89 protein-coding genes (1 of these 89 cut by a window edge) are annotated in these 104,586 nt (G+C 72.1%); 42 read left to right on the top strand and 47 right to left on the bottom strand.

Annotation, left to right across the window (positions count from 1 at the left end; translation table 11 throughout):
- Positions 1-854 precede the first annotated feature (854 nt).
- Positions 855-1,043, bottom strand: coding sequence for a hypothetical protein (locus AB0B39_RS13000; RefSeq protein WP_357574364.1), 189 nt, complete (start codon positions 1,041-1,043; stop codon positions 855-857).
- A gap of 19 nt (positions 1,044-1,062) precedes the next feature.
- On the opposite strand from AB0B39_RS13000, the gene AB0B39_RS12995 reads away from it, so the two are divergent.
- The 3 genes from AB0B39_RS12995 (at position 1,063) to AB0B39_RS12985 (ending at position 2,997) form a co-directional block, all read left to right on the top strand.
- Entirely contained in the window at positions 1,063-1,770 is a 708-nt protein-coding gene (locus AB0B39_RS12995; RefSeq protein WP_357574363.1) for a hypothetical protein, read from the top strand.
- A 36-nt stretch (positions 1,771-1,806) separates the two neighbouring features.
- Entirely contained in the window at positions 1,807-2,196 is a 390-nt protein-coding gene (locus AB0B39_RS12990; RefSeq protein WP_234588232.1) for a hypothetical protein, read from the top strand.
- A gap of 135 nt (positions 2,197-2,331) precedes the next feature.
- Entirely contained in the window at positions 2,332-2,997 is a 666-nt protein-coding gene (locus tag AB0B39_RS12985) for a hypothetical protein (protein WP_357574362.1), read from the top strand.
- A 292-nt stretch (positions 2,998-3,289) separates the two neighbouring features.
- Here the strand turns inward: AB0B39_RS12985 and AB0B39_RS12980 are convergent, their stop codons facing one another.
- Positions 3,290-3,511, bottom strand: coding sequence for a hypothetical protein (locus tag AB0B39_RS12980; protein WP_357574361.1), 222 nt, complete (start codon positions 3,509-3,511; stop codon positions 3,290-3,292).
- Between AB0B39_RS12980 and AB0B39_RS12975 the strand changes: the two genes are divergently transcribed.
- Together AB0B39_RS12975 and pulA are read left to right on the top strand one after the other, a co-directional pair.
- A complete protein-coding gene (locus tag AB0B39_RS12975; RefSeq protein WP_357574360.1) occupies positions 3,486-3,773 on the top strand; it encodes a cellulose binding domain-containing protein in 288 nt (95 codons plus the stop codon). The genes AB0B39_RS12980 and AB0B39_RS12975 overlap by 26 nt on opposite strands.
- Positions 3,774-3,883: 110 nt before the next feature.
- Positions 3,884-9,385 (top strand): pullulanase-type alpha-1,6-glucosidase, encoded by a 5,502-nt coding sequence (gene pulA / locus AB0B39_RS12970; protein ID WP_357574359.1) that lies wholly within the window; start codon positions 3,884-3,886, stop codon positions 9,383-9,385.
- Between the two features lie 75 nt (positions 9,386-9,460).
- Here pulA and AB0B39_RS12965 read toward each other — a convergent pair whose 3' ends face one another.
- From AB0B39_RS12965 to AB0B39_RS12955, 3 genes are all read right to left on the bottom strand, one after another.
- Positions 9,461-11,095, bottom strand: a complete 1,635-nt coding sequence (locus tag AB0B39_RS12965; RefSeq protein ID WP_357574358.1) for a hypothetical protein — start codon at positions 11,093-11,095, stop codon at positions 9,461-9,463.
- Between the two features lie 301 nt (positions 11,096-11,396).
- Positions 11,397-13,352, bottom strand: coding sequence for a right-handed parallel beta-helix repeat-containing protein (locus AB0B39_RS12960; RefSeq protein ID WP_357574357.1), 1,956 nt, complete (start codon positions 13,350-13,352; stop codon positions 11,397-11,399).
- 462 nt (positions 13,353-13,814) lie between these two features.
- A complete protein-coding gene (locus tag AB0B39_RS12955; protein ID WP_357574356.1) occupies positions 13,815-15,296 on the bottom strand; it encodes an aminopeptidase P family protein in 1,482 nt (493 codons plus the stop codon).
- Positions 15,297-15,430: 134 nt separating this feature from the next.
- On the opposite strand from AB0B39_RS12955, the gene asnB reads away from it, so the two are divergent.
- Positions 15,431-17,392 carry an asparagine synthase (glutamine-hydrolyzing) gene (asnB, locus tag AB0B39_RS12950; protein WP_357493388.1) on the top strand — a complete coding sequence of 654 codons (1,962 nt, stop codon included), beginning with the start codon at positions 15,431-15,433 and terminating at the stop codon, positions 17,390-17,392.
- An 87-nt stretch (positions 17,393-17,479) separates the two neighbouring features.
- On the opposite strand, the gene AB0B39_RS12945 is transcribed toward asnB, so the two are convergent.
- Complete coding sequence (locus AB0B39_RS12945; RefSeq protein WP_357493386.1) at positions 17,480-18,631, bottom strand: lytic polysaccharide monooxygenase; 1,152 nt, start codon at positions 18,629-18,631, stop codon at positions 17,480-17,482.
- Positions 18,632-19,108: 477 nt separating this feature from the next.
- On the opposite strand from AB0B39_RS12945, the gene AB0B39_RS12940 reads away from it, so the two are divergent.
- The gene (locus AB0B39_RS12940) at positions 19,109-20,260 is read left to right on the top strand and encodes an XdhC family protein (RefSeq protein ID WP_357574355.1); all 1,152 of its coding nucleotides are present in this window, start codon (positions 19,109-19,111) and stop codon (positions 20,258-20,260) included.
- A gap of 142 nt (positions 20,261-20,402) precedes the next feature.
- Complete coding sequence (locus AB0B39_RS12935; RefSeq protein WP_357574354.1) at positions 20,403-21,338, top strand: carbohydrate kinase; 936 nt, start codon at positions 20,403-20,405, stop codon at positions 21,336-21,338.
- Between the two features lie 183 nt (positions 21,339-21,521).
- Here AB0B39_RS12935 and AB0B39_RS12930 read toward each other — a convergent pair whose 3' ends face one another.
- A complete protein-coding gene (locus AB0B39_RS12930) occupies positions 21,522-22,352 on the bottom strand; it encodes an MBL fold metallo-hydrolase (RefSeq protein WP_357493379.1) in 831 nt (276 codons plus the stop codon).
- Entirely contained in the window at positions 22,349-22,753 is a 405-nt protein-coding gene (locus AB0B39_RS12925) for a hotdog domain-containing protein (RefSeq protein ID WP_234588250.1), read from the bottom strand. The genes AB0B39_RS12930 and AB0B39_RS12925 overlap by 4 nt, the downstream gene beginning before the upstream one ends.
- A 138-nt stretch (positions 22,754-22,891) precedes the next feature.
- Between AB0B39_RS12925 and AB0B39_RS12920 the strand changes: the two genes are divergently transcribed.
- On the top strand, positions 22,892-23,950 hold the full coding sequence (locus AB0B39_RS12920; RefSeq protein WP_305076148.1) for a phosphatase PAP2 family protein: 1,059 nt from the start codon (positions 22,892-22,894) through the stop codon (positions 23,948-23,950).
- 108 nt (positions 23,951-24,058) lie between these two features.
- On the opposite strand, the gene AB0B39_RS12915 is transcribed toward AB0B39_RS12920, so the two are convergent.
- From AB0B39_RS12915 to AB0B39_RS12900, 4 genes are all read right to left on the bottom strand, one after another.
- On the bottom strand, positions 24,059-25,420 hold the full coding sequence (locus AB0B39_RS12915) for a PH domain-containing protein (protein WP_357574387.1): 1,362 nt from the start codon (positions 25,418-25,420) through the stop codon (positions 24,059-24,061).
- Between the two features lie 265 nt (positions 25,421-25,685).
- A complete protein-coding gene (locus AB0B39_RS12910) occupies positions 25,686-26,225 on the bottom strand; it encodes a PH domain-containing protein (RefSeq protein ID WP_357574386.1) in 540 nt (179 codons plus the stop codon).
- Positions 26,226-26,455: 230 nt separating this feature from the next.
- Positions 26,456-26,587, bottom strand: coding sequence for a hypothetical protein (locus tag AB0B39_RS12905; RefSeq protein WP_357574353.1), 132 nt, complete (start codon positions 26,585-26,587; stop codon positions 26,456-26,458).
- Complete coding sequence (locus AB0B39_RS12900) at positions 26,584-26,814, bottom strand: hypothetical protein (protein WP_357493371.1); 231 nt, start codon at positions 26,812-26,814, stop codon at positions 26,584-26,586. The genes AB0B39_RS12905 and AB0B39_RS12900 overlap by 4 nt, the downstream gene beginning before the upstream one ends.
- 239 nt (positions 26,815-27,053) lie before the next feature.
- Here AB0B39_RS12900 and AB0B39_RS12895 point away from each other — a divergent pair, with 239 nt between their 5' ends.
- Genes AB0B39_RS12895 through AB0B39_RS12885 form a run of 3 tightly spaced genes read left to right on the top strand, consistent with a single transcriptional unit; the run spans position 27,054 to position 30,117 of the window.
- A complete protein-coding gene (locus tag AB0B39_RS12895; protein WP_234588469.1) occupies positions 27,054-28,196 on the top strand; it encodes a MoxR family ATPase in 1,143 nt (380 codons plus the stop codon).
- A complete protein-coding gene (locus AB0B39_RS12890) occupies positions 28,175-29,170 on the top strand; it encodes a DUF58 domain-containing protein (protein WP_357493456.1) in 996 nt (331 codons plus the stop codon). Before AB0B39_RS12895 ends, AB0B39_RS12890 begins: the two co-directional genes overlap by 22 nt.
- A complete protein-coding gene (locus AB0B39_RS12885) occupies positions 29,167-30,117 on the top strand; it encodes a VWA domain-containing protein (protein WP_357574352.1) in 951 nt (316 codons plus the stop codon). Before AB0B39_RS12890 ends, AB0B39_RS12885 begins: the two co-directional genes overlap by 4 nt.
- A 326-nt stretch (positions 30,118-30,443) precedes the next feature.
- Here the strand turns inward: AB0B39_RS12885 and AB0B39_RS12880 are convergent, their stop codons facing one another.
- The 4 genes from AB0B39_RS12880 to AB0B39_RS12865 all read right to left on the bottom strand — a co-directional run bounded on the left by AB0B39_RS12880 (position 30,444) and on the right by AB0B39_RS12865 (position 34,578).
- Positions 30,444-31,697, bottom strand: a complete 1,254-nt coding sequence (locus AB0B39_RS12880) for an acyltransferase family protein (RefSeq protein WP_357574351.1) — start codon at positions 31,695-31,697, stop codon at positions 30,444-30,446.
- Positions 31,694-32,590, bottom strand: a complete 897-nt coding sequence (locus AB0B39_RS12875) for an alpha/beta hydrolase (RefSeq protein WP_357574350.1) — start codon at positions 32,588-32,590, stop codon at positions 31,694-31,696. Before AB0B39_RS12875 ends, AB0B39_RS12880 begins: the two co-directional genes overlap by 4 nt.
- A gap of 99 nt (positions 32,591-32,689) precedes the next feature.
- The gene (locus AB0B39_RS12870; protein WP_007462555.1) at positions 32,690-33,352 is read right to left on the bottom strand and encodes a response regulator transcription factor; all 663 of its coding nucleotides are present in this window, start codon (positions 33,350-33,352) and stop codon (positions 32,690-32,692) included.
- Entirely contained in the window at positions 33,349-34,578 is a 1,230-nt protein-coding gene (locus AB0B39_RS12865) for a histidine kinase (protein ID WP_357493361.1), read from the bottom strand. The genes AB0B39_RS12870 and AB0B39_RS12865 overlap by 4 nt, the downstream gene beginning before the upstream one ends.
- Before the next feature lie 154 nt (positions 34,579-34,732).
- Here AB0B39_RS12865 and fabG point away from each other — a divergent pair, with 154 nt between their 5' ends.
- The 4 genes from fabG (at position 34,733) to AB0B39_RS12845 (ending at position 38,164) form a co-directional block, all read left to right on the top strand.
- Entirely contained in the window at positions 34,733-35,437 is a 705-nt protein-coding gene (gene fabG / locus AB0B39_RS12860) for a 3-oxoacyl-ACP reductase FabG (RefSeq protein WP_234588476.1), read from the top strand.
- 34 nt (positions 35,438-35,471) lie between these two features.
- Entirely contained in the window at positions 35,472-36,239 is a 768-nt protein-coding gene (gene fabI, locus AB0B39_RS12855; RefSeq protein ID WP_234588477.1) for an enoyl-ACP reductase FabI, read from the top strand.
- Positions 36,240-36,339: 100 nt separating this feature from the next.
- Entirely contained in the window at positions 36,340-37,392 is a 1,053-nt protein-coding gene (locus AB0B39_RS12850; protein ID WP_357574349.1) for a ferrochelatase, read from the top strand.
- Positions 37,385-38,164, top strand: a complete 780-nt coding sequence (locus AB0B39_RS12845; RefSeq protein WP_234588479.1) for an HAD-IIA family hydrolase — start codon at positions 37,385-37,387, stop codon at positions 38,162-38,164. The genes AB0B39_RS12850 and AB0B39_RS12845 overlap by 8 nt, the downstream gene beginning before the upstream one ends.
- Positions 38,165-38,283: 119 nt before the next feature.
- Here the strand turns inward: AB0B39_RS12845 and AB0B39_RS12840 are convergent, their stop codons facing one another.
- The gene (locus AB0B39_RS12840) at positions 38,284-39,078 is read right to left on the bottom strand and encodes a hypothetical protein (protein ID WP_039908695.1); all 795 of its coding nucleotides are present in this window, start codon (positions 39,076-39,078) and stop codon (positions 38,284-38,286) included.
- A 170-nt stretch (positions 39,079-39,248) separates the two neighbouring features.
- Positions 39,249-39,824: a TetR/AcrR family transcriptional regulator gene (locus AB0B39_RS12835; RefSeq protein WP_357574348.1), complete on the bottom strand. Its 576-nt coding sequence runs from the start codon at positions 39,822-39,824 to the stop codon at positions 39,249-39,251.
- A 121-nt stretch (positions 39,825-39,945) separates the two neighbouring features.
- Between AB0B39_RS12835 and AB0B39_RS12830 the strand changes: the two genes are divergently transcribed.
- Positions 39,946-40,848, top strand: coding sequence for a chlorophyllase (locus tag AB0B39_RS12830; RefSeq protein WP_357493352.1), 903 nt, complete (start codon positions 39,946-39,948; stop codon positions 40,846-40,848).
- A gap of 62 nt (positions 40,849-40,910) precedes the next feature.
- Positions 40,911-41,723, top strand: a complete 813-nt coding sequence (locus AB0B39_RS12825; protein ID WP_357493350.1) for a DUF3097 domain-containing protein — start codon at positions 40,911-40,913, stop codon at positions 41,721-41,723.
- Positions 41,724-41,773: 50 nt separating this feature from the next.
- Here AB0B39_RS12825 and AB0B39_RS12820 read toward each other — a convergent pair whose 3' ends face one another.
- Positions 41,774-43,075: a serine hydrolase domain-containing protein gene (locus AB0B39_RS12820; RefSeq protein ID WP_357574347.1), complete on the bottom strand. Its 1,302-nt coding sequence runs from the start codon at positions 43,073-43,075 to the stop codon at positions 41,774-41,776.
- A gap of 120 nt (positions 43,076-43,195) precedes the next feature.
- On the opposite strand from AB0B39_RS12820, the gene AB0B39_RS12815 reads away from it, so the two are divergent.
- From AB0B39_RS12815 to AB0B39_RS12800, 4 genes are all read left to right on the top strand, one after another.
- Positions 43,196-43,669, top strand: a complete 474-nt coding sequence (locus AB0B39_RS12815) for an NfeD family protein (protein WP_357493345.1) — start codon at positions 43,196-43,198, stop codon at positions 43,667-43,669.
- 4 nt (positions 43,670-43,673) lie between these two features.
- Entirely contained in the window at positions 43,674-44,780 is a 1,107-nt protein-coding gene (locus tag AB0B39_RS12810; protein WP_357493343.1) for an SPFH domain-containing protein, read from the top strand.
- Positions 44,781-44,931: 151 nt separating this feature from the next.
- Complete coding sequence (locus AB0B39_RS12805) at positions 44,932-45,699, top strand: hypothetical protein (RefSeq protein WP_357493341.1); 768 nt, start codon at positions 44,932-44,934, stop codon at positions 45,697-45,699.
- A gap of 163 nt (positions 45,700-45,862) precedes the next feature.
- Positions 45,863-48,067, top strand: coding sequence for a transglycosylase domain-containing protein (locus tag AB0B39_RS12800; protein ID WP_357574346.1), 2,205 nt, complete (start codon positions 45,863-45,865; stop codon positions 48,065-48,067).
- A gap of 58 nt (positions 48,068-48,125) precedes the next feature.
- Here the strand turns inward: AB0B39_RS12800 and AB0B39_RS12795 are convergent, their stop codons facing one another.
- Both AB0B39_RS12795 and AB0B39_RS12790 read right to left on the bottom strand, forming a co-directional pair.
- Entirely contained in the window at positions 48,126-48,851 is a 726-nt protein-coding gene (locus AB0B39_RS12795; protein WP_357493337.1) for a hypothetical protein, read from the bottom strand.
- 207 nt (positions 48,852-49,058) lie between these two features.
- Positions 49,059-49,421 carry a DUF1330 domain-containing protein gene (locus tag AB0B39_RS12790; protein ID WP_357493335.1) on the bottom strand — a complete coding sequence of 121 codons (363 nt, stop codon included), beginning with the start codon at positions 49,419-49,421 and terminating at the stop codon, positions 49,059-49,061.
- Positions 49,422-49,558: 137 nt separating this feature from the next.
- Here AB0B39_RS12790 and AB0B39_RS12785 point away from each other — a divergent pair, with 137 nt between their 5' ends.
- On the top strand, positions 49,559-50,206 hold the full coding sequence (locus tag AB0B39_RS12785) for a TetR/AcrR family transcriptional regulator (protein WP_357493333.1): 648 nt from the start codon (positions 49,559-49,561) through the stop codon (positions 50,204-50,206).
- On the opposite strand, the gene AB0B39_RS12780 is transcribed toward AB0B39_RS12785, so the two are convergent.
- Positions 50,145-51,992 carry a thiamine pyrophosphate-requiring protein gene (locus AB0B39_RS12780; RefSeq protein ID WP_357493330.1) on the bottom strand — a complete coding sequence of 616 codons (1,848 nt, stop codon included), beginning with the start codon at positions 51,990-51,992 and terminating at the stop codon, positions 50,145-50,147. The two genes, AB0B39_RS12785 and AB0B39_RS12780, sit on opposite strands and share 62 nt — an antisense overlap.
- 95 nt (positions 51,993-52,087) lie before the next feature.
- Here AB0B39_RS12780 and AB0B39_RS12775 point away from each other — a divergent pair, with 95 nt between their 5' ends.
- From AB0B39_RS12775 to AB0B39_RS12765, 3 genes are read left to right on the top strand one after another with little or no spacing between them, the layout of a single operon-like run.
- The gene (locus AB0B39_RS12775) at positions 52,088-52,924 is read left to right on the top strand and encodes an RNA methyltransferase (RefSeq protein ID WP_357493328.1); all 837 of its coding nucleotides are present in this window, start codon (positions 52,088-52,090) and stop codon (positions 52,922-52,924) included.
- A gap of 28 nt (positions 52,925-52,952) precedes the next feature.
- Positions 52,953-54,404 carry an argininosuccinate synthase gene (argG, locus tag AB0B39_RS12770; RefSeq protein ID WP_234588495.1) on the top strand — a complete coding sequence of 484 codons (1,452 nt, stop codon included), beginning with the start codon at positions 52,953-52,955 and terminating at the stop codon, positions 54,402-54,404.
- Positions 54,405-54,445: 41 nt separating this feature from the next.
- Positions 54,446-56,206: a PucR family transcriptional regulator gene (locus AB0B39_RS12765; protein ID WP_357493323.1), complete on the top strand. Its 1,761-nt coding sequence runs from the start codon at positions 54,446-54,448 to the stop codon at positions 56,204-56,206.
- A 34-nt stretch (positions 56,207-56,240) separates the two neighbouring features.
- Here the strand turns inward: AB0B39_RS12765 and AB0B39_RS12760 are convergent, their stop codons facing one another.
- The gene (locus tag AB0B39_RS12760) at positions 56,241-57,590 is read right to left on the bottom strand and encodes a hypothetical protein (protein ID WP_234588497.1); all 1,350 of its coding nucleotides are present in this window, start codon (positions 57,588-57,590) and stop codon (positions 56,241-56,243) included.
- An 83-nt stretch (positions 57,591-57,673) separates the two neighbouring features.
- Here AB0B39_RS12760 and murD point away from each other — a divergent pair, with 83 nt between their 5' ends.
- Positions 57,674-59,020, top strand: a complete 1,347-nt coding sequence (gene murD, locus AB0B39_RS12755) for a UDP-N-acetylmuramoyl-L-alanine--D-glutamate ligase (RefSeq protein ID WP_234588498.1) — start codon at positions 57,674-57,676, stop codon at positions 59,018-59,020.
- Between the two features lies 1 nt (position 59,021).
- On the opposite strand, the gene AB0B39_RS12750 is transcribed toward murD, so the two are convergent.
- The 3 genes from AB0B39_RS12750 to AB0B39_RS12740 form a co-directional block, all read right to left on the bottom strand.
- Positions 59,022-59,531 (bottom strand): DUF6114 domain-containing protein, encoded by a 510-nt coding sequence (locus tag AB0B39_RS12750; RefSeq protein WP_357493318.1) that lies wholly within the window; start codon positions 59,529-59,531, stop codon positions 59,022-59,024.
- A gap of 1 nt (position 59,532) precedes the next feature.
- Complete coding sequence (locus tag AB0B39_RS12745) at positions 59,533-60,114, bottom strand: DUF6230 family protein (protein ID WP_357493316.1); 582 nt, start codon at positions 60,112-60,114, stop codon at positions 59,533-59,535.
- Between the two features lie 233 nt (positions 60,115-60,347).
- Complete coding sequence (locus tag AB0B39_RS12740) at positions 60,348-61,112, bottom strand: TetR/AcrR family transcriptional regulator (protein WP_357493314.1); 765 nt, start codon at positions 61,110-61,112, stop codon at positions 60,348-60,350.
- 390 nt (positions 61,113-61,502) lie between these two features.
- On the opposite strand from AB0B39_RS12740, the gene AB0B39_RS12735 reads away from it, so the two are divergent.
- Positions 61,503-62,186, top strand: a complete 684-nt coding sequence (locus AB0B39_RS12735; RefSeq protein ID WP_357574345.1) for a Tat pathway signal sequence domain protein — start codon at positions 61,503-61,505, stop codon at positions 62,184-62,186.
- Between the two features lie 62 nt (positions 62,187-62,248).
- Here AB0B39_RS12735 and AB0B39_RS12730 read toward each other — a convergent pair whose 3' ends face one another.
- A complete protein-coding gene (locus AB0B39_RS12730) occupies positions 62,249-63,217 on the bottom strand; it encodes a hypothetical protein (RefSeq protein WP_357574344.1) in 969 nt (322 codons plus the stop codon).
- A gap of 88 nt (positions 63,218-63,305) precedes the next feature.
- Between AB0B39_RS12730 and AB0B39_RS12725 the strand changes: the two genes are divergently transcribed.
- Together AB0B39_RS12725 and AB0B39_RS12720 are read left to right on the top strand one after the other, a co-directional pair.
- On the top strand, positions 63,306-64,178 hold the full coding sequence (locus AB0B39_RS12725; protein ID WP_357574343.1) for a hypothetical protein: 873 nt from the start codon (positions 63,306-63,308) through the stop codon (positions 64,176-64,178).
- A gap of 19 nt (positions 64,179-64,197) precedes the next feature.
- Positions 64,198-65,085 carry a hypothetical protein gene (locus AB0B39_RS12720; RefSeq protein WP_357574342.1) on the top strand — a complete coding sequence of 296 codons (888 nt, stop codon included), beginning with the start codon at positions 64,198-64,200 and terminating at the stop codon, positions 65,083-65,085.
- Positions 65,086-65,091: 6 nt separating this feature from the next.
- Here AB0B39_RS12720 and AB0B39_RS12715 read toward each other — a convergent pair whose 3' ends face one another.
- Positions 65,092-65,988: a glutamate cyclase domain-containing protein gene (locus tag AB0B39_RS12715; protein WP_357574341.1), complete on the bottom strand. Its 897-nt coding sequence runs from the start codon at positions 65,986-65,988 to the stop codon at positions 65,092-65,094.
- 239 nt (positions 65,989-66,227) lie between these two features.
- Here AB0B39_RS12715 and AB0B39_RS12710 point away from each other — a divergent pair, with 239 nt between their 5' ends.
- Both AB0B39_RS12710 and AB0B39_RS12705 read left to right on the top strand, forming a co-directional pair.
- Positions 66,228-67,526, top strand: a complete 1,299-nt coding sequence (locus AB0B39_RS12710) for an aspartate aminotransferase family protein (RefSeq protein WP_357574340.1) — start codon at positions 66,228-66,230, stop codon at positions 67,524-67,526.
- Entirely contained in the window at positions 67,523-69,034 is a 1,512-nt protein-coding gene (locus tag AB0B39_RS12705) for a CoA-acylating methylmalonate-semialdehyde dehydrogenase (RefSeq protein ID WP_357574339.1), read from the top strand. The genes AB0B39_RS12710 and AB0B39_RS12705 overlap by 4 nt, the downstream gene beginning before the upstream one ends.
- Here the strand turns inward: AB0B39_RS12705 and AB0B39_RS12700 are convergent.
- On the bottom strand, positions 69,006-70,451 hold the full coding sequence (locus tag AB0B39_RS12700) for an acyltransferase (protein WP_357574338.1): 1,446 nt from the start codon (positions 70,449-70,451) through the stop codon (positions 69,006-69,008). The genes AB0B39_RS12705 and AB0B39_RS12700 overlap by 29 nt on opposite strands.
- Positions 70,452-70,651: 200 nt before the next feature.
- Between AB0B39_RS12700 and ngcE (AB0B39_RS12695) the strand changes: the two genes are divergently transcribed.
- The 3 genes from ngcE (AB0B39_RS12695) to AB0B39_RS12685 are packed head-to-tail and all read left to right on the top strand — an operon-like array spanning position 70,652 to position 73,928.
- The gene (gene ngcE, locus AB0B39_RS12695; RefSeq protein WP_357493293.1) at positions 70,652-72,064 is read left to right on the top strand and encodes an N-acetylglucosamine/diacetylchitobiose ABC transporter substrate-binding protein; all 1,413 of its coding nucleotides are present in this window, start codon (positions 70,652-70,654) and stop codon (positions 72,062-72,064) included.
- Between the two features lie 59 nt (positions 72,065-72,123).
- Positions 72,124-73,032, top strand: a complete 909-nt coding sequence (locus AB0B39_RS12690; RefSeq protein WP_355067158.1) for a sugar ABC transporter permease — start codon at positions 72,124-72,126, stop codon at positions 73,030-73,032.
- Complete coding sequence (locus AB0B39_RS12685; protein ID WP_357574337.1) at positions 73,029-73,928, top strand: carbohydrate ABC transporter permease; 900 nt, start codon at positions 73,029-73,031, stop codon at positions 73,926-73,928. Before AB0B39_RS12690 ends, AB0B39_RS12685 begins: the two co-directional genes overlap by 4 nt.
- Positions 73,929-74,335: 407 nt before the next feature.
- On the opposite strand, the gene AB0B39_RS12680 is transcribed toward AB0B39_RS12685, so the two are convergent.
- Positions 74,336-75,322, bottom strand: coding sequence for a BadF/BadG/BcrA/BcrD ATPase family protein (locus tag AB0B39_RS12680; protein ID WP_357574336.1), 987 nt, complete (start codon positions 75,320-75,322; stop codon positions 74,336-74,338).
- A 203-nt stretch (positions 75,323-75,525) separates the two neighbouring features.
- On the opposite strand from AB0B39_RS12680, the gene AB0B39_RS12675 reads away from it, so the two are divergent.
- From AB0B39_RS12675 to AB0B39_RS12655, 5 genes are read left to right on the top strand one after another with little or no spacing between them, the layout of a single operon-like run.
- On the top strand, positions 75,526-76,488 hold the full coding sequence (locus AB0B39_RS12675; protein WP_234591421.1) for a MurR/RpiR family transcriptional regulator: 963 nt from the start codon (positions 75,526-75,528) through the stop codon (positions 76,486-76,488).
- Complete coding sequence (locus AB0B39_RS12670; protein WP_234591422.1) at positions 76,485-77,234, top strand: SIS domain-containing protein; 750 nt, start codon at positions 76,485-76,487, stop codon at positions 77,232-77,234. Before AB0B39_RS12675 ends, AB0B39_RS12670 begins: the two co-directional genes overlap by 4 nt.
- 27 nt (positions 77,235-77,261) lie before the next feature.
- Complete coding sequence (gene ngcE, locus AB0B39_RS12665) at positions 77,262-78,701, top strand: N-acetylglucosamine/diacetylchitobiose ABC transporter substrate-binding protein (protein WP_234591424.1); 1,440 nt, start codon at positions 77,262-77,264, stop codon at positions 78,699-78,701.
- An 18-nt stretch (positions 78,702-78,719) separates the two neighbouring features.
- Complete coding sequence (locus AB0B39_RS12660) at positions 78,720-79,628, top strand: sugar ABC transporter permease (protein ID WP_234591425.1); 909 nt, start codon at positions 78,720-78,722, stop codon at positions 79,626-79,628.
- Positions 79,628-80,557 carry a carbohydrate ABC transporter permease gene (locus AB0B39_RS12655; protein ID WP_357493283.1) on the top strand — a complete coding sequence of 310 codons (930 nt, stop codon included), beginning with the start codon at positions 79,628-79,630 and terminating at the stop codon, positions 80,555-80,557. The genes AB0B39_RS12660 and AB0B39_RS12655 overlap by 1 nt, the downstream gene beginning before the upstream one ends.
- 4 nt (positions 80,558-80,561) lie before the next feature.
- Here the strand turns inward: AB0B39_RS12655 and AB0B39_RS12650 are convergent, their stop codons facing one another.
- Both AB0B39_RS12650 and AB0B39_RS12645 read right to left on the bottom strand, forming a co-directional pair.
- Complete coding sequence (locus AB0B39_RS12650; protein WP_357574385.1) at positions 80,562-82,259, bottom strand: ABC transporter ATP-binding protein; 1,698 nt, start codon at positions 82,257-82,259, stop codon at positions 80,562-80,564.
- A gap of 50 nt (positions 82,260-82,309) precedes the next feature.
- The gene (locus AB0B39_RS12645) at positions 82,310-84,031 is read right to left on the bottom strand and encodes an ABC transporter ATP-binding protein (protein ID WP_357493452.1); all 1,722 of its coding nucleotides are present in this window, start codon (positions 84,029-84,031) and stop codon (positions 82,310-82,312) included.
- 99 nt (positions 84,032-84,130) lie between these two features.
- Here AB0B39_RS12645 and AB0B39_RS12640 point away from each other — a divergent pair, with 99 nt between their 5' ends.
- Together AB0B39_RS12640 and AB0B39_RS12635 are read left to right on the top strand one after the other, a co-directional pair.
- Positions 84,131-85,840: a bifunctional 3'-5' exonuclease/DNA polymerase gene (locus AB0B39_RS12640; RefSeq protein ID WP_357493450.1), complete on the top strand. Its 1,710-nt coding sequence runs from the start codon at positions 84,131-84,133 to the stop codon at positions 85,838-85,840.
- 433 nt (positions 85,841-86,273) lie between these two features.
- Entirely contained in the window at positions 86,274-86,867 is a 594-nt protein-coding gene (locus AB0B39_RS12635) for an NTP transferase domain-containing protein (protein WP_234591166.1), read from the top strand.
- A 7-nt stretch (positions 86,868-86,874) separates the two neighbouring features.
- Here the strand turns inward: AB0B39_RS12635 and AB0B39_RS12630 are convergent, their stop codons facing one another.
- From AB0B39_RS12630 to AB0B39_RS12560, 15 genes are all read right to left on the bottom strand, one after another.
- Complete coding sequence (locus tag AB0B39_RS12630; RefSeq protein ID WP_357574335.1) at positions 86,875-87,048, bottom strand: hypothetical protein; 174 nt, start codon at positions 87,046-87,048, stop codon at positions 86,875-86,877.
- A complete protein-coding gene (locus AB0B39_RS12625; protein WP_357574334.1) occupies positions 87,039-87,521 on the bottom strand; it encodes a DJ-1/PfpI family protein in 483 nt (160 codons plus the stop codon). The genes AB0B39_RS12630 and AB0B39_RS12625 overlap by 10 nt, the downstream gene beginning before the upstream one ends.
- A gap of 16 nt (positions 87,522-87,537) precedes the next feature.
- Positions 87,538-88,494 carry a helix-turn-helix domain-containing protein gene (locus AB0B39_RS12620; protein ID WP_357574333.1) on the bottom strand — a complete coding sequence of 319 codons (957 nt, stop codon included), beginning with the start codon at positions 88,492-88,494 and terminating at the stop codon, positions 87,538-87,540.
- 75 nt (positions 88,495-88,569) lie between these two features.
- Complete coding sequence (locus AB0B39_RS12615) at positions 88,570-89,967, bottom strand: GH1 family beta-glucosidase (protein WP_357493276.1); 1,398 nt, start codon at positions 89,965-89,967, stop codon at positions 88,570-88,572.
- Positions 89,964-92,204, bottom strand: coding sequence for an alpha-xylosidase (gene yicI / locus AB0B39_RS12610; protein ID WP_357493275.1), 2,241 nt, complete (start codon positions 92,202-92,204; stop codon positions 89,964-89,966). The genes AB0B39_RS12615 and yicI overlap by 4 nt, the downstream gene beginning before the upstream one ends.
- Entirely contained in the window at positions 92,201-93,082 is an 882-nt protein-coding gene (locus AB0B39_RS12605) for a carbohydrate ABC transporter permease (RefSeq protein ID WP_357493274.1), read from the bottom strand. The genes yicI and AB0B39_RS12605 overlap by 4 nt, the downstream gene beginning before the upstream one ends.
- 1 nt (position 93,083) lies before the next feature.
- Positions 93,084-94,052 carry a sugar ABC transporter permease gene (locus tag AB0B39_RS12600; protein WP_357493273.1) on the bottom strand — a complete coding sequence of 323 codons (969 nt, stop codon included), beginning with the start codon at positions 94,050-94,052 and terminating at the stop codon, positions 93,084-93,086.
- A gap of 67 nt (positions 94,053-94,119) precedes the next feature.
- Positions 94,120-95,424, bottom strand: coding sequence for an extracellular solute-binding protein (locus AB0B39_RS12595; RefSeq protein ID WP_357574332.1), 1,305 nt, complete (start codon positions 95,422-95,424; stop codon positions 94,120-94,122).
- An 86-nt stretch (positions 95,425-95,510) separates the two neighbouring features.
- Positions 95,511-96,560 carry a LacI family DNA-binding transcriptional regulator gene (locus tag AB0B39_RS12590; RefSeq protein ID WP_357574384.1) on the bottom strand — a complete coding sequence of 350 codons (1,050 nt, stop codon included), beginning with the start codon at positions 96,558-96,560 and terminating at the stop codon, positions 95,511-95,513.
- 467 nt (positions 96,561-97,027) lie between these two features.
- Positions 97,028-97,948, bottom strand: a complete 921-nt coding sequence (locus AB0B39_RS12585; RefSeq protein WP_357574331.1) for an amidohydrolase family protein — start codon at positions 97,946-97,948, stop codon at positions 97,028-97,030.
- Entirely contained in the window at positions 97,945-98,754 is an 810-nt protein-coding gene (locus tag AB0B39_RS12580; protein ID WP_234591164.1) for a metal-dependent hydrolase, read from the bottom strand. Before AB0B39_RS12580 ends, AB0B39_RS12585 begins: the two co-directional genes overlap by 4 nt.
- Before the next feature lie 102 nt (positions 98,755-98,856).
- A complete protein-coding gene (locus AB0B39_RS12575; protein WP_357574330.1) occupies positions 98,857-100,503 on the bottom strand; it encodes a serine/threonine-protein kinase in 1,647 nt (548 codons plus the stop codon).
- Positions 100,504-100,621: 118 nt separating this feature from the next.
- Positions 100,622-102,460, bottom strand: coding sequence for a serine/threonine-protein kinase (locus AB0B39_RS12570; protein WP_357574329.1), 1,839 nt, complete (start codon positions 102,458-102,460; stop codon positions 100,622-100,624).
- Positions 102,461-102,544: 84 nt separating this feature from the next.
- Positions 102,545-103,879, bottom strand: coding sequence for a glycosyltransferase family 4 protein (locus AB0B39_RS12565; RefSeq protein ID WP_357574328.1), 1,335 nt, complete (start codon positions 103,877-103,879; stop codon positions 102,545-102,547).
- Between the two features lie 137 nt (positions 103,880-104,016).
- A protein-coding gene (locus AB0B39_RS12560; RefSeq protein ID WP_357493266.1) for an amylo-alpha-1,6-glucosidase crosses the window boundary here: on the bottom strand, positions 104,017-104,586 show its final stretch. 1,374 nt of this gene lie beyond the right edge of the window; only the last 570 of its 1,944 coding nucleotides appear in the window; the start codon falls outside the window, past its right edge; its stop codon occupies positions 104,017-104,019.

The raw sequence follows: 104,586 nt of genomic DNA, 5'->3' as shown, positions 1-104,586 counted from the left end.
CATTCCACCAACACGGTGCCGGGGCCGGGGGCGGCCGGTGGTGCTCGGCCGTGCGGGGGGTGTAACCGTGCCGGCCGGGCGGGTGTTCCCGGCGGGCTGTCACACCGACCTGCGGTGGTGCTTGGCGGTGCGGGGGGTGTAACCGTGCCGGCCGGGCCGGTGTTCCCGGCGGGCGGTCACACCAACTTGCGATGGTGCTTGGCCGTGCGGGGGGTGTAACCGTGCCGGCCGGGCGGGTGTTCCCGGCGGCTGTCACATGGACTTGCGGTGGTGCTTGGCGGTGCGGGGGGTGTAACCGTGCCGGCCGGGTGGGTGTTCCCGGCGGCTGCGGTGCGCCGCTAGCTCGAAGGTCGCGGCGTCGTGCCAGGTATAACGACCCCGGCGGGTCACCGATTCCGCCGTCAGGGTGTCGCCGGCTATGGGACGGCACGGCACAGATAACCCAAACCGCTCAGGCGAACGGACACCCACGACCCCGCCGGGCGGTGATCGACTCGCTTTCGGCGATGTCGGGGTATCCGGACGCCCGGGATACCCCGACATCGCGGAACCCGAGTCGATCATCATCCCCGCACGCCGCACGCCGCACGCCGCACGCCGCACGCCGCACGCCGCACGCCGCACGCCGCACGGCCTGGTGATCGTGCCCGATCCAGGAAACAGGGCCCACACCATGCGGGCGAGGCCACTAAATCCAGGGTCGAGCACGATCATGACCGCTGGCGGGATTGGCCGCTGAGCGCCCGGACCGCCCAGCGCCCGGACCGCCCAGCGCCCGGACCGGCCGGATGGGTCGGGCGGGATCGCGTGGGTGGCCAATGTGGCGGGTGGGAGGGTTGACCGGGCCCGGGGCGTCAGGCGGGGTCTGCGGGTTTGGTCGCCTCATTGGCCTGGGCGTGCCGTTCCAGCAGCCGCTGCCGGATCTCCTCCGGGGTGTACGCGCGCCGGCGCCGCTCGGCCCGGGCGATCACCACGCCGGACGCCGCGACCCCGGCCAGGCCGGCGAGCCCGAGGACCTTCCACCACCGCAATCCTTGCCGCATCGGCCTAGGCTAGTCCCTCATGAGCATCAGCCTGGATGAGGCCGTCGAGTTGACCCGCACCGGTGACGTGTGGGTGTTCCGGGGTCGCAGCGTGCCGGACCGGGCGATCCAGTTCACCACGAACAGCCCGGTCAATCACGTCGGGATGGCTGTGGTGCTGGACGACATGCCGCCGCTGATGTGGCACGCGGAGTTGGGCAGGGCGCTGCCGGACCTGTGGTCGGGCACGCACCAGCGCGGTGTGCAGTTGCACGACCTGCGGGACGCGGTCTGCGTGTGGGCCAACCGGTACGGGCAGCGGGCCTGGCTGCGGCAGCTCGACCCGCCGGCCGCCGGGGAGATGGAGCGGGCGGTGCTGCGGACCGTGGCGCGGTTGGACGGCACGCCGTTCCCGTCGACCGCGCAGTTGGCGTGGCGGTGGGTGCGCGGTCGGGTGCCGTCGCTGCCGGGTCCCGGCCGGGCCGCGCTGCGAGCCGTCTCGCGGGCCGCCCAGGCGACCCGGGGTGATTCTGCCGCTCCGGCCAGCGCTGCTGCGCGGGAGCGGGCGTTGGAGACGGCGTACTGCGCCGAGGTGGTGGCGGTGACCTACGAGGCGATGGGCCTGCTGCCCGCCGGTAAGCGTCCGAACTGGTACGACCCGGGGCGGTTCTGGAGTGGTGACGATCTGGGGTTGACCGGTGGCGCCCGGTTGGGTGCGGAGATCGAGGTGCGGGTTCCGCCCCGCTGAGGTTTGGCCCGCCCCGTGAGCGGCAATTGCTGTCGCGTGAACGCCTCCACCGATCTTGACGCGCTGACCGGCTTCTTCGACAGGTACGGCGCCGCGATGACCTCCGGCGACCTGCCGTCGCTCGCTGGTTGTTACGCCCTGCCCGGGTTGGTGGTGGCCGACACGTACAGCTTCTCGTTCACCTCCCTCGCTGCGGTCGCGCTGTCCTTCGTGGGCGCCGCGCCCGACTACCAGGATCGGGAGCTGATCGCCGCGCACGCTCGGATCGAGGACGTGCAGCCGGTGTCGGCGTTGCTGACCATGGTGTCGGTGGAGTGGGAGTTCCTGGACAGCCGGGGGTACGCGGTGCCGGGGGAGCGGTACCGCTATCTGCTGCGTACGTCGGGTGAGGGTCCGCTGATCTGCACCGTTGTCCGGACGGCCTGACCGCTGGCGGACCGTCCACGCGGGCGAGCCGTTTTACGCGTCGGGTGGGCCGGTCGGTCCGATCTGTACCCGCGAGGTGTTCGGTCCGGCCGCCGCTGGCTACGCTGTCGCGTCGGTGGGACGAGGGGAGACCTGATGGCGGTGGGGCCGGACGGTGCGGGAGGTCCGCGGACGGCGCGTGTGCTGCTGTCGGTGCCGTGGATCGTGGTGCTGCTCGGTATCGGCGCGCTGGTGGTGCTGTTGGTGATCGCGCTGTTGTCGTTCCGTACGCGGGAGCGGGAGAGCGCGCCGCAGGCCGCGCCGCCGGTGTTCCTGCCGACGGTGCCGGCTACGGCGTCGTCGGGGCCGACCCCGGGTGGGCTGGAGCGGCGTACGGCGTCGCCGCGGCCGTCGCGCAGCAGCCGGACGCCGTCGCCGCGGGCCACCACGGGTTCGCCGTCGCCGGCCCGGACGAGCGCCCGTGCGGTGGCGCCGCCGAACGGGGCGGTGACCGCCCGGTACCAGGTCGGTACGGACGGCTGGGACGCGACGGAGGCCGTGCTGTCGCTGACGAACGAGTCGGCCCGGTCGGTGGACTGGCGGGTCGAGTTGGCGTTCGAGGACGACATGCGCGGTCTGCGGGTCAGCGGCGAAGCGGGGATCTCCGTGTCGGCGCAGGGTAACGGCGAGTTCGTGGTGAGCGGCGGGGCGGCGCTGGATCCGGGTGACACGCAGACGTTGCGGTTGCGGCTTGCCTGGGACGGTTCGGCGCAGCGGCCGGTGCGGTGCACGGTCAACGGCGTCGACTGCCGCTTCGGCTGAACGGGCGTCGGTGACGGCCGTCGCCGCTTTCGAGTCGGGCCGTCGATCGCTACGCTGCCCGGACGGCCCGCTGAGGGAGGTACATGTCCGGCATGCGTCGCGCGCCGCGACCGTCGCACGGTCCGGCTGCCATCGCGTCGTCGCCGTGGATCGTGGCATGCGCCGGCCTCGTCGTGATGGTGGTTCTGCTCTTCGTGGCCCTGGGCGCGTACCGGGGGCGTAGTCCCGCCTCCGACGACGGCCCGCCGCCGGCGGGGCTGCCGTTGCCGCAGGCGCCGGTCGCGCCGTCGGATCAGTCGTCGACGCCGCTGCCGGAGCGGGCGCCGGTGCGGCCGGGGCTGTCGCCGCGGGCGAGCGGGCCGCCCCCGAGCACACCTGCCATGTCGCGGCCACCGGCGGTCGGCCCGACGGCGGCGCCGACCTCGGGGCGACCGTCGACCGGGGCGTCGTCGCCGCGGCCGCCGGCGGTGAGCGGGCGGTACCGGGTGATGCAGAGCTTCGACGGGGGTTTCATCGGCGAGGTGCTGATCGTCAACGCGTCGGGTGCGGACCACGGCTGGACGGTGCGGTTCGACTTCTCCGGTGGGCGGCTGGTGACCGCCTGGGTGGAGGGGGTGCCACAGGGGACGCTGCGTCAGTCCGACGGGAGCTTCACGTACGTCAGCGGGGTGGACGTGCCGGCCGGCGGGTCGGTGGCGTTGCGGTTCCACCTGGAGCGGGCGTCCACGACGCCGCGGGGTTGCACAGTCGACGGAGTGCGCTGCAGCGGATTCTGAGCTGCACTTCCGCAAGGACTTTGCTCGGTTACGACTTTGTTTGCAAGGTATTGCAGATTGTTTCGGCAAGGGTTAGCGTGCGGCCAATCACGACCAGAGGAAGGCCGTCGATGAAACCCCCGCCGATCCCGCGTACCGCCCTGCTCGCGCTCGTCTGCCTGCTCACCTTCACCCTCGTCGGTACGCCGGACTCCACGCGGCCCCTCGGCGCCGACGCCGACCCCCGACCGTCCGGCACCGACGCCCTCGCCGCGGCCGGCGCCGTCCAGTGGCGCAACGAGCCCACCGCCGAGGCGTTGCTGGCCGCCGGCGACGACACCGCGCGTGCCGAACAGTTCTACTTCGTCCTGCCGGACCGGTTCGCCAACGGCGACCGGCGCAACGACTCCGGTGGCCTGACCGGTGGTCGGCTGCGCACCGGGCTCGACCCGACCGACAAGGGCTTCTACCACGGCGGTGACCTCAAGGGCGTCATCGACAAGCTGGCCTACATCCAGGGTCTGGGCACCACCGCCATCTGGCTCGCCCCGATCTTCAAGAACCGTCCGGTGCAGGGCAAGGGCGACGACGTCTCGGCCGGCTACCACGGTTACTGGATCACCGACTTCACCCAGGTCGACCCGCACTTCGGCACGAACGCGCAGCTCAAGGAGCTGGTCTCGCTCGCGCACCGGCGGGGGATCAAGGTCTACCTCGACGTCGTGGTCAACCACACCGCCGACGTCATCAAGTACGCCGAGGACTCCTATGCCTACGTGGACAAGGCCGCCTCGCCGTACGTCGACGCGCAGGGGCGGGCCTTCGAGGACCGCAACTACGCCGACGGCAGCCGTGACTTCCCCACCGTCGACAGGAACTCCGGCCCGTACACGCCGGTCTTCCCCGAACCCGGCGACGCCACCGTGAAGGTGCCGGCCTGGCTCAACGACGCGACCATGTACCACAACCGGGGGGACTCCACCTTCTCCGGTGAGAACAGCGAGTACGGCGACTTCGGCGGCCTCGACGACCTGTGGACCGAGCGTCCCGAGGTGGTGCGGGGAATGACGAAGGCGTACGGCGACTGGATCGGCGCGACAGGCGTCGACGGGTTCCGGCTGGACACCGTCAAGCACGTCAACATGGACTTCTGGCCGCAGTTCACCAGGGGGGTCGAGCGGGCCGCCGAGAAGGCCGGCAAGAAGGACTTCTTCCTGTTCGGCGAGGTGTACAGCGCCAACCCGGAGATCACGTCGACGTACGTGCGCCGCGGTGGTCTGCCGGCCACCATCGACTTCGCGTTCCAGGAGGCCGCGCGCGGCTACACGGCGGGCGCCGGCTCGGCGAAGGCCCTCGCCGACGTGTACGCCCGCGACGACCTGTACGCCGCCCGGGACACCGACGCGGGCCGGCTGACCACCTTCCTCGGCAACCACGACATGGGTCGGATCGGGTCGTTCATCGCCGGCGGCGGCACCGAACCGGCCAGCCACCTGCGGCGGGACCAGCTCGCCCACCAGCTGATGTTCCTGACCCGTGGCCAGCCGGTGGTCTACTCCGGCGACGAGCAGGGCTTCACCGGCCCCGGCGGGGACAAGGACGCCCGGCAGGACATGTTCGCCTCGAAAGTGCCCGACTATCTCGACGACGACCTGCTCGGCACCGACCGCACCCACGCCAGCGACCAGTTCGACACCGGCCACCCGCTGTACCGGACGATCGCCGAGCTGGGCCGGCTGCGCCAGGCGCACCCCGCGCTGCGCGACGGCATCCAGGTCACCCGGTACGCCGCCGACGGTCCCGGCGTGTTCGCCGCCTCCCGGATCGCCCCCGCCGACCGGACCGAGTACGTGGTCGCGGTGAACAACGCCGAGACCGCGCAGACTGTCACCGTGGACACCTGGTCGGCCGGCGCCACGTTCACCGGCATCTACGGCGGGTCGGGCGTGGAACAGGCCGGTGGCGACGGCAGGTTGACCCTGACCGTGCCGCCGCTGTCGGCGGCCGTGTACCGCGCGGGCACCGCCATCGCCCGGCCGAGCGGCAAGCCGACCATCAGCATCACCAGCCCCGCGCCGGACGCGTCGGTGGCCACCCGTGCCGCCGTGACCGCGAAGGTGACAGGCGACCCGCTCGCCACAGTCACCGTGGCGGCCCGGGTCGCCGGCGGCAGGTGGACGTTGCTGGGCAGCGCCGACCACGCGCCGTACACCGTGCACCACGACCTGGACGGCCTGGCCGGCGGCACCCGGATCGAGTACCGCGCCGTCGTGCGCGACGGCCGTGGCCGCACCGCTACGGCGCGGTCCGTCGCCGTCGTCGGCACGCCCGAGCAGGGCGGGTCCCGGGAGTGGGCGGTGGTGCACTACCAGCGCCCGGCCGGGGGGTACGACGACTGGGGGCTGTACGCCTGGGGCGACATCGACCCGGCGTACGTCACCGAGTGGCCCAAGGGGCAACCGTTCGCCGGGGAGGACTCCTACGGCCGGTTCGCCTGGGTGAAGCTCAAGCCCGGCGCGAAGTCGGTGGGCTTCGTGGTGGTCGACAAGAACGGCACCAAGGACGTCGCCCAGGACCGCAGCATCGACGTGAGCGCCACCGGTGAGGTCTGGCTCAAGCAGGGTGACCCGGCGATCTACCCGAGCAGGCAGGCGGCCACCGGTCAACCGGATCCGTCGGTCGAGGAGGGCACCGCGGTCATCCACTACCGGCGGGCCGACGGCAACTACGACGGGTGGGGCCTGCACCTGTGGGACGGGGCGGCCAAACCGACCGAGTGGGCCACCCCGCTCGCGCCGACGTCGATCGACGCGTTCGGCGCGGTGTTCCGGGTGCCGCTGGCGGCCGGTGCCACGGGGCTGAACTACATCATCCACAAGGGCGACACCAAGGATCTGCCCGACGACCAGCGGCTCGACTTCGCCAGCGCCGGCCGGGAGGTGTGGCTGCTCGCCGCCACCCCGGGGCGTCTGCTGCCGTCGACAGCGACCAGCGCAGGCGGGGACACCGACATCGGCAAGCAGAAGGCGCACTGGATCGACAGGTCCACGGTGGCCTGGCAGACCCCACCCACCGACGGTCGGGTGTACGCCCTGGTGGCCGCCCCCACCGGCGGGGTGAGCGTCGTCGACGGCGAGCTGTCCGGGACGTACACCAGTCTGCCGTTGCGGGCGCAGCGCAACGGGCTCACCGAGGCCCAGCGCGCGGCGTTCCCGCACCTGTGGTCCTACCGGGCCTTCACCCTCGACCGGGGTGACCTGGCGAAGGTGCCGGCGGCGCTGCGCGGGCAGCTGCTGGTCACCGAGCGCGACGCCCAGGGGAAGCTGCTCTCCGCGACGGGCGTGCAGATCCCCGGCGTGCTCGACGACGTGTACTCCCGGGCCGCCCAGGTCACGCTCGGTCCGACCTTCGCCGGTCGTACGCCGAGCCTCGCGCTCTGGGCGCCGACCGCCCGGACGGTGGCGCTGCAACTGTTCGACTCACCCACATCGGCAGCGAAGACGGTGCCGATGCGCCGCGACGACCGCACCGGTGTCTGGTCGGTGCACGGCAGCCACGCCTGGGCGGGGAAGTACTACCGCTACCAGGTGCAGGCGTGGCAGCCGGCCGCGCAGCGGATGGTCACCGCGTCGGTCACCGACCCCTACTCGGTGGCTCTCGCCGCGGACTCCACGCACAGCCAGCTGGTCGACCTGAACGATCCGGCACTGGCCCCGCCGGGCTGGCGCACGCTGCGCAAGCCGGCCGCCGTGCCGGCGTCGAAGGCGCAGATCTCCGAACTGTCGGTGCGCGACTTCTCCATCGCCGACGAGACCGTGCCGGCGCAGCGCCGGGGCACCTTCCTGGCCTTCACCGACCCGAAGACCGCCGGGATGACCCACCTGCGGGCGTTGGGCGACGCCGGTGTGACGCACCTGCACCTGCTGCCGGCGTTCGACTTCGCCACGATCCCCGAGAAGCGGGCCGACCAGCGCCAGCCGGCCTGCGACCTGGCGGCCCTCGCGCCGGACTCCGCGGAACAGCAGAAATGCGTGGCGGCGGTGGCCGACACCGACGGCTACAACTGGGGCTACGACCCGCTGCACTACACCGTGCCGGAGGGCGGGTACGCCGTCGACCCGGTCGGCGCGGCGCGGACCACCGAGTTCCGGCGGATGGTCGCCGGGGTGAACGAGGCCGGCCTGCGGGTGGTCATGGACGTGGTCTACAACCACACCGCGGCGGCTGGCGTGGACGACAAGTCGGTGCTCGACCAGGTGGTGCCGGGCTACTACCACCGGCTGCTCGAAGACGGGACGGTGGCCAACTCCACCTGCTGCGCCAACACCGCTCCGGAACACGCGATGATGGGCAAGCTGGTCGTCGACTCGCTCGTCACCTGGGCCAGGCAGTACAAGGTGGACGGCTTCCGGTTCGACCTCATGGGCCACCACCCGAAGGCGAACATCCTGGCCGTACGTGCGGCGCTGGACCGGCTGACCGTCGCCCGCGACGGGGTGGACGGCAAGGCGATCATGCTCTACGGCGAGGGCTGGAACTTCGGCGAGGTCGCCAACGACGCCCGGTTCGTGCAGGCCACCCAGGCCAACATGGCCGGCACCGGCATCGGCACGTTCAACGACCGGCTGCGCGACGCCGTACGCGGCGGTGGGCCGTTCGACGCCAACCCCCGCGCGCAGGGCTTCGCCTCCGGGCTCTACACCGACCCCAACGGCGACCCGGTGAACGGGTCGGCGGCGGCGCAGAAGGCCCGCCTGCTGCACGCCCACGACCTGATCAAGGTGGGTCTCACGGGCAACCTGCGGAACTACCGGTTCACCGACACCTCGGGGCGCACGGTCACCGGGGCGCAGGTGGACTACAACGGCTCCCCGGCCGGCTACACCGCCGCGCCCGGGGAGGCGGTCACCTACGTCGATGCGCACGACAACGAGATCCTGTACGACGCGCTGGCGTACAAGCTGCCGCAGGCCACCAGCCCGGCGGACCGTTCCCGGATGCAGGTGCTGGCGCTGAGCACCGTGGCGCTGGGGCAGGGCACCGGGTTCGTCACCGCCGGCAGCGAACGGCTGCGGTCGAAGTCGTTGGACCGCAACTCGTTCAACTCCGGTGACTGGTTCAACCAGATCCGCTGGGGTTGCGAGCGGGGCAACGGGTTCGGCGCCGGCCTGCCGCCGGCACAGGACAACGAGGACAAGTGGCCGTACGCCAAGCCACTGCTCGCGGACCCGGCCCTGGTGCCCGACTGCGCGGCGATCGACACCACCGACGCCCGGTACGCCGAGCTGCTGCGCATCCGGGCGTCCTCGCCGGTGTTCGGGTTGAGCACCGCCGAGCAGGTGCAGCGGAGGGTGGCGTTCCCGCTCTCCGGCGAGGCGGAGACGCCGGGTGTGCTGACCATGACGCTGGACGCCCGTGGTCTGGGCGGGCAGTGGACGTCGCTGACAGTGGTCTTCAACGGCACACCGGCGACGGCGAAGCAGACCGTGACCGGTCTGCGGGGCGCGGACGTGGCACTGCACCCGGTGCTGGTGAACTCGGCCGACCCGGCGTTGCGGACGGCGTCGTTCGACCGGGCGGCCGGCACCTTCACGGTGCCGGCGCGCAGCGTGGCGGTGTTCGTCCGCAGGTGAGCGGGGACCGGCCCCCTTCCGCGTCGCGCGGAAGGGGGCCGGTCCTTGTGGTGCGTCGTGCCGTGGTGCTCCTGCTCAGGCGAAGCAGTTCTCGATGGCGCCGCCCGGGATGGCCAGGCAGTTCGTCGGGCGGTTCGCGGTGATCGCGGACTTGTCGTCCACGTTCACCGGCCCGAAGAAGGTGAACACACCGCCCGGTGCGAAGGTCGAGAAGTTGTAGGCGACCTTCGTCCTCGACAGGTTGACCTCGCCGAAGATGTTGAAGATGCCGCCGCCGACCCCGATCGGGCCGATGGCCCGGTTGCCGACGACCTCGCTGTCGCGCAGCGTGGTGACGCTGCCGGCGTTGAAGAGCCCGCCGCCGAAGAAGCCAGCGGTGTTGTCCTTGATGTTGCTCTTCTCGAACGTGACCGCGCTGTCGAAGGCGATCGCCACACCACCACCGACACCGGCGGTGCTGTTCTTCTCGACCGAGACGTTGTACAGGTTCAGCTGGCTGTCCGCCGCCGCCAGGCCGCCACCGGCGAGGATCGCGGTGTTCGAGACGAACTTGGTCTCGTACGCCGTGGTGTTGCCCTCGATGTCGAGGTAGCCGCCGCCGAAGCCCAGCGTCTCGTTGTCGGTGATCTCGGCCTTCTTCAACTCGACGGTCCCGCCGTCGACGTCGTCGGTGAAGATCCGCGCGGCACCGTTGGAGATACCGCCACCACCGATGACTGCCGTGTTGTCGGTGATCTTTGACTCCTCGACCTTGAGCAGGCCGGCGTTGAAGACACCGCCGCCGAAGAAGAAGGCGGTGTTACGGGTGACGGTGCTGTGCCAGATCTTCGTGGTGCCGAAGTTGGCCACGCCGCCGCCGTTGCCGCCGGACTGGTTGAGGACGACCTCGGACTCGATGATCTCGGCGGTGCCGCCCGGCTGGACCAGGATGCCGGCACCGTCGTTCTCGTCCGGCTCCTCGACCAGCGGCGTGACGACGCCCGGCGCCGCCTTCGTCGCGGCCTTCGGCGTCACCTTGGGCGCGGCCTTGAGGCCGGCCTTCGGGTTGGCCTGCCGCGTGGCGAGCGCCTGGTTCAGCGGAACGCCCGCCTTCACCTGCGCCGCGATCGCCTCGGAATCCGAGTAGGACGCCCAGACGGCCGCCGGCTCGACGGCCTCGTACAGTTCGAGGGTCTGGCCACCCTTGATGGTCAGGCCCTTGATGGTGAGGTGTCCACCGCTGCCGACGTTGAGGATCCGGAAGTAGTCGGCCGTGGCTTCCCGGGCGATCGTCGTGTGCTCACCCTTGAGGGTGATGTTCTCGGTGATCACCGGGAGCCCGTTGCCCTGGTAGTCGTTGCGGCTCAGGTTGTAGGTGCAGCCCTTGGCCAGCTCCAGCACACCGCCGTGCTTGTTGTTGGCGAAGACGATCGCCTGAATCAGCTTGTCGGTGTCGCAGGGCACCTCCTTCCCACGCTCGTGGTCCTTGTCCCGGTCCTTGTCCCGGTCCTTGTTCCAGTCGCGGCCCTCCTCGCCGTGCTGGTCGCCGTCCTTGCTGACCTGCGCGGTGTTCCAGTTCAGGCCAACCGCTCCGGCGCTGCCCGCGACGCCCACCGCCGCGAGGCTGATCACACCCGTCAGACCGGCCACGCCGCTGGCGAGCCAGAGCTTGCGGCGGCGCTTGGCCGTCGCCCGCCCGGAGGCTTCATTGTTCGTTAGGTAGTTGGACATCGGAGCTCTCTGCCCTCTCCTCGTACCAGACAGGGTCGCCGCCCTCCGGCGGGCGTCCCCTGCTACAAATCGGTTGTAGCTCCCAAAACCACCGTATGAGAATGTTCCTCGCCTCGGGGGCGTATCCGAAACAACCCCACATTAGGTTCACGTTCGCGCGTTTGGTGGCCGGGACACCCCGGGCGGGTACGCCGCCCCCAAGCCGGGCCGTCGGGCCTGTGAGCAGCCCAAATGGGTACGCCCCTCCGTGCCGTGACCGGCTCGGAGGGGCGTGCCCTCTATGTGGTTCAGCCCCACCCGATCAGGCGAAGCAGTCCCGAACGTTGAAACAGTTCGTCGGGCGGTTGGCGGTGACCGCGGACTCGTCGTCCAGCAGGACGGTGCCGCCGAGGCTGTTGAAGATGCCCCCCGGCTCAAGGGTGGAGAAGTTGTGCGCCACCGTCGTCCGGTAGAGCCTGACCTCGCTCCCCTCGGCGTTGAGGATGCCGCCGCCGCGGGCGAACGGACCGATGGCCCGGTTGCCGACGACCTCGCTGTCGCGCAGCGTCGTGCGGCTGTCCTCGTTGAAGAGTCCGGCCCCGCCGGACCCGGCGGTGTTGTCCGCGATGGCGGTGTCCTCGATCGTCGCGGTGCTGTCGGAGACGACCGCCACCCCACCACCCTGGCGGCCAGCGCTGTTCCTGGCCACCGTGGCGTGCTTGAGGGTGAGCTGACTGTCGGCCACGGCAACGCCGCCGCCGTCCAGGAGCGCCGTGTTGTCGGTGACCTTCGTGTCGTGCAGGGTCGTGGTGCCCTCGACGTCCAGGACGCCGCCGCCGAAGCCGAGCGTCTCGTTGTCGGTGACCTCGCTCTTGTAGACCCAGACCGCACCGCCGTCGACGGACTCGGTGAAGATCTCGGCCGCGCCGTTGGCGATGCCGCCGCCGCCGATGATCCCGGTGTTGTCCTTGATCTTCGACTCGTCGACCTGGAGCACGCCGGCGTTGAAGATGCCACCGCCGAAGAAGAAGGCGGTGTTGTGCGCAACCGTGCTCTTGCTGAGCCGGGCGCTGCCGAAGTTCGCCAACCCGCCACCGTTGCCGCCGGACTGGTTGTAGAGCAGCTCACTGTCCAGGATCTCCGCCCGGCCCCCAGGCTGTACGAGCACCCCGGCGCCGTCGTTGAATCCGGGCTCCTCCACCAGCGGCACAACCGGAGCTCCGGCGGACGTCGTTGGAGCCTTGGCTGCTGTCGGCTTGGCGGCGGTTACCTTCGTCGACGTGGCCGCCTTGGCGGTTGCCGCTGCCTGCTTGGCGTCCGCTGCCGCCTTGGCCGCTGCCGTCGGGTCCGCCGCCTTGCCTGCTTCCGGCTTGGCAGTCGCAGCCTGCTTGGCCGCCGCCTTGACAGTCGCTGCCTTGGCCGCTGCCGCCTTGGTCGTGGCCGCCTTGGCGGCGGTCGGCTTGGCCGCCGTCGTCGGGTCGGTGGACGCCGCCGGCTTCGCTGCCGCCGCCGTTGCCGGCTGGGCCGCGCTGCCCACTGCAGTGGTGCCCGCTGCAGTGGTGGCCGCCGGCTTGGCCGTCGTCGCGGTGGTCCGCACCGAGGTCGAGTACGGCCCCCAGACCGTCGCCGGCTCCACGGTCATCGCCCGCTGGATGGTCTGCCCACCCTTGATGCTCAGGCCCTTGAGGGTGAGTTGCCCACCCGCGCCGACGTTCAGGATGCGGAAGTAGTCGGCAGTGGCCTCACGACCAATTGTCGTGTGCTCGCCCTTGAGAGTGATGTTCTCGGTGATCACCGGGAGGCCGTTGCCGTCCTGGTTGCGGGTCAGGGTGTACGTGCAGCCCTTGGCCAGCTCCAGCACACCGCCGTCGCCGTTGTTGGCAAAGGTGATCGCCTGGATCAGCTTGTCCGAGTCGCAGGGCACCTGCCTGGTGCGGTCCTTGTCGTCGCGCTTGTCGTCCTTGCCGGAGCGGTAGTCGAAACCACTCCAGTCGTCGCCACTCCACTCGTCGTCGGTGCCGCTCTCCTTGCCGCCGTTCTCCGTGCCGCCGTCGGCGTTCGCGCCAGCGTCGCTGACGTTCTGCCGGTTGGTTGACGGCTGGGCATCGGACACCCGGTCGGAGGTGGGCTTGTCGTCCCGGGCGGCCACGCCACCGAGGGCGGCCAGGCCGACCACCCCGGTCAGGCCGGCGACGCCGGCAACCCACAGGGCCCGTCGTCGTCGTGTCGGCGGAGCCGTCGAGGCCCCGCCGTCGGTACTCGTTACGTCGTTGGACATCAGAGCCTTCCGCCCTTCCTACTACCAGACGGGGTCGCACCGCCCGCAGCGCCACGACCAGCCACAAATCGGTTGCAGCCTCTGATGCCCACCGTATGAGAACTATCTTCGCGAGGCGGACGTATCCGAAAAAACCCCGCATATGCCTCAGGTTAGGGCAGGAGCCCGTAATGGTCCGGCAGGACAGGAAGGGGCGTGAGCAGCCCAAACACCACGAGGCGCCCCTTGTGGGGCGCCTCGGTGTCGCTGGGCGTGATCGACTCAGGTTTCAGGAAGACGCGCTGTCCGGACGCCTCGGACACCCCGACAGCACGGAAGTCGAGTGGATCAACGCGCCGGGACGAGTCCGGCCCTGGACGCCGGTCCGGGCAAGGGACGGCCCGGACCTGCCCTGTCCGGGGCAAGGTCCGGGCCGAGGCCGAGGCGGCGACCTCCGGGGTCGGGGGAGGGGCGGGGCTTGGGTCAGGCGGGCAGGCGGGGGCCTGCTTCGCGCTGCTCGGCCAGCCAGGTCTCCACCTCGTCGGCGGTACGCGGCAGGCCGGCCGACAGGTTCACCGCACCTGTCGCGGTGACCAGGACGTCGTCCTCGATGCGGATGCCGATACCGCGCAGTTCGGCGGGGACCAGCTCGTCCTCCGGCTGGAAGTACAGGCCCGGTTCGACGGTGAGCACGTAGCCCTCGCCCAGGGCCCCGTCGCGGTAGGTCTCCTTGCGGGCGTTCGAGCAGTCGTGCACGTCGATGCCGAGCATGTGACCGAAGCCGTGCAGCGTCCAGCGCCGGTAGACCGAGGACTTCTCGTCCATGGCCTCGTCCACGCTCACCGGCAGCAGGCCCAGGTCGGACAGGCCCTCGGCGAGCACCCGCATGCAGGTCAGGTGGACGTCCTTGAACTTGACGCCGGGGCGGATGGCGTCGATGCCGGCCTGCTGCGTGGCGTACACGATGTCGTAGACCTGCCGTTGCAGGGCGGTGAACCGGCCGTTGACCGGCAGCACCCGGGTCACGTCGGCCGTGTAGAGGTTGCGTCCCTCGACGCCCATGTCCATCAGCAGCAGGTCACCCGGACGGGTGGCGCCGTGGTTGTGCACCCAGTGCAGGATCGTGGCGTGCTCGCCGGCGCCGACGATCGAGCCGTACCCGACGTCGTTGCCGTCGTGGCGGGCGCGCAGCGCGAAGATGCCCTCCAGCAGGCGCTCCGAGACGGCGCGGTCGGCGGGGAGGATGCGGGCCACGTCCTCGAACCCGCGCACCGTGGCGTCGATGGCGTCCTGAAGCTGGCCGATCTCCCACTCGTCCTTGACCAGCTTCTGCTCCGAGATGGCGATCGCCAGTTCCCGGTCGCGGGGCGGCTGCCCGTCGGCGCGGACCCCGTCGTACGGGCGGACGGCCGCGTCGACCTGGGCGTCGAAGCCGCGCAGCACCCGGGTGCGACCGGGCGCCAGGTCGGCGAGCGCCGCCTCCAGGCCGGTCAGGTCGGCGGTGGGTAGGCCCAGCTCGGTGGACTTCTCGCCGAGGGTGTGTCGCCGGCCGACCCACAGCTCGCCGTGCCGGCTGCGGAAGAACTCGTCGGTCTCGCGGGATGAGCGGGGCCGCATGTACAGCGTCGCGTCGTGCCCCGAGCCGTTCGGGCGCAGCACCAGCACGCTGTCCGGGTCGTGGTCGCCGGTCAGGTAGGCGAAGTCGCTGCCCGGCCGGAACGGGTAGGCGGTGTCGTTGGCGCGGACCTTCTCGCCGCCGGTCGGGATGACAAGTGTCTCGCCGGGGAAGGCGGCCGAGAGCGCGGCGCGGCGCTTGGCGTAGTTGGGCGCCTCGGGGCGGGGCGTGACCGGGAGTTCGGTGTCCCGCCAGCCCTGCCGCATGAAGGACAGGAACGCCTCCGGAAAGTCCGGATCGTGCGATTCCGTGCCGTCTGTCGGCGTACCGTCGGTGCTTTCCTCGGTCATTGCGCCGCTCCCTTCCGCTTCGTTGCTGGTCCCGACGGTACCGCGTGCCCGGTTCGTGTTGGTGGGGGCCGGGAGCGCTCCGGATCGACGGACGGCTGCGACGGGCCGACGGACCGCGTGGAAAGATGACCACCATGTGCGGACTCCTGGCCTTCTTCAGCGCGAACGGCAACGCCGCCGCGCACCGCGACCACATCGCCGGAGCATTGGAATGCCTGCACCACCGCGGCCCCGACGAGACAGGGGTCGAGGTGGTCGGTGACGCCTCCGGCCGGTACGCGGACGGCGTGTTCGCCCACAAGCGGCTCGCCATCATCGACGTCGCGTCGAGTCACGAGCCGCTGCCCTACGCGAACGGCCGTTATCTGCTCACCTTCAACGGTGAGATCTACAACTACATCGAGCTGCGCGACGAGCTCGTCCGGAACTTCGGCGCGCAGTTCGCGACCGCGGGTGACGGCGAGGTGATCGTCGCCGGCTACCACTTCTGGGGCGAGCAGGTGCTCACCCGCCTGCGCGGCATGTTCGCCTTCGTCATCTGGGATCGGCAGGAGCGGCGCGCGTTCGGCGCCCGCGACTACTTCGGCATCAAGCCGCTGCACTACCTGGAGACCGCCGACGGCCTCTACCTGGCGTCGGAGAAGAAGGCGCTGCTTCCGTTCGCGCACAGCAGCTACCAGGGCGACGCGGGTGTCGACGCGGCGAACCTGAGCCACTACCTGACGCTGCAGTACGTTCCCGAGCCCGGCACCCTGCACAAGGGCATCAGCCGCATCGGTTCGGGGGAGTACCTGACCTGGTCTCCGGGCGGGCGGATCGACGTGCGCCGGTGGTACCGGCCGGTGTTCCGGCCCGCGCCGGTCGACGACGAGCAGAAGCTCTACCACGAGATCCGGGAGACGCTGCGCGAGAGCGTACGCATGCACATGCGCTCCGACGTGCCGGTGGGCTCGTTCCTGTCCAGCGGCATCGACTCGACGGCTGTCGTCGCGCTGGCCCGGGAGTTCAACCCGAACATCCTGACCTTCACCGTCGGCTACGACGTGCCGGGATATTCGGAGATCGACGTCGCGCAGGAGTCGGCCCGGCATCTGGACGTCACCACCATCCCCACCAAGATCGGTCCGCAGGACATGATCGACGCGCTTCCGAAGATCGTCTGGCACCTGGACGACCCGGTGGCGGACCCGGCGCTGGTGCCGCTGTACTTCGTGGCGAAGAAGGCCGCCGAGCACGTCACGGTGGTGCTCTCCGGCGAGGGGGCCGACGAGTTCTTCGGCGGTTACACGATCTACCGGGAGCCGCTGTCGCTCGGCACCGTCAACGGCCTGCCCGGCGGCGTGCAGAAGGGCCTGCGCGCGGTCTCCAAGGCGATCCCGCAGGGGGTCAAGGGCAAGAGCTTCCTGGAGCGTGGCACCACCCCGATCGAGGAGCGCTACTACGGCAACGCCCGGATGTTCACCGAGGAGGAGAAGCAGCACCTGCTGCGGCGCTACGACCCCTCGGTGCGCTACACGGACGTGACCGCGCCGATCTACGCCGAGTGCACCGAGCTGGACGACGTCACCAAGATGCAGTACGTCGACCTCTACACCTGGCTGCGCGGCGACATCCTGGTCAAGGCCGACCGGATCTCGATGTCGCACTCGCTGGAGGTGCGGGTGCCGTTCCTCGACCGCGAGGTGTTCGACGTCGCGGCGAAGATCCCGGTGGACCTCAAGCTGCCGCCGCGCTCCGACGCGACCAAGTACGCGATGCGTCAGGCGTTGCAGGGTGTCGTGCCGCCGGCGATCGTCAACCGCAAGAAGCTGGGCTTCCCGACGCCCACCCGGGTGTGGCTGCGCGGGGAGATGTACGAGTGGGCCCGGCACGTGCTGAGCACCTCGGGCGCGGGTGACCTGCTCGACCTGTCGTACGCCCTGCGGCTGCTCGACGAGCACAAGCGGGAGGAGGCCGACCACTCCCGCAAGGTGTGGACGGTGCTGATCTTCTGCATCTGGCACGCCATCTTCGTGGCCAAGACGCTCGACCCGGGCATCCAGCGCAACCAGTCGGCTCTGCTGACGAAGCCGGTGGTCGGCTCCATGGTCCGCTGACCGGCGACCCCCACCCCGTCGATCAAGAGGTTTGCGTCACCCGAGTGACTCCGGGTGACGCAAACCTCTTGATCATTTCAGGGACCCTTAGCGTCGGGCGCAGGTGACCGTCGGGATGCCGTTCGTTCCCGTGCTGCTGGCCAGGAAGCCGAACGTGGTGGTGCCCTCCGGTGCGACAGTGCCGTTGTACGAGACGTTCGTCGCCGTCACCGAGGCGCCGGACGTCGTCTGGGTGGCGCTCCAGATCTGATTGATCGCCTGCCCGTTGGGCCAGGTCCAGCTCGCGGTCCAGCCGGCGAACGGCGTACTGCCGTGGTTCATGATCGTGATCTCGCCCTGGAAGCCACCCTGCCAGGCGCTGGTCACCTTGTAGACGGCCATGCAGTCACCTGTCGACGGCGGCGGCGTGGTCGGCGGCGGGGTGGTGGGCGGCGGCGTCGTGGGCGGCGGAGTGGTCGGCGGCGGGGTGGTGGGCGGCGGGGTGGTCGGCGGGGGCGTGGTGGGCGGCGGAGTGGTCGGGTTCGACCCGCCCGGACCCACACCGGTCACCTGGCCGCTGCCGCCGTCGAAGGCCACGTCGGAGCAGCCGAAGAAGTTCTCCTGCGAGTCCGAGCGCACCCAGCGGGAGTAGATGATGTGCCGGCCGCTCTTACCCGACGGCAGGTTGCCGCTGAAGTAGTAGTGACCGTCGTTGGTGCCGACGCTGCCGCGCTGCGGCGGGTTGGTCACCGTCAGGAACGGCTGCTCCTCCAGGTCACTCCAGGCCAGCGCCCGGGTCGGGCTCCAGCTGTCCTTGGTGACGTAGAAGTAGAAGGTGCCCGGGTGGTGCGCCCAGTTGCTGTACCGGAAGTCCAGCCGCGCGCCGGAGGTCAGGTGGGTCAGCGGCCAGTCGGTGCGGGGCAGGTCGTAGCCCCGGTAGCCGGTGTTGCCACCACTGCACAGCTGCCCGTCCGGAATGAAGCCGGTGGTACGGCCACCGGCGTCCGAGCGCAGCACGCTGAACCAGTTGTAGAGCGAGTTCGTCCCGCTCTGCGCCACCGCGGCGGCGCACGCGGGGTTGTTCGGCCTGATCTCACCGGTCTGGCTGAGGCCGTCCTGCCAGCAGAGGTAGGTCCGGGCGCCCGGCGTCATCGCCGCGCCGTGCGCGGCCGCCGGTTGCGGACTGGCCGCAAGCGCTACGGCGCCCAGCGCGAAGGTAAGGGCCGCGGTGAGTAACGCGGCCGTACGGGAACGGTTCACGGGTTCTCCTGACTCGCGAGGCGTGCCGCCCGAGCCGCCCCGCCGCAATCGGGTGGGGTTGTGGTGTCGTCGCAGCGCCGTGGGGGCGGATGCGGCGATCACTGTGACGTGCCCCGGCCGAAGTGCGGCCAGCGGACACACGCCATCGACGGTCCTGTCCTGGACCGGTGCCCTCGCGTCGAACCAACCCGGCAACCGGCGGCGCGGCAGCCCTCGCACCGCCCGGTATGCGCCATCCCACCACGTCGCCGACCGCCTGCGCAATAGTCGACCCTCGATGTGCCAAACGCGGCAGGCGTGGTCCGCCGGCTCACCCGACTCCCGATCGGACCGATGGGTTCTCTCCTATAGTGATGGTCTGCATCCCCACGGCGACGACTGCCGTCCGGGCCGATCTCCCGCGTCGGGGCGGCGCACGTCGCCGTGCCGGCCGTACGGCGGGACCGGCCGGCGACGGGACGAAGGAGGCGGCAGCGCGTGCCCGACGTGTTCGACGACCTGCACCGCCGCTGCCGCGCCGGCGAGCCGGTCGCCCTGGCCACGGTCGTCGCCACCTGGCGATCGGCGCCACAGCCGCCCGGCGCCGCCATGCTCGTGGCCGCCGACGGCACGGTCACCGGCAGCGTCTCCGGCGGCTGCGTCGAGGCCGACCTCTACGAGCGTGCCCGCCACGTGCTCGCCACCGGCGTACCCGAGCTGGTCCACTACGGCGTCAGCGACGACGAAGCGTACGCCGTGGGCCTGACCTGCGGCGGGATGCTCGACGTGTTCGTGGAGCGGGTCGACGGCGACGCCCGCGCGCAGGTGGACGCGGTCGCCGCCGCGCGGCGGGCCGGCGAACCGGCCGCGGTCGTCACCTGCGTGGCGGCCGACGCCGGCGACACCCCGGGCGCGGCCCCGACCGACCCGGCCCGGCGACTGGGTCGGCGGCTGGTGCTGACCGGTGGGCAGGTGACCGGTTCGCTCGGCGACGACCGGCTGGACGACGCCGCTACCGACGACGCGCTCGGACTGCTCGCCGCCGGGCACAGCGGCGTGCTCCGGTACGGCTACCAGGGGCAGCGCCGCGGCGCCGGGCTCAGCCTCTTCGTGGCCACGCACGCCACCGCGCCCCGGATGATCGTCTTCGGGGCGATCGACTTCGCGGCCGCGGTGGCCCGGATCGGCGCGTTCCTCGGCTACCGGGTGACCGTCTGTGACGCCCGGGCCGTGTTCGCCACCGACCGGCGCTTCCCGGACGCGCACGAGGTGGTGGTGCAGTGGCCGCACCGGTACCTGCGGGCCGAGGTCGACGCCGGCCGGATCGACGCGCGCACAGTCGTCTGCGTGCTCACCCACGACCCGAAGTTCGACGTGCCGCTGCTGGCGCTGGCCCTGCGCCAACCACTGGCGTACGTCGGCGCGATGGGGTCGCGGCGCACCCACGACGAGCGGCACAAGCTGCTGCGCGAGGCCGGGCTCACCCCGGAGCAGCTCGACCGGCTCGCCTCACCGATCGGGCTGGACCTCGGCGGCCGTACGCCCGAGGAGACCGCCGTGAGCGTCGCCGCGCAGATCGTCGCCGCCCGCTGGGGCGGCAGCGGTCGGCCCCTGTCCGCGCTCGACGGGCCGATCCACCACCCGGGCTGACGCCGTACCGCCTCTTCGCCGCCCAGCAGGGCGTTCGTTGTGCCAGCCTGATCCCAGCCGACCAGGTCCGCCCGATCGCCCGCGGCCGCACGGCGTGGGGCACGCCGGTGCGCTGCCGGCTGACGACGACGAAGGGACTTCGATGGGGTACGCGGTGGTGTTCGGCGAGGCGCTCGTCGACCTGCTCGACACCGAGCGCGACGGGGAACGGGTCTACCGGCAGGCGATCGGCGGTGGACCGCTCAACGTCGCCGTCGGGGTGACCCGGCTCGGCGGCGCGGCGCAGTTCGTCGGCTCGCTCGGCGACGACGTGCTGGGCGGGCGGATCCGCGGCTTCCTGACCGATGTCGGCGTCGGTCTCGCCGGTGCCGTCACGGCACCGGCGCCGACCACGCTCGCGGTGGTCACCTACGCCGGGCCGGAGCCCGACTTCCGCTTCTACGGCGAACCGCCCTCCTACAGCCTGTTCGGCCCCGACGATCTGGACCTGGCGCTGATCGAGGGCGCGGACGTGCTCTACTGCGGCTCGATCGTGCTGGCAAAACCGCGCACCCTGGCCGCCGCGCGCCGCGCCTGGTCGCTCGCGCCCGGACTGCGCGTCTTCGACCCGAACGTACGCCCCCGCCTGCTCGACGGTCCCGCCGCGCTGGACGGGCTGCGCGAGGTGGTGGCCGAGTTCGCCGCGGGCGCGCACCTGGTCAAGCTGAGCACCGCCGACGCCGAACTGCTCTACCCGCGCGAACCGGTCGAGGGAGTGGCCGCGTACCTGCGTGAGCTGGGCGCGACCACCGTGGTGGTGACGCTCGGCGCGGCGGGCGCGGTGCTGGCCACCGCCGGCGCGGATCCGGTACGGGTGCCGGCCCCCAAGGTCAACGCCATCGACGCCACCGGCGCCGGCGACTCGGTCATGGCCGCGCTGATCGCCGACCTGCTCCTCGACGGCGAGCCCGACGAGCCGGCGGGCTGGGTCGAACGGGTGGCCTTCGCGCTGCGCGTGGCGGGCCTCGTCTGCGAGTCCCCCGGCGGCGCCACAGCGATGCCCACCCGCACCGAGGTAGACCGCCGCTTCAAACCCTGACCCTGCCCCTGACCCCTGGCCCTGCCCGCCCTACCCCACGTCCCGCCCTGCCCCGTGCCCCGCCCTGCCTGCCCCGTCGATCTTGCACTTTCGGTCGGCGGTTGGCCCCCTCTTGCCCTTTATGTCGCGGCAAGAAGTGCAAGATCGGCGAGGTTGGGGGGCGGGGGGGGTCAGGGGGCGGGGTTAGGGGGTTCCGTTTAGTTCGGTGTAGCCGCGGCGGGCGGCGATCAGGGCGGCGCGGGCGCCGAAGGGCGCCTCGGCGGCCACCCGCTCGGGCGGCGCGTCGCCGGTGTGCGCGGCGCGGATCAGCCAGGCCAGTCGCGCCAGGTCGGCGTGCTGGGCGCGGACGAATCCGACGTCCACCGGATCGCCGTGGCCCGGCACGACCACCGTGCGCGGGGTCGTCAGCCGCAGCAGGTCCGCGACGGCGTCCGGCCACTGCAGGGGGTACGAGTCCTCGAAGGCGGGCGGGCCGCTCTGCTCCACCAGGTCGCCGGCGACCAGTACGTCCGCGTCGGGCACGTGCACCACCACGTCGGCGTCGGTGTGCCCGCGCCCCGGGTGCCGCAGCAGCACCCGCCGGCCACCCAGGTCGAGCTCGGTCTCGGTGTGCACCGTGTGCGTCGGAGCGAGCAGCGGGGTGTCGGCCAGCTCGGCTGCCAGCTCCGGGTGCTCCGTGCGCACCTCCTCGTACGCCTCCCGGCGCAGCCGCTCCGGCTCGTCGCGCAGGGCCGCGGCGGCCCGTTCGTGCGCGTACACCGGGCGGGGTGGATCGCCGGCCAGGACGGCGTTGCCGAAGCAGTGGTCGTAGTGGTGGTGGGTGTTGACGAGCGTCAGCGGACGGTCGGTGACCCGCCCGACGGCGGCGGCCAGCTCGGTGGCCTGCCGGGCCGACGAGAGGGTGTCCACCAGCAGCGCCTCGTCGTCGCCGACGACAAGTGTGACGTTGACCCGCAGCAGGGGCTCGGGCAGCACGTACACCCGGTTGGCGACCTCGGTGAACCCGGCGCTCACGACGACCGCCCGGCCCGGTCGACGAAGCGCTGCCGGTCCACCAGGATCCGGTCGACCCGGCCCCGGGCCACCGTCTGGTCGCCGTCCGCGACGGTGACCTCGAACGACAACCGGCGACCGTCGACGGTCGCGAGCAGGGCCTGTGCCCGTACCGTGCGCCCGACCACCGTCGGCGCGAGGTGCTCCAACTCGACCCGGGTGCCCACAGTCGTCGACCCGGGCGGCAGCGTGGCCGCCGTGGCCGCGACGGTGGCCGCCTCGGCGAGTGCGAGCACCCGTGGTGTGCCCAGCACCGGTACGTCCCCCGAACCGACCGCCTGGGCGGTGTCCGCGTCGGTGACGGTCAGTTCGACCTGGGCGGTCAGACCCGGCGCGAAGGCCGGCTCGGGCTGCTCCTGCATGGTCGTCAGCCTAGGTGCTCGCCGAGCCCGTCGAGCACGCGCCCGGCGATCCGCACACCGGCCGCCGCCCACACGCGCACGGCTTCGCCGGGTGGTCCCCGTCGGTCGATGCCGGACCCGTCGTTAACCTTGACCGCGATGGCCGTCGTGACTGACCCCCAACCCCCCGCCCGGACCGACCCGCCCGCGTCCCCGGACGGTGGCCGTCGGCGCATCGTCGCCATGACGGTCTGGGCGGTCGCCTTCGTCGCCGCCTGGCTGGCGATCGGGCTGCCCACCGACCCGGCCTACGCCTTCGTGTGGATCTGGCTCGGGACCATCGCCTGGAACAGCGACCGCCCGTGGCGCAGTCACCTGCGCTTCGCCCGGGACTGGGTGCCGGTGGTGCTGCTGTTCGTCGTCTACAACCTCTCGCGCGGGTTCGCCGACAACGGGGCCACCCCGCACGCCATGGAGCTGATCGTCGCCGACCGGTTCATGTTCGGCTGGGCCACCGGCGGGGAGGTGCCCACCATCTGGTTGCAGGAGCACCTCTACCGCCCGCAGGTGCACTGGTGGGACGTCGCGGCGAGCTGGGTGTACTTCTCGCACTTCGTGGTGGCGCTGACCGCCGCCGCGGTGCTGTGGCTGCGTGACCGGCACCGCTGGGCCGCCTACATGCGGCGTTGGGGTTTCCTCTGCGCCGCCGGCCTGGCCACCTACTTCATCTACCCCGCCGCCCCGCCCTGGTGGGCCGCGCAGAACGGCCTGCTCACCGAGGTCGCCCGGATCTCCACCCGGGGTTGGAAGGCGTTCGGCATGCACGGCGCCGGCAACGTGCTCAACGCCGGCCAGATCGCCTCGAACCCGGTCGCCGCGATGCCGTCGCTGCACACGGCGTGGGCGCTGTTCGTGGTGCTGTTCTTCCTGAGCACCACCCGTCGCCGCTGGTGGCCGCTGCTGCTCGCGTACCCGCTGGCGATGACCTTCACCCTGGTCTACTCCGGTGAGCACTACGTGATCGACGTGCTGGTGGGCTGGACGTACGTCGGGCTGACCTACCTGGTCGTCGGCCTGGCCGAACGCGGCTGGGCGGCATTGCGGGCCCGCCGAGCGGGGGCCGCCGACAAACCACCAGGGCAGCCGGTAGCCCCCGAACCATCGGCCGACAGGCACCCCACACCGGACGACCAACAAGCGATACCCGCCGACCACTGACGGACCCCTGCCCCGCCCCCGCCAGACCCGTCGATCATGAAGTTGTTACCCGTCGGCTCGGCGTGTCGGGGCAACAACTTCATGATCACCAGAGCGGGTGGGTGGGGGTTAGGGGGTGCGGCGGGCTTTGGTTGCTCGGGTGGTCAGCTCGGCTGCCAGCGTCCACGCCTCGGTGAGGTCGCGGTCCTGGGCTGCCGCGCCCGAGCCGCCGGCGGTGTCCGCGTACACGGTCGCCAGGCCCAGGCGGCGCTGCACCGGGCCCTGCACCACCCGCACGCTCTGGATCCGCGCGTACGGCACGATCGCCAACTGCCGGGTGAGCACTCCGGACCGAGTGGCGAAGACCCGGTCGAACAGGCCCGCCCCGAGCGCGCCGCGCCCGAGCGGGTGCAGCCAGCGCGTCCGGGGCGGTGGTGGGCTCAGCGTCAGCGCGTCCAGGCGTACGCCCGGCAGCACCTCGGCGACGATCATCGTGGCGGTCGGCAGGTCGCCAACCGGTAGCAGCCGGTCCGGCCGGTTGCGGTCGTCGGCCTCCGCCGCGGAGTAGCCGGCCACCTCCAACCGCAGCCGCAGCCAGTCGTTGACCCGCCACAGCAGCGGCCAGGTCGCCCGCACGGTCTGGACCCGGTCCAGCGGCACGGTCTGCGCGCGCGTCTCCAGCAGGCCGTTGTGCACCCGCAGGGTGCCGCCGTCGCGGGCCAGCCGGAAGTTCCAGTCGTCGAGGACCCGGCGGATCGGTTGCAGCAGGACACCGGCCATCGCGGTCAGCGTGCTCGCCACCGCGACGAAGGACCACGACCCGGCGGTGACGAACTGCACCACGACGAACGCCACGCCGAACGGGAGCAGGAACGCCTGCGGGGTGAGCAACTGACTGACCAGCAGGTTCTGGTTGCGCACCGCGTGCAGCGGCCGGCCCGGCGCGGCCGCCGGCGTCCCGGGTCCCGCCGGGAGCGCGGGAACGCCGGGCGGGGGCGGCGGGGTCGTCCGCCCGGCGAGCGCCAGCAGCCGCTCGCGCAGGCGGGCCGCATCGGCCACTCCGAGGTACGCCAGCGGCGCCTCGGTCTTGCCCCCGCCGACCACCTCCAGGCGCAGCTCGGCCAGGCCGGTGAGCTGGGCGAGCAGCGGCCGGACCACCTCCACGGCCTGCAACCGTTCCAACGGGATGGCCCGGGTACGCCGCCAGAGCAGCCCTTCGTGCACCCGCAGTTCGCGGCCCACCACGTGGTAGCCGGTGTTGTACCAGCTGATCACCGACAGCACTGTCGCGCCGAGCGCCAGGACCACCACCATGGCGGCGAACCAGCCGAAGCCGACCCGCGACAGCGTCGACCAGGACAGGCCCGCGATCACCACCACCAGCGACTTGGCGCCGTGCAGCAGCGGGCTGAGCGGGTGCAGCCGCTGCCGCGGCTCACCGTTCCCGCCAGCCGGCGACACCGGCCCCGGGTAGACCGCTCCGGGCGGCACCCCGGAAGGTCCAGCGGCGTACGGCGGAGCGGCCGGGCCGACGGGGTACGGCGTCCCAGGCGGGCCGGCGGGGTGTGGCGGAGCAGACGGGCCGGCGGGGTACGGCGGAACAGGCGGGCCGGCGGGGTGTGGCGGAACAGGCGGGCCGGCGGGGTACGGCGGCGTGGGCGGGCCGGCGGGCAGCGGCGGCCGGGTGCCCGGCTCGGCGGGACCGTCGGTCATCGGGCCGGCCCTCGGCGGTGCCGACGGTCGCCCGCGCGGGCGGTCACAGACCCTCCGCCCGGTCCTCGCCGAGCGCGGTGAGCCTGTCGCGCAGCCGGGACGCCTCCGCCGGACGCAGCCCCGGCACCCGCGCGTCACTGGCTGCCGCCGCCGTGTGCAGCTGGACGGTGGCCAGGTCGAAGGCACGCTCCAGCGGGCCGGCGCTCACGTCGACGAACTGCATGCGGGAGTACGGGACGATGGACAACCGCCGGACCAGCAGCCCGTGCCGCACCAGCAGGTCGTCGTCGCGTTCGGCGTAGCCCCAGGCGCGTACCGCGCGGACGATGGCCGTGGCCCGCCACGCGCCGAGCACCACCACGAGGGCCAGTGCGAGCCCGAACAGCCAGTGGCCGCTCAACGCCCAGCCGATCGCGGTCACCGCCAGGCCGATGGCCACCACGACCGCGAGTCGGATCAGCTCCACCCAGATCAGGTTGGTGGAGATGGGCTGCCACTGGACGGTGTCCGGCCAGGGCTCTAGCGGCCCCCGCCCCGACGACTGCGGACCGGGGTGGGGCAACGCACCCGGGCCCGGCGGCAGGAGACCAGGCGACGGCAGGTCGGGCGGGAGCGGTCCCGCATCGTGCCCGCCGGACGGGGGCAGGGCGCTCGGCGGCAGCGGGGCCGGCCACGACACGTCCGGTGGGGAAGGGTCCGGACCGAGGGTGCCGGGTGCCCCGAACGCGCCGGGCGGCGGCGCGACGCCGGGCGGCGGACTGGCCGGGGAGGTGGGGTCGGGGGTGGTCGGGCGGTCGACGCGGTCCTCCGCGCTCACCGGCGGACGCCGTTCCGCGCGCCGCCACGCCGCACGATCCGTGCGCCGTGTGTCGCCGCCTCGCCCTGCCCGTCGGCGCGGAGCGCCACGCTGCCGTGTCTCATCGGTCGCTCGCTGCGCTCGCTCACGTGTCGAGGGTAGGCGATCCGGGCACCGGAGTGACGGCACGAAGGAAGCCGCGGACGTTCAGGAATTCGCCGAGACTGTCGCGGTGCTCGGCGCAGGCCAGCCAGGTCTTGCGCCGATCGGCGGTGTGCAGGCGCGGATTGTTCCACTCCAACGCCCAGACGGCGGGGGCGCGGCAGCCCCGGGCCGAGCAGACCAGGGGCTCGTCGGCGGGGGAGGGGAGGCTCATCCGGGCCAGTCTAGGGCGGCCGGACGGAGAGCTTGAGCGCCGGGCGGCCACGGGGGGAGCCGCCCGGCGACGGGGTGAATCGTACACACGGCGGGCCGGTCCCTGTCCACCCGTGACACGCGATTCGGGCATGGGACGCCGCGGCGAAAATCGGCTTCTCCCCACCTCGACACTCAGGAAGGCGTGCGAGTCTTGATACCGCACCTGCCGCGACGACCGACAAACGCTGTGGAGGACCGGTGGCCCAGCCGACCACGCCCGACGCCCCGACGCCGAACGGGGCGGCACCGGACACACCCGCACCGGTGACGACTACCACGCCGGTGACCGCGCCGGCGCCGGTGACGACGCCCGCGCAGGACGCCACCCTGCTGGAGAAGGCGCTCTTCGAGATCAAACGGGTGATCGTCGGGCAGGACCGGATGGTCGAGCGGATGTTCGTCGCGCTGCTCGCCCGTGGCCACTGCCTGCTCGAAGGCGTGCCCGGCGTGGCCAAGACGCTGGCCGTGGAGACCCTCGCCAAGGTCGTCGGCGGGTCCTTCGCCCGGGTGCAGTTCACCCCGGACCTGGTGCCGGCCGACATCATGGGCACCCGGATCTACCGGCAGTCGAGTGAGAAGTTCGACGTCGAGCTGGGCCCGGTCTTCGTCAACTTCCTGCTCGCCGACGAGATCAACCGTGCTCCGGCCAAGGTGCAGTCGGCGCTGCTGGAGGTCATGAGCGAACGCCAGGTGTCCATCGGTGGGGAGAGTCACCGGGTGCCCGATCCGTTCCTGGTGATGGCCACCCAGAACCCGATCGAGCAGGAGGGCGTCTACCCGCTGCCGGAGGCGCAGCGGGACCGCTTCCTCATGAAGATCGTGGTGGGCTACCCGACCGACGCCGAGGAACGGGAGATCGTCTACCGGATGGGCGTGACCGCCCCGGAGCCGACGGCGGTCTTCGACACTCCCGAGCTGATCGCCCTGCAACGCAAGGCCGACCAGGTGTTCGTGCACAACGCCCTGGTCGACTACGCGGTGCGCCTGGTGCTGGCCACCCGCGCGCCCGCCGAGCACGGCATGCCGGACGTCGCCCAGCTGATCCAGTACGGGGCCAGCCCGCGCGCCTCGCTCGGGCTGGTCCGGGCCACCCGCGCGTTGGCGCTGCTGCGTGGGCGCGACTACGCCCTGCCGCAGGACGTGCAGGACATCGCCCCGGACATCCTGCGCCACCGGCTGGTGCTCAGCTACGACGCGCTCGCCGACGACGTGCCGGCCGACCACATCGTGCACCGGGTGATGTCGACCATCCCGCTGCCGGCCGTCGCGCCCCGACAGCAGGCCACCCCTTCGCCGAACACCCCGCCGCCGGGCGCCGGCTGGCCCGGGCAGCGGCCGTGACCTCACCCACCCCTCGTCCCGCCCCCGACCGCAGCGAGGCAGTGCTGTCCCGACTCCAGTTGCTGGTCACCCGCAAGCTCGATGGTCTGCTCCAGGGTGACTACGCCGGCCTGCTCCCGGGGCCGGGCAGCGAGGCGGGCGAGTCCCGGGAGTACCGCCCCGGTGACGACGTACGCCGGATGGACTGGCCGGTGACCGCGCGGACCACGACGCCGCACGTGCGGCGCACGGTCGCGGACCGGGAGTTGGAGACGTGGCTGGCCCTGGACCTCTCGGCCAGCCTGGACTTCGGCACCGGCAAGTGGCTCAAGCGGGAGGTGGTGGTGGCCGCCGCTGCCGCCATCACCCATCTGACCGTGCGCGGCGGCAACCGGATCGGCGCGGTGATCGGCACCGGCGGCGGCGCGTCCGCACCGGCGCGACGGTGGCGGGGTGGCCCGCCGCCGGTCGGACCGGGGGTGCTCACCCGACTGCCGGCCCGCTCGGGCCGCAAGGAGGCGCAGGGCCTGCTGCGGGCCGTCGCCGGCACCGCGATCCAGCCGGGCCGGGGCGATCTGGGCGCGCTTGTCGACATGCTCAACCGCCCGCCCCGGCGGCGCGGGGTGGCAGTGGTGGTCTCGGACTTCCTGGCGCCGACCGAGCAGTGGGCCCGCCCGATGCGCAAGCTGCGCGTCCGGCACGACGTGCTGGCGATCGAGGTGGTAGACCCGCGCGAGCTGGAGCTGCCCGACGTGGGGGTGCTGCCGGTGGTCGACCCGGAGAGCGGTGAGCTGCACGAGGTGCAGACCGCCGATCCGCGGTTGCGGCAGCGCTACGCCGAGGCCGCCGCCGCTCAACGGGCCGCGATCTCCGCCGCGCTGCGTGGCGCCGGCGCGGCCCACCTGCGTCTGCGTACCGACCGAGACTGGCTGCTGGACATGGTGCGTTTCGTGGCCGCGCAGCGGCACGCCCGCACCCGGGGGACGACACGATGATCCGTTTTCTGCAACCGTGGTGGCTGCTGGCAGTTCTGCCGGTGCTCGCCCTCGCCGCGTTCTACGTCTGGCGGCAGTTGCACCGCCGGGCGTACGCGATGCGGTTCACCAACGTGGACCTGCTGCGGACCGTCGCGCCCAAGGGTCTGGGCTGGCGGCGGCACGTGCCGGCGACGGCGTTCCTGCTCTGCCTGCTGGTGCTCGCCACGGCGCTGGCCCGTCCGGCGGTGGACACCAAGGAGCCGCTGGAGCGGGCGACAGTCATGCTCGCCATCGACGTGTCGCTGTCGATGCAGGCCGACGACGTGGCGCCGAACCGGCTGGAGGCCGCGCAGGAGGCGGCCAAGCAGTTCGTCGGCGAGTTGCCGGAGAGCTACAACCTGGGCCTGGTGTCGTTCGCCAAGGCGGCCAACGTGCTGGTGCCGCCGGGTAAGGACCGGGACGCGGTGACCGCCGCAATCGACGGGCTGGTGCTGGCCGAGGCGACCGCGACGGGCGAGGCGGTGTTCACCTGCCTGGAGGCGATCCGGTCGGTGCCGGCCGACGGCGCGGCGGGTATCCCACCGGCGCGGATCGTGCTGCTGTCGGACGGGTTCCGCACGTCGGGTCGATCGGTGGAGGAGGCGGCGGCCGCCGCGCAGGCGGCCAACGTGCCGGTCTCCACCATCGCGTTCGGGACCGACACCGGTCAGGTCGACATCGGTGGGCAGCTCCAGCGGGTGCCGGTGGACCGGCTGGCCCTGGCGGAGCTGGCCGAGACCACCGAGGGCTACTTCTACGAGGCGGCGTCGGTGAGCGAGCTGAAGCAGGTCTACCAGGACATGGGCAGTTCGATCGGGTTCCGCACCGAGCCACGCGAGGTGACCCAGTGGTACGCGGGTGTGGCGCTGCTGCTGGCGCTCTGCGCCGGCGCGCTCAGCCTGCTCTGGTCGTCCCGGATGCTCTGACCGCCGACAAGGCGGAGAACGAGCCGAGAACGGCCGGCGGTGGTCAGTGACCGCCGCCGGCCAGGACGAAGACGACGGCCACCCAGACGGCGGCGAGGGTGAAGCCCAGCGGGGCGACGTAGCGGCTCATGGACGGCTCCGAGTGGCGGCTGGACGGTCCGCGTGCGGGGGCGGACCGCAGGGGGTGGGGACGCGCACACGAAGTCGTGACCGGGCGGCTCCCGGCGACCGTCCGGTGAAGCCGGACGGCGCGGCACACGCGCCCCGGCGTCAGCCGAGGCGGTGGGGGAGCGGAGCGGGGTCAGCTCGCCATACTGAGTCGTGGCTCAGCGGGGCTGACCATCGGCCCGGCCACGACTAGGAGGATCGCTATCTCGCACAGCGATCACCTCCTGCAAGTCGGCCCGGCCGGAACGTCGATGATCGTACACCTGGGCCCTCGCCGGGACGCACTCGGCCGACCGGTCGGCGAGCGCTCCACCGCGCGGCCGACGCCACCGGTCGGGGCCGTCCGCCGACCCGTGGCGGCGGCCCGTACGCACGACCGTGACCAGCACCGCGGCGAGCAGGGGCAGCCAGCAGAACCGGGCCAGCACCCACGCCGGACCGTCCGGCGCGGTGTGCAGCCCGGGCAGTGCCAGGCCACCCCGGGCGGTGAGCGCCGTCACCGTGACCAGCACCGGCTGGTGCCACAGGTAGATCCGCACGGCGTTGTGGTTCACCGCGGTCACCGCCCGGCGCGGCAACGGTCGGGCCAGCAGGCGTTCCCAGCCGGGCCGGGCCAGCAGTCCCAGCCCGACCTGGGTGAGGGCCAATGCCACCGCCAGCAGCGACGGCGGGTTCAGGTTGGACACCCCCTCGCCGGGCACCCCGACCGCGCTGACCGGGTAGCCCACCGCCAGCAGCGCGGCCAGCGCCACGGCCCCACCGGCCGCCAGCAGACCGGCCGTGCGCCGCCCGGCCAGGCGCCCATCGGCGTACGCCAGGCCCAGCAGGTAGGGCACCGCCCAGGCCGCCACCACGCTGACCGGTGCCACCGCCACGCCGGCCGGCAGGACGCGGACCGCCACGTCGCTCGCCGCCACCACGGCCACCGCCGGCACGACACAGCGGACCAACCCCCACCGGCGGACGGCGGCGCGCAGCGGGCCGCTCACCGCCACCAGGAGCAGCAGCGGCACCAGGAACCAGAGCGGGCTGACCGCCAGTCGCAGCCCGACGGCGAGCGTGTCGTCGGGTGCGTCCGCCACGGTGGCGGCCAGCAGCACTGCCGCACCGACGCCCAGCAGGGCCACCGCGGGCAGCAGCAGCCGGCGCGACCGGCGGGCCAGCCACCGACCCGTCCCGCCCTGGTGACGCGCCAGCGACCGCGCCGAGCCGAAGCCGGCGGCGAAGAAGAACAGGCCGAGCGTCTGCAACACCCAGGTCACCGGGCGCAGGTCGGGCAGCGTGGTCAGCGGGCTGGCCTGGTGCAGCCCGCCGTCGCCGGCCAGCACCAGACCGGTGACCAGCCAGTGCCCGAGCACCACACCACCGATCGCGTACGCCCGCAGCGCGTCGACCGCGCGGTCGCGGCTCACCGGGCGTCCCCGACCGGGCCGGCGCCCAGCACGACAGCCGTGACCGCGGCCAGGGTGGCGCTGCCGGTCGCCAGGTAGCCGTCGTGCCCGGACACCCCGTCCACGGGCAGCGGCCGGGCGCCGAACGCCGGATCGCCGGGGCGCCGCCCGTAGCCGAGGCCGGGCAGCCGCACCGGTGGCACCCGGCGGATCCAGTCCGACGGCGCCTCGGCCGCCCAGAACCGCAACCCGTCGCGCAGGTCGGCGGCGCGCTGCACCCCGGCGCCGACGCCACCGAGGCTGACCACGTCGCTCACCTGCGCCGGGGCGTGCGTCGTCGCCAGCGCCGCCACCAACGCCCCGTAGCTGTGCCCGATCACCGTGATCGTCGCGCCGGGCCGACGCGCGGCCAGCTCCCGCAGCAGCCGGGCCAGCCCGACCGCCCCACGCCGGGCGCTGGCGTCGCTGACGGCGGTCAGCACCCCGTCGGGCGGGTCGTAGCCCAGCCAGGCCAGCACCGCGACCCGCGCCGCCGGTTCGGTCGACCGCAGCTGCCCGTACAGCTGCGTGGCCTGCACCGCAGGCGCCCGCCGGGCCACCCCGCCCAACCCGCGGTCGAAGTCGGCAAGCGTGCTGCCCACCCCCGGCACCAGCACCGCGATGCGGTCTGCGCCGGCCAGGTCGCCGATCACCTCGACCGCGCGGCCGTCACCGCGCTCGTCGAACAGCAGGAACCGGCGTCCGCCGGCAGCCCAGTCCGCGTACGGGGGGCCGGCCGCGCGCATCGCCGCGGCGGTGACCGGGTACGCCTCGACGAATCCCGCCGCCGTGACCGGCTCCGGCCGGGTGGGCAGGACCAGGTTCACGCCGAGCAATGCGCTCAGTGCGAAGCGGGCGGCACCTCGTCGTCGCATCACGTTCTCCCTCCGGTTTGTCGTCCGGAGGGAGAGTGCGGGGGCGCCCGGGTCGCGGGCGTCGCACCGGGGAGCCGTTTCGCGGCTGGCCCTGTGGGGCTACTCGCCGGCGGCGACCAGACCCGTCTCGTACGCCAGCACCACGGCCTGGGCCCGGTCGCGCAGCCCCAGCTTGCCGAGGATCCGCCCCACGTGCGTCTTCACCGTCTGCTCCGCCACCACCAGGTCACCGGCGATCTCCGCGTTGTTGCGACCCCGGGCGATCAACCGCAGCACCTCGGTCTCGCGTGGGGTGAGGCCGGCCAGGTCGGTCGGGCGGGGTCGACGGCGGTCCGGGCGGGCCGCGAACTCGGCGATCAGCCGGCGGGTCACCGCCGGGGCGAGCAGCGCGTCCCCGGCCGCCACCACCCGCACCGCCTGCACCAGGTCGGCCGCCGGCGCGTCCTTGAGCAGGAAGCCGCTGGCACCGGCCCGCAGCGCCTCGTACACGTAGTCGTCCAGGTCGAACGTCGTGAGGATGAGCACCCGGGGGCGCTGCGCCGAGCGGTCGCCGAGCAGCTTGCGGGTGGCCTCCAACCCGTCCATGACCGGCATCCGCACGTCCATCAGCACCACGTCCGGGTCGAGCCGGCGGGTGGCGGCGACCGCCTGCGCGCCGTCGGCGGCGTCACCCACCACGAGCAGGTCCGGCTGGGCGGCGAGCAACGCGCCGAAGCCCTGCCGGACCATCGCCTGGTCGTCGGCGATCAGCACCTTGATCATGCGTCTCCGCTCTCCGCCTCGTACGGCAGGTCGGCCGCCACCGCGTAACCGCCGTCGGGCAGCGGCCCGGCGGTGAACGTACCGCCCAGCGAGGTGGCCCGCTCCCGCATGCCGGTCAGCCCGTGCCCCGGACTGCCGTCGGCGGTCGGTCGGGCGTCGGTCGGGGAGTTCTCGACGCGTACTCCCAGACCGGACTGACGGGCGCGGACGGTGACGCGCACCGCGGCGCCTGCCGCGTGCCGGGCCGCGTTCGCCAGCCCCTCCTGCACGATGCGGTACGCGGCCAGCCCGACCGGCGCGGGCACCCGCCCGTCGCCCAGCGGGTCGATGTCCAGGGTCACCGGCAGCCCGGCCCGGCGGGCCCCGTCGACCATCGCGCCCAGGTCGGTCAGGTCGGGTTGCGGAGCGGTCTGCGGGCCGGTGGCCTCGCTGCGCAGCACCCCCAGCAGCCGCCGCATGTCGGTGAGCGCGTCGCGGGCCGAGCCGGCGATGGCGGCGAACTCGGCGGCCGCCGGCGCTGGCACGTCGGTCAGCCGGTACGGCGCGGTCTCGGCCTGCACCGCGATCAGCGACATGTGGTGGGCCACCACGTCGTGCAGCTCGCGGGCGATCCGGGTGCGCTCCTCCAGCACCGCGCGGCGCTCCTGCTCCCGCTCGCTCAGCTCGGTCTGCGCGGCCAGTGCCCGCCGGGACAGCCGGTTGCGCCGGATCAGGTCACCGACGATCGCCAGCGCGCCGAGCAGCGCCAGGACGGCGGCCCGGTTCTCCGGGTGCGCCAGCGTGAGCACCGGCACCGCGGTGATCGCCACCACCCAGGCCAGCACCGGCCGGTCGACCCGCGCGACGACCACCGCGACCACCGCTACCGAGCCGAGCGCCAGCGGCGGCGTCCACGGCCCGGGCAGGCCGGCCGGCGCGTTGAACGTGCACACCAGCAGGGCCAGCACCGTGAGCCGCCAGGCCAGCAGCGGACGCCTGGGCAGCGCCAGCAGCGGCGCCACCGTCATCGCCGCGAACAGCACCGCGACCGGCGCCGGCAGGCCCCAGTCGCTCTCCACGGCGAACGTGATCCAGAAGAGGCCGAGCGCGGCCAGCAGTCCGACCGGGGCGGCGGGGCGGGCCAGCCGGGGCCAGCGGGCCAGCAGCGGTCGACCGGGCGGGGCGTCCGGGCCCCACAGGGTCTGCCGCAGTGCCCGCAGGGCCACGGCGATCGGTTGCCGGTTCACCACCCGGAGGCTACGGGCAGAGCCCGTCACGGGGCGTGCCACCAGGGGTTGATCCCGGTGTCGTACCCCGGTGTGACGCGGCTCCCGTTAGCGCTTACCTGTGGGTAACGCCTAGGCTCGCCAGCGACTGAGATCAGCTGAGCAAGGGGGAACAGTGGCCCGTACCGTGCTGGTGACCGGGGGCAACCGGGGGATCGGCCTGGCCATCGCGCAGGCCTTCGCCAAGCAGGGCGACCGGGTGGCCGTCACCCACCGCAGCGGCGACGCCCCCGACGGGCTGTTCGGCGTGCGCGCCGACGTCACCGACGCGGCCTCGATCGACGCCGCGTTCACCGCCGTCGAGGCCGAGCTGGGTCCGGTCGAGGTGGTGGTCGCCAACGCCGGCATGACCGACGACACCCTGCTGCTGCGGATGTCCGAGGAGCAGTTCACCGGTGTGCTGGACACCAACCTCACCGGCGCGTTCCGGGTCGCGAAGCGGGCCTCGGGCAAGATGCTGCGGGCCAAGTGGGGCCGCATGATCTTCATCTCCTCGGTGGTGGGCCTCTCCGGCGGCGCCGGTCAGGTCAACTACGCCGCCAGCAAGGCCGGCCTGGTAGGCGTGGCCCGCTCGATCACCCGTGAGCTGGGCAGCCGCAACATCACCGCGAACGTGGTGGCGCCCGGCTTCATCGACACCGACATGACCGCCAGCCTCAGCGACGACCGCAAGGCGGAGATCCGCAAGTCCATCCCGGCCGGCCGCATGGCCAGCCCGGACGAGGTGGCCGCCGTGGTCACCTGGCTGGCCTCGGACGGCGCCGGGTACGTCTCCGGCGCCGTGATCCCGGTCGACGGCGGCCTCGGCATGGGCCACTGACCAGCGCTTCGACAACGTACGGAGGAAACCCTGCATGTCCGGACTGCTCGCCGGTAAGCGGCTGCTCGTCACCGGTGTGATCACCGAGGCTTCGATCGCCTTCTCGGTGGCGAAACTCGCCCAGGAGAACGGCGCGCAGGTCGTGCTGACCGGCTTCGGACGGCTCTCCCTGGTCGAGCGGATCGCCAAGCGGCTGCCCGAGCCCGCCCCGGTGATCGAGGTCGACGTGACCAACACCGAGCACCTGGCCAGCCTCGCCGACCGGGTACGGGAGCACGTCGACGGCCTCGACGGCGTCGTGCACTCGATCGGCTTCGCCCCGCAGAGCTGCCTCGGGGGCGGGTTCCTCGACGCGCCCTGGGAGGACGTGGCGACCGCCCTGCACGTCTCCACCTTCTCGTACAAGTCCCTCGCGATGGCGGCGCTGCCGCTGATGTCGGCCGGCGGCGCGGTGGTCGGCCTGACCTTCGACGCCACGAAGGCGTGGCCGGTCTACGACTGGATGGGCGTGGCCAAGGCCGGCCTGGAGTCCGCGTCCCGCTACCTCGCCATGCACCTGGGCAAGCAGGGCATCCGCAGCAACCTGGTCGCCGCCGGGCCGCTGCGCACCATCGCCGCGAAGTCGATCCCCGGCTTCGACCAGTTCGAGGAGGCGTGGGCCGAGCGGGCGCCGTTGGGCTGGAGCCTCACGGACCAGGAGCCAGCCGCCCGGGCCTGCCTGGCGCTGCTCTCGGACTGGTTCCCGGCCACCACCGGCGAGATCGTGCACGTCGACGGCGGCTACCACGCCGTCGGTTCCTGACGCTGCGCCGCGACGCTCCCTGGTCGCCGTCCGCGTGATCTACGCGTCCGGACCAGGGGGCGTCGCCGGGCCGTCGCGGCCGAGGGGCGAGAATGACCCCATGGCGTACGACGCGGTGGTGCTGGTGTCCTTCGGCGGGCCCGAACGGCCCGAGGATGTGATGCCGTTCCTGCAGAACGTGACCCGCGGCCGAGGCGTGCCGCCCGAGCGGCTGGCCGAGGTCGCCGAGCACTACCAGCACTTCGGCGGGGTGTCCCCGATCAACCAGCAGAACCGCGAGTTGCTGGCCGCCCTCCGCGCCGACTTCGCCGCGCACGGTCTCGACCTGCCCATCTACTGGGGCAACCGCAACTGGGACCCGATGCTCGCCGACACCGTGACGCAGATGCGCGACGACGGGGTGACCCGGGCGCTGGCCTTCGTCACCAGCGCGTACGGCGGCTACTCGTCCTGCCGGCAGTACCAGGAGGACATCGCCGCCGCCCGCGCCGCCGTCGGCCCGGACGCCCCGGTGATCGAGAAGATCCGCCAGTTCTGGGACCATCCCGGCTTCATCGAGCCGCACGTCGACGCCGTCCGTGCCGCGCTGGGCCAGCTCGACCCGGCCCGGCGGGACACCACCCGGCTGGTGTTCACCGCCCACTCCATCCCCACCTCGATGGCGGCCAACGCCGGCCCGCACGGCGGCCGGTACGAGGCGCAACTGCGGGAGGCCGCCGCGCTGGTGGCCGCTGCCGCCGCCCCCGACCTGGCGTACGACCTGGTCTGGCAGAGCCGTTCGGGCCCCCCGCACGTGCCGTGGCTGGAGCCGGACATCAACGACCACCTGGGCACCCTCGCCGAGGGCGGCACCACGAGCGTGGTGGTCAGCCCGATCGGGTTCGTCTCCGACCACCTGGAAGTCGTGTGGGACCTCGACACCGAGGCACTGGAGACGGCCAAGCAGCTCGGCCTGGACTTCGTCCGGGCGGGCACCCCGGGCATCGACCCGCGGTTCGTGACAATGGTCCGCGAGTTGGTCACCGAGCGGACCGACCCGGACGGCGCGCAGCTGCGTCGCCGTCGCGGCGAGCTGCCGATGTGGGATTCGTGCCCCACCGTCTGCTGTGTTCCGACCCGCCGTCCGGCGCCCGCTGGGAGCACCGATGCATGACCGCAAGCCCGTGCAGAGCTGGCTCACCGACATGGACGGCGTGCTGGTGCACGAGGGCCAGCCGGTGCCCGGCGCACCGGAGTTCATCAACCGGCTGCGCGCCTCCGGCAAGCCGTTCCTGGTGCTGACCAACAACTCGATCTACACCCCGCGGGACCTCACCGCCCGGTTGAGCCGGATGGGCCTGGACGTGCCGGAGGAGTCGATCTGGTCCTCCGCCCTGGCCACCGGCCAGTTCCTCGCCGACCAGCGGCCGGGTGGCACCGCGTACGTCATCGGGGAGGCCGGCCTGACCACGGCGCTGCACGCGGTCGGTTACGTGCTCACCGACTTCGCCCCGGACTACGTGGTGCTCGGCGAGACCCGCACCTACAGCTTCGAGGCGATCACCAAGGCGGTGCGGCTGATCAACGACGGGGCCCGGTTCATCTGCACCAACCCCGACGTGACCGGCCCGTCCGTGGAGGGCGCGCTGCCCGCCGCCGGCTCGGTCGCCGCCATGATCTCCAAGGCGACGGGGGTGGAGCCGTACTTCGTCGGCAAGCCCAACCCGATGATGATGCGCTCCGCGCTGAACACCATCAACGCCCACTCGGAGACCACCGCGATGATCGGCGACCGGATGGACACCGACATCCTCTGCGGTCTGGAGGCCGGGCTGGAGACGATCCTGGTGCTCACCGGCATCAGCAGCCGTACCGAGGCGGAGCGCTACCCGTACCGACCGTCCCGGATCATCAACTCGGTGGCCGACCTGCTCGACGAGGTCTGACCGCGCCCCCCGCTCCCGCTCTCGCCGATCTTGCACTTGCTGTCGCCGGTATGGCCGGTATGCCCGTTGTGCCGCGACACAAAGTGCAAGATCGACGCGGTGTGGGGTCGAGGTCGGGGTCAGGGGCGTAGCGGGGCGTTGCAGGCGGCGACCAGCGCCTGCCGACAGGCCGTGGTGAGCGGGCGCAACGCGGCGTCGCGCTGCTGGGCCTCGTAGTTGTTGATCGCGCCACCGGGGGCGGCATGCCCGGCCAGCGCGAGCACCCGGTCGAGCACCGCGGCCCTGGCGAAGAGCCGGCGGGCCCGCGGGTCGAAGCCGGGTGGCAGATCGGTGGCGCCGTCCGGGCGGCGCAGCGCTGCCAGCGCTCCGGCCAACTCGGGCCGCCACTGGGCCACGTCGAGTCGCGTCAGCGCGGCTGTCGTCTCGGCCAGCGCGGCGGCCAGCTCGGCCTCCGCCTCGGCGGCGCCGGGCAGTGACAGCGAGGCGGCCGGGGCGTTGGCCGGCAGCGGGTACACCCGCCACAGCACCGTCTCGAAACAGTCCCCCGAGCCGGACGTGTGGCTGCGCACCTGCGGGATCAGACCCAGCCCGCCGGCCACCACCGCCTCGCCCGCCACCAGCGCCGCGCCGGCGAAGTCCCCGGGACCGGGCAGACCCCGCGGGTCGCCCGGCGCGGGCAGCACCAGACGGATCTCGTCGGGGGAGAGCTTGGCCAGGGTGGGCAGCGCGGCACCCAGCGGGACGTCGGTCCAGGTGCCGGGGGCGTCCGCAACGAGATGCTCCTCGTCACCGGCGATGGCGTCGGCGACCTCGTCGTACGGCACCAGCCCGGCACGCCACGCGCGCACCCAGGCAACGAACCGGCTCGACCGGCGCGGCGCAAGCGTGGCCGCGCCCGTTGCGGGGGTGGACATGCCGAAAGGGTACGTGGTCATCGGTGGCCCTGTCTCGACTGCCGCTCCGGCCGCCCTGCCTGCCCCGAACTGCCCCCTTCGCCCGATCCTCGCCCGCGGCGCGGCCCGCTGATCCGCTGTCGACCGTCATTCGGCGGTGCCGCGGCCCCGCCCGCGTGCCTCCCTGAGCGCTAGCGCAGCCGCAGACCCGCGATGACCAGTCCGACCATGAGGCGCGCGTCGTAGCCAGGGTTGTCGGCGCCGATGCAGAGGTTGCCGACGCCGTGCATCAGGACGAGGGCGTCCATGTCGGGAATGATCTCGCCCGCCGTGCTGGCGGCGTCGAGCAGTTCGGCGCAGACGGGGACGAGTCGGTCGAGGAAGTAGGCGTGCAGCGTCTGGAAGGCGGCGTCGTCGGACCGCATCGCCTCGGCGAGGCCGTGCTTGGTGACCAGGAAGTCGACGAAGAGGTGGATCCAGCTCGCCAGGGCGGCGTGCGGGGTGGTGCTCTCCGCGAGCAGCACCGGGCCGGCCGCGGCGCATGCCTCCACCTGGTGTCGGTACACCGCGACGATCAGGTCGGCCCGCGTCGGGAAGTGGCGGTAGATCGTCCCGACGCCGACGCCGGCCCTGGCGGCGATGTCACGCACCGGCGCATTGACTCCGGAGGCGACGAATGCCGCGGCGGCCGCCTCCAGGAGCGCCGTCTCGTTGCGCCGCGAATCAGCCCGCCGCTTGCGCGGGGCACCCGCCTCCGTCCCGGTCACCGTTACCCCCGTCACATCCCTTGGAAAACGGAACAGTGTTCCGTATGTTTTAACGGAACCGCGTTCCGCCTATGCAGCATGCCAGGAACGGCAGCGGACACCAAGTCAACCAGGAGCGATCATGCACGCAATGCCCGAGCCCACGCCCGTGGTCTCCGTCCACCCCGTCACGGTGCCGGCCCCGGACCGCGGCGACGATCTGCACGTACGCGTCTCCGCGCCCACGACCGGCCACGAACTGCCAGTCATCGTCTTCTCGCACGGCTTCGGCGGCGCGGCCACCCTGTACGGTCCGCTCGTCGACTTCTGGGCCTCGCACGGTTTCGTCGTCATCCAGCCCACCCACCTCGACTCACGGCGACTGAACCTTCCGCCCGACGACCCCCGCACCCCGGCGATCTGGCGCATCCGGGTGGACGACCTGACGCGCAGCCTCGACCACCTCGACCTGCTGGAGTCGTCCGTCCCCGGCCTCGCCGGACGGCTCGACCGCACCCGGATCGCCGTGGCCGGCCACTCCTGGGGCGCCCAGACGGCGAGCACCCTGCTGGGAGCCCGAGTCCTCGACGCCGATCAGAACCCCGGAGAGGACATGCGCGACCCGCGGATCACGGCAGGCGTCCTGCTGGCCGTGACCGGCCGGGGCGGGGCCGACCTCGCTCCGTTCGCGGCCGAGCACTTCCCCTTCATGAGCCCGAGCTTCGCGACCATGCACACCCCGACCCTCGTCGTCGCGGGCGATCGGGACGACTCCCCGTTGTCGGTCCGTGGGCCGGACTGGTTCATCGACGCGTACCACCTGAGCCCGGGGAGCAAGAGCCTGCTCACGCTGTTCGGCGCGGAGCACTCGCTCGGCGGCATCTCCGACTACGAGGCCAGGGAGACGACGGACGAGAACCCCGAGCGGGTCGCTCTGCTCCAGCGGCTCACCTGGGCCTACCTGCGCGACGCCCTCGGCCTCAAGGACTCCGTCTGGCCGGCGCCGGTCGAGAGCGCCCTGGGACGCCTCGAATCCACTGCCTGATCGATGGGCCGGGGCGGTGTGTCGGGGGGCGGGGCGCTGGCGGGGACGTTAGCGTGATCGACATGGCGGGGCGATACGGCGAGGACGTGCTGGCGGGGGACTGGCGGCGGCGGAAGGTCACCCCCGAGGTGGACGCCGAACCGGATCTCGTGGTGGAGGACGCCGACTCCGGGTTCTGCGGGGCGGTGGTGGGCTTCGAGGCCGGCGCGGTGGTCCTGGAGGACCGGCACGGCCGGCGGCGCAACTTTCCGCTGCTGCCGGCGGCGTTCCTGCTCGACGGCCGTCCGGTGACGTTGCGCCGCCCGAGCCGCGCGCCGGTGCCGGCGGCCCGCCGACGTACCGCGTCCGGTTCGGTGGCGGTGGACAACGTTCGCGCCCAGGTGGCCAAGGCCAGCCGGATCTGGGTGGAGGGCATCCACGACGCCGCCCTGGTCGAGCGGATCTGGGGCGACGACCTGCGGATCGAGGGTGTGGTGGTCGAGCCGTTGGACGGCATCGACGACCTGGACGCCGACGTACGCGACTTCGGTCCGGGCCCGACCCGACGCCTCGGCGTGCTCGTCGACCACCTGGTGTCGGGCAGCAAGGAGAGCCGCATCGTGGCCCGGGTCAACTCGCCGTACGTCCTGGTGACCGGCCACCCGTACGTGGACGTCTGGCAGGCGGTCAAACCGGCGGCACTGGGTATCGCGGCGTGGCCGGTCGTACCGCCGGGGCAGCCGTGGAAGGAGGGGGTCTGCGCGGCCCTCGGGGTGGCCGAGCCGGCCGACATGTGGCGGCACATCCTGTCCCGGGTGAACAGTTTCGCCGACGTGGAGACCCCTCTGATCAACGCCATGGAACGCCTCATCGACTTCGTCACCGAGCCAGCCTGACCACCGGCTGCCGCCCCGTCACCCCGTCACCGCTGGGGGCAGGGCGGCGGTCAGGGCTCCTGGTCGGGGCTGCGGGTGTAGACGAAGGTGGCGATGTCCAGGGCCACCGCTGCGCCCTGCTCGTCGCGGCGGACGGTGAGGATCTCACCGTCCTCCGGGCCGGAACGTCCCCGCCAGCGGTCCGGGCCCTCGGGGACGAACCGGCTGACCCTCTCGCCGCGTACGTGGGCCACCAGGTCACCCGCGTCCCGGTGCAGGTCCAGCGACGTGCCCATCCACCACCAGCGGCCGGTCAGCTCGGCCGACCCGGCGTCCGGCGCGGCGGTGGCCGGCCGCCACGGCTGCGGGAACGCCGGTTCGGCGTCCAGCACCGTGGTCAGCAACTGGCGGGCGAGCCTAGTGATCGGAAAGGCGTAGGAGTTGGCGAAGCCGACCACAGCGGTACGGGTGGGCCGGTGTACCACGAGGGCGGCCACGTATCCGGGCATCGAGCCGCCGTGTCCGACGTACACGCGCTCGCCGTCCCGGTAGAGCTCCAGGCCCAGGCCGTGCCCGCCGGTCCAGGAGTTGAGGTCGCTGATCATCACGGGGGCGCACATCTCGGTCAGGGTCTCGGCGGCCAGCACCGACGGGTCCGGGTCGGCGAGGAACGCGGCCCAGCGGCCCAGGTCCTCGATCGTCGACCAGAGCTGCCCGGCGGGGGCCATCGCGCCGGTGTCGGTACGGGGCTCCTCGCGCAGCGTGCCGTGCCAGGGGTGGACGACGTAACCGCGGGCGTACGGCTCGGTGGCCGCGTAGGTGGTGCGGTGCAGGCCCAGCGGGGTGAGGATCCGCTCGTCGAGCAGGTCGGCCCAGGACCTCCCGGTGAGCCGTTCGAGCAAACCGCCGAGCAGCCCGTACGCCAGGTTCGAGTAGTGGTACGTGCGGTGCGGCGGGTAAGCGATCTTGCCGGCGTTGACCTCGGCGAGCAGGGTGGTCAGGTCGACGCCCGCGGCCCGCTCCCACCAGTCGCCCTCGGGTTCGCGTTGGATGCCGCTGCCGTGGCTGAGCAGTTGGCGCAGGGTGAGCTTGCCCACACCGGTGCCCGGCAGGTGCTGCTCCAGCGGGTCGTCGACGTCCAGTCGGCCGGCGTCGCGCAACTGCATGATCAGGGTGGCGGTCATCGTCTTGCTGATCGAGCCCAACCGGTACTGGAGGTCGACGTCCGGGCGGGGGTATTCGCCGGCGACGGCCAGGTGTGCCAGTGTGCCGGCGCGGACCACGCCCAGCACCAGCGACGGGGTACGGCCGTCGGCCTGTGCCTGGGCGACCCGGGTGTCGATCTGTCGGGCGGTCTCGGGTAGCAGGGTCAATGCGATCTCCTCGGGTCGGGCCGCCGATTTGTGGTGTTTTGGTGTGTCGGAAAGGGCTTCGCCGAGCGTACTGATCTTCGCGGGCAGGTCGCGCGTGCATTTGCGTGTCACGATCGTGGGGTGGACGCCGTGGTGTGGATCGTTGTGGGAGTGCTGCTGGCCGTCGCCGAGATTTTCACGACGACGCTATTTCTGATCATGTTCGGGGTCGGCGCGTTCGCCGCCGCCGGCGCAGCGGCCCTGGGTGCTCCGGTGGCCGTGCAGGCGCTGGTCTTCGCGGTGGTGTCCGCGCTGAGTCTGGTGGTGGTCCGACCCGTGATCCGGCGGCACAGCCGCTCCGCGCTGGAGAGCGGCGAGCAGCCGTTCGGCGTGGAGGCGATCGAGGGCTCCACGGCACTGGTGTTGGAACGGGTGGACGCTGAGCACGGCCTGGTCAAGATCGACGGTGAGTTGTGGACCGCCCGGTCGTACGACACGACGCAGACTTTCGAGCCCGGTCAACGGGTTCGGGTGATAAAGGTCCGGGGCGCGACGGCCCTGGTGTGGCAGGACGACGTTTCTTCCGCCGGCGAGCTGCCGGAAGCGAGAGGGTGAACCGATGACGGTCATAGGTGTGCTGATCATCGCGGTGGCGTTGATCGCCGTGATTACGCTGGCCAAGGCGGTGCGGATCGTGCCGCAGCAGCGTCAGGACGTGGTGGAACGGCTCGGCAAGTACAAGCGCACCCTCAGCCCCGGCCTCAACCTGCTGGTGCCGTTCATCGACGCCGTGCGCACCAAGGTCGACATGCGGGAGCAGGTGGTCAGCTTCCCGCCGCAGCCGGTGATCACCTCGGACAACCTGGTGGTCTCGATCGACACCGTTCTCTACTTCAAGGTGGTCGACTCGGTCCGGGCGACGTACGAGATCTCCAGCTTCCTGCAGGCCATCGAGCAGCTGACCGTCACCACGCTGCGTAACGTGATCGGCTCGCTGGACCTGGAGCGGGCCCTGACCAGCCGGGACGAGATCAACCGGCACCTGTCCGGCGTGCTGGACGAGACCACCGGCCGCTGGGGCATCAAGGTGACCCGGGTGGAGATCAAGGCGATCGAGCCGCCGGCCAGCATCCGCGACTCGATGGAGAAGCAGATGCGCGCCGAGCGGGACCGCCGCGCCGCGATCCTCACCGCCGAGGGCCACAAGCAGTCGGTGATCCTCACCGCCGAGGGTGACAAGCAGTCCGCGGTGCTGCGCGCCGACGGTGACCGGCAGGCCCGGATCCTGCAGGCCGAGGGTCAGGCGAAGGCGATCCGGACGGTGTTCGACGCGATCCACCAGGCGAACCCGAGCCAGAAGGTCCTCGCCTACCAGTACCTGCAGGCCCTCCCGCAGATCGCCCAGGGCAGCGCCAACAAGGTCTGGATCGTGCCGGCCGAGCTGACCAAGGCCCTGGAGGGCATGGGCGGCGCGCTCGGCGGGCTGAGCCAGATGGTGGGGGACCTGCCCGCACCGGAGGCGGCCGAACACGCGAGCCAGGTGGAGCGCGAGGCCGCGGAGGCGGCGCAGGCCGCGGCGGACGCCGCCCAGCAGATCCACGACGAGGTACGCGTCGCCGAGGTGCAGGCCACCGGTGGCAACAAGCCGCAGGGGCTGCCCGCGCCGGAGCCGGTCACCCCGGCCAGCCTGACCGAGGACCCGGCCGACCAGCGCGAGCGCGGCTGACGCAGGACGCCGGCCAGCCGGCCGGCTAAATGCGAGAAAGACTCATGGGGCGCTCCGATGCCTGCCACGATCGGTCCTAGGACGGGTGGTGACCAGGCAATCGGGGCGCCCCGGCGCGTCTCGCACCGCTCGCGGACGAGCGAGGTGACGCATGAAGGATCCGGCGAATCGGATGTGGTCCTCGGCCCCGGTGCCCGGCGCGCACGACCCGGTCGCCCCGCTGGGCTCCCGCAGCACCGGTGGAGGTTTCGGCGTACTGCCCTTCGTGGGTGAGCCGACCCCGGGCGCCCCGGCCACGAATGCCAGCTGGGCCTGGTCGGTACGCCGGTTCGCGCGGGCCGCGGTGTGGCTGCTGCCCGCGTACGCCATTCTCTACGGCGTCGTGGCGATGGCCAGCGACGGCGGGGTGGGCAACGACCCCTATCCCGCCAACGGCCGGGCCGTGTATCTGGTCGGCTGGGTGGCCGCGGTGTGGCTGGGCCTGCTCGCGCTCCTGGCCCTCACCGGCCTGCTGGCCGCCACGCGCAGCCGCCGGGTGGCCGCCGCCGGTCTGCTGGTCAGCATCGCCGGCACCGTGCTGATGCTGCCCTTCGCCGGGCTCGAGGAGCAGACGCCCGTCTTCGGCACCAGCGCGCGCTCGCTGGTCCTGCTCGGCGCCACGTTCTACAGCGTGGGCTGGTTCCTCACCGGGTGGGCGGTGGCCCGCTCCGGCACCTTCAGCCTCGGCGACGGCGTCATGCTGATCATCGCCGCACCGCTGCTCGGCCTGGGAGGTGCCCTGATCGGCTCGCTCCAGACGTTCGGCGCGATCTTCGTGCTGATCGCCGGCATCGGCATCGGCTACCGCTCCGGCCGCCTGATGCCCCGCGAAACCGCGAGGGACGCCGCAAACGCCAGCCTGAGCACCCCAACCCCCTGATCCCACGCCGTTGATCATGAAGTTATTGCGCTCCACCTCGGCGTGTCGTGGCAACAACTTCTCGATCAACGCGGTCCGGGGAGGGGGCCGTGGGGCGTGAAGTTGGTGACAGTTGGGTTTTGGGGGTGGTCGGTTGGCGTTATATGTGGCAATCCTGGGGAGCATGGCCGCCTCTCGCTCGCCGCTGTCGCGGCTGTTCACCGTGCTGCTCGCCGGCGTGCTGGCCGGGCTCGTCCTGGCCGTCGCCGCGCTCCCGGGCAACCTGCTGGTCGGGTTCGCCGCGCGCGCCGCGATCGGGTCGTACGCCGCGTTGCCGGCCTCGCTGAAGACCCCGGCCACCCCACAGCGCTCGTACCTCTACGCCAACGACGGCAAGACGCTGCTCACCACGTTCTACGACGTGAACCGCACCGACGTCGCGCTGGCGGACGTCGCCCCGGTGATGCGCCAGGCGATCGTGGCGGCCGAGGACCGGCGGTTCTACGACCACGGCGGCGCGGACCTGCGGGGCCTGGCCCGAGCGCTGGTCGCCAACGTCAAGGGCGGCGGCACCGAGCAGGGCGGCTCCACGCTGACCATGCAGTACGTCCGCAACGTGCTCAAGACCGACCCCACCCGCACGCCGGAGGAGCGCGCCGCCGCCACCGACCCGACCGTCGGCCGCAAGCTCCAGGAGATCCGGTACGCGGGCGCGCTCGACAAGAGCCTCGGCAAGGACGAGATCCTCAACCGGTACCTGAACATCGCGTACTTCGGCTCCGGGGCGTACGGGATCGCGGCGGCCAGCCAGCGCTACTTCGGCAAGCCGCCGGCGAAGCTGACCCTCGCCGAGTCGGCGTTGCTCGCCGGCCTGGTGCAGTCCCCGGACGCGTACAGCCCGATCGGCGGCGACAAGGACCAGGCGCTGGCCCGCCGGTCGTACGTGCTGGACTCGATGGTCGCCACCGGCGCGATCACCGCCGTGCAGGCCGCGCAGGCCAAGGCGGAGCCGCTGACCCTGCACCCGACCGCGCAGCCCAACGGTTGCACCGCAGTCGCCCAGGGCCACGACGACTGGGGCTACTTCTGTGACTACCTGCGCCAGTGGTGGCTGACCCAGCCGGCCTTCGGCGCCACCACCGCGGAGCGCGAGCAGGCCCTGCGCGCGGGCGGCTACACCGTCGTCACCTCGCTCGATCCGCAGGTCCAGGCCACCGCGCAACAGCAGGCCACCAAGGTGTACGGGTACGACAACAAGCGCGCCCTGCCGATCGCGGCCGTGCAGCCGGGCACCGGTCGGGTGCTGGCGATGGCGGTCAACAGGCACTACAGCCTGGCCGACAACCCGGCCGGGCAGGCGAACTACCCGAACACCGTCAACCCGTTGATCTCCGGCGGGGCCAGTGTCGACGGGTACCAGGCGGGTTCGACGTTCAAGCTGTTCACCATGCTCGCCGCGCTGGAGTCGGGCCGTACCCTCTCCACCGGGTTCGACGCGCCCGCCAAGCTGCCCACCCGGTACGCCGCCGAAGGACCGGGCAGTTGCGACGGCAAGTGGTGCCCGGCGAACGCCAACCCGGACTGGATGGACGGGTACCGGATGATGTGGGACGGCTTCGGCCGGTCGGTGAACACCTACTTCGTCTGGCTGGCCGAGCAGGTCGGGCAGGACAAGGTCGTCGAGATGGCGCAGCGGCTCGGCATCACCTTCCGCGCCGACTCGGACGCCGCCTTCGCCAGGGACAACGCCGCGAACTGGGGTTCGTTCACCCTCGGCGTGGCGGCCACGACCCCGCTTGACCTGGCCAACGCGTACGCCACGGTGGCCGCCGAGGGCACCTACTGCACGCCGGTGCCGGTGGTCTCGGTGACCGACGCGAAGGGCGCGAAGGTGCCGGTCGGCCAGCCGTCCTGCAAGCGGGTCCTGGACACCGACGTGGCGCGCGCCGCGACGGACGCGGCCCGCTGCCCGGTGGGCCAGCAGTCGCCGTACGGGCAGTGCAACGGTGGCACCGCCACCGGCGTGAACGACATCCTCGACGGTCGGCCGGTGGCCGGCAAGACCGGTAGCTCGGAGGAGAACTCCACCGAGACGTTCGTCGGCTTCACCCCGCAGGTGGCCGTCGCCGGCATCGCCGTCAACCCGGACGACCCGGCCGACTCGGTGGGTTCGGCGGTGCAGAGCAAGGTGATCGACGCGGTCGCCCGGGTCATCGCCACGGCGGTGAAGGGTCAGCCGGAGAAGGCGTTCGTCGCGCCCACCAAGGAGCTGGCCGGCGAGCCCCGCCGCCCGGTGGAGCGCCCGGTCGTCCCCGAGCGCCAGCAGCCCACCCGGGAGCAGGACCCGCGCTCGGCCCTGCAACGCTGGCTCGACAACCGGCGCGGCTGAGCCCCGACGAGACGGCGCCTCCCCACCGCGTGGTGGGGAGGCGCCGGTCTGCGTCGGTCTACTTCTTGCTCTTCAACTGGTCGAAGTCGACCACCTGGTCCTCCGACGGGGCCTTCACGTCGTCGAAGGTCGCGCCGAACTCACTGAACGTGATCTGACCGGCCGTGTCCTGGTCGCCTTCCATCCGGATCGGGTACGGCTCACCGGTGGTGGCGACGTAGAGGGTGCCGCTCTTGTCGCCGTCGACGAGGCCGATGGTCTTGACGCCGTCGAACTCCTTGGCCGCACCCTTGGTCAGGGTGCCGTCCGGCTTGAGCAGCTCGTCGATGTTGGCGATGTCGAACAGCTGGGAGAAGTCGTCCTTCTTCGACACCTTGGCCCACTTCTCGCCCATCAACTTCACGATCTCGCCCGATGCCTGGGCGCCGAGGTTCTTCGCCCAGAACTTCTCGTCCGGCCGGATGTACTGCTGACCGGCCACGGAGAGCAGTTCCACCGTGCCGTCGTCGGTGGACACCCGACCACCCAGGTCGCTGCCGGTCACCTTGAAGTCGAGGGTCATCTTCTGGCCGTCGTTGTCGACATCGCCCACCAGGTGGTAGGACTTCGCGTTCCGCACCGCCGTCGTGGCGCGCTGGAGTGCCTCGTTCGGCGCGAGCGCGGCGACACCGTTGTCGGCGGGCGCCGTGGATTCCGGCTCGCTTTCTCCCTTGCCTCCGCAGCCGGCCAGCAGGGCCACCGCCACCACGGCGACCAGGTGCTTCTTGATTGTCGGTGATCTCATCGTCAGCTCCCTCGTGCCACCCCCGTGGGTGAGCAGACACGCAGGTACCCATGATCGATCTGGGGCAATCCTTCGATGTCCGGGACGCGCTGACCCGGGCTCCGGCGTCCGGCCCGGTCGGCCGCGCTGTCCGTACGCCGCGAGGTCACCGCCGTGTGGTTGGTTCGCACGGCAGTGACCTCGCGGCACTCGATCTGGTTCCCCGCCTCAGCGGGTGGTGGAGGCCGCCGCGATCGCGGCGCGGACCTGCCCGGCGAAGCCGGCGACGGTGAAGTCCGAGGGCAGGCTGTCAACCAGGATGATGTCCGAGATCGCGTTGTTCGTCCGCAGCGGGAGGATCGCCTGGTACTCGGGCGAGTTGTACCAGTTCTCGGCGTCGGCGCGGGTGGGGAACTCGATCAGGACGACCGACCCCGGCCAGGCGCCCTCGACCACGTCCACGTCGCCCTGGGCGAGCCACTTGCCGCCGTACGGGTGCACGGTGGCCTCGACCTGCTCCAGGTAGGTCAGCCCTGCCTCGTTCGGGATGCCACCCGGGATGCGCAGGTGGTTGATCAGGTAGGTGCTCATCGCGATCTCCAGTCGTCGAGCTTTAAGATGACGCCCATAATCTAACCGGCTCGTGCGATCACGACAAGTTTTGGATTAGGTTCATCTTCTATAGTTGGCCGGGTCGGGTGGCGAGCACGTGAGAGGGGGAGGTCGCGATGGGCAGGACGTCACGTGCCGAGGCGGCGAGGCACCGCGAGGAAGTGGTGGCCGCCACGTCGCGGCTGCTGCGGGAGCGCGGCGCGGCGGGCATGAGCGTCCAGGACCTCATGGGCGCCGCCGGGCTGACCCACGGCGGGTTCTACAAGCATTTCAGCTCGAAGGACGAGTTGCTGGGGGTCGCCGCCACGACGGCGTTCGGAGAACTCCTGGCCCTGCTGGACCAGTTCTCCGACGACCTGCCCGACCGGTCCGAAGCGCGGAACGCACTGCTGCGGCACTACCTGTCACCGGAGCATCGCGACACACCCGGTACGGGATGTGCCAACACCGCGCTGTCCGCCGACGCCGCCCGAGCGCCCGCCGACAGCCCGCTGCGCGCGTCGTACGCGGTCGGTGTCGAGGAGACCCTCAAGCGGATGACGGGCATCGAGGACGCACCCGGCGACGGACCCGAGGCCCGCCAGCGGGCGATCGTCGATCTCGCGACGATGGTCGGAGCGCTCATGCTGGCCCGCGCGACGGCGCAGACGCCCCTGTCGGAGGAGATCCTCCAGACCGCGCAGGACGCCCTGGCGAGCCCGGTCAGCGCTCGCGGCGACGGGGGCGGTAACTGGCGATCGTCGCGGGGAGACCGCGTCGGATGATGCCGGCCCAGTCGGTGTCGCCACGCAGCACCGCCGCCGCGGTCTTGCGCGCCTGCTCGGCGGTGAAGTGCGGCGGCAGCATCAGCTCGGCCGGATCGACCAGCGCGTTGATGACGACCGGCCGGTCGGCGCTCAGCGCGCGGTCCCAGACGCCCGGCACCTGCGCGGGGTCGTCGACCAGCTCGCCGTGCAACCCGAGGACCTGTGCCCACTGGTGGTAGCCGATGTTCGGCAGCTGCTGGCTGTCCGGGAACATCGGCGTCCCCTCGCTGGAGCGCTGTTCCCAGCTGACGAACGCCAGGTCCCGGTTGTTGAGCACGAGCACCACGAACCGCGGGTCGGCCCAGCCGCGCCAGTACTTCGCCACGGTGATCAGCTCGTTGACGCCGTTCATCTGCATCGCCCCGTCGCCGATCAGCGCGACAAGTGGCCGGTCCGGGTGGGCGAACTTGGCGCTCAGCGCGTACGGCATGGCGCCGCCCATGGACAGCAGCGTGCCGGAGAGGCTGGCCAGCATCCCGGGCCGGACCTGCACGTGCCGGGCGTACCAGGCGGTCGCCGTGCCGCAGTCCACGGCGAGCATCGCGTCGTCGGGGAGCCGGTCGCTGAGCTCGGTGAACAGCAGTTGCGGGTTGACCGGGTCGGCGCTCTGCGCGGCCAGGTCGCGCTGGACGCGTCGCCAGGCCGAGGTGGCCTCGGCGATCTCGGCCCGCCAGGCGGTCGGCCCGGGGCCGGGGCCCAGCTCGTCGAGTAGCGCCCGCAGGGTGGGGCGGGCGTCGCCGGTCAGGTTGACCTCGGTCGGGTAGCGCAGCCCGAGCTGGGTGCCGTCCAGGTCGATCTGCACCGCGCGGGCCTGACCGGGCGGCGGGTAGAACTCCGAGTACGGCATGTTGCTGCCCACGATCAGCAGCCGGTCGCAGCCGGTCATGAGCTGCCAGCTGGGCCGGGTGCCGAGCAGGCCGATCGCGCCGGTCACCCACGGCTCGCGATGGTCGACGACGGTGAAGCCGAGCAGCGCGGTGGCCACGCCGGCGCCGAGCCGGTGGGCGACCTCGCGGACCTCGTCCTGCGCGCCGAGCGCGCCCTGCCCGACGAGCATGGCCACCCGCTCGCCGCCGCGCAGCACCTCGGCGGCGCGACGCAGGTCGGCCTGCGGCGGAACTGTCGGCGTGCTGCTCGGCACGTTGCTGGTGTGGTAGTAGCCGTGCGCGTGGGGCGGATCCGGGATGGCCGGCTCGTCCTGCAGGTCCGAGGGGAGGACCAGGGCGGTGACGGTACGCCGGGACAGCGCCGTGCGGCACGCCCGGTCGACGAGGTGACGCACCTGCGCCGGGTGGTCGAGCTGGGCCAGGAACGCCGCCGCGACGTCCTTGTAGAGGGCCAGGAGGTCGACCTCCTGGTAGTAGCCGCCGCCCTCGGCGGTGACCGCGGTGTGCCCGACGAGGGCGACCACCGGCTGGTGGTCGAGCTTGGCGTCGTACAGGCCGTTGAGCAGGTGGATGGCGCCGGGGCCGCTGGTCACCAGTGCGCAGCCCAGCGGTCCGCCGCCGTACTTGACGTGCGCGGAGGCGGCGAAGCCGGCGGTCTCCTCGTGCCGGACCTGGATGAACTGGGCCCGCCCGTCGACGCGTTGCAGCGCCGAGGTCATGCCGTTGATGCCGTCGCCGGGATAGCCGAAGTAGCGCCGCACGCCCCAGCTGGCCAGCCGGGAGACGATGTGATCCGCGACTGTCGGTCGCCGGGGGAGCGCGCCCGCTTCGCCCGGTGCCGTGTGGTCTGCGCTCACCTGGCTGGTCCTTCCCGTCGGGTCCGGTACTCCACCGGTCGTTCCCCGTCTCGACGGGACAAAACACCCCGCAGGGCCGGCATCCGGAGCGGGGGTTGGCCGTCCGGCAGAATCGTCGGGTGCCCGTCCACCAGATCACCGATCCCGACGACGACCGGATCGCCGACTACCGCGCCCTCACCGACGTCGAGCTGCGCACCCGCTGGGAGCCTCCGCACGGCCTGTTCATCGCCGAGGGCGAGCTGGTGCTGCGCCGGGCGCTGCGCGCCGGCTACCCCGCCCGGTCGTACCTGGTGGACGCCAAGCGCGTCGACCAGCTCGCCGACCTGGACACCGGCGACGCGCCCGTCTACGCCGCCACGCAGGACGTGCTGCAACGGGCCACCGGTTTCCACGTACACCGGGGGGTGCTCGCGTCGTTCCACCGCCGCCCGCTGCCGACGGCGGCCGAGGTGCTCGCCGCCGCGCGCCGGGTGGTGATCCTGGAGGACGTCAACAACCACACGAACCTCGGCGCGATCTTCCGGGGCGCCGCCGCGCTGGGCATCGACGCCGTGCTGCTGTCGCCGTCCTGCGCCGATCCGCTGTACCGGCGCAGCGTGCGGGTCAGCATGGGTGAGGTCTTCGCGATGCCGTACGCCAAGCTCGAACGCTGGCCCACCGGGCTCGACGAGGTGCGCGAGGCGGGTTTCACGGTGCTCGCCATGACGCCCGCGCCGGATGCCGTACCCATTCAGCGGTTGACCCCGGCGCAGCGCGCGCGGGCGGCGCTGCTGCTCGGCGCCGAGGGGCCCGGCCTCACCGCGGCGGCGCAGGCGGCCAGCGACGTGCGGGTGGTCGTCCCGATGCGGCGCGGCGTGGACTCGTTGAACGTCGCCGCGGCCGCGGCGGTGGCGTTCTGGGAACTGGGTCGGGACGATCAGCTTGCATGACCATGCGTCTTGTTGAATAATCTTCCCCGTGTCCAAGGTTCTCACCTCCCTGCCCATCGGCGAACGTGTCGGCATCGCCTTCTCCGGCGGCCTCGACACCTCGGTCGCGGTCGCGTGGATGCGCGACAAGGGCGCCGTCCCCTGCGCCTACACGGCCGACATCGGCCAGTACGACGAGCCCGACATCGGCTCGGTGCCCGGCCGTGCGCTCAGCTACGGCGCCGAGGTCGCCCGGCTCGTCGACTGCCGCGCCGCCCTGGTCGAGGAGGGCCTCGCCGCACTGACCTGCGGCGCCTTCCACATCCGCTCCGGCGGGCGGGCGTACTTCAACACCACCCCGCTGGGCCGGGCCGTGACCGGCACCCTGCTGGTGCGGGCGATGATCTCCGACGACGTCCAGATCTGGGGCGACGGCTCGACCTTCAAGGGCAACGACATCGAGCGGTTCTACCGCTACGGCCTGCTGGCCAACCCGCAGCTGCGGATCTACAAGCCGTGGCTCGACACCGACTTCGTCACCGAACTGGGTGGGCGTAAGGAGATGTCGGAGTGGCTGCTGGAGCGGGGCCTGCCATATCGGGACAGCACCGAGAAGGCCTACTCCACCGACGCCAACATCTGGGGCGCGACGCACGAGGCGAAGACCCTGGAGCACCTCGACACCGGCATCGAGACGGTCAGCCCGATCATGGGCGTCCGGTTCTGGGACCCGTCGGTCGAGATCCCCACCGAGGACGTCACGATCGGGTTCGACCAGGGCCGCCCGGTGACGATCAACGGCAAGGAATTCGGCAGCCCCGTCGACCTGGTGCTGGAGGCCAACGCCATCGGCGGCCGGCACGGCCTGGGCATGTCCGACCAGATCGAGAACCGGATCATCGAGGCCAAGAGCCGGGGCATCTACGAGGCGCCCGGCATGGCCCTGCTGCACGCCGCGTACGAGCGGCTGGTCAACGCCATCCACAACGAGGACACTCTGGCGAACTACCACAGCGAGGGTCGCCGCCTCGGTCGCCTGATGTACGAGGGTCGTTGGCTCGACCCGCAGGCGCTGATGCTGCGCGAGTCGTTGCAGCGCTGGGTCGGCACGGCGGTCACCGGTGAGGTGACGCTGCGGCTGCGCCGGGGCGAGGACTACTCGATCCTGGACACGACCGGCCCCGCGTTCAGCTACCACCCGGACAAGCTGTCCATGGAGCGCACCGAGGACTCGGCGTTCGGCCCGTCCGACCGGATCGGCCAGCTCACCATGCGCAACCTGGACATCGCCGACTCGCGGGCGAAGCTGGAGCAGTACGCCTCCCTCGGCATGGTCGGCGGCGCGGCTCCCCAGCGGATGATCGGCGCCGCGCAGGCAGCCTCGACCGGGCTGATCGGCGCGATGCCCGAGGGCGGCGCGGAGGCCATCGCCTCCCGGGGTGTCGCCTCCGCCGCCGACGAGGCGCTCGACCGCGCCGCCATGGAGTTCGGCGTCGACTGAGCGGCCCCGGCACGTCGAGGTCCGGGGTCACGGACGGTAGCGTGTCGGCCGTGTTCCCTACCGTCCGTGAGGTCCTCGCCCTGGACCCCGTCCGCCACGGCGCTCCCCGCGTGGTCGCCGGGGACGCCGGGCTGGACCGGCCGGTCCGGTGGGTGCACGTCGCCGAGGTACCCGACATCGCCACCCTGCTCGGCGGTGGTGAGCTGGTGCTCACCACCGGCATCGGGTTGCCGGCCGACGACGCGGGACTGCGCGCGTTCATCGGCGACCTCGCCGACGTCGGTGTCTCCGGGCTCGTCGTCGAACTGGGCCGCCGGTACGTCAGCGGTGTACCCCGGGTGATGGCCGCCGCCGCCGAGCGGCGCGGCCTGCCCCTGGTCGAGCTGCGCCGGGCCACCCCGTTCGTACGGATCACCGAGGCCGTGCACGCGCTGATCGTCGACGCGCAGCTGACCGAGCTGCGGGCCGCCGAGGAGATCCACCAGCGGTTCACCGACCTCTCCGTCGAGGGCGCCGACGCGGCCGAGGTGATCCGGCAGGCCGCCGAGCTGTCCGGCTGCCCGGTGGTGCTGGAGAACCTGTCCCGGCAGGTTCTCGGGTACGACCCGGCGGGGGAGAGCGCGGAGCTGCTGCTGGACGGCTGGGAGCAGCACTCGCGGCGGATCCGGCCGGCCGGGCGCACCGCGTACGACCCGGACAGCGGCTGGCTGGTGACAGTCGTCGGCGCCCGCGGACAGGACTGGGGGCGGTTGCTGCTGCGCTGGCCGGCCAGCGGAGACGCGCCCAGCGCCCGGGGCGGCGAGGCGGCCCTCGCCCCACCCACCCGGCTCACCATCCTCATCGAGCGGGCCGCGTCCACCCTCGCGCTGGGCCGGTTGATCCGCCGCGACGCCGAGGGGCTGGAACGGCAGCTGCACCGCACCCTGCTCACGGCGTTGCTCGACCACTCCCGACCGGTCGACGAGGTGGCGCTGCGCGCCAAGGCGCTCGGTGTGGCGCTGGAACGTCGGCACCTCGTCGGCGTGATGGTCCGGCACCGTGGCGACGAACTCGCCGGAGAGAACGGCCCCGAGGCCGGCCAGGCCCGGCTGCGGGACCTGTCCGAGGCCGTCGGCCAGGCGCTGCGGGAAGCGAAGCTGACCGCGCTGACCAGCGCGGTCGACGACAACTCGGTGGGCGCGCTGCTGGCGCTGCCCGACCCGGCCGCCGAGGACCGCGCGCTGGCCGCGTTCGCCGGCGCACTTCGTCGGGTACGCCTCGACGCCGGCGCGGGCCGGGCCGCGTCCGCCGCCGACCCGTCCCGCCCGGGGTCGGGTGTCGACCCGCTGCGAAGCGGCGTCGGTGGCACGTCCGCCGGGCTGATCATCGCCGCCGGGTCCGGGGTCAGCAGCCTGCGCGAGGCTCGACGGTCGCTCGTCGAGGCGCGGCAGATCGTCGAGGCGGCCCGACGGGACCGGCGTGACCTGCCGGTCTTCCGACTGCCGCACGTGGGCCTCGCGGGGCTGCTGCACCTGCTGCGCGACGAGCCCCGGCTGCAGACCTTCGTCGAGCGCGAACTCGGCCCGCTGCTGGAGTACGACGCCCAGCACCCCCGGGAGCGGCTGCTCGACACCCTGCGCGCGTACCTGGAGCAGGGGCGCAACAAGTCCGCCGGTGCCGCGGCCGCCCACCTGTCCCGACCGGCCTTCTACGAACGCCTGGCCCGCATAGCCCGCATCCTCGACGCAGACCTGGACTCGGTGGAAACCAGCCTCTCCCTACACGTGGCCCTGCTGGCCCTGGAAGCCGTCCGAACCCCCTAACTCGCCCCCCTACCGCGCGGCGCAGGGGGTGGGGTTAGGACAGGGAGGTTAGGGCTTTTGCGTAGGTTGGGGGGATGTGGTTGGGGCCGCCGGGGGTGAAGACGTCCGACGTCGCCACCGCGGACCAGGCCGTTTCCGGTACGGCTTCGACCAGCGCCTTGATCACCGGGGCGTCGCGCCACTGGTCCTGTTCGGCGAGCAGGCCGAGAGCCACCACCGACTCCTCGACCTCACCCACGCACTCGAACGGCTTGTGCCCGTCCACGCCCAGCAGCTCCCGGTAGCCGGGGATCTGCTCCGGGTCGGCCAGTAGGTCGCCGCCGAAGATGTGGGTGACCCGCTCGCGCGGCATGAACGGGGCCATCGCGAGGAAGACGAACCGGCACTTCGGGCAGTCCCGGCACCAGCGCTCGGACGCGTCGCGCAGCTTGAACGCCTGGTTGCAGCTCGTCACCACGTCGTCGTACCTGGTGAACTCGGCGAACAGCCGGGCGATGTGCAGCTCGGACAGCGAACGCAGCAGCGAGAAGTACGGTTCGGTGAGGCCGGCGTGCTCGGCCAGCGCGCCCCGCAGCAGTCCCTCGGCCTCGACGCCCTTGGACCACTGGTGGTTGATCTCGTGGCCGTTCCAGCTGAGGTTCGGGTCGGACGCGGAGCGCTCGTTGGACATCACCACCGGGCCGAGCCCGTGCAGCACCGCCGTCGCCACCGCGATCAGCGAGTTGATGGCGGTGACCGGGATGTGCCCGTTCAGCCCGCCCGCCGCGTTCAGGTCGAACAGCACCGGGTCGATACGGCGGCGGGCCGCGAGGGGGGTCAGCCCGGACGCCTCGTTGACCGAGACGATCACGTGGTTCGGGTTGACCGAGAACGGCACCGGGTCCAGCTCGGCGCGGCGCAGCGCCTCCAAGCTCACGATCGAGTCCTTGCCGCCGCCGACCGCGGAGAGGGGGCGACGATCGGAGTTGTCGTAGACGCGCGGCGACTCCGGCGAACCGGCCGGCACCTCCGGGCGCAACTCGAGCACGTGCGGCAACTGGTTGCGGTACGCGTACTCCGCGAGGCCCTTGGTGTAGACGGCCGTGACGTAGTCGACGGTGGCCGCGCCCAGCGGCGCCGGCAGCACCAGCCGGGGCGGCGCGGCGACCTTGTAGTAGCTCACCCCGGCGACGAGGTGCAGCACCTCCAACACCCGGCCGAGGGTGGCCACGGTCTCGTCGGACGGCGGCTGCGCCGGCAACGGAAGGGTGATCACCTCGGTGAACCGCTGCTCGCCGGCCGGGCCGGTCAGCGCGTAGTCGAACAACACCTCGCCGGTGGCGAAGTCGATCGAGTAGGACGGGAAGGTGAAGGCGTCCATCCGCCGGAGCTGCTCGTTGGGCACACGCCATACTAGGCCCTGGTTCGTCCGGCCGTGTCCGGACCGGGCCCCCGCCCTGTCGCCGCCGTGATCCCGAGGAGAGCCCAGTGCGCCTGTCTGACCTGCGCGGACGTAGCGTCGCCGTCTGGGGGACCGGTCGGGAGGGCCGGGCAGCTGTGACAGCGATCGCCGCGCACGGCCCCGCTGAGCTGGTCGCCGTCGACGACAGCGCCAACTTCCTGTCACTGCCCTGGGACGGCCCGCTGGCCGAGGCGGCCCCGCTGGTCACCGGCGAGGAGGGCTTCGCCCGGCTGGCCGCCGCCGACGTGGTGGTCCGCTCGCCCGGCGTGCCGCAGACCCATCCCTGGCTGGTCGAGCTGCGCCGACGCGGCGTGCCGGTCACCCAGGGCACCGCGCTGTGGATGGCCGACCATGCCGAGCGCACCGTCGGGGTGACCGGCAGCAAGGGCAAGAGCACCACCTCCAGCCTGATCAGCCACCTGCTCACCGCGATGGGCCGCCCGAACGTCTTCGGCGGCAACATCGGCGTGCCGACCCTCGACCTGCCCGACGCGGAGCTGTACGTGCTGGAGCTGTCGAGCTACCAGTGCAGCGACCTCACCGACTCGCCCCGGGTGGCCGTGGTCACCGCGCTGTTCCCCGAGCACCTGGACGCGCACGGCGGGGAGCGGGAGTACTACCGCGACAAGCTCAACCTGCTCGCCCACGATCCGCAGACGATCGTCGTCAACGGCGCCGACCCGCGGCTCGCCGCCGAGCTGGGGGAGCTGCCGGCGGTGCGGGCCGGCCGCCCCGACACCACCCACGTCGCCACCGGCGCGGACGGCACGCAGTGGTTCCACCTCGGCGACCAGCCGCTCTTCCCACGCGCCGTGCTGCCGCTGGTGGGTCGGCACAACGAGGGCAACCTGTGCGTCGCCCTCGCCGTGCTCGACGCGCTCGGCATCGACGTGGTGGCCGCCAAGGACCACCTCGCCGTCGCGGTGGCCGAGTTCCAGGGGCTGGCCCACCGGCTCACCGAGATCACCGACCCGTCCGGCCTGACCTTCGTCGACGACACCCTGGCCACCAGCCCGTACGCGGCCATGCACGCCATCGACGCGTACGACGGGCGGCCGTTGACCGTGATCGTCGGGGGCAACGACCGGGGGCTGGACTACACGCCGCTGGCCGAGCACCTCGCCGAGCGGGAGCTGACCGTGATCGGCATTCCGGACAGCGGCGCCCGCATCGTCGAGGCGCTCGCCGGCCTGCCGAAGGTGCGTACCGAACTGGTCGACGACCTGGTGGACGCGGTCCGGCTGTCCCGGGAGGTGACCCCGGCCGGCGGGGTGGTGCTGCTGTCCCCGGCCGCCCCGAGCTACGGCCGGTTCCGCAACTTCGAGCACCGCTCCGAGGTCTTCGCCCAGGCCGTCGCCGACACCGCCCGCTGACTCAGCCGCGGTCGACCGGGCTGGGGTCCGGTGACTGCAGCCCGGGCAGCAGCACGGTGTCGGTGTCGGCGTCGTTCTCGTCGTCGTTCGGTGCCGCGGGTTTCGTCGTGGCGCCGGTGCGGCGGCGGTCCTTGTCCGGGGTCCAGGCGAACGCGAGTGCCCCGCCGGTCAGAGCCAGCAGCATCCCGACCACGAAGCCACCCAGGTTCGAGGTCAACCAGGAGACCAGCCCGAGCACCAGCGAGACCACGGCGTAGAAGACCCGCTGCTGCGGGGTGGTGATCAGCAGCACCCCGCAGATCACGAGGATGGTGGGTACCAGGTAGGCGGCGAGACCCTGCGGTCCGATGTGTAGCAGCACCCCCAGCGGCGCGCGCAGGGTGGCCAGCATCTCCACGCCTCCGAGGGCGATCAGCACGGCGGCGGTGAACGGGCGGGCCCGCCGCCAGCGGCGCCACCGCCCGCGGGATCCGCGGACGGCGGGCGCTGTCTGGTGTCGTTCGGCGCTCACGTCAGCAACCGTCGGAGGTGAACGCCATGCGCAGGTTGGGCAGGTTGAAGACCGCCGCGGTGGTGGCGTAGTTGTTCTGCCGCAGGTTCTCGATGACTACCGAGTCGGCCTGCTGCGAGAAGACGCCGGGGTTCCCCTTCACGCCGGGCACCTTGTCCAGGGTGCTGGCGTCCTGGCCGACGTTGATGTTGCGGAAGGCGGCGTCGCCGTTGACCTCGTCACCGTCGACGACCAGGGTCCGGGCGGTGACCGGTCGGTCGCCGCCGCCGGCGGTGATCTTCAGGAAGATGCCGCCGAGGTTGATGCTCTGGCAGAGGTTGGTCAGCTCGGCCTTGTCGATCGCCGACACCATCACCAGGACCTGTCCGCCGGTGTCGCCCTGGTTGGGGCTGTCCGGGATCATCTGGTCGAGGGTGGCGAACTGCTCGAACCCGGTGCCGGTGAGCTTGTCGGCAGTGACGGTGAACGGCATGCCCGAGATGGCGAACTGCGCGCCCAGCACGCCCTGGGCGGTGAGCATGATCATGCCGGCGGCGCCCGCCACGACGATTCCGAAGGTGGCGGCGAACCGGCGCCAGCGCACGCCACTACGTGGCGGGCCCCCTGAGATTGGTGTGGTTTCCTCCGACATGGCGGCTCCCCTTAAGATCAATTGATTGGCGGCAATGGGAATTGCACGTTGACCTGCGCCTGGTGGGCGCAGAGCCGAAGTTACCGCCGAGTAAAGGGGAGGTCAACGGTGTGTGGCGGCCATTTGGGCGGTATTCGTTAAATGCGGCCAAAGTGAAAAACCGCTGCGGTTTCCGACCGGGGTGATCAGGAGTGGTGGGCCGGTACGCAGGGCGCGGTCGTGCTCGGGCCGTCGTCCGGTCGTATCGGCCGGGTCGCCTGGATCGCACCCTCGGTGCCCAGAAATGGCGCCATGGCCGCGTAGGTGAGCACCGGCAGCAGTTCCGGCAACTCCGCCGCCCGGCCCCGCGCCACGCGCCCCCGGACGGTGGCGTAGATGCCGCCGACCACCGTGGACACCAGCTCGTCGCGGCCCACGTCCGCAAGCGCCGGCCCCGGGCCGGCGTCGGCGAAGAACCGGCGGAAGCTGGTGAGCAGCCCGTCGCGTTCGCGGCGGGCGTCGGGGCCTGCCGCGTCCACCTCGACCAGCGCCATCCGGGCGAACGCCGGCACGCTCGCCAGCACCTCCAGCAGGGTGCGCAGCGCGGCGCGCGCCGCGTCCGGCCAGGCCGGGCCGGCCTCGCGGTAGGCGTCCTCCATCAGCTGCGACACCACGGCGATCCCGTGCCGGTAGGCGGCGAGAAACGCGTCCTCCTTGCCGGTGAACAGGGCGTAGAAGGCCGGTCGGGTCACGCCGGCGGCGTGGCAGATGTCGCTGACCCGGGCGTTGTCGTAGCCCTTGGTCGCCACCTCGTGCACGAGTCCGTCGAAGAGGCGGTCGCGCTGGGTGGCGGCCACGACCTCCGCGGAGACCCGTCGCGGGCCGCGCTTGATCGCGCGGTCCGGGTCGCGGCCCGGGCGTGCGCCCGGTAGGGGCGCCGGTGCCGGCTGCGGGTGGCTCTGCGTGGTCAACTCATCGACCTCCTTGATTCGTTGACTTTGCGACCCTCCGGGGTTTATAACTTTCCTCACGCTCAGTTCTCCCCACGTCACCTTTGGTGATCTCCCCGGATGGTCACCCTGACTCGTCGAAGGAGGGCTCGATGGCTGTCATTATCGCCGAACACGAACGCTCTCCCAATGCCGGAAAGGCGCAGGTGACGCGGCTACGCCGCAGTGCACCACGCCGGTCCGCCCGCTGATCCGCGGCACCTTAAGTCACCCGGCCCGACCCGACGGTCACCTGGCGCCACCACCACCCACCGTCCACGTCATGGCCACAATCTCCGCCCGGCGTTCCCGCCCGGCGGTGACCGCCTGCGCGGTCCGCTCGTTCCCGTCCCACCACCGGAAGGAAGCACCATGCCCAGGTACGGCAAAATCGGCGGGGGCCTCGTCGCCCTCGCGCTGCTGACCGGTCTCGTGGCCGCCACCCCGGCCTCCGCCGACCCGACGGCAACGCTCGCCAGCAACGTCCTGACCTACCCCACCGCCGGCGGCACCGCCGTCGCCGTCAACGACGTCATCCAGGCCAGCCTCAAGGCCGGCACCAACGCCACCTTCTACAACTCCACCTCGGGCACCACAGGCATCAAGTGCGCCGCATCCAGCTTCAGCGCCAAGGTGCTCACCAACCCGACCGCCCCGGGCACCGCCACCGAGAGCCTCACCGCCCAGACCTTCGGCACCTGCACCACCAACGTGCTCGGCACCACCGGGGTGCAGAGCATCGCCCTCAACAACCTCCCGTACGCCACCTCCGTCACCAGCGCCGGCGTGGTCAAGATTTCCGGCACCACGGCGGCGCCGGTCCAGAGCACCGTCGTGCTGAACTCGCTGCTCGGCGCGATCACCTGCGTCTACCGGACCAGCACCAACAGCCTCACCGGCACGGCGGCCAACGCCACCAACTCGATCACCTTCACCAACCAGCCGTTCACCAAGTTCTCCGGCCCGTCCCTCTGCTTCGGCACCGCGTACTTCTCGGCGACGTACTCGCCGGTGCGCGACAGCACCAAGGGCAACGCCGCCGTCTACGTGAACTGACCAGGTCCACCGGGGCCGGTGCGCGGCGATCCGCCGTGCGCCGGCCCTCGACCCTGCGCGGGTCAGCCGGCGGCCAGCGCCGCGTGCAGGGCGCGCATCGACCGGATGGCCGAGCGGATCTCCTGCAGGTAGCGCCCCGGGGTGAGGGTCTGCTCCGGCAGCACCGCCGGGTCGGTCAGCGCCGGGTCCACCCCGACGGTGTCGATGTGGCACCCGTACGGGACCGCCAGGGTGCGTAGCGCGTCGCAGTGCTGGAACGGCACGTATATCGGTGCGGTGACCATCAGCGCCTCGTCACCCGGGGCGAGCCGGACGTGCCCGGCCCAGAACCGCTGGGTGTCGGCGGTGTGGGCGCGTCGCCGGTCAGGCTCGCTGGACGGCGCGGCCAGCACCCGTACCGGTGGCCGGCCCGCCGGCCGGTAGGTCCGCGACGACCAGGAGTGGTGGGGGTGGCCCGCGTCGACGCCGTCCTGCTCGGTCGGGGCGGTCACCCCGAACACCTGCCGGACCGCCGTGTCCAGCACGTCCACCTCGGTCTCGTCCGGCGGCAGGCCCGCGTCGGCGAGGGTGGCGCGTTCCCACTCGGACAGTGGCCGGAAGCTGCCCAGCACGGCGACCTCGCCGGTCACCCGCAGGCCCGCGCGCAGCAGATGCGCGGCGTACGCGACGCGCCGCACGCAGGCGTGCGCCAGGCCGCCCAGCACGAGCAGGTGGGCGTACGCCGGGCGGGCCGGCGGCACCGCACGCACCATGCCGAGCGCGGCGACCGCGTCGAGGACGAGCCCGGACGTGAGCGCGTCGAAGCTCGGCTCCCGGGCGTCCGGGCGTTCGCGCCCCTGCCGGAAGTCCCAGTGCCGGGCGGAGAAGTCGTCGAGGAACCGCAGCACCTCGGCGAGGTCGCCGGTCGGCCAGTCACCGCCGAAGTGCCGGACCAGGCCGCGGAGCGCACCGGAGTCGACCCAGGCCCGGACGTCCGCCGTGATCTGCTCGGCGACCGTCGACGTCGACGGGGCCGCATCCGCGCTCTGCACCTGCCGGATGCTACCGCTGCGGTCCGGCGGGACCTGCGGGTTGTGGTTGGCATCTACCCTGGCGGCACCGGCGGATTGGGGGAGTTCGATGGTCCGTGACGTGGCCCGTCGGCGGCCCCGCGAGCGCGGCGGCGCCTCCGACGGCTTCGCGCGTCTGGTGGCGCACACCGACCCGGTGGCGTTGGTCGGCATCACGTTGTCGATCAGCCTCAGCGTCATTCTCGACCTCACCAACGCCGCCTCGGGGGTGGAGTCGCTGCTGGCCGGCCTGATGGGCATCACCATCTCGCTGCTGGTGGACTCGCTGGCCCGTGCGGAGCGCCGGTTTCACCTGCGGACGTTGCTGGACGGGCCGCCGTGGCTCGTCCACACCACCACCGAGCTGGCCGGGGCGATGCGGGAGGCGGCCGAGCAGCACGCGGGCACGCGGGTCGCGGCGGAGGCGCAGCGGCGCTACGAGCAGTTCCGGCTGGAGGCCGAGCAGCTCGCGCAGGGGCGGATCATCCGGCGTGGCGACGAGGACGAGGACCTGGTCGGCGCGACCCGCGGCTGCGTGCACGGGCTCGACGCACTCACGAACGTGATGCCCCGAGTGAGTGGGGAGCTGAGCTGGTGGCGCAGCGAGATCGGCCGACGCTACTGGGAGGCGAACGTCGAGGCCCTGCAACGGGGCGTACGGATCACCCGGGTCTTCGTCTACGCCACGCTGACCGACGAGCTGTCCGCGCTCGTGCAGGCGCAGCGCGCGGCCGGGGCGCGGGTGGGCCTGCTGCCCTTCGGTGTGGTCAGTCCACAGCTCCTGGTCAATCTGACAGTCTGGGACGGGTCGAGCTGCTGGGAGGCCCGGATGACCGCGCACGGCGAGATCGGCGAGAACCAGTTCTCGGTCAACCGGACGGACGTCGAGCGCCTCACCCGCGTGTTCGACGTCTGCGTGAACGCCGCGACCTTCCAGGACTGACGGTCGGGACGGGGAAGCCATGACGCTGAGTGCGGTCCTGCTGGTGACGGCAGTGGTCTGGGCGGTCAGCGTGATCCGCTCGATCCGGCTCCGGGCACTGGTCTACAGCCTTCCGTTGCCGATGACGCTCGCCCTGGTCAGCACGCCTTACGGGGTGGGTGGCGCGCAGGTGCTCGGCGTGCTCGGGCTCAACCTCTTCTTCGTCACCGTGGCGGTCACCCATCAGCGGCTGCGCTGGCCCATCCTGCTCGCCGACGGCGCGGGGATCGCCGTCTACGTGGCGCTGAGCGCAGGTCTGCTGGCCGTCGACATCCCGTTCGAGGCGGCCCTCGCCGCCACGCTCGTGCTCTGGCTGGCGGCCATGCTCCTGCTGCGCCGTCGCGCCCAGACGCGGGTCACCCCCGCCGCCGCTGCCGGCGAAGCAGACGCAGCCGTTGCCGGCGGAGCGGACGCCGCCGTTGGCGGACCGGGCGCGGTCGGCGACGCGGGCTCCGACGCGGAGACGTCGGCCGGAGGCCGTCCGGACGGTCTGCCGGCGCTGCTCAAGTTGCTTGTCATCTTCGTCGGGGCGATCCTCACCGCGCTGCTCGGCGCGGTGCTGCGCGGCATGGTGGTGACATTCCCGTACTCGGGGGTGCTGGTCGCCGTCGAGGCCCGCCGTCAGTTGTTCGAGTTCAGCGGGCACTTCGCCCGCAACAGCCTCGCGCTTGTCGGTTTCCTCACCGCGTACCACTACCTTCAGGACGTCTCGGCGGCCGTCGCGCTGGGCACCGGCTGGGCCGCCTTCGCGGTGGTCGCCGCCGTCCTGCACCTGCCGAAGCGCCGCCGTGGGGCCGCCCGGGCCAGCCCGCCGAGGCGCGTGTCGAGACCCCTGCGGTCGGCGGCCGAGCCACCCACCGTGCGGTGACCACGACTACCTGGCGCTCCGGACCAGGTCCGCGATCTGGGCGAGGGGTTCGGCGTAGGCGGGCCAGTCGAGGCCGTCGACGCTGAGCGTGGGGCGGCGGCGCACCCCGTCGACCGCGCCCGCCGAGACGATCGCGGCCAGCAGGTCGGACGACCACGCGGGCTCCAGCAGCGTACGAAGCCCGGGCACGTCGGGGCGCAGCAGCGACAGCGCGCCGACGAGGGCCGCGGCCGCCCAGTTGGAGGTGCCGCCGACGAGCAGCGCGTCAGCGCCCACCACGCACCGGATCCGCTCGCCGGAGGCGACCACCCGGCCGACGAGGTCCACCGGCAGGAGGCCCATGCCCAGCTCGTTGCCGCCGTCGCCGATGCCGATCCGGAAGGCCGAACCGGCACGGTAGAGCCGGTCCAGAGGCGCGGTGTGCGCGCCGATGTCCTCGCCGCGCATGTTGCGGGGTCGACCGTCCACTCCGGGCCCGACCCGTTCGCAGGCGATGAGGTGCGTGAGGCGGTCGTAGCGGGGCAGGAGGGCGGCGGCCCACTCGTCGTACCCCCGCAGCGGCGCGACGTCCACCGGCAGGCCCGGCGCGGCGGCGGCGACGGCCGCCTCGACCACCGGCGCGCACGGCTGGTCGGTGACGAGCCGGCACCGGCCACCGAGCAGGCGCAGCGCGGCGGCGATCTGGACGGCGCCGAGCGGGCCGTCGGTCTCCGCGGCCGGCGGCTCGGCACCGGGGATGAAGAACCCGGTGAGCACCGCGGCGTCCGGCGCACCGGCGCTGGCGAGCGACCGGGCGGCGGCCAGCAGCCCGCCGGCCGCCGGCGCGGCCAGCGCCTCGCTGCCCCGGCCCACCTCCCGTGCGGCGACGCGTTCCAGTGCGGCGATGGTCTCGTCGATGCGCACCGCGTGCCTCCCCGGCGACAGTGGACGGACCCAGGGTAGCGGTGAGCGACCAGACTGCGGATCGAGCGGAGGAAGAGCATGTTCGCTGCGGAAATCAGCGGCCAGCGGCGGCCACGGCTCTGGAAACCGTTGACGTGCTGTCAGGCCGGAACGGCCTTGCGCTACACCCTGACAGTTGTCCGTGCGGGCCGGCGGTGGGAGCGTGCGGTATCCACGAACGCCGCTGAAGGGTTGCCACGATGACCGACGACCTGCTGGCCCGGCACCGGGCCGTGCTCCCGTCCTGGATGCCCCTCTACTACGACGAGCCGATCGAGCTGGTCGCCGGTTCGGGCCGCCGGGTCACCGACGCGCGGGGCCGCAGCTACCTGGACTTCTTCGGCGGCGTGCTGACCAACATGATCGGGTACGACATCCCGGAGATCCGCGAGGCGGTCGAGCGGCAGCTCGCCACCGGCATCGTGCACACCTCGACGCTCTACCTGATCCGTCAGCAGGTGGAGCTGGCCGAGAAGGTCGCCCAGCGCTCGGGCATCGGAGACGCTCGAGTGTTCTTCACCAACTCCGGCACCGAGGCGAACGAGGCGGCGCTGCTGGTCGCCACCAACTACCGCCGCTCGCACCAGGTCCTGGCCGTGCGCAACAGCTACCACGGCCGGTCGTACGCGGCGATGGGCGTCACCGGCAACCGCACCTGGTCGGCAAGCGCGCTCAACCCGCTCCAGGTGGCCTGGCTGCACTCCGGTGACCGGGTTCGCGGTCTGCTGGCACGGTTGAGCGCCGAGGAGCAGGTCGACGCAGCCGTGGAGGACTTGCGCGAGGTGCTGGCCACCCAGACCACCGGTGACGTGGCCGCGCTGATCGCCGAGCCGATCCAGGGCGTGGGCGGCTTCGTGCACCCGCCGGACGGGCTCTTCGCCGGCTGGAAGAAGGTCCTCGACGAGCACGGCATCCTGTTCATCGCCGACGAGGTGCAGACCGGCTGGGGGCGTACCGGGGAGCACTTCTGGGGTTACCAGGCGCACGGCGTCACCCCGGATCTGCTCACCTTCGCCAAGGGCGTCGGCAACGGGTTCGCTCTCGCCGGGGTGGTCGGCCGGGCCGAGGTGCTCCAGGCGGTGCCGGGAATCAGCTTCTCCACGTTCGGCGGCAACCCGATCTCCACGGCGGCCGGCAACGCGGTGCTCGACTACCTTCTCGCGCACGACCTCCAGGCCAACGCGGCCCGCGTCGGCGCGATCCTCGCCGACGGCCTGCGGGCCGCCGTGGGCGGTCTCGACTGCGTCGCCGAGGTACGCGGAAAGGGGCTGATGCTCGGCGTCGAGTTCGTCCGGCCGGGCGGCGGTGAGCCGGATCCGGCGCTGACCAACCGGGTCTTCGAGGCGTGCCGCGCCGGTGGACTGCTCACCGGAAAGGGCGGCCTGTACGGCAACGTGCTGCGGATGGGTCCACCGTTGACGCTGACCGAGGAGGAGGCCCGTGAGGGCCTGGCGATCCTCGTCGACGCGATCCGCTCGTCGGCGGCGGTGGTGGCATGAGCATCGGCGGTCTGGGCGGCACGAGCATCGGCCACTTCGTCGACGGCAAGCGGGTCGGCGGCACGTCCGAACGGCGTGGTGACGTGTTCGATCCGGCGACGGGTAGGCGTACCGCCGAGGTGGAGCTGGCCTCGACCGCGGACGTCGACGTCGCGGTGCGGTCCGCCGCCCGCGCGGCCCGCGACTGGCGCGACGCGTCGCTGGCGAAGCGGTCGGCGGTGCTGTTCGCCTTCCGCGAGCTGGTGCACGCCCGTCGGGACCGGCTCGCCGAGGTGATCACCGCCGAGCACGGCAAGGTGCTCGCCGACGCCGCCGGCGAGGTGCAGCGCGGCCTGGAGGTCATCGAGTACGCCTGCGGCCTGCCGTCGGCGCTGCGCGGCGCGTTCAGCGAGAACGTGTCCACCGAGGTCGACTCGTACACCATCCGGCAGCCGGTGGGCGTGGTCGCGGTGATCTCCCCGTTCAACTTCCCGGTGATGGTGCCGCTGTGGTTCGTGCCGGTGGCCGTGGCCTGCGGCAACGCGGTGGTGCTCAAGCCGAGCGAGAAGGACCCGAGCGCGGCGCTGCTGCTGGCCGAGTGGTTCGCCGAGGCGGGCCTGCCCGACGGGGTGCTCAACGTGGTCAACGGCGACTCCGAGGCCGTCGACGCGTTGCTGGAGCACCCGGAGGTGCGGGCGGTCTCGTTCGTCGGTTCCACCCCGATCGCCAGGTACGTCTACCAGCGCGGCACGGCGGCCGGTAAGCGGGTGCAGGCGCTCGGCGGGGCGAAGAACCACATGGTGGTGCTCCCCGACGCGGACCTGGACCTGGCCGCCGACGCGGCGGTGAACGCCGGGTTCGGCTCGGCGGGGGAGCGGTGCATGGCCATCTCCGTGCTGGTGGCGGTGGAGCCGGTGGCGGACGCGCTCGTCGACCGGATCGCCGCCCGGGTGACCGGTCTGCGCACCGGCGACGGCCGACGGGGCTGCGACATGGGTCCGCTGGTCACCGCCGCGCACGCGGCGAAGGTGCGCTCCTACGTGGACGCCGGTGTCGCCGCCGGCGCGGTGCCGGTGGTCGACGGCCGGGACGTGACGCCCGACGGCGACCCGGAGGGCTTCTGGCTCGGCCCGACCCTGTTCGACCGGGTCACCCCGGACATGTCGATCTACACGGACGAGATTTTCGGGCCGGTGCTGAGCGTGGTCCGGGTCGGCTCGTACGACGAGGCCGTGGAACTGGTCAACGCCAGCCCGTACGGCAACGGCACGGCGATCTTCACCAACGACGGCGGCGCGGCCCGGCGTTACCAGCACGAGGTGGAGGTCGGCATGGTGGGGATCAACGTGCCGATCCCGGTGCCGATGGCGTACCACTCGTTCGGCGGCTGGAAGTCGTCGCTCTTCGGTGACCTGCACGCGCACGGCGAGGACGGGGTGCGGTTCTTCACCCGGGGCAAGGTGGTCACCAGCCGGTGGCTGGACCCACGCCACGGCGGGGTCAACCTCGGGTTCCCCACCCAGACCTGAGCAGACGCAGCACGCCCGCCCCGGCCAGGTACGCCAGCAGGGCCGGGGCGGGCATGCCGAGCGGCTCCGCGGTGAGTTTCGGCGTCGCGCTGTTGAGCATCAGCGCGAACACCACGGCGGCGTAACCGGCCACGGTCAGCGCCGTGCGGGTCGTGGTGCCCTGGCCGGCCCGTTGCCCGGTGCGGTGCCCGCTGCTGTGGACCTCCACCGGGCCGAAGATGGCGACCAGCACCGTCAGGACGGCCGCGAGCAGCAGCAGCCAGGGCACTCGCCACGCCCACCAGGCGGTCGAGCCGACCTCCGGTGTGGGCAGGGTTCCGGTCGCGTCGAGCAGCCCGATCAGCCCGATGGCGGCGGTCAGGTGCCAGAGGAAGATGGTCAGCACCACCAGGTTGACCGCGATCACCACCTGCCACGGGCCGGTGCGCCGCAGCAGGCGCTCCGCGGGGCCGCGCAGCAGCAGGATCAGGCCGAGTTGGGTGGCGGCGACGGCCAGCAGCGCGAGGCTCGGCGGACCGGCGTTGTCCAGCCTCTCGCCGGGCACGTTCAGCATGGCCACCGGCCAGGGGCCGGGCACGGTGAGCAGCAGCAGCGCGGCCAGTCCGCCGACCAGGAACACCAGAGCGGCCCGGCGGGAGGTCGGCAGCCGGCGACGACGTACCCCCGAATGCTCGTGGGCCGACGGGTCGGCTTCGGCGAGGGCCGGACGGCCGGCGGTGTCGGCCGGCGGGGCGGTTTCGCTGGCTGGCTTCGGCCCGGCGGCCGGCCGGGTGTCGTACCAGGCGAAGCCGAGCTGGTGTATCGCCAGCCAGCCGAACAGGTAGTTGCCGTAGCTCAGCCCCACCGGCCCGGTGAGCCGGCCCAGGTCGCCGAGACCCACCAGGGCGACCAGCACCAGCGGCACCGCCAGGCCGAGGCGGCGGTGCAGCGCGTACATCGGTGGGGTGAGCGCGACCACCGCGAGGTACGCGACCAGGAACCAGAGCGGGATGGTGGCGAACCAGACCACCTCGCGGATCCGGGTCGGGTCGGTGCCGAGCAACCGCGCCACGACCGCGGCGCCGCCGAGCACCAGCACCAGCACGCTGGTGGGGCGGACCAGCCGGGCGCTGCGGTCGAGCAGCCAACTGGCGGCGTCGCCACCCCGCGCCCGCAGGCGGGCCAGCGAGACCGCGTTGGCGTAACCGCCGACCAGGAAGAAGACCGGCATCACCTGGGCCACCCAGGTCAGCGGGTACGCCCACGGCAGGTCACTGAGCGCGGAATGCCCGGTGGGCAGCCCGCCGTCGTCGCGCACGATCACCACGACGCCCCAGTGTCCGAGAACGACCATGGTGATGGCGAGGGCGCGGAGCAGGTCGACGTACCGCTCCCGGCCCGCCGGGGTGCGCTCGGCGAGCTGGCGCAGGCGGCCCATCACCTCAGGCTAGGCGAGCAGGTGGTGGCCGGTGGTGATAACGGTTCGGCTGCCGGGGGTTGAAGTCCGCTCGTCGCTGCCGTAGAAATTCTTCAGCAACTTTGCGCTAACTGAAGACAAGCAACACCCCCCGTGCCTCGCGCGACGGACGCCTTCCCCCATCCCCCCGGCGACCGCCCGACCCGAACCGAGGAGACCTTATGAACAGGCGTGAGATCCTGCGGCGCAGCGCCGCCGCCGGTCTGCTGGCCACCCCCGCCGCCGGCCTGCTGACCGGCTGTGCGACAGGCGGCGGCGACAAGGGCGATGCCGAGACCTACAAGGGCACCAAGAGCGCCGAGAACCCGCTCGGCGTCAAGGAGGACGCCCCGCTCGAGGTGGTGATCTTCGGCGGCGGGTTCGGCGAGGAGTACGCCAAGGCCCACGAGGCCATGTACACCGCGAAGTACCCGAAGGCGAAGATCAAGCACTCCGCCACCCAGGAGATCAGCAAGACCCTCCAGCCGCGTTTCGTCGACGGCACGCCACCCGACGTGGTCAACAACTCCGGCGCCAGTCAGATCGACTTCAACGGCCTGGTCAGCCAGAACGCCATCGCCGACCTGGGTGAGCTGCTCGCCGCGCCGAGCCTCGACGTGCCCGGCAAGACCGTCAAGGACACCCTGCTGCCCGGCGCGGTCGAGGTCGGGTCGTACGACGGCACGTTCCTGGTGCTCAACTACACCTACACCGCCTACGGCATCTGGTACTCCGAGAAGCTGTTCGCCGAACGCAGGTGGGAGTACGCCAAGACCTGGGACGACCACATCGCGCTCTGCAAGCAGATCAAGGCTGCCGGCATCGCCCCCTGGACGTACGCGGGCCTGCACCCGCGCTACATGAGCTGGCCGCTGATCGCCACCGCGATCAAGCTCGGCGGGCCGTCGGTGGCGACCGCCATCGACAACCTGGAGCCGAACGCCTGGAAGTCCGACTCGATGCGGGCCGCCGCCGACGCGTGGCACCAGATCGTCAAGGACAAGTTCATCCTGGAGGGCTCACCCGGCCTGGACCACAAGCAGTCGCAGACCGCCTGGTGCCAGGGCAAGGCCGCCTTCATCTCCTGCGGATCCTGGCTGGAGAGTGAGCAGAAGGACGTCACCCCGGCCGGGTTCAACATGACCATCGCGCCCACCCCCAGCCTGGGCAGCGGCGACAAGCTGCCGTTCGAGGCGATCCGAGGCACCGCCGGCGAGCCGTTCATGGTGCCGGCCAAGGCCCGCAACGTCGCCGGTGGGCTGGAGTACTTCCGGACCATGCTGTCCCTCAAGGGCGCCCAGGACTTCACGAAGAAGGTCGCCAGCCTCACCGTGGTCGCCGGCGCCACCGAGGGAGTCGAGCTGCCGTACGGGCTCACGACCGTGGTCAAGGCACTCGACGCGTCCGGGTCCAACGGCTTCAACTGGGTCTACAACAACTACTACCGCAAGCTGGAGCGCAACCTCGTCGACGCGGCGTGCGGCGAGTTCTTCAGCGGCCGGATCGGCCCGGCGGAGTTCCTCGACCAGTGTCAGAAGGGCGCCGACTCGATCGCCCAGGACAGCTCGATCAAGAAGTACAAGCGAGCGGCTTGACAGCCCGGCCGGTGGGGGCGAGCGAGCCCCCACCGGCCGCACCTTGGGAAAGGTCCACCGTGAAACATGGCAAGTGGCCGCTGATCGTCACGTTCCTGGTGCCGCCGGTGCTGCTGTACGTCTTCTTCGTCGTCTCCCCGTACCTGCAGGCGTTCCAGATCTCCACCACCGACTGGCTCGGCTACTCGGCCGACGCCAACCAGGTCGGGCTGGCGAACTTCACGGCGCTGTGGCACGACGACTACGTGTGGAACGCGCTGAAGAACAACGCGATCCTGCTGGCCCTGGTGCCCGTGCTGACCATCGGATTCGGGCTCTTCTTCGCGACCATGCTCGCCCTGGGCGGGCGTCGGGGCCGCGCCGGAGTCACCGGGGTCCGCGGCGGGGCGTTCTACCGCACCGTGTACTTCTTCCCGCAGGTGCTCTCCGTCGTGATCATCGCGCTGCTGTTCAAGGAGGTCTACCACCCCAACAAGGGGCTGCTGACCAGCGCGCTGCACGCCGTCGGCCTGCCCGCCCCGACCTGGCTCGGCGACCCGGCGACCGCCTTCTGGTGTGTGCTGGCGGTGATGGTGTGGAGCAACGTCGGCTTCTACGTCGTCCTGTTCGGCGCCGCGATGTCGGCAGTACCGAAGGAGATCTACGAGGCGGTCCTGCTCGACGGCGCGTCCCGGTTCACCACGCTGCGGCGGATCACCCTGCCGCTGCTCTGGGACACCGTGCAGGTCGCCTGGGTCTACCTGGCCATCTTCGCCCTCGACGGGTTCATCCTCGTGCAGCTCATGACCAACGGTGGACCGAACTTCTCCACCGACGTGATCGGCGTACGGATGTACGACACCGCCTTCGGCAGCGAGACCAAGTTCGGCTACGCCTCGGCGATCGGCGTGGTGATGTTCTTCCTGACCCTCTCGGTGGCGGTGCTGTCGCTGCGGGTCGGCCGGCGCGATCGGATCGAGTACTCGTGACCACACTGGACCAGCCCACCGCCGCCGCGCCGACGTCGACCCCGGCCCGGGACCGTCCCGTCCGGCGGGAACTCGGCGTCGCCAACGCCCTCTCGCACGGCTTCCTGCTGCTCTGGGGCCTGCTCACCGTCCTGCCGCTGCTGTGGATGTTCCTCAGCTCGTTCAAGACCAACGGCGAGATCCTGGCCGACCCGTGGGGGCTGCCCGCGTCGCTGAGCTGGGACAACTGGGCGCGCGCGTGGACCGGGGCGCACATCGGCAGGTACTTCCTCAACAGCCTCGTGGTGGTCACCGGCTCGGTCAGCCTCACCATGCTGATGGGCGCCGCCGCCGCGTACGTCTTCGCCCGGTACGAGTTCCGTGGCCGGCAGGTCGTCTACTACCTGTTCGTCGGCGGCCTGATGTTCCCGGTGTTCCTCGCCCTGGTGCCGCTGTTCTTCGTGGTCCGCAACGCCGGCCTCTTCGGCACCTGGACGGGACTGATCCTGGTGTACGCGGCGTACTCGATGCCGTTCACCGTGTTCTTCCTGACCGCGTTCTTCCGGACGCTGCCGACCTCGGTGGCCGAGGCGGCCATGGTCGACGGCTGCGGTCACTTCCGGCTGTTCTTCCGGGTGATGCTCCCGATGGCACGTCCGGGACTGATCAGTGTGGCGATCTTCAACTTCCTCAGTCACTGGAACCAGTTCCTGCTACCGCAGGTGCTGATGCAGGGCGACGAGTCCAAGTGGATGCTCGCCCAGGGGCTGTTCGCGCTGTCGGTCAGTCAGGGCTACGCGGGCGACTACGCGCGGCTCTTCGCCGGGTTGAGCATCGCGGTGCTGCCGGTGCTGGCGATCTACGTGGCCTTCCAACGCCAGGTCCAGGCCGGCCTGACCGCGGGTCAGCTCAAGTAGGAAGGCGGGGTGGCGGCTCACCCGCCACCCGCCGAGCTGGGCATCGGCGGCCGCCCCCAGAGGCGGCATCCACCACCAACAAGTGACCGCTCCTGATCACACGGTCCCGCCGTGCCGCCCGCCGCCCGCCCGCCCGCCGCCAGGGCAAGATCCGCGCAACTTCGGTGAAGTTGCTGTCTCAGCTCGTCGTGAGGCAGCAGTTTCCCTGAAACTGCGCGGATCTTGCCGTGGCGGCGGTCGTGCGCAGCGTTGATCGTGCTCGATCAAGGATGTAGTGGCCTCGTGGCGTGAGGTGGGCACTCTTTCCAGGATCGAGCACGATCATGGCGCGGCGCGGCGCGGCGCGGTCTGGCGCGGCGCTGCCCGGTTCGGCCCGGGGTGGGGTGGGGCGGTCCGGGTGGGGGCGGTCAGGGGGTGGGGAAGAGGCGGGCGTGCAGGGCTGCCGGGTCGGTGAGCTCGGGGAGGGCGCGGGCGGCGAGCCAGGCTGCCGCGGCGGCACCGTCACCGGCGGTGCGCAGGGGCGCGGACGGCCAGCGTTGACCGATCTCGGCGCGCACGGCTGTGGCCAGTGGGGTGTGCGCGGTGAGCAGTCCACCGCCGAGTACGACAGGCGTCGTCGCCTCGGCGGGGCGGATCCGGCCGACGCTTGCGGCCAGGTGGGCGGCGGCCTCGGCGATCAGCGCGGTGGCGACGGGTTCGCCGTCGACCGCGGCGGTGACGACAAGCGGCGCGAGCCGGGCCAGCTCGATCGGCGGCCGGCGGGTGACCGCCTGGATCGTGGCGTCGACGGTGTCGCGGGGGCGGGGAGCGACCTCGGCGCTGCCGGTCAGTTCGGTGAGGACGGCAGTGGTCAGCGTGCCGGGGGTGCGGGCGGCGTCCAGGTCGGCCAGGAGCCGGCGGACGGCCTCGCGGCCGAGCCAGAAGCCGGATCCGGCGTCGCCGAGCAGCCAGCCGTGGCCGTCGGCGACCCGGTCGAGTCGCAGGTCGACGACCTGCGCGGTGATCGCGCCGGTGCCGGCGATGAGCACCGTCCCGTTGGGGTCCGCGGTGCCGGAGGCGTAGGCGACCAGGGCGTCGCCGTGCACGGCGTACGGGCAGCGCAGGCCGGCGTCGTGCCAGGCCCGGTCGAAGGCGGCGCGGCTGGCGGGGTCGGCGAGGATCCGGGCTGCGCCGGCCAACCCGATGGTGCCGGCGGCCACCCGGGTCGGTTCGACGTCGGCGAGCGCGGCGCGTAGTGCGGTCAACAGTTCGGCGGCGGCCCGTTCGGCGCCGTGGCTGGTGGGGTTGCCGCCGCCGGCTCGGCCGGTGCCGAGGCGTTCGCCGGCGAGGGTCAGGGCGGTCGCCCGGGTGGACGTACCCCCGACGTCGAGACCGACCACGACGGTGTCGGACATCGGCACGGTCCTCCTTGCGCTGCGCGGTGCTGGGCCTGTTCATGCTGGTCGGCGCGGCCGCGCGGGGCAACTTCGGGGCGGCGCGGAGGGGCGTGCGCCAGGTAACAGTTTGAAAACTTCGCCCACGGTCTTGACATAGAAGGTCGTTCAGTAAGAAATTTTACCACTAACAGTTAACAGTCCTTCGAAAATGCGAGGCGTCGATGGTTGATCATGAGGTGGACACCGCTGCGGGAACCGCGGTGGTCGACGCCGACGCGATCGACCGGCGAAACGCCCTCGGATCGTCGTCCGACGGGGTGTTGGCCCGGGTCCGCAACAGTCTCGGCGAACTGACCGGCGCGCTGCGCCGCGTCGCCGAGCACGTCCTCAGCGACCCGGAGGCCGCCGCGCGCTCCACCATTGTGGAGCTTGCCGAGCGCAGTGGCACCTCGCCGGCCACCATCACCCGCTTCTGCCGGGCGATGGGCTTCGAGGGGTACGCCGACCTGCGCCTCGGCATCGCCGCCGAGACCGGCCGGGCCCGCTCGGCCGGCTGGACCGTCGACATCGGCCGTGAGATCCAGCCCAACGACCCCCTCGCGCGGGTGCTCGACCAGATCATGGCCGCCGACACCCGGGCCATGCACGACACCGCCGCGCTGCTCGACCTCGGCGAGGTGGAACGCGCCGCGGTGGCGATCGCCGGCGCCAACCGGGTGAACATCTTCGGAGCCAGCGGCAGCGCCCTGGTCGGCGAGGAGATGCAGTTCAGCCTGCACCGCATCGGGGTGGCCGCCTGGGCCTGGAGCGACGTGCACGAGGGGCTGGCCAGCGCCGCGCTGCTCGGCGTCGGCGACGTCGCGCTCGGCATCTCGCACACCGGCCAGACCCGGGAGACGATCGAGATGCTCGCCGAGGCGGGTAGCCGGGGCGCCACCACACTCGCCCTCACCGGCTTTCCCCGCTCACCGCTGGCCGAGCTGGCCGACATCGTGCTGCTCACCGCCAGCCAGGCCACCACCTTCCGGCCGGACGCCCTCTCCGCCCGCCACCCGCAACTGGTGGTCCTCGACCTGCTCTACATCGCCGTCGCCCAGCGCACCCACGACCGCGCCCACGCGGCCTTCCGGCGCACCGCGCAGGCCGTCGACGGGCACAAGGCCGCGAAAGGGGCCCAGTCATGATCAGTGCCCAGGGGTACGCGGACGCCGTCCGCCCGGTGCTCGACCGCCTGCTCGACTCGGAGGCCGACGGGATCACCCGGTCCGCCGACCTGATCGCCGACAGCCTGCGCGCCGGCGGTGTGCTCCAGGCGTTCGGCGCCGGGCACTCCGAGGCGTTCGCCGCCGAGCTGGTCGCCCGCGCCGGTGGGCTGGTCCCCACCAACCAGCTGTCGGTACGGGACCTGGTGGTGCACGGCGACGCCCCGCGCGACGTGCTCGCCGACCCCAAGCTGGAACGCGACCCCTCCATCGCCCACCAGATCTACGCGCTCGCGGCACCCCAGCCGCGCGACGTGTTCGTGGTGGCGTCCCAATCCGGCATCAACGGCTCGGTGGTCGAGCTGGCGGCGCTGGTCACCGAGCGCGGTCACCCGTTGATCGCGGTCACCTCGGTCGAGCACACCGCACGGGTGGCGCCACGGCACCCGTCCGGTCAACGGCTCGCCGACCTCGCCGACGTCGTGCTGGACAACGGCGCACCGTACGGCGACGCACTGCTGCCGCTCGAGGGCGGCGGCGCGGTCTGTGCGGTCTCTTCGGTCACCACCGCGCTGCTGGCGCAGTTGCTGACCGCTGAGGTCGTACGACGGTTCCACCAGGCCGGGGAGGTACCCCCTATCTACCTCTCCGCCAACGTCCCCGGCGGGGACGAGCACAACATCGCCCTCGAGTCGCGGTACGCCGGGCGTCTCCGGCGCACCGCCTGACCCGAAATTCCACAAGGAGAGACGACGATGTCGATTACCCCCGAGCACCCGGCCGCACTCGACCGTCGCACGGTGCTGCGTCGCGCCGCGGCCGTGGGCATGCTCGCCACTCCGGCCATCGGCCTGCTCAGCGCGTGCGCGACGAGCAGCGGCGGCGACAAGGACAACGAGAAGGCCGCCGAAGGCACCAAGAGTGAGAAGAACCCGCTGGGCGTCAAGGACGACGCTCCGATCGAGGTGATCATCTTCAACGGTGGCTACGGCGAGAAGTACGCCACCGACGTGCACGAGCCGCTCTACAAGAAGGCGTTCCCCAAGGCGGAGATCAAGCACCAGTCCACGCAGGCCGTCTCCACGGTCCTGCAGCCGCGGTTCGCGTCCGGCAACCCGCCGGAGTTCGTGAACAACTCGGGCGAGAAGCTGATGGACTTCGGCGCGCTGGTCGCCGACGGTCAGCTCCAGGACCTCACCGAGCTGTGGGACGCCCCGTCGGTCGACGACCCGGCCAAGAAGGTCCGCGACACCGTGGTGCCGGGCACCGTCGAGGCGGGCTCGTTCAACGGCAAGCCGTACGTGCTGTACTACGTCTCCACGGTCTTCGGCATCTGGTACTCGGGCAAGCTCTTCAAGGACAACGGCTGGGCGCCGGCGAAGACCTGGGACGACTTCATCAAGCTGCTCACCGCCATCAAGGCCAAGGGCATCACGCCGTACGGCTACGCCGGGGCGAACGCGGCGTACTACCAGTGGAACGTGATCCTCACCCAGGCCGCCAAGATCGGCGGCGTGGAGGTGCTGAAGAACATCGACAACCTGGAGGACGGCGCCTGGAAGCAGGACGCGGTCAAGCAGGCGGCCACGGCGTGGGCCGAGGTCGGGGCGAAGTTCAGCGACAAGAGCTTCGAGGGGCTCAAGCACACCGACGTGCAGCTGCGGCAGAACCAGTACAAGGTGGCCCTGTACCCCAGCGGTGACTGGCTGGAGGGCGAGCAGAAGAAGGACACCCCGGCCGGCTTCGACTACCAGCTCATGCCGGTGCCGAGCCTCACCGCGTCGGACAAGCTGCCGGCCACGGCGCTGCGGGCCACCGCGGGCGAGGGCTACTTCGTCTCGGCGAAGAGCAAGAACCCCAAGGGCGGCCTGGAGTACATGCGCCAGATGCTGTCCACGGCGGGCGCGAAGGGCTTCACCGAGGTGGTCAAGGCCCCGACCGTGGTCACCTCCGGTTCGGAGGGCTTCGCCTTCCCGCCCGGTGTGGCCAGCTCGCAGGCCGCGCTCAAGGCGGCCGGGCAGGACGTGTTCAACCTGTACTTCGACGGCTGGTACAAGGAGCTCGACACCGAGGCGCGCAGCGCCACCAACGAGCTGATGTTCGGCCGGATCAACGCGGACGCCTTCGTGGAGCGGATCCAGAAGCGCGCCGACGCGATCAAGAAGGACAGCTCGGTCGCCAAGTTCAAGCGCTGATCGATCGGAGCTAGGGTCATGCGGCACGGCAAGTATCCATTCGTGATCGGGTTCCTGTTCGCCCCGGTCGCGCTGTACGTGACATTCGTTATCTGGCCGTACGCGCAGGCGTTCCAGATCTCGATGACCAACTGGCGAGGGCTCTCCGCCCCGCAGTGGGTGGGCTTCGACAACTACCGGAAGCTGCTCGACGACGGCGCCTTCTGGAAGGCGGTCCAGCACCACGGCGTACTGCTGCTTGCCCTGCCGCTGATCACGATCGCCATCGCGTTGTTCTTCGCCTTCCTGCTCAACGTGGGTGGCAAGAGCAGTGGCGGTCAACGCCAGGGGGTCTGGGGGGCGAAGTTCTACCGGGTGGTGTTCTTCTTCCCCCAGGTCCTGGCGGTGGCGATCATCGCGGTGCTGTTCCAGATGGTCTACCGGCCGAACGAGTCCGGCCTGATCAACGGTGTGCTGATGAAGTTCGGCCTGGAGCCGATCCTCTTCCTGGTCAAGCCGAACCTGGCCCTCTGGTCGATCCTCGCGGTGCTGGTCTGGCAGGCCGTCGGCTTCTACGTGGTGCTCTTCTCGGCCGGGATGGCCTCCATCCCGGGCGAGATCTACGAGGCCGCGGAGATGGACGGGGCGAGCAGGGTGACGCTGTTCTTCCGGGTCACCCTGCCGCTGCTCTGGGACACCCTCCAGGTCGCGTGGGTCTATCTGGGCATCGCGGCGTTCGACGCGTTCGCCATCGTGGCCGTGCTCTCGGTCGACGGTGGCGGCCCGGACGGCGCCACCACCGTGCTGGCCATGGAGATCTACCGCAACGCGTTCGTCTACTCGAAGTACGGTTACGCCTCCGCGATGGGCGTGGCGCTGTTCTTCCTCACCCTCACGTTCGCGGCGCTGACGCTGCGGCTCACCAAGCGGGAAAGCGTGGAGTACTGATGAACCCCCAGTCGACGCTGCCGCCGACGCCGGCGGCCCTACCGCCGAAGACCGGCGAGAACTCCGCGACCGGCGGCCGGCGTGGCAAGGGCCCCCGCTCGGAGGTGCGGCTCTTCGCCGGCCTGGGACACGTCGCGCTCGCCGTGTGGGCGGTGATCGTGATCGTGCCGATCCTCTGGACGTTCCTCGCCGCGTTCAAGAACACCAGTGAGATCTTCAGCAGCCCGTGGACGCTCCCGGCGGAGCTGCGGTGGGAGAACTTCGGCCGGGCGTGGACCAAGGCGAACGTCGGCCGGTACTTCCTCAACAGCGTCCTCGTGGTTTCGTGCAGCACCTTCGGCACCATGCTGCTCGGCTCGATGGCGGCGTACGTGCTGGCGCGGTACCGGTTCTGGGGCAACCGGGCGATCTACTACCTGTTCGTCTCGGGGTTGGCGTTCCCGGTCTTCCTGGCCCTGGTGCCGCTCTTCTTCGTGGTGAAGCAGCTGGGCATGCTGGACACCTACCAGGGCGTGGTGCTGGTCTACATCGCGTACTCGCTGCCGTTCACGGTCTTCTTCCTGGCCGCGTTCTTCAAGACGCTGCCGACCTCGGTGGCCGAGGCGGGGATGATCGACGGCTGCGGGCACGCCCGGCTGTTCTTCCAGGTCATGATGCCGATGGCGAAGCCGGGCCTGATCAGCGTGGCGATCTTCAACATCATCGGGCAGTGGGCGCAGTACCAGCTCCCGTTGGTGCTGCTCTCCAACGCCAAGGACAAGTGGGTGCTCACCCAGGGCATCGCCGACATCTCGGTCAACGCCGGCTACGAGGCGGACTGGTCCGGGCTGTTCGCCGCGCTGACCATCGCCATCCTCCCGATGATCATCGTGTACGCGGTCTTCCAGCGTCAGATCCAGGCCGGGCTCACCTCCGGCGCGGTGAAGTAGACCGTCACCTCTGGCGCTCGTCGGCGTGCGCGTGCCACGAGCGCCAGAGGGCGGCGTACGCCCCGTCGGCCGCGACGAGGTCGTCGTGACTGCCGATCTCGGTGATCCGGCCGTCCGCCAGGACGGCCACCCGGTCGGCGTCGTGCGCGGTGTTGAGCCGGTGCGCGATGGCGATGACCGTCCGCCCGACGAGCACGGCCGCCAGGGCGCGCTCGGTCCGCCGAGCGGTGCTCGGGTCGAGCGCCGCGGTCGCCTCGTCCAGGATCAGCGTGTGCGGGTCGGCGAGCACCAGCCGGGCCAGCGCCAGTTGCTGGGCCTCGGCCGCGCCGAGCTGGCGGGCGCCGTCGCCGAGCGCGGTGTCCAGCCCCTCGGGCAGCTCGTCGTACCAGTCGGCGCCCACCGTGGCGAGCGCGGCGCGCATCTGCTCGTCGGAGGCGTCCGGCGCGGCGAACGCGAGGTTGTCGCGTACCGAGCCGATGAAGACGTGGTGCTCCTGGGTGACCAGGGCGATCCGCCTCCGACGTTCGGCCGGGTCCAGGTCGGTGACCGGGCAGCCACCGATGCTGACGACGCCCCGCCGCGGCGCGTCGATGCCGGCCAGCAGCCGGGCCAGGGTCGACTTGCCGGCGCCCGACGGGCCGACGACCGCCAGCCGTTCGCCGGGCCGCACGTCCAGGTCGATGCCGTGCAGCACGTCGTGCCCGTCGGCGTACGAGAACCGCGCCTCGCGCACGACGAGCCGCTCGCCCCGCGAGGTGGCCGTGGTGCCGGGCGGCTCCGGTGGGACCAGCCCGACGCCGAGCACCCGGGCGAACGACGCGAAGCCGCGCTGCGCCTGCTCGGTCCACTGCAACAGCCGGTCCATCGGGTCGATGGCCTGTTGCAGGTAGAGCGCGGCGGCGATCACCGACCCGAGGGACACCAGGTCGGCGGAGAGCAGGTAGCCGCCGACGAGCAGGACCAGGGCGATCGGCAGGGGATAGCTGGCCTCGACCACGGAGAAGAACACCGTACGCAGGGCGAGCGTCGCCCGACGGGCACGCCACACCCGGGCGACGCGGGCGGTGCCGTACCGGACGCGGTCGTCGGTGAGCCGCAGCGCCTCGACCGTGCGGGCACCCTCGGCGGTCGTGGTCAACGCCTCGGTCAACTCGGCCGCCTCCGCGCCCTCGGTGAGGTAAGCGGAGCTGGCCCGCCGCAGGTACCACCGGGTCACCGCCACGATCGACGGCAGCCCGGCCAGCGCCGCGAGCCCGAGCAGGGGGTGCAGCAGGAACACCGCGCCGAACAGCAACGTCAACTGCACCGAGGCGATGACGATGGTCGGCACCACGTCCCGGACCGTGGTGCCGACGGTCGCCACGTCGACCGAGCTGCGGGTCGCCAGGTCCCCGGCGCCGGCCCGCTCCACGACCGACACGGGCAGGGCGAGCGTCCGGTCGACGAACTGCTCGCGCAGCTCGGCGACGGCACGTTCACCGAAGCGGTGACCGGCGTACTGGGCGTACCGGGCGAGCAGCGCGCTCACCACGACACAGCCGGCGATGGCCAGGGCCAGCCGGTCCACCGTCGCCACGCCCGCGCCGGCCGTGACCCGGTCGACGATGGCGCCCAGCAGCCAGGGCGGGGCGAGGCCGGCGATCGCGGCGGCGCTGTGCAGCGCCAGCACGACGCCGACGGCCCGGCGATGCCGGCTGATCATGTCCCGCAGGGCGCGGCGTACGGTGCCGCGATCCGCGACCGGCAGGCGGCTCACTGGTACGCCTCCTCGGCATCGGAGTGCTGCCCGTCATCGCTGCCCCGGGCCACCAGGTGCCGGTAGCCCGGGTCGTAGTCGAGCATCCCCTCGTGGGTGCCGGAGGAGTCGACCCGGCCTTCGCTCAGGTGCGCGACCCAGTCGGCGCGGCCGAGCAGCAGCGGCGACGTGGCGAACACAACTGTGGTCAGCCCGGCCCGCGCGATCCGGAGCCGCTCGGCGATGCGGGCCTCGGTGTGCGCGTCCACGGCCGAGGTGGGGTCGACGAGAATCAGCACCTCCGGCTCGGCGAGCAGCGCCCGGGCCAGGCGCACCCGTTGGCGTTGACCGCCGGACAGCGTCCGGGCCCGGGCGTCCAGCGGGGTGTCCAGCCCGGACGGCAGGGCGTCGACGATGTCGTCGGCCGACGCGGCCCGCAGCGCGGCGCGGATCTCGTCGTCGGGCTTCGGGCCCAGCACGTCGCGCAGCGTGCCGGCGAAGAGGTACGAGTCGTGGTCGGCGACCAGGATCCGGGCCCGGACCTCGTCCAGGGCGACTGCGGTCAGCGGCACGCCGCCCCAGGTGACGTCGCTGGTGACGTACCGGCCGAGCCGGTCGGCAAGCGCCACGGCCTCGGCCGGGTCGTCGGCGGCGACCCCGGTCAGCCGGCCGGCGCGTATGGTGAGCCCGGTCGACGGGTCGTGCAGGTCGGCCGGGCCGGATGGCGCGGGCACGGCGTGCGGGTCGCGGGCGCCGGGGACACCGGCCGGCCACCGGCGGCCCGGCCCACCGACGTCGTCCGGGGCGAGCCGGAGCAGACCGGCGATCCGCCGGGCGGCGACCCGACCCCGGATGAGCTGGTGACTGCCCTCCAACAGGAACCAGACCGGCACGATCAGCGTCGCCACGTAGCCGTAGACGGCGACGAGTTCACCGATCGTGACGTCGCCGGTGACGGCCATCCGGGCGGTCAGCCACACCACCGCCGCCAGGAACAGGCCGGGGATGGCCACCGTGGCCGCGTCGATCCAGCTCACGACCGCGCCGACGCGGTAGCCCTCGGCGCGTAGCTCCTGCGATCGGCTCGCGTACCGGCGGGCGAACAGGTCCCGGCCACCCACCCCGGCGAGCACTCGCAGCCCGGCCACGATGTCGCCGGACCGGGCGGTCAGCGCGCCCTGCTGCCCGCGGTAGATCGACTCGGCCCGTTCGAGCCGGCGCAGCAGCGGTCCGACGACGAGCGCGACAGCCGGCACGCCCAGCAGCACGCAGAGCGCGAGCAGCGGGGAGATCGACCACAGCACCACGGCGATGACCCCGTACGCGATGATCGCGCCCACCCCCGGCCCGGTCAGGGTCAGCACCTGCGCCGACCAGTCGATGTCGGAACCGCCCACCGTCGCGACCTCACCGGCGGCGGAACGACGCGGCAGCGCCGCGCCGACCCGGGACAGCTGACGCAGCAGCACCTCCGCCGAGCGGGCCTTGGCGTCCTCCCGGATGAAGGTCATCGTGCGGTGTCGCATGATCCCCAGGTACGACAACGCCACCCCCGCCACGACGATCGCCACGACCCACAGGGCCAGGGCGCGGCTGTCGCGGGCGCGCAGGCCGTCGTCGACGGCGCGGGCGATCAGGTAGGGCCGGGCCGAGAGCCCGACCATCCAGGCCGTGCCGAGCAGGCTGCCGCGCAGAATGCGCCAGGGTTGGCAGCGGACCAGCCACCACAGGTACCGCATCGGACCGCGGGTGTCGGGGATACCGGGGTCGGAGTGCGGGATCTGGGGAGGCACCTGGCCACGCTATCGAGCACCGGGCCGACGCACCGACCCGTTTTCCTGTCGGAGGGGGAAGGCAGAATCACATTCGTGCTGGTGGCGGTGGTGGCGGGCGAACGCGGTGGGGGAGAGCTGCGTCCGCTCGACGCCGCCGGCCGACCCGTCGGCCCGGTCGAGACCGTCAGCGACCTCGCGGCCGCGGTGGCCGCACGGGAGGCGGCCGAGCATCCGCGGTGGGTGTGGGCCGCCGCGGGCGCGATCTACCCGGCGCTGCTGCGGGCCGGGGTGCGCGTCGAGCGGTGCCACGACGTGGAGCTGACCGAGGCCCTGTTGCTCGGGCACGCCGGCCGCTGGGGCGAGCCCCGCTCGCTGGCCGCCGCCTGGGCCCGCCTGACCGGTGCCGCGGTGCCGCCCGACCCGCCGCCGCGCGCCGCCGCGCCGCCCGGGCACGGCCAGGGCGCGCTCTTCGACACCCTGCCCGGTCCGCCGGGGCCGGGCATCGAGGCACTGGCCCGGGTGTACGCCGACCAGGTCGCCCGGCTCGCCACCACCGAGCACCCCGGCCGGTTCCGGCTGCTGGTGGCCGCGGAGTCGGCCGGCGCGTTGATCGCGGTGGAGATGGGCGTCGCCGGGCTGCCCTGGCGGGCCGAGGTGCACGACGCGATCCTCGCCGAGCTGCTGGGGGAGCCGTCCCCGGTCGGTGGGCCGCCGCGCCGGTTGGCCGAGCTGGCGGCCCGGATCGCCGATGCTTTCGGCGTCCGCCAGCTGCACGCCGACTCCCCGGCCGAGCTGCTCAAGGCGTTCGCCCGGGCCGGGGTGGAGCTGCCCAACACCCGGGCCTGGGTGTTGCGCGGGGTCGATCATCCGGCGGTGCCCCTGGTTCTGGAATACAAGGAGCTGTACCGGATCTGGACGGCGCACGGTTGGTCCTGGCGTGAGCAGTGGGTGCGTGACGGTCGGTTCCAGCCGGAGTACGTGCCGGGCGGGGTGGTCTCCGGTCGCTGGGCGACCCGGGGCGGTGGCGCGTTGCAGATCCCCAAGGTGATCCGCCGGGCGGTGGTGGCCGACCCGGGCTGGCGGCTGGTGGTCGCCGACGCCGGCCAGTTGGAGCCGCGCGTCCTGGCGGCGGTCTCCGGCGACGATCGGCTGGCGGCGGCGGGCGGCGCCGGTGACCTGTACGCCGCGCTCGCCCGGGACTCGTTCGGTGGTGACCGTCCCCGCGCCAAGGTCGCCCTGCTCGGTGCCATGTACGGGCAGACCGGCGGTGCGGCGGTGCCCGCGCTCGCGGTGCTCAAACGCAGCTACCCGACGGCGTTCGGCTATGTCGAGGCGGCGGCGCGCACGGGGGAGGCGGGCGGGTTGGTGCGCTCGTGGCTGGGGCGCACCTGCCCACCCGGCTCGGTCGGGCTCGGTGATCCCGACGAGCTGCCGACCGATCCGGACGCCGCGTCCGATCGGCAGAGCCCTAGGGCGCGGGCCGCCCGCTCCCGGGGGCGTTTCACCCGCAACTTCGTCATCCAGGCCACCGCCGCGGAGTGGGCCTCGACGCTGCTGGCCACGCTGCGGGCCGAGCTGGCCGGCACCGACGCCGAGCTGGTCTTCTTCCAGCACGACGAGGTGATGGCGCACTGTCCGGCCGATCAGGCCGAGGCCGTGGCGGCGGCGGTGAGCAGGGCGGGTGAGCGGGCCACCGCGCTGCTGTTCGGCGACACCCCGGTGCGCTTCCCCCTGGATCTGTCCATCGTCGACTGCTACGCCGACGCGGCCTGACCGGCGGCCACTGCCCTGCCGTTGTCCACTGACGAGAAGTAGGTCGCCGCCGCTGCGTCAAGGGCCTGAATCCTGGTGACAACCCTCTGATGACCGCCCCTGACGTCGGGTGCCCGCACCGGGTGTCGGACGAGGGGGCACCTATGTGCCGCTCCCTTTGCTCTGCTTCAACCCACGCAACACTTTCGGGCCCTCCGTGTTGCGTGGGTTGAAGCAGAGCAAAGGACGACCCGAACACCTCCGCTACCCCGGAGTGCGCCCAATGATCAATTGATCCCCCGGCGCAACTGTCTGGCGTGTAACGGTTGCGCTATTTCTCCGTTTTGCCCCGCCACTCGTGCGCGGCCCTCCTCGTTGCAGTGTCCGTAGGAGGGGGCCGGCCGTCGCGGTCGGTCCCGTGCTTGAGGGGGCCCAGCTGAACCGGATCGCAGGAATGATCATCGCCGCAGGTGGGGGGCGCCGCATCGGCGGTCCCGAGGCGCTGCTGCACCAGGGTGAGAAGCCCCTGGTCAACCAGATGATCGACACGATGACCGAGGCCGGCTGCGAGCAGATCGTGGTCGTGCTGGGGGCCGCCGCCGACCAGGTCCGGGAGACCGCCGACCTGGGCAAGGCGACAGTTGTGATCAACAAGGCGTGGGGCACCGGGGTCGGCTCGTCCATCCGCGCCGGTCTGGCCGCCATGGACGACGCGGGGATCGAGGCGGTGGTGGTGGTGCCCGTCGACATGCCGGGCCTGACCGCAGCAGCGGTCCGCCGGGTGGCCGCGCTGCCGTACCCGGATGTGCTGGTGTGCGCCACCTACGACGGGCTGCGCGGGTACCCGATGCTGTTCGGCCGCCGGCACTGGCCCGGCATCGCGACGCTGGCCAGCGCGGACGTGGGCGCTCGGCCGTACCTGTTGGCGCACAAGGACCAGATCGTCGACATCGCCTGCGACTCGGTGGCCGACGGCAGTCGCGTCGACACCCCGGAGCTGATGGCGCTCTACGGCCTCACCGTCCCGCCGCAGCGCGTCGGGGTCTAGGGCCAGGTCATCGGGCCACTCTGCCTGCGCTCTCGTACGCCGCCGCTCGTGCGATCACCTCGGCGGTCGCGCGGGAGGGGTGGCCGCTGTCGAAGGGCGGCTGCGGGTCGTACTCCATCCACAGCTGCACCGCCTGCGCCGTCGTGCGGTCCGTGAGGAGTTCGACGAGTCTCAGCCCCATGTCGATGCCACTCGACACGCCGGCGCCGTGATGATGCGCGCGTTGGGCTCCTCGACAACCCGCTGGTCCGTCGGTTCGGCACCGAAGTGGACCAGCTTCTGCGCCACCCGATAGTGGCTGGTGCCCCGTCGTCCCCGCAGCAGTCCGGCAGCCCCGAGCAGGAGCGAGCCGGAACACACGGAGGTCGTGAACGTCGTCGTGGCGTGGATCCGCCCGATCCACGCCGGCAGGGGGCCGGTGAGAGCGGGACCGGTCCCCGGCCCGCCCGGCACCACGAGGACGTCGGCCGCCCGCACGTCGTCGAGCGCGGCCTCGGCCACGAGGGAGAGCATCCCGCAGTCGTCGTGGACGGGACCGGGGCGTTCGGCCACCAGGACCACGTCGATGCCCGGGGTGAGGGCCAGTGGCTGGTAGACGCCGATGACGTCCAGGGCGGTGAAACGGTCGTAGAGCGGTATGACGACGTGGGTCACCAGAGGTTCCTTCCGGTCAGAGGGTCGAGAAGCGTGCGCGGAACGCGCCCGGCGTCGTACCGAGCCGTTCGCCGAAGACACGTCGGAGCGACTCGGCGGAACCGAATCCCGCCCGGACCGCCACGACGTCGAGGGCGAGGTCGGACTGCACCAGAAGGCGTTTGGCGGTCTCCAGACGCAACTCGGTGCGGTAGCGCCCGACGGTGAGCCCCGTCTCCCGAGCGAAGAGACGCTGGAAGTGCCGGGGCGACATGGCGAGCTGCGCGGCGAGATCGTCGACCCGGTGGGTGGCGGCCGGATCGGCGTCGATGGCACGTTGCACGGCGGCCACCCGCCGGTCGGTGGCGCGTTCCAGCCACACCGGGCCGGAGAACTGTGCCTGCTGGCCGGGCCGGTGCAGGAACATCACGAGCCAGCGCGCGATCTCCTGCGCGACCCGTGCTCCGTGATCGGCCGCCACGACGGCGAGCGCCAGGTCGATTCCCGAGGTGACACCGCCGGACGTCCAGACCGGACCGTCGTGGACGTAGAGGGCGTCGTGGTCGACGGTGAGGTCGGAGAACCGCCGAGCGAGCTCCCGGGACAGCGACCAGTGGGTGGCCACCCGGCGACCACTGAGCAGTCCGGCCCGTGCGCAGAGGAACGCCCCGGAGCAGATCGACACCAGGCGGGTCGGCCGGCAGCCCCGCAACCAGGCGACGAGGTCGTCGTGCTCGTCCCCGGCGGCCGCCGTACGGCCACCGGGGACGACGAGGGTGCCGCCGCTGACGGGCTCTCCGAGCGCACCGGCCACCATGACGAGGCCGCTCTCGGACGCCACTTCGGCCTCCGTGCCCACCAGCCTCAGGTCGTACGCCCGCTCGTCACCGTGTGCGGTCCGATACCGGTTCGCCCCCGTGAGGACCTCCCACGGCCCGGCGACGTCGAGGGACTGCACACCCCCGAAGGCGACGACTGTGACGCGCTCGACCATGCCCTGAGTCTGTAGGGGCGACCGGCGTGGCGCCATGACGCGCTACCCACGGATAGTGACACCGTGCGGGACGGCTCAGTCGAGACGACCGGTGGCCGCGAGCCGCCCGTACCAGTGCGCGCTGTCCTTCCAGATGCGTTCCTGCGTGTCGTAGTCGACCCGGATGATCCCGAACCGGCGGTCGTAGCCGTAACCCCACTCGAAGTTGTCCAGCAGCGACCAGACGAAGTAGCCCCGCACGTCCACGCCCTGCTCCCGGGCGTCCGCCACGGCCGAGATGTGCCGGCGCAGATAGTCGATCCGCCGGTCGTCGTGGATCCGGCCGTCGGCCGACACGGCGTCGTCGAAGGCAGCGCCGTTCTCGGTGATCATCAGCGGCTGCCCCGGGTATTCCCGGCCCAGCCGCAGCAGCAGCTCGGTCAGGGCCGGCGGGTCGATGTTCCACCCCATCGCCGTGTACGGGCCGGGCTGCGGCAGGAAGTCGACGTCGTCGGCGCCGACCCACGGCGAGTGTGCCGACGCGCCGTGACCGTCGGCGTCCGAGCGGGCCGAGTGCCCGTCCCAGGCGCGGACCAGGGTGCTGGAGTAGTAGTTGACCCCGAGCACGTCCAGGGGCACGGCCGCGATCTTCTCGTCGCCCTGGTGCACGAACGACCAGTCGGTGACGCCCGCGGTGTCGGCCAGCAGGTCGCCCGGGTACGCCCCGTTCAGCATCGGGCCGAGGAACGCCCGGTTGGCCAGCGCGTCGATGCGGCGGGCCGCGTCGACGTCCGCCGCCGAGTCGGACGCCGGGCGGATCACGTGCAGGTTCAGCGTCACCGACAGCTCGGCGGTCGGGGCCAGCTCCCGGACCACCCGGCCGGCCAGGCCGTGCGCGAGGTTCAGGTGGTGCACCGCCGCCAGTGCGGCCGCCGGCTCGGTCCGCCCCGGAGCGTGCACGCCCGAGCCGTAGCCCAGGTACGCCGAGCACCACGGCTCGTTCAGCGTGGTCCAGGTGTGCACCCGGTCGCCGAGCGCGGCGACGATCCCCGACGCGTACTCCTCGAAGCGCAGCGCCGTGTCCCGCACCGGCCACCCACCGGCGTCCTCCAGCTCCTGCGGCAGGTCCCAGTGGTACATGGTGGCGACCGGGCGGACGCCGCGCTCCAGCAGGCCGTCGACCAGCCGGGAGTAGAAGTCCAGGCCGGCCTGGTTGAACCGCCCGGACCCGCCCGGCTGCACCCGCGGCCAGGAGATCGAGAAACGGTACGCGCCCAGGCCCAGCTCGGCGATGTGGTCGAGGTCCTGCGGCCAGCGGTGGTAGTGGTCGGCGGCCACGTCGCCGGTGTCGCCGTTCAACGTCCGACCGGGCGTGTGGCTGTAGGTGTCCCAGATGGACGGCCCACGGCCGTCCTCGGTGGCCGCGCCCTCGATCTGGTACGCCGCCGTCGCCGAGCCCCAGAGGAAGCTCTCCGGAAAGGTGCGTCCCGTCATCGTCCTGCTACCTCCGTCCCGGCGACCACGCAGTGGTACGCCGACGAGTCACCCGCCACCAGTTCCGCGCTGGCCACACCGTCGCGGAAGCTCACCTCGAACTCCGCGCCCGGCCCCTCGCCGGGCGACGGGATCCGCACCCGTTGCCGTTGCCCCTCCGCCGGAGCGTAGAGGCGCAGTTGCACGCCGTCCGCCCAGTCGTAGTCGGGCCGGTCGGAGCGCGATCCGAACGGGATCACCGCGCCCGGCCGGACGAGCACCGGCAGACTGTCGAACTCGTGCTTCTCGGTGACCCAGGCCGGGCCGGTGAGCTGCGCGCCGGTCACGAGGTGTGTCCACGTGCCGGCCGGCACATAGTAGGTGACCTGGCCGTCGGCGCTGAGCACGGGCGCGACCAGCACGTCCGGGCCGAGCATGTACTGCCGGTCCAGGTGCGCCGCGGCCGGGTCGTCCGGGAACTCCACGATCATCGGGCGCATCACCGGGATGCCGTCGTGGTGCGCCTCCTGCGCGGTGGCGGCCAGGTACGGCATCAGGCTGAGCTTGAGCCGGGTGAAGTGCCGCAGCACGTCGACGGCCTCCTCGTCGTACGCCCACGGCACCCGGTACGAGCCGGAGCCGTGCAGCCGGGAGTGCGAGGAGAGCAGCCCGAAGGCGATCCACCGCTTGAACACGGCCGGGTCGGGGGTGCCCTCGAAGCCGCCGATGTCGTGGCTCCAGTAGCCGAAACCGGACGACGCCAGGGACAGCCCGCCGCGCAGCGACTCGGCCATCGCGACGAACGTCGCCTCGCAGTCGCCGCCCCAGTGCACCGGGAACTGCTGCCCGCCGGTGGTGGCCGAGCGGGCGAACACCACCGCCTCGCCCTCGCCCCGCTCGGTCTCCAGCAGCTCGAAGACGGCCTTGTTGTAGAGGTAGGCGTAGTAGTTGTGCATCCGCTGCGGGTCCGAGCCGTCGTGCCACACCACGTCGGTCGGGATGCGCTCGCCGAAGTCGGTCTTGAAGCAGTCGACGCCCATGTCCAGCAGGACCTTGAGCTTGCCGGTGAACCAGCGGACCGCGTCCGGGTTGGTGAAGTCGACGAGCGCCATGCCGGCCTGCCACTTGTCCCACTGCCAGACCGAACCGTCCGGGTTGCGGACCAGGTAGCCGGCCTGGCGGCCCTCCTCGAAGAGGTACGAGCGCTGCGCGATGTACGGGTTGATCCAGACGCACACCTTCAGGTCGCGCTCGTGCAGCCGGCGCAGCATCCCCTCGGGGTCGGGGAAGGTCGCCGGGTCCCAGATGAAGTCGACCCAGTGGAACTGGCGCATCCAGAAGCAGTCGAAGTGGAACACCGACAGCGGCAGGTTCCGCTCGGCCATCCCGTCGACGAACTCGGTCACCGTCTTCTCGTCGTACGACGTGGTGAACGACGTGGACAGCCACAGCCCGTACGACCAGGCGGGCACCCGGGCCGGCCGGCCGGTCAGCGCCGTGTACCGGCGCAGCACGTCCTTCGGGGTGGGCCCGTCGATGACGTGGTAGGTGAGCGATTGACCCTCGACGCTGAACTGGTTCTGCGCCACGACCTCCGAGCCGACCTCGAACGACACGTGCTCCGGGTGGTCCACGAAGACCCCGTAGCCGGCGCTGCTCAGATAGAACGGCACGTTCTTGTACGCCTGCTCGCTGGCGGTGCCGCCGTCGGCGTTCCAGATGTCGACGGTCTGGCCGTTCTTCACGAACGGGCCGAAACGCTCGCCCAACCCGTACACCGTCTCGCCGACGCCGAGGGCGAGCCGCTCGTGCACGTACCGGCGGCCCTCCCCGTCGGTCACGATGCCGACGCTGCGCGCGGTGGACGCGGTGATCAGCCGGTCGCCGTGCAGGAACTCGACCCGCCAGCCGTCGATGAGCGCGACCCGGGCGGTCAGTTCGCCGGTGGTCAGCGACGCGGTGATGCCGGTGATGTCGACGGTGACCGGGTGCGTGTCGTCGGTGGTCAACCCGAAGTGCGGCTCGCGGGGCAGGCCGCCGCTGTGGTGGCCGATGGTCACCCCGACGACGCCGGGGGCGGGGGAGAAGAACCGGACGGTGACGACGGGCCGGTTCAGGGTGTCGCCCCGACCGGTGATCTGACCGGCCGGCGCGAAGACGGTGAAGCCGCGCTCGTCCGGCTCGACCGATTCCACTGTGCCGGGGCGCAGCACGCTGACCCCCGGGCGCAGTTGCCAGTACCCGTCGGTGAACTTCACTTCTCGGCTCCTGCCGTGATGCCGCGCGCCAGAGTGCGCTGGAAGATGAGGAAGAAGAGGATGGCCGGCACCAGGCTGATCAACGCCCCGGCGTTGGTCGTCGGGGCGTCCATCAGCCGGTCGCCCTGCAACGACGCGAGCGCGACCGGGATGGTCTGCGTCTGGTTGTCGATGAGCATGACCAGCGGGATGAGGAACTCGTTCCAGGTCCAGATGAAGAAGAAGATGAGCAGCACGGCGAGCGTGGGTCGCAGGTTGGGAAAGACCACCCGCCACAGCACCGTCCACTTGCCGGCGCCGTCGAGCGCGGCGGCCTCCAGCAGCGAGCGCGGGAACGTGCCCAGCACCGAGGCCAGCAGGTACGTGCCGAAGGCGCTCTGGATCACCGTGAAGATGATGATCACCGAGAGCCGGGTGTTGTAGAGGCCGATCTCCTTCGCCACGTAGTACAGCGGGTAGATCAGCGCCTCCTGCGGCAGCATGTTGGCCAGCAGGAACAACCCGACGATCCACAGCCGGCCGCGGACCCGGCCGATGCCCAGGGCGTACGCGTTGAGCAGGGACACGACGACGCCGAGCACCGCCACCGAGCCGGCGATGAGCGCCGAGTTCCACAGCTTGAGGGGGAAGTTCACCTCGGTCCAGTACGTCCGCAGACCCTTGGTGTAGAACTCGCCCGGCCAGCTCAGCGGCCCACCCGACGAATAGTCGCCTGGCGACTTGAACGCGTTGAGCAGCATGAACGCGAACGGCACCAGCATGACGAGCGCGCCGAGGGTGACCAGCACGAGCACGACCCAGCGGCTGACGCCGCGGTGGTGCCGGTCGCGGACCGGCCGGCGCACCGGCGTGGGCGCCGGCGTGAGCGTGACGGCCATGTCAGAACCCCCGGTCCCGGCGCTCGCTGCGCGCCTGCATCCAGATGAAGATCACGGCCACCACCACGATGATCAGCGTGAGCACTGTGGAGATCGCGGAGCCGTAGCCGACCTGGAGTTTCTTGAAGAACGTGTAGTACGCGAAGTACGACGGCACGTTCGTGGCGTTCTCCGGGCCGCCCCGGGTCAGCGCGAAGATCGGCCCGAACACCTTCAGCGCGGCGATGGTGCAGGTCAACGCGACCACGAAGGTCTCCGGCCGGATCTGCGGGAGCGTGATCGCCCGGAACCGGTGCAGCCAGTTCGCGCCGTCGACCTCGGCCGCCTCGTACAGCTCCGGGTCGACCCGCTGCAACGCCGCCATGAACACGACCACCGGGTAGCCGATCTGCACCCAGATCATCACCGCCATGACGGCCGGCAGGGCGGTGCCCGGGTCGCCGAGCCAGTCGTGGCGCAGCGCGCCGAGACCTACCGCGTCGAGCAGGCTGTTGAACGCGCCGTCGGGGCGCAGGATCCAACCCCAGACGATGCCGGCCACCACCACGGGCAGCACCTGCGGCAGGTAGAACGCGGCCCGCAGCGCGGCGGCGGTACGCGGCTTGAACCGGCGCCCGATGACGTCGAAGAGCACCGAGGCGAGCAGCAGCCCGAGCAGGGTGGGCACCACCACCATCGCGACGATCATCGCCACGGTGTTGCGGAACGACGCCCAGAACACCTCGTCGTGCAGCAGACGCTGGTAGTTGTCGAACCCCACGAAGGTGGGGTCGCCGATGCCGGACCACTTGGTCAGCGACAGGTAACCGGTGCCGACCAGGGGAGCGCCGATGACCAGGACGAACAGCACCGCTCCGGGGAGCAGGTAGAGCCAGTAGGCCGCGTTGCGGCCGCGCGGTCCGCGGCGGGGCTTGCGCGGGGTGGGGGTCGCCGTCGGGTGTGGGGCGGCGACGGTCTCGGAGACTGCCATGGAAGATCCTTCCCGGCGGGGCGGGCGGGCACGCCGGTCGTGCCGGTCGTGCCCGCCGCTCGCCGTGTCACTTGCCGGTGATCTCCTTGACGCCATCGGCGTACGGCTTGGCGATCGTGTCGAGCACCTGGTCGGGGGACTTCGACCCGTTGATCAGGCCCTGGAAGCCGCCGACCAGCACGTCGTAGTAGCCGGGCACCGGCCAGTCCGGGTAGAAGGCCAGGCCGTCGGACTTGCTGACCGTGTTGAAGTCCTCGATCAGCTTGCGGTCCTTCGGGTCGCTGATCTTCGACGCGTCGGCGGCGACCGGGACGCCACCGTTGTTGCCGATCAGGTCCTGGATCTCCGGACGCAGGGTGATGTCGATGAAGTCGTACGCCAGGCTCTTGGCCTTGCTGTTCGACGGAACCACCCAGATGTTGCCCGACGACCCGGCGTTGAGGGTGTTGCCGGGGAAGAGGAACGTGTCCCAGTTGGCCTTCATCTCGGTCTTGAACCGGCCGTACCACCAGCTGCCCGAGACGATCATCGGGGTCTTGCCGGCGATGAACGCGGTGCCCATGTCCTCGGCCTTGAGGCTCGCCGAGTTCTTGGCCACGTAACCCTTGCGCACCCACTCGGCGAACGTGTCCGCGCCGTACTTCAGCGGGTCGGCCTTGAAGTCGACCGGGTTCTTGTAGAGCTGGTAGTTGTCGACGAACTGCCGGTCGGCCTTGGACAGCGCCAACTGGTAGAAGAGCTGCCCGGCCGGGTACTCCGCGCCGGCCATGCCCAACGGAGTGATCTTCTTGCTGACGAAGGTGTCCATCGCGGCGGTCATCTCCGCCATGCTGGTCGGCACCTTGACGCCGTTGCTGTCGAACAGGTCCTTGTTGTAGTAGACCGTGACGTACTCGCCGTAGTTCGGCACGCCGAACCAGTTGCCCGACCCCATCACGCCCTTGTCGCTGTACCGGGCGGTGGTCTGCAGGCTCGGGCTGAGCTTGCCGGCCCAGCCGCGCTTGTCGGCCTCGGCGCTCAGATCGGTGAGCAGACCCTGCGACGACAGCAGGCCGGCAGTCGCGTTGCCCTTGTTGTACTCCATGATGTCCGGGCCCTCGGACGAGTTGATGATCATGCCGGCGTTCTGCTGGATCTGCTCGAACGCCTTGCGCTCGAAGCGCACCTCGACGCCGGGGTGCTCGGCCTTGAAGATCTCGATCGCCTTGTTCCAGCCGACCCCCATCGCGCTGTTCTCGCTCTCGTAGTGCCAGAGCTTGAGGGTCTTGGCCCCGCTGTCGTCCTCGCTCTCGCCGCCGCCGCACGCGGCCACGGTGGTCGTCGCGGTCGCCGCCAGGGCGATCGCCGCGACGATCCGGCGGAATCGCTGCATTGCTATCCTCCTCGTTGAGTATCGAGCCCGGTATCTCACTGGGCCCGTCGTCGCGTTGCCGCGCGGCGGCGGGCCGTTCTGGCTGGTCAGCCCCCGCTCGTCGGAGACGGTTCGGTGCTGACCGGAGCCGGCCGTCGTGGCCCGGCGGTCGATCCCCGGATCTCCAGCGCGCACGGCAGCAGCTGCTGGTGGCGCTCGTGACCGGGCCCGTCCAGGTGGCGCACCAGCGCCTCGATCGCGATCCGGCCCAGCGTCGACCCGGGCGACGTCATCGCGGTCAGCGCCGGGGTGGCCAGCTCGGCGACCTGTGGCGAGGTGACCATCGAGACGACCGAGACGTCGTCAGGCACCGACAGCCCCCGTCCGGTCAGCTCGCCGAGGATGCCGAAGATCGCGGTCTCGTTCATCGCCAGCACGGCGGTCAGCTCCGGCGTCCGCGCGAAGGCGGCGGCCAGGGCGGCCCGCCCGCCCGCGGCGCTGTCCTCGGCCGGGATCATGACCGGCTCCAGACCGTGGCCGGTCATCGCCGCGACGAACGCGTCCCGGGTACGCAACGCGGGACCGTAGCCGCTGGCCAGCGTGGCGGCCGAGTGGTTGACGTAGACGATCCGACGGTGTCCCAGGCCGACCAGGTGCGCGACGGCCTCCCGCACGGTCTGCTCGAAGTCGATGTCGACGTAGGAGAGCCCGGTGGTGTCGCCGGTGCGCCCGATCAGCACCAGCGGCACGCCCGCCTCCTGGAGCACGGTGACCCGCTCGTCGGCGAGCTGCACCTCCATCAGCACGACGCCGTCAAGCATCCGCTGGCTGGCCAGCCGCCGCAGGTCGTCGAGGTTGCCCCCGCCGACCGGCGAGAGCACCAGGTGATAGCCGACCGCGCTGGCCGCGGCGGCGGCGCCGGTGACGAACGCCGTCTCGGTAGCGCCCAGGCCGCGCTCGTCCATCGGCATCAGCAGGCCCAGGATGCGGCTGCGCCGGCTGGCCAGCCCGCGGGCCATGGCGTTGGGCTGGTAGTCGAGCTCGGCCATCGCGGCGAGCACCTTGTCCCGGGTGGCCTGGGAGATCGGCCGGGTGCCGGTGAGCACGTACGACACGGTGCTGACCGAGACCTGCGCAAGGCGGGCGACGTCGTGCATCGTGGCCACCGCGCACCTCCTCCGGCCCGGCGTGGGATCGCTCCCGAATGATCGTCGAAGCGTTTCGACGAAGCGTTTCGACAGACGCTAGGCCACCTGTTACGGCGACGTCAATAGCCGATGTCGAAAACAAGTCGGGCCCGCCGACCCCGCCTCCTGAGCCGCCCCCGCCGTCCTGTCGCGCCGCCGCCGCCGTCCTGCCGTGCCGCCGCTGCGCCGCCGTCCTGCCGCCGCTGCGCGGCCGTGCTGCCGCCGCGTCGCCGCCGTGCTGCCGCTGCGCCGTGCGCCGCTGGCCATGATCGCGCTCGATCCTGGAAAGAGTCCCCTCGAACCGTGAGGAGGCCACTACATCCAGGATCGAGCACGATCTTGGGCGCGGGCGCGGGCGCGGGCGCGGGCGCGGGCGCGGGCGCGGGCGCGGGCGCGGGGCGCGGCGGGCCCGGTTGTGGCGGCCTCGGCTGGGCGCTTCAGGTCAGGTCGAACAGGGTGGCCGCGTTTTTCCAGCAGACCGCGCGTAGCCAGTCGTCACCGAGGTCCAGCCGGGCCAGCCCGGTCAGCTGGTCGGCGTACGGGTAGGGGATGTTGGGGAAGTCGCTGCCGAGCAGCACCTTGCCGGCGAGGCCCAGGTCGCGCAGCCGGGGCAACTCGTCGGCGGGAAAGGGCACGAACCTGTCGAAGAACGGCGTGAACGCCATAGTGGTGTCCAGCCGGACCCGCTCGTACGCGTCGGCGAGGTCGAGGAAGGCCCGGTAGTCCGGCGCACCGAGGTGCGCCACCACGGCGGTCAGCCGGGGGTGCCGGGCGAGCAGGTCGGCGAACGGGGCAGGTCCGGTGTGTGTGGTTCCCACCGGGGCGTGCCCGGCGTGCACGACCACCGGCACCTCGGCGTCGGTGAGCGTCCCCCACACCTCGTCCAGCGCCGGGTCGGTGGGGGAGAAGCCACCGACCTGCACGTGCACCTTGAACAGCCGGGCTCCGTCGGCCAGCGCGGCCTCGACGTACGCGGCGGCGCCGGGCTCGGGAAAGAAGGTCGCCGAGGGCAGGCAGCCCGGGGTGTCCCGGGCGAACTGCAACGTCCAGCGGTTGAGGTCCGCCGCCATGCCCGGCCGGTGGGGGTACGCCAGCGCGCTGAACGCGCGTACCCCGAGGCGGCGCAGGTGGGCGACGCGGTCCGCGTCGCTCCACCGGTAGCGGATCGGCCATTCGGTGCCGACCAGCGGGCCGGCGGCGTCGAAGTACTCCCACACGCGGCGCAGCAGCCTCGGCGGCAGGAAGTGCACGTGCACGTCCGCCAGCCCGGGCAGCCCCAGCGCGCGCCAGAACTCCGGCACCCGCGCGTCCTCCGCCGGCGGTGACGGCAGGCTCGACGCGGGGGCGGCCTCGGTCATACGTCGATGTTGAACCGTTGCAGCACCGATGGCGCGACCAGGCCGGCGGTGGCGAGCACCGAGACCACGGTCAGCACGGCGCGCAGCACGACCACCTCGGTCTTGCTGCCGGTGCGCAGGGCGATGCTGTTGGGCAGGCCGATCATCGTCCACATGCGTCGGCGGATCGGGATCGGCCAGAGGATCGGCACCCCGGCTCTGGTGATCATGTCGCCGAGGATGTGCACGAGGCAACCCACCCCGACGGCCGTGCCGATCAGGGGATAGCCCCGCCCGCCCGGCAGGTTGGCGAAGGTGAACCAGGCTGCGCCGGCCGACGCGAGGGTCACGATCACCCAGCCGGCCCGTTCGGCCCACTCGTCGAAGAGCCCGCGCAGGGCGAGACCGAACATGAAGAACAGGATCGTGATCACCGCCCACTTGCCGTACGCGGCGCAGAGGGCGGTGGTGCCCCAGCCGACCAGGGCCGTGAACGGAAGCGTGTGGGTGAGGGTGCGGTGCCCGTTGTTGCGACGCGGATCCTTGCTGAGCTTCGTCGCGTAGTAGACACCGAGCGAGATCTTCTCCATCACCTCGGCGACGAAGAGCGAGAAGACCCCGAACGTACGGGCGACGGTGGCGCCGCCCTGGTTGCGGGTCACCTTGCCGGACAGGTCGAGGTCGGGAAAGAGCGCCCCGCCCGCGCACACCGCCGTGCCGACCGCCAGCGCCAGCGGGGACTGGTGGTAGTCGGCGAACTGGTCCAGCGCCCACGACCCGGCCAGCCATACCGCCGCGCCGGACAGCGCGTGCGACGGTCCCATCATCTCGGCTCACCCTCCCCAGGGATCTTGAGCGCCAAAACTACGCCACTGTAGCCAGCGCCGGTGTCGCAGGGGCGTCAGTCGGGCCGTCCACAACGGACAGTGTCAGAGGGTGGGCGTGAAGCTCTGCCGGATCATCACGAAGTATGCCGCGTTGACCTGCCAGTCGAACTCTTTTGTCAACCACGAGACGGTGTAGGCGCGTCCGGCCGAGGTGTTGGCGAGCAGCCGGATGCTGTGCACCCGCTCGCCTGCCGCGTTCTCCCAACTGCACTCCCAGAGGGCCCCGCCGTCGAAGACGTCGAGCGCCGAGATGTCCAGCTTGCGGTAGCCCGGCAGCGCGTCACCGCCGACGAGCCGTTTCTCCTCGGCCGTCCAGTGCGCCACCGGATCGACCTGGGGCGGGCCCGCCTCGACGCTGAGCACCCGGGCCCCGCTGGGCTCGCGGAAGCAGGTCACCGCCCCTTCGGTCCAGCGTGCCCAGGCCACCGGCGCCGCGATGCGGAAACCGGCCGGGTCGACGTGCCAGGTCCAACCGTCGCGCAGCCCGTACCGCGCGTCGCTGGGCGGCGACACCAACGGCACCGGGGTGGCCGCCGGCGGCGGAGGGGCCGCGCAGGCGAACGCGGCCGGTCGGGTGGCGCTCGCGCCACCTCCGACGCCGGACGGCGGCGTCCGCTCGTCCTGGCGGTGCAGCAGCGCTGCCGTGACACCCCCGGCGACGAGCAGGACGGCCGCGGTCGCCGCGCCGCTGAGCGCTATCAGCCGACCGCGTCGACCGTTCGGACGGGCCGCCGGCGGGCGGGTCGGCGGGCGGATCGGCGGGGCCGCGCCGTTCGACGGGCCGGCCGGGCTGACCGGGGTGGACGCTGCGGATCGGCCCGCGCTGCGGACCGCCGCCACCGCCGAGGAGGGAGCCGGCCCGGCCGGCCGGTCGTGGTCGGCCGCCGCTGCGCGCAGCAGCTGTTCGGCCTCGATGGCGGTCAACCGCCGCCAGGGGTCGCGCTGCAGCAGGCCGGTGATCACCGGACGCAGCGGGCCGGCCCGGCGCATCGGATCCGGCGGTTCGGTGGCCAGCGCGCTCAGCGTCGCCATCGCGCTGGACCTGGCGTACGGGGACTGCCCCTCGACCGTGGCGTAGAGCGTCGCGCCCAACGACCACAGGTCGGTACGCGGATCCGACACGCCTTCGCGGGCCCGTTCCGGCGCGACGAACTGCGGCGAGCCGAGCACCAGGCCCGGGCCGGTCATCGCACCGTCCCCGCCGTCGAACGTCGCCAGCCCGAAGTCGGTGAGCACCACCCGCCCGTCGTCGGCGACCAGCACATTGTGCGGCTTCACGTCGCGGTGCAGCACGCCGGCGCTGTGCGCAGCCCGCAACGCCGCGAGCACCGCCAGCCCGATCCGGGCGGTACGTTGTGGACTCAACGGGCCCTCGGTGTTGATGATCTGCTGCACCGACCGGGACGCCACGTACTCCATCACGATCCACGGGTTCTCGCCGTGGTGCACCACGTCGTACAGACGAACGACGTTGGGGTGGTTGAGCCGGGCGGCCGTGCGGGCCTCGCGCAGCGTCCGCAGTCGTAGTTCGGCGCGGTCGGCCTCGGCCAGCCAGGCTGGCGGCACGACCTCCTTCACCGCCACGTCCCGGTGCAGCATCTCGTCGCGGGCCAGCCACACCCGGCCCATCCCGCCGGTGCCGACCAGGTCGAGCAGCCGGTACCGACCCGCGATCAGCAACTGCTGCACGGTCGCTCCCCCTCGGTCACCCCGAGTTACACGATAGCCACCAAGACGACTTTTCTCATCCGCTGAGCGGCCTCGATCCACGCCGGACGGAGGGCCCGGCAGGGCCATACGGCGCAGGTCAGCGGGGTGGTCGGAAACTCTTTCGCACTGTCCTCCAGTCCGCGTCGGCAGCCGTCCAGTCCCGATCGTCGGTGATCCAACCCAAGGTCCAGCTCTCGGGTGCGAGGACCTCCTGCCGGGCGTGCAGCACGACGCCGTACGGGGCCGTCCACCGGCACTCCCACTCGGCGCCGCCACCGCCCGCGTTGAGCCGGATCTCGTCGTAGTTCGGCAGCGCCCCGATCCGGGCAGCGTCGTCGCGGGCCGAGCGCAGTCGGGTCAGCGGGTCGGCAGCCGTGCCCGGCGCGACGCTCAACGCCCGACCGGTGGCCGGGTCCTGGAAGCAGGCCACCGCGCCTTCGCGGGAGTAGTGCCAGCTCGCCGGCACGGAGACGCGGAAGCCGGTGCTGTCGGCGTGCCAGACCCAGCCCGTGGGTGGCCGGAACGGCTCGCCCGGCGCGGGTGACCCCACCGACACCGGCGGCCCCGCGACGTCCGGATGGACGCAGGGGAACGGCGGCGGGGGCACGTCGCGGCCATTCGGCGGCGGGCCGGGCCGGCCGGGGCCACCACCGCCGTACGGGCCGCCCCGGCCGTCGCCGGAGCCCTCGTTCGTGCCGCTGCCGTCGTTCGGACGGTCCGCCGTCGGCTCGGTGGACCGTCCGGCGGTGTCGGTCGGGGCATCACCGGCGACGGCCAGAGCGGTGCCCACGCCGGCCGCGGCGGCCACGAGCAGCGCGGCGACGACAAGCGCGGCCCGCCGCGCCCTGGGCCGCCCGGCCAGTGGTCCGGCCGGTCGTCCGCCCGATCGCTCGGGCGTCGCAGGGTCGAGGGCTGTCTCCTCCGCCGCGGCCCGGACTCCCGGTTCGCCGCTGCTGGTGGCGGCCGGGTCGGGCTCGGGCAGCGGGATGGTGACGCCCTGGTCGGCCGCTTTCCCCGCAGCGGACGCCGCCGAGGCCGAGGAACCGTTCGAGTTCGGGGAGCTGGTCGCCGGCGAGGAGTGGGTGGCGGCGTCGACTGCGGCTTCCCGCGTGCGCGCCGGTGGGCCGGGGTGGCCGGTCGCGGCGGCGGTGAGCAGCCGGCGGGCCGCGTCGTGGTCGAGGCGGTCGCGCGGGTCGCGGCGCAGCAGCCCGGCGAGCACCGGCGCGAGCGGTCCGGCGTGTGGGGCCGGGTCAGGCGGACCGGCGGCCAGCGCGCTGAGGGTGGCCATGGCGTTGCTGCGGGCGTACGGGGAACGGCCCTCCACGGCGGCGTGCAGGGTGGCGCCGAGCGACCACAGGTCGGCCGCCACCGTGGACACGCCCTCGGCGGCCCGTTCCGGAGCGACGTACTGCGGGGAGCCGAGCACCATCCCGGGGCGGGTCATCGCGCCGTCCCCGCCGTCGAAGGTGGCCAGCCCGAAGTCGGCGAGCATCACCCGACCGTCGTGGGCGACGAGCACGTTCTGCGGTTTGACGTCGCGGTGCAGCACGCCGGCCGTGTGCGCGGCCTCCAGCGCGCCGAGCAGGGCCAGGCCGATCCGGGCGGCGCGGGCCGGGTCGAGGGGCCCCTCGGCGTCGATGACGTCCTGCAGGGTGCGCGACGGGACGTACTCCATCACGATCCACGGGCTGCCCTCGACCGGGACGACGTCGTAGAGCCGGACCACGGCGGGGTGGTTGAGCCGGGCCGCGGCGCGCGCCTCCCGCAGCGTGCGCGAGCGCAGCTCGGCCCGCTCGTGGTCGGCCAGCCAACTCGGCGGTACGACCTCCTTGACCGCGACCTCGCGGTGCAGCATCTCGTCGTGGGCTCGCCACACCCGACCCATGCCCCCACGACCCACCAGGTCGAGCAGCCGGTACCGACCCGCGATCAGCACCTGCGCACGCTCCTCCTCAGCCGCTGTCCGGGGTACACCCTAACCAGCGGATCGGAAGTCACCTATCGGTCGTCCGACCCGCCTTCAGCAGGCGGCGTGGTCGGTGGCGGCGAGCAGATTGCCCTCCGGGATGGCGATCCGGGCGCGTCCACCGGCCAGTCGGGCGGCGGCCCGCCGAGCCTGGAGCGGGCCGTGCTCGCGACGGGCGGTGGCGTAGGTGGCGGCGGTGCGGGCGGCGATGCTGGCCCAGCCGTACCGCTCGCCGACCATGCTGCGGGCCCGTCGGGCCACCCTTCGCGCGAAGACCTCGTCGCCGAGCAGTTGGTCGACCGCGCCCGCGAGCGCCGCCGGGTCGCTGTGCGGGAACGTCACGCCGGTCACGCCGGACTCGACGATCTCGGCGAGGCCGCCGGTGCGGGCCACCGCCAGCGGCGCTCCGGCCGCGGCCGCTTCGAGGGCCACCATGCCGAACGGCTCGTAGAGGCTGGGGACCACTGTCGCGTCGGTCGCGCCGAGCACCGCCGGCAGTTGGGTGGCGTCGAGGAAGCCCGTGAAGCGGACTGTCGAGCCGAGCGCCAGGCGGCGGGCCTCGGCCTCCAACTCGGGGCGGTACGGGCCGTCGCCGGCGATCACCACGCGCAGGCCGGGGTGCCGCTCGCGCAGCCGGGGCACCGCGTGCACGAGGTGCTGCACGCCCTTCTCGTAGACCAGGCGTCCGGCGTACCCGACCAGGGGGCCGTCGGCGGCGAACCGGGCACGGGCCGTGGCGACCGCGCGCGGGCGGGCCCGCCAGGCCCGGTCGTCGACTCCGTTGGGCACCACGTCGATCAACCCGGTCGGTACGTCGAAGAGCGCGCTCACCTGGTCGCGCATGTAACCCGAACAGGCGATCACCCGGGTGGAGGACCCGCTGAGCCAGTGCTCGACACCGTGGATGGTGCGGTTCATTTCCTCGGGCAGCCAGCCCTGGTGCCGGCCCGCCTCGGTGGCGTGGATGGTGGTGACCAGCGGGAGGTCGAGGTGTTCGGCGAGGGTGGTCGCGGTGTGGGCGACGAGCCAGTCGTGGGCGTGGATGACGTCGTAGCTGCCGGCCTGGGTGGCGCGTAGGGCGGTGCGGGTGAGGGTGTGGTTGAAGGCCATGGTCCAGGCCAGGAGGCTGCTGGTGGCGAGGGGGAAGGTGACGGGGTCTTCGGGGGCGCGCAGGATGCGGACGCCGTCGGCGTATTCCTCCAGGGGTGCGCCGTCGGCGTGGCGGGTGACGACTGTGACGTCGTGGCCGGCGGCGGCGAGGGCGACGGAGAGGGCGTGGACGTGGCGGCCGAGGCCGCCGACGAGCACCGGCGGGTACTCCCAGGAGAGCATCAGCACCCGCAGCTGACGGGCGGGGTGGATGTCGATCACGTGGGCGTCGGGTGACATGCGGCCCCCTTTGAGTTGTCCCCGGGCGCGCGCCGACCGACACCGGAGTCGGTGTCGCCGTCGCGTCTGGATCGGGGCCAATCCTGCCGGGGCCGAGATAACCAGCGGAGACACCGCCGTTGCGGTCGTGTAAAGCGCTACTGGCCCTTTCGGCGCACCCGCAGCAGCTCGGCCACCGACCACGCCTGGAACGGGCAGCCGGTCGCGGAGTGCGGCGCGACGCCGTCGGCCGTCTCGCTTACCGAGCCTAGCCCATATTCGGTCAGATGGGACTCAATACCAATCAATACGTCATCGACTGACATCTTGCCCCGGCGGCAGGCGTCCACGTACGGCCCGATCAGCCACGGCCACACCGTGCCCTGGTGGTAGCCGCCGTCCCGCTCGGCCGGGCCACCCCGGTGCCGACCCACGAACTCGGCCGAATCCGGGGCGAGGCTGCGGGGTCCGAGCGGGGTGAGCAGCCCGGTCGCGATCCGGCGCAGCGTCGGCTCGTCCGGCTCCAGCGGCGCGAACGGCAACGACCAGGCCAGCAACTGGTTGGGGCGCAGGGCGTCGTCGTCGTGCAGGGCCGCTCCACCCAGCGGGTACGCCGGCGCGGGCGCGTCCAGCACGTCGTGCAGCCAGCCGGTCGGGGCCGGGTAGCGGTCCCGGAACGACGCGGTCGCCTGGGCGTGCCGCCGCCACAGCTCGCCCGCGTCCTGCCC

The sequence above is a fragment of the Micromonospora sp. NPDC049114 genome, assembly GCF_040648635.1.
Lineage (GTDB): Bacteria > Actinomycetota > Actinomycetes > Mycobacteriales > Micromonosporaceae > Micromonospora.
This window is presented reverse-complemented; position numbering and strand designations above follow the sequence as displayed.

Coding starts and splice junctions, on each gene's coding strand:
- AB0B39_RS13000 (WP_357574364.1), bottom strand. CDS start 1,043: ATGCGGCAAGGATTGCGGTGGTGGAAGGTCCTCGGGCTCGCCGGCCTG.
- AB0B39_RS12995 (WP_357574363.1), top strand. CDS start 1,063: ATGAGCATCAGCCTGGATGAGGCCGTCGAGTTGACCCGCACCGGTGAC.
- AB0B39_RS12985 (WP_357574362.1), top strand. CDS start 2,332: ATGGCGGTGGGGCCGGACGGTGCGGGAGGTCCGCGGACGGCGCGTGTG.
- AB0B39_RS12975 (WP_357574360.1), top strand. CDS start 3,486: ATGCAGAGCTTCGACGGGGGTTTCATCGGCGAGGTGCTGATCGTCAAC.
- AB0B39_RS12980 (WP_357574361.1), bottom strand. CDS start 3,511: ATGAAACCCCCGTCGAAGCTCTGCATCACCCGGTACCGCCCGCTCACC.
- pulA (WP_357574359.1), top strand. CDS start 3,884: ATGAAACCCCCGCCGATCCCGCGTACCGCCCTGCTCGCGCTCGTCTGC.
- AB0B39_RS12965 (WP_357574358.1), bottom strand. CDS start 11,095: ATGTCCAACTACCTAACGAACAATGAAGCCTCCGGGCGGGCGACGGCC.
- AB0B39_RS12960 (WP_357574357.1), bottom strand. CDS start 13,352: ATGTCCAACGACGTAACGAGTACCGACGGCGGGGCCTCGACGGCTCCG.
- AB0B39_RS12955 (WP_357574356.1), bottom strand. CDS start 15,296: ATGACCGAGGAAAGCACCGACGGTACGCCGACAGACGGCACGGAATCG.
- asnB (WP_357493388.1), top strand. CDS start 15,431: ATGTGCGGACTCCTGGCCTTCTTCAGCGCGAACGGCAACGCCGCCGCG.
- AB0B39_RS12935 (WP_357574354.1), top strand. CDS start 20,403: ATGGGGTACGCGGTGGTGTTCGGCGAGGCGCTCGTCGACCTGCTCGAC.
- AB0B39_RS12925 (WP_234588250.1), bottom strand. CDS start 22,753: ATGCAGGAGCAGCCCGAGCCGGCCTTCGCGCCGGGTCTGACCGCCCAG.
- AB0B39_RS12920 (WP_305076148.1), top strand. CDS start 22,892: ATGGCCGTCGTGACTGACCCCCAACCCCCCGCCCGGACCGACCCGCCC.
- AB0B39_RS12900 (WP_357493371.1), bottom strand. CDS start 26,814: ATGAGCCTCCCCTCCCCCGCCGACGAGCCCCTGGTCTGCTCGGCCCGG.
- AB0B39_RS12885 (WP_357574352.1), top strand. CDS start 29,167: ATGATCCGTTTTCTGCAACCGTGGTGGCTGCTGGCAGTTCTGCCGGTG.
- AB0B39_RS12875 (WP_357574350.1), bottom strand. CDS start 32,590: ATGCGACGACGAGGTGCCGCCCGCTTCGCACTGAGCGCATTGCTCGGC.
- AB0B39_RS12870 (WP_007462555.1), bottom strand. CDS start 33,352: ATGATCAAGGTGCTGATCGCCGACGACCAGGCGATGGTCCGGCAGGGC.
- fabI (WP_234588477.1), top strand. CDS start 35,472: ATGTCCGGACTGCTCGCCGGTAAGCGGCTGCTCGTCACCGGTGTGATC.
- AB0B39_RS12850 (WP_357574349.1), top strand. CDS start 36,340: ATGGCGTACGACGCGGTGGTGCTGGTGTCCTTCGGCGGGCCCGAACGG.
- AB0B39_RS12845 (WP_234588479.1), top strand. CDS start 37,385: ATGCATGACCGCAAGCCCGTGCAGAGCTGGCTCACCGACATGGACGGC.
- AB0B39_RS12840 (WP_039908695.1), bottom strand. CDS start 39,078: ATGTCCACCCCCGCAACGGGCGCGGCCACGCTTGCGCCGCGCCGGTCG.
- AB0B39_RS12830 (WP_357493352.1), top strand. CDS start 39,946: ATGCACGCAATGCCCGAGCCCACGCCCGTGGTCTCCGTCCACCCCGTC.
- AB0B39_RS12825 (WP_357493350.1), top strand. CDS start 40,911: ATGGCGGGGCGATACGGCGAGGACGTGCTGGCGGGGGACTGGCGGCGG.
- AB0B39_RS12810 (WP_357493343.1), top strand. CDS start 43,674: ATGACGGTCATAGGTGTGCTGATCATCGCGGTGGCGTTGATCGCCGTG.
- AB0B39_RS12805 (WP_357493341.1), top strand. CDS start 44,932: ATGAAGGATCCGGCGAATCGGATGTGGTCCTCGGCCCCGGTGCCCGGC.
- AB0B39_RS12800 (WP_357574346.1), top strand. CDS start 45,863: ATGGCCGCCTCTCGCTCGCCGCTGTCGCGGCTGTTCACCGTGCTGCTC.
- AB0B39_RS12795 (WP_357493337.1), bottom strand. CDS start 48,851: ATGAGATCACCGACAATCAAGAAGCACCTGGTCGCCGTGGTGGCGGTG.
- AB0B39_RS12790 (WP_357493335.1), bottom strand. CDS start 49,421: ATGAGCACCTACCTGATCAACCACCTGCGCATCCCGGGTGGCATCCCG.
- AB0B39_RS12785 (WP_357493333.1), top strand. CDS start 49,559: ATGGGCAGGACGTCACGTGCCGAGGCGGCGAGGCACCGCGAGGAAGTG.
- AB0B39_RS12735 (WP_357574345.1), top strand. CDS start 61,503: ATGCCCAGGTACGGCAAAATCGGCGGGGGCCTCGTCGCCCTCGCGCTG.
- AB0B39_RS12725 (WP_357574343.1), top strand. CDS start 63,306: ATGGTCCGTGACGTGGCCCGTCGGCGGCCCCGCGAGCGCGGCGGCGCC.
- AB0B39_RS12720 (WP_357574342.1), top strand. CDS start 64,198: ATGACGCTGAGTGCGGTCCTGCTGGTGACGGCAGTGGTCTGGGCGGTC.
- AB0B39_RS12710 (WP_357574340.1), top strand. CDS start 66,228: ATGACCGACGACCTGCTGGCCCGGCACCGGGCCGTGCTCCCGTCCTGG.
- AB0B39_RS12705 (WP_357574339.1), top strand. CDS start 67,523: ATGAGCATCGGCGGTCTGGGCGGCACGAGCATCGGCCACTTCGTCGAC.
- AB0B39_RS12700 (WP_357574338.1), bottom strand. CDS start 70,451: ATGGGCCGCCTGCGCCAGCTCGCCGAGCGCACCCCGGCGGGCCGGGAG.
- ngcE (WP_357493293.1), top strand. CDS start 70,652: ATGAACAGGCGTGAGATCCTGCGGCGCAGCGCCGCCGCCGGTCTGCTG.
- AB0B39_RS12680 (WP_357574336.1), bottom strand. CDS start 75,322: ATGTCCGACACCGTCGTGGTCGGTCTCGACGTCGGGGGTACGTCCACC.
- AB0B39_RS12675 (WP_234591421.1), top strand. CDS start 75,526: ATGGTTGATCATGAGGTGGACACCGCTGCGGGAACCGCGGTGGTCGAC.
- AB0B39_RS12670 (WP_234591422.1), top strand. CDS start 76,485: ATGATCAGTGCCCAGGGGTACGCGGACGCCGTCCGCCCGGTGCTCGAC.
- ngcE (WP_234591424.1), top strand. CDS start 77,262: ATGTCGATTACCCCCGAGCACCCGGCCGCACTCGACCGTCGCACGGTG.
- AB0B39_RS12660 (WP_234591425.1), top strand. CDS start 78,720: ATGCGGCACGGCAAGTATCCATTCGTGATCGGGTTCCTGTTCGCCCCG.
- AB0B39_RS12655 (WP_357493283.1), top strand. CDS start 79,628: ATGAACCCCCAGTCGACGCTGCCGCCGACGCCGGCGGCCCTACCGCCG.
- AB0B39_RS12650 (WP_357574385.1), bottom strand. CDS start 82,259: ATGATCAGCCGGCATCGCCGGGCCGTCGGCGTCGTGCTGGCGCTGCAC.
- AB0B39_RS12645 (WP_357493452.1), bottom strand. CDS start 84,031: ATGCGGTACCTGTGGTGGCTGGTCCGCTGCCAACCCTGGCGCATTCTG.
- AB0B39_RS12635 (WP_234591166.1), top strand. CDS start 86,274: ATGATCATCGCCGCAGGTGGGGGGCGCCGCATCGGCGGTCCCGAGGCG.
- AB0B39_RS12630 (WP_357574335.1), bottom strand. CDS start 87,048: ATGGGGCTGAGACTCGTCGAACTCCTCACGGACCGCACGACGGCGCAG.
- AB0B39_RS12620 (WP_357574333.1), bottom strand. CDS start 88,494: ATGGTCGAGCGCGTCACAGTCGTCGCCTTCGGGGGTGTGCAGTCCCTC.
- AB0B39_RS12615 (WP_357493276.1), bottom strand. CDS start 89,967: ATGACGGGACGCACCTTTCCGGAGAGCTTCCTCTGGGGCTCGGCGACG.
- AB0B39_RS12605 (WP_357493274.1), bottom strand. CDS start 93,082: ATGGCCGTCACGCTCACGCCGGCGCCCACGCCGGTGCGCCGGCCGGTC.
- AB0B39_RS12600 (WP_357493273.1), bottom strand. CDS start 94,052: ATGGCAGTCTCCGAGACCGTCGCCGCCCCACACCCGACGGCGACCCCC.
- AB0B39_RS12595 (WP_357574332.1), bottom strand. CDS start 95,424: ATGCAGCGATTCCGCCGGATCGTCGCGGCGATCGCCCTGGCGGCGACC.
- AB0B39_RS12590 (WP_357574384.1), bottom strand. CDS start 96,560: ATGCACGACGTCGCCCGCCTTGCGCAGGTCTCGGTCAGCACCGTGTCG.
- AB0B39_RS12585 (WP_357574331.1), bottom strand. CDS start 97,948: ATGACCGAGGCCGCCCCCGCGTCGAGCCTGCCGTCACCGCCGGCGGAG.
- AB0B39_RS12580 (WP_234591164.1), bottom strand. CDS start 98,754: ATGATGGGACCGTCGCACGCGCTGTCCGGCGCGGCGGTATGGCTGGCC.
- AB0B39_RS12565 (WP_357574328.1), bottom strand. CDS start 103,879: ATGTCACCCGACGCCCACGTGATCGACATCCACCCCGCCCGTCAGCTG.